Here is a 115,343-nt window from a genome sequence, read left to right on the forward strand (position 1 = left end):
TCTGTTAAAGCGGCTGTCAATTCAATATGTCTACGAACGTGTTTCAATTTTGTTTCGCTTGTTTCTCAAAGCGGGTGCAAAAGTAGAAAACTTATTTCTAACTGGCAAATGTTTTTTGAAGTTTTTTTTTAAGAAAATTTCTTTTCTTTTTACTCCTCAAACCTACCAATCTATCAATGAACTTTCCGTGTTTTGCGGGGTGCAAATGTAACATCCGTTTTCAAATCTCACAAGCTTTTTGCAATCTTTTTTTGAAAATAAATTTTCTCTTTGATTTCGTTTGCTTGTCAGTATTTCAGTGAACGTCTATCGCTGTTGCGGGTGCAAAAGTAGACCCTTTATTTACATTTACAAGCTTTTTCTTTATATAATTTCAATGTTTTTAAAAACTTTTTCTTAACACTCTGATAACACTAAACTTAGAAATCTGCCTTTTCTCTCGTTTCTAAGATTTTTCTGATTAGAAATGTGTTTTTCGCAATAACACTATTTAATAAAAGCCCATTTTTAAAGACTTCTCTGCTTTAAAGGATATTTAATGACTTGTTTTGAATAAGACTGTTTTGAAGTGGATTGCCACCAAGACAATAAGACGCTAAGCTTGTGCTCCTGCTTCTAAGCCTGATTTTACCGTTTTTAACTATGAAATCCCGATAGCTATAGAGAAAGGCGCTATGTGTTTTGCTATTTGGAGCGTTTTATTTCTCTTTTAGCCCTAATGTTTTTCTGAAGGCCACTGCCCTAGCCCCGATAGTAGTGGAAATCCTTTTACTTTTTTCTTTAAAAAGTAAAAGATTGGAACGAATAGCGGGAAATAGCTCCTAATCATTATTAAATTCCAAACTTTTAAAATCCAAATTCCAAAACTGCCTGTTCTTATATATAGTATAAAATAAAAAACCCGTTAGTTAGACTAACGGGTTAATGAATTTATGAATTACTAATCAAAACGGATGGCTTTGACTGGTGAGATCTTCGTTATTATATAGGAGGGAATTAACAGTACGATAAAACAAATTGTAATGGTGAGTAAATTCAGCAAAGCGATATACCCCCAATTTAAATAAACCGGTGCCTGATTGACGTAGTAATTTTCAGGATTTAACTGAACGACTCCGAATTGCTGCTGGATTAACAAGATGGCAATCCCTATTAGATTACCCCAAAACAATCCTCGTATGATAAGATAGAATGCGTTGTATAAAAATATTTTGCGAACTGTCCAGTTATTTGCTCCCATTGCTTTTAGAATTCCGATCATTTGGGTGCGCTCTAATATAAGGACCAATAATGCAACCACCATATTTATGGTAGCTACCAGGATCATAACTCCGAGGATAACGACGATATTGAAATCGAACAGTTGTAGCCAATCAAAAATATAGCTGTATTTTTCGATGATGGTTTTTGTATCTAAATTCGATGATGTTTGATCGTATACCTGAATTCCTGTTGTTTTGATATTATCGAAATCTTTTACAAATACTTCAAAAGCTCCAACCTGATCCGGAGTCCATTTATTGATTCGCTGAATGTGACGAATATCTCCTATTATATAGGTCGCATCGAATTGTTGAAATCCCGAATTGAAAATACCTGTAATTTTGAATCGGCGGCTGTTTGGCATTTTGCCTTGTTCTTCTTTAATAAAGAAAGTATTAAAATTATCTCCTACTTTTAAATTAAGACGATCTGCAAGAAGCCTGGAAATTAAAACTTCTTCGTTTAGAGTTTTAGAAAAATCGGGCACTTTACCCTCTACAATATATTCCTTTATATTATTCCAGTCGTAATCTCCCCCTACTCCTTTGAAAACAATTCCTTCGAAAGCATTTTCTGTTCTAATAATTCCGGCTTTAGTTGCTATTGCCTGAATATGACTTACCTCTGGAACTGATTTGAAATTGGGATAAAAATCCTGTTTTTTGGAAATTGGCGTTAAAGTGACTTCAGAATTGTTATTATCAAAATTTGATATAATAATCTGGCCGTTGAAAGCCGAAACTTTATCACGTATTTTTTGCTGCAATCCTATTCCGGTAGCAACTGAAACTATCATCATGATAATACCAATGGCAATGGCCGAAATGGCAATTTTGATAATTGGCGCTGATATACTGCTTTTATAATCTTTGGCAGTTATAAGTCTTCTTGCTATGAAATATTCTAAACTCAAATTTGGGTTGTCTTTTATTAATTATCATTGGACTTCATCTATCCGAATCAAAAATACATTTTAAAAAGTAAAATCGAATGGCTTCTAAAAACAATTATAAAAGTTTTAAACTCTTATAACGGAAGTTTCTTTTTCATCTCTTCTACTATATTATATGCTGCAGGACAAATAGCAACATTTTTTAAAGTAAGATCTGTAATTTGATTAAACTTTTTACGATCTGTATGCGGAAATTCTCTACAGGCCTTTGGGCGAACATCATAAATCATGCAATAGTTCTCGCTATCGAGAAAAGTACAGGGAACACTTTTTAGTACATAATCTTTATCTTCATCTATTCGAAGATACTGCTCGATGAATTGCTGTGGTTTTTGCCTAAATGATTTCGAAATTCGTTCGATATCCGCCAAAGTAAATAATGGCCCGGTTGTTTTGCAACAATTAGCGCACTGTAAACAATCTGTCTTTTTAAATTCGGCGTCATGCAAATCCTGCATCACGTAATCTAAATTCTTAGGTTGTTTCTTTTTCAGCTTATCAAAATACTTTTTGTTTTCGATATGCTTATCTTTGGCTAACTTATTTAAGTTATTTAAAATTTGTTTCAAGTTTACTTTTTAAAGTTGATGTGCAAAATTAAACAACTTTAAACTTGAAACCCTAAACTTTGAACTAAAATACGATGAAAGATCTATTTGGGAAGGCGATGTTCGACTTTCAAACCAATAATTCGCCTGAAGACATCATTACAGAAACTACAATTTCTGAAGAGGACGAAATGAGTGTTGATTATTTATTCCGTTCTTATAACGAAATGCCTAAACTTGAGCAAAAAGCACTGCAATTGGCCACTGGAAAAACATTAGACGTTGGGTGTGGCGCGGGAAGCCACAGTTTATCTTTGCAAAATGATCGTAATTTAGATGTTACATCGATAGATATTTCATCAAAAGCTATTGAAACTTGTAAACTTCGTGGTGTTAAAAATGCAAAAGTTGAAAACATACTAGATTATGAAGGAGAAAAATTTGATACTATAATTTTACTAATGAATGGCGTTGGTATTTTTGGCAAACTTGAAAATTGCAATAAATTTCTATCTAAGCTAAAGTCACTTTTAAATCCGGGCGGACAAATTTTACTGGATAGCTCCGATATCATTTATATGTTTGACGAAGATGAAGATGGCGGAAAATGGATTCCGTCTAATAATGATTATTACGGCGAACTTGTTTTTAATATTTCATATAAAGGAGAAAAAGAGGAACCTTTTGACTGGTTGTATTTAGATTACAACACACTTCAAAATGCAGCTGCCGCAAACGGATTAAATTGCGAGCTTATTTTAGAAGGCGAACATTATGATTATTTGGCTAAACTTTCGATTTAAAATAAAAATTAACAATCATGGAAGCATTAGATCTAGAAAAATTAAAATATCCGATAGGGAAATTTGAGTTCCCAACGGAATTTAGCCCTGAATATATTTCTGATAAAATTCATGAAATCGAATCTTTTCCTGAGAGATTGAAAAAAGAAACGATACAGTTAACAGATGAACAATTGGATACGCCATATCGTCCCGATGGGTGGACGGTTCGACAAGTAATTCATCATTGTGCCGAAAGCCATATGAATTGTTATATCAGAATAAAATGGGCTTTGACAGAAAATAATCCGGTGATAAAACCATATGATGAAAATTTATGGTCGGACTTGCCTGATAATTTGAAGATGCCCATTGAGCCAACATTGACTTTGCTTGAAGGATTACATTTTAGACTGGCTTTTATTATGAAGAATTTATCTGATGAAGATCTTGAAAAATCTTTTATTCATCCAGAAAATAATTCGGAATATAAAATAAAGCAATTAATAGCCACATACGCCTGGCACGGTAATCATCATTTGGCGCATATTACTACTTTAAAAAAATACAGAAACTGGAAATAAAAGCAATGTTTCTTTTTTATACACTGTATACAATTTATCCTAAACAAAAAAAATCTCTTCGGCTGAAGAGATTTTTTTATGTCCTTTAAGGAATATTCAAATATTTATGTGTTTGAAGTGAAACTCTCCACTTAGGATTACTCATTACATAATCTACTATCAGAGGTGTCATCTCTTCTTTTTTGCTCCATTCCGGTTGAAGAAACAATATTGCATTGTCATTTACGAGCTCTGCTTGTTCTTCTGCAAAAATAAAATCGTGTTTGTTATAAATAATTACTTTTAACTCGTGCGCATTATCATACACCGTTTGTGTTGGTAATTTATTTTTTTTAGGCGAAAGACAAATCCAATCCCATGTACCTGTTAATGGATACGCTCCTGAGGTTTCGATATGAACTTTTAAATTTCTATTTTTCAATTCCTGAGTCAACAAACTCATATCCCAAGTCAAAGGTTCACCCCCTGTTATTACAACAGTGTCTGCATAAGTTGCTGCATTATTTACAATTAAATCAACACTCGTTGGCGGATGCAACTCTGCATTCCAGCTCTCCTTCACATCACACCAGTGACAACCAACATCACAACCTCCAATTCGTATAAAGTAAGCCGCCGTTCCGGTATGAAAACCTTCTCCCTGAATGGTATAAAACTCTTCCATCAAAGGTAACATAGCTCCTTTATTTACTTCTAATTGTATTTCTTTTGATAACATTATTATATTTTAAAGTGCAAAGATAGTCAATTAAATACGGAACAAAAAAAACCGATAGTCCAAAGAACTATCGGTTTTATATTTAATAAAAGACCTTATATTATTTTAAAGCTTTTACAGATTGTGCAGCGTAAGAATTTGCAGGATCTAAAACTAAAGTTTTATTGAAAAATTCAAGTGCTTTTGCTTTGTCAGTATTTGCATAAGCAGCTCCAATTGCATTATAGGATTCAACAACTTTTTTAACTGTCGCAGGTTTCGCTAATTCTTCAGCACCTTTAGCTGTAGTCTTAGTCACATACTCAGTATAGTTTTTGATAATCAAATCGTCTTTGTCCATTAAACTGTTGATTCTTCCTTTGTATAAATATGCTTCATCATAAGTAGGAGAAGCTGTTAAAACTTTATCAAAAGTAGCATCCGCTTTTTGCAATGCAGCTGTATCACGAGTTTCTGCAGTTTTACCAGCATTACCATAGTAAACTGAAATACCATAATAAACTAAATCATCAAGATAATTTTTAGATTCTGCATTACCAGCACCAAGTTCAAAGATAGAAGCTGCCTGAATATATTGTTTTTTTCCAAACAATGCTTTTCCAAAATCAGCTAATTCTTCTACTACTAATGGCTCTAATTCAATCGCCTTTTTGATATCTACAATACCAGCATCAAAAGCAGCCTGATCTACAACTCCTTCAGCGTTTGTTCCTTTTTTAATTTTTGACAAACCTAAATATAAATAATCTCTACCAATTACTTTGTTTGAAGGCACTTTCATAAAATCTTCAATAGATTTAATTGCTACATCAACATTTCCGTTTTCGTAAGCAGCATAACCTAAATATCTGTAGATTCTTGGGTTTACTTTATCTTCAGCAATCATTTTGTTTGCTACAGTCTCAAGAGTTTTATAATCTTTTACTAAGATCAAGAAATCTGCATGACGCATTTTCGAATCTAAAGAGTAATCTGTAAGACTCAAATATTTCTCGTAGTTAGTGATTGCATTTTGCATATTCACTTTAGCGGTAGAAGTTTTGTTTCTTCCCCATTTGTAATATGTTTCAGCTAATTCTCTGTAAACTGGACCATAATTAGGGTTGATCGCAATAACTTCATTAAAAGATTTAATTGCTTCTTCGTATGATTTAGCACCTTTTAACAAAACTCCTAATTGCATTTTTGCTCTTAAAAGTGTTGGATCAGCAGTAAATGCATCACGGTAAGCTTTGTAAGCATCATTTTGATTATTTGAACCATAATAAGCATCTCCAATTGTCAAAAGAGCAGTTGCATTCTGAGGCTCAAGTACCAAAGCACGTTTCAAGATCGCAATAGCACCAGGATAATCTGGTGAAGTTGAATTAATATATGCTCTACCAATGTAAATAAATTCATCTACATCTTTACGTTTCATATCTTTTGTAGCTAAACCAAAGTTAGCCTGAGCTGCAGCAGCATTTTTAGCATCAAGATCTATTTGACCTAATCCGATATAATTTAAATTTTTCTTATCAGATGCTTGTAATCCATTTGCGTAATAAATTTTTGCTGAATCAACAATAGATTGATTTAAATATATATTACCTAAAACAAAATTAGCTTCTCCGTCAGAAGGTTTTGCTTTGATGATTGTTTTAAGCAAAGACTTTGCTTTTTGAAATTGCTCAGCATCGATTGCTTTTTTAGCTTCTTTGATGTCTTGCGCTTTTGCAACAGTAGCTGAAGCAACTAAGGCAAGACTAAAAATTTTAAATTTATTCATCTTTAATAGTAATTAATTTATTCTTTATCTTTAATAATTTGACTTCTAATTTTAAGATTTCTTCCTGGAGTTCTAACAGGCAATAATCCCGATTTTAAAACAATACGTTGTCCGATGTCTCCTGAAATGAATGAAGCAAACCCCATTCCTAAACCAGTATAACCCTGACAATTTATAATAAACAAATCACGTGCCAAAGGATATTTTTTCTCACCAAGATCATTTTGAGTAGGACTATAGTATCCGCCACCATTTAGACCTTTTACACTCATAACGTTTATCTTTTTTACAATGTCGATCATATTTGGAGATGGCTGATATAACCAATTTACTCCAACTACTCCAATCATACCATCATTCTCAGACACGAATTTAATAACTTCGTCGTTAGTTTTAAAAGAAAAAACATTTTTTGATGGAATATCTTTCACCTTAGCCAATTCTTTCATGTATCGTACCGTACTTGAATTTGGGTTATCAAAAACAAGTCCCTTGATTCCAGAATCTGATTTGCCTTGTAAAAAATCGATCACGGTTTTCAACGCAATTAATGTATCATTATTGCTTTTATTAGTAACAAAAGCAATTGCATCTGATGCAAACGGTGTTACTCTAGGATTAATCTTGCTTTTTTCGAATCTTGTTTTCTCTTCCTGAGTCAAATCTCTGGTAGTAACAACCACTTTTGCTTTTTGATTTAACAAATCATTTATAAGCTCAGCTTCAGATTTAGGTTTTAATGAAATCTTAGCATCATAGTAAGTACCTTCAAAAACAGCCACCATATCTTCTACAATAGGTTTAATTGTTTCATCTACAGTAATATCTATTGATCCTTTTAAAATTGTTTCATTCTCAGCCTCATTTTTACTTTTTTGGTTACACATGGCAAACAAAAAAACAAAAACTACCAAACCTACAATTTTACCATATTTGAACATAATTATTCTGCGTTTGAATTGATTAATCTTAAAAAACGAATTCCTGAATATACGATCAATAATCCGCCAAAGGCATATCTGTATTTAGGTTCCATGTCTAAAGGAAGTTTCTTCCAGAACATAATCATCAAACCCAGTACAAGATATATTAAAAAAAACATTATTCCTAAAACAAGAAGAAATCGCTCTTTGAGCGATTTCTTCTGAATATTATTAAGCTTATCTTTTAACATTATTCTGCAGATTGAATAGTAATAGGAAGCGAGTAAAGTACCCTAACTTTTTTACCATTTTGTTCGCCGGGAGTCCATTTTGGACATTTTTTAAGAACACGAATTGCTTCTGCTCCTGTACCGTAACCGATATCCCTTAAAACTTTAATGTCGGTTAATGAACCGTCTTTTTCAACTACAAAAGTAACATAAACTTTACCTTTTAAACCTTCTTCTTCCGGAGTCTTGTAATTGTTTCCTACGAATTTGTAGAACTTTTCAATTCCTCCAGGGAAATCTGGTTTTACTTCGATACCAGCCGTGTTGTACACGTTGTTATCTTCTTGGATGATCTCCTGAACAGGTCCTTTACCAACTGGCTCATCAACAGTTAAAACTGCATCCGGATCTCCTTTGATAGTTTCGTTACCTACTTTTTTATCCTTAAGATCCACAATTTTTGGTGGGTCTTCAGTAACTTCATTTGCTTTAGCAACTACCGGTTTCACGAACTTCACCTGATCCACTTTTGGTGGTGGTGGTGGTGGTGGTGGTTGATTTGGCTTAATTTCCTCTTTTTTAGGAGGTAATTTTACTGTCGCGATTTTAATATCGTTGTTTACCACTTCTTCTTCAGAATCTGGTAAGAAGCTTGCAATAAGAGGAGCTGCAACAGCAGCGCTAAAGATAAGTGAACCAATAATAAGCGCCTTTACAGTCGTCTTACCGTTAGCTTTTCTTAACTCATATGCACCATATATCTTATTACGCCCTTCGAATACGATATCAAGCCACTGATTTTTAATTATATCTAGTTTCATATTTCTTGATTATTAAGGATTAAAACAAGATTGCTCTTATTTTTTATCTATCAATTTCGTTTCTTCTGGACTAAACTCAGGAACAATAGCATAAGTCTCAACACCTGAAATTGCCATCTCATCCAAAATATCAACCAAATTACGGTAATTTGATTTCTTAGTTGGCTTGATGATAACTATAATTCCGTTTTTAGGTTTCCCTAAAGCTGTAGAATAAGCTAAAACTGCTTTTTTCTGAGTTAATAATTCTTTACGAATTCCATCTTTACCATAGGTGATATCTTTAGGACCAACTTTAGGAGTTGCAAGCAATCCCATATAGTAAGTCATTTTATTGTCTGCACCTAGCATAACTGTCATCGTACGATTTTCATCAACCTTAGTTGGTACTTCATCTATTTTTGGATCTTTATCCGGAAGAGACAAATCCATCGCTTGAGGTTTTGACAACGATGTGGTTAGCATAAAGAACGTGATCAATAAGAATGCCAAATCCACCATTGCCGTTAAATCGACTTTAGAATTCTGCTTTTTACTTCTTACTTTACCACCTTTTCCGCCACCACCGTCGCCGGTATTTAATTCAGCCATTTTAGTGTATATTTTTTAATTAAAAGTCTTTTCCTCTCGTACCTGTAACTAAGTTAAAGGAATTGATTTTCTGATCTTGTAAAATATCCATTATCTTTTTGATTTGTGGATATTGTTCTTTAGCATCACCTTTTATTGCAATTTTCAATTCTTTATCATCAAGATCAATCGAAGCTCTTCTTGAAACCAAAAGCCAGTCTTTTAATTGATTATCTAACGAATCTATTGGAATTCCAGGTTGATTTGCTTTTGTTCTGTCAGCCGCTTTCATGCCAATGATTTGTTTCAAATTTGTCAATGGAACACCAAAGTCATCCATTAAAGCAAATTTAGTTTTATCATCTTCTGAAAATTCTACACCGTATTTTGCTCCCATTCCTTCAAGAGTTCTTTTACGAATCTCTCTACCTTTTAGGTCAAAAAATACTTTGCTTTTCCCGTCAGCACCTTTTCCTATTGTAATGATAGCCAAATCTGAATCAGGTAATTTAGTTTGAGCAACAGAAGAAGGCATATCTACAGGAAGTGCTTCTGGCACTTTAGCAGTAGCGGTCAAAATAAAGAACGTAAGCAAAAGGAACGCAACATCACACATGGCAGTCATATCTGTCGATGTTGACTTTTTTTTCATTTTTATTTTAGCCATTATCTTTTATTTTATTTTGATATAATTAATTGTAATTAATACTAATCAAAAATTAATTATTGTTTCAAACTTCCTCTGAATCTTCTATAAGTATTTACAATTGTAGTACCAGCCTCATCGATAGAGTAAGTTAAATCATCAATTTTAGCAGTAAAGAAGTTATAAGAAACGATCGCTAAGATTGAAGTAGAGATACCTGTTGCAGTGTTGATAAGTGCCTCAGAAATACCTGTTGCAAGAGCAGCCTGGTCTGGAGTTCCAGCAGAAGCTAACGCACCAAACGCTTTAATCATACCTGATACAGTTCCTAATAATCCTCCTAATGTACCTAAAGATACTAAAGTAGAGATAATAGTCATATTTTTTTCTAACATTGGCATTTCTAATGAAGTTGCCTCTTCGATTTCTTTGTGGATTACTTCTGCAGCTTCTTCACTGTTGAAACCTTCTTTTTTAACATCTTGGTATTTTACCAAAGCAGATTTAATTGCATTTGCAACTGAACCTTGTTGTTTGTCACATGAAGCGATAGCAGCCTCGATGTTTCCTTCTTTAATGTTTCCTTGTACATTTTTCATAAATGTATCTAAGTTTGCTTTACCAGCAGCTTTACCAATAACGATAAATCTTTCAATAGAAAACACAACAACCATTAAAAACATACCTAATAATACCGGTACGATAAAACCTCCTTTATAAACTTGACCTAATGTATTGATCGGGTGACCTGTTTCTGGGTTACCTCCTTCGAAGTTAGCAGCATCTCCCATGATTACTTTCCAAATAAACACCCCAACTAAAATACACGCAACAATAATGATTCCTGTAATCATTCCTCCTCCATTTGAAGTGCTTTCTTTTTTAACTTTAACGTTTGCCATTTTTTTTAATTTTAATAGTTTTAAATAATTTTTATTTTTTAGTTATATTTAACTTGTAGAGGAGCAAATTTATACGTTTAGTTTAAATAAAAAAACTTTTTTTAATTTAATTGAGCGAAATTTAACGTCAATTTAAAAAATATCTCATTAAATTGCCGCCGTCATTTTTTAGATAAAACAAAAAACAGGGCGATTAATGGGAAAATTACAACGTTTTAGTAAATATTCAAACATTCCTTTGATATCTTCTTAAAAAGTTGCGAAATAATTTTTTATATAATTTTCAGACCGGAAAAGCTTTTTCTTACTAAAAAAAACAAACGCAAAATGTTAAAAAACCAAGCAATACTCTTATAATCATCTAAATTACAAATAAAACATGAATAAAAAAGACAATTTCATTCAAGATATAAATAATGGTTACGCATCTAAAGGAGATAATATAATTCTGGGCGGAGCGATACTTGACGGAGAACCAATTGCTGAAGCTCATGTAAAAATTCCACTAAAAACCCTAAATCGACACGGTCTTATTGCCGGCGCGACCGGAACCGGTAAAACCAAAACTATTCAGGTTTTTTCTGAGCAGTTGTCAAATGCCGGAATTCCAGTTTTAATGATGGATATAAAAGGGGATTTTAGCGGAATTGCAGAAGAAGGAAAGGAAGAAGGTTTTATTACAGAACGACATGCTAAAATAAATATCCCTTACAATGTTGCTTCATTTCCGGTAGAATTAATGTCTTTATCCAAACAAAGCGGAGTGCGTTTAAGAGCCACGGTTTCAGAGTTTGGTCCTGTCTTATTTTCCCGAATTTTAGATCTTAATGACACTCAGGCTGGCGTTGTTGCTGTTATTTTTAAATATTGCAATGACAACAATATGCCTTTGCTGGATTTAAAGGATATTAAAAAAGTAATCAACTATATTACCGAAGAAGGTAAAGAAGAAATATCAGCCAATTATGGCAAAATTTCTACTGCCACAACCGGAACTATTTTACGAAAAATAATAGAATTAGAACAACAGGGAGGCGATATCTTTTTTGGAGAATTATCTTTTGAAATTGATGATTTAATGAGAATTGATGAAAACGGAAAAGGATACGTAAACATCATTCGTTTGACTGATATTCAGGACAAACCAAAATTATTCTCGACTTTTATGTTGAGTTTATTGGCCGAAATTTATCAGCAAATGCCTGAAAAAGGAGATGTTTCTCAGCCAGAATTGGTGATATTTATTGACGAAGCCCATTTGATCTTTAATGAAGCCAGTAAAGTATTATTAGAACAAATTGAAACGATTGTAAAACTGATACGTTCTAAAGGTGTTGGTATTTATTTTGTTACTCAAAATCCAATGGATGTTCCTAGTGGTGTTTTGGCACAATTGGGTTTAAAAATTCAACATGCTTTAAGAGCTTTTACAGCAAATGATCGTCAGGCAATTAAAAAAACAGCCGACAATTATCCTACTTCACAATATTATAAAACAGACGAATTGCTAACGAACTTAGGAATTGGAGAAGCGCTAGTCACGGCACTTAACGAAAAAGGAATTCCGACTCCGCTTGTTGCCACAATGATGCGCGCACCAATGAGCCGAATGGATGTTCTGACTTCTGATGAAATCGAAGCCATAAACAGCAAATCGAAACTGGTAAAAAAATACGCCGAAGAAATGGATCGCGAAAGCGCTTATGAAATTCTAAACAAAAAAATTGCCGATGCTGCTCAGGCCAGCGAAGAACAAGAACAAAAGGCACCAACAAAATCATCAAAAGCTGAACCGAGTACTACAAGTGTAGTAACAAAATCAGTTTTGAAGGTGGTAACAAGTGCTACTTTTATCAGAGGTGTTTTTGGAGTGTTATCAAAAATATTCAAAAAATAAATTCAATATCAAAAATCAATTACAATATCAATGTCAAATTTTAAATTGAATTTTGATATTGTAATTGACATTGAATCTATGCATTTTGCAACAATTCCAGAATCTTATTGTCGATTTCAGTACTGTTCCAGATATTTTCGATATTATCTATTTTTAGAATTTCTTCCATAATTCCGTTTTGAAAATCGCCTATCGCCAAAGCTTCGGCATATGGTCGATCACTAAAAGTTACACGGCTGTAAAGCGGAATCCATTTATCAGGATGTTTATCAGAAAATGCTTTTTCTATTTTCTTTTGTAATAAGAATTTTTCATCTGCTGTTTTCGTGCTCATTTCCATAAAATTTCGGTACGAAAGTTCTGCAATGGCATCAGCATTTGGTTTACGCGAAATTTGATATTCAGAGAAAATTTTCTTCCAGTCGTTTCCGTACTTTTCGATCATTTCGTTCAAAACCGTTATATCCTCAAAACCAGCATTCATTCCTTGTCCGTAAAACGGAACAATAGCATGACAAGCATCTCCAATCAAAGCAATTTTATCTTCATAAGTCCAGGGGAAACATTTCATTGTCACCAAAGTACTCGTTGGATTTTTAAAGAAATCTTCTGCCAGTTTCGGAATCACTTCAATCGAATCCGGGAAGTTTTTTTCAAAGAAATCTTCTACCATTTTACGATCTGTAAGCGATGCAAAAGAATTTTCACCTTCAAAAGGCATGAATAAAGTACAGGTAAAACTTCCGTCAAGATTAGGAAGCGCAATCAACATATATTCGCCTCGCGGCCAGATATGAAAAGAGTTTTTATCCAACTTATGTGTCGCATCGGCATTTGCCGGAATGTTCAATTCTTTATATCCCATATTCAAAAATTCCTGCGAATAATTAAACATGCTCTGGCGTTGCATTCTGTGACGAATTCTGGAAAAAGCACCATCGGCACCAAAAACCATATCGTATTTTTTCTCCTCCCACTCGCCTCTTTCCGTTTCACCAATATGCAAAGTCGCATCGCTTAGCGTCACATCCCAGATTTTTTGTTCAAACAAAAATTCAGCTCCGGCGGCTTCAGCAAGATCAATCATTTTTCTGTTTAAAGCCCCTCTGGAAATCGAATAAATCGACTCGCCTTCCTGCCCGTAATTCTGAAAATTGAGTTTATCGACCAAATGAATCGCACGTTTGTCCATCGGAATCGCGATTTCACGCACCGAATCGCCAACACCAACGCCATCAAGCGCTTTCCAGCCACGGTTAGACATTGCCAGATTAATAGAACGACCCGAAAAATTAATTTTACGAATATCAGGACTACGATCATAAACATGAACGGTGTGACCTGCTTTTTTGAGATAAATTGCCAATAGTGATCCTACCAATCCAGAACCTACAACAGCAATTTTTAGTGGAGTTTGCATCAAGAAAAATCTAAATATAAGATCGTAAAAATAAGTAATAAATACACAAAAGCTTTAAAATAAACCAAATATTTAGACTTATTCGTTATAATTATCTGGGCATGACCCGCCGAAAAAAGCGGGTCGGGCTATCCACTTGTATATTTTATGGCGAACCCCGCCATAAAAGGATACCGCTCCTATCCCTCATGCAACACCCGTTTTCATAACAAATTTACGTTTTTATAGAATTATTAGAATTTCAAAAAGGGCTACTTTCGCTGAAGAAATAATCTCGCAAAGGCGCAAAGTTTTGTTTTTTGTCAATCCTGACGAAGGAAGGATCACACATGTAACTCGACAAAGATTGGCGAATTTCTGTACGGAGTATCTAGTGTGATCCTTCCTTCGTCAGGATGACAAGATTGAGATAAAAACTTTGTGCCTTTGTGCCTTTGTGGCAAAATCTAAATAATATGAAAAGCGAACTATTACAATCAAACATTATCTTAGAAAACCAACGAGTTTTACTAATTCCATTCGAAAACGAAAGAAACAACGAACTCAAAGAAATCATCTTCGATGATGAAATCTGGAAATTCATGGGAATGTATGTTAGAAACGATGCTGATTTCGAAAATTATATCAAAAGCACCTTAAAACAAAAAGCAGACGGAATTTGTTATCCCTTTTTAATTATAGACAAAGCTACCAACAAAGTTGCCGGAAGTACCCGTTACGGTTACCTAAACCACGCAAGCCAGAAATGCGAAATTGGCTGGACCTGGTACGGAAAAGATTTTCAGGGAACAGGTTTAAACAAAGCGTGCAAATACGAATTACTGAATTTTGGTTTCGAAAAAATTCAATTCAGGAGAATACAATTTAGTGCTGATTTGGAGAACAAAAAATCACAACGAGCTATTGAAAAATTAGGCGCAATAAAAGAAGGTATCTTTAGAAATAATTATGTTGATTCTGAAGGAAAGAGTAAAGATGATGTTTATTATAGCTTGATTTTGGAGGAATGGGAGAAGACAAAGAGAGATTATTTTGAAGAGTTTATATAAATTATCTGCTTTCAGAAAAAAAATCCTACTTTAGCTTAGAATGTGTTCAAATACAAAATAGTTACCTAAAACCCTCGCAAGCAAACCGTTAGTTTTTAAAATTTAATATTTAATAAAAAATGGATCTACCAATTTATAATAAATCCTCAAAGAAAGGTGAAGATGGAATTACAATATTAAAGAAAATTATTGAAAAAGATTTAAATTGGATTTTTAGACCAAATCATAAAGAAAATGACTTTGGAATAGATGCTTATTTAGACATTATAGCTGAATTTGGCCAAGTCACTGGAAAAACTATAGCGGCTCAAGTAAAAACAGGCCCTTCCTATTTTAAAGAAAAAAATGATTTTGGCTGGATATACAGAGGTGAAGTTAGCCATCTTAACTATTATCTTAATCACGATATTCCAGTAATAATAATTATTATTGACGATTCTCTTAATAAAGCATATTGGTGCCTTTGCGATCCATCAAAAACAGAGCAAGCAGGTGGTAATTGGAAAATCACAATCCCATATAAAAATGAATTACAAGAAAACTCTAAACCAGAGCTATTAAAATACATAAGCCCTATTAGAGATTATGCCTCTCAATTGGAGCATTTTTGGAAAGTTAACAAGCAAATAAAAAAACATGACTATATTATTTTTATCGTTGACAGACCAGACATAGAAAACAAGACCTTTCAAAGTTTACTTCAAGGACTCGAAAGATTACATGTAAATCAAGAACTTATAACACATACAAAAGAAAAAATTGATATTTGTATTCATGGTTACAACGAAGATTCAAGAGAATTACACGAAATTCCAGAATTTAAAGAATGGCTTGACAAAGTTGTAGATAGTATAAACGGATGGGCATATTTTCTATCAAAAAGTAAGACTTCTCAATTTCTAAAGTTAATGCAGATTTGCAATATGAAATTTAAGGTAATTGAAGAAAACTGTATTAATGACTATGGACTCCCTGGAAAAAGAATTGAAATTGATTTTGAAAGTGGACTTCCTTTTATTGATAAACTATTCATAGATTTAAACATCTTTACCGAAAAACATCAAATTCCAATAGAAGTAAATAAAGAAATAAGCTCTAATTTAATAAAATATTTAACTGGAAAAGTAATATGATCAATATAAAAGTTCTTAATAATAATATAATCGAATGCAATTATACTCCGAACATTACGTAAGTCAAAAAACTGAAAGGTTCGTCAATAAAATTTGGTGTCTTGATAACAGCATCGGCGAAAGCCTAATCGAAAACAAACTCGTTTTACCCAACGGCTGTTTTAATCTCGCAATCGTAAGCGGAAAAGCAATAGAAGTTCATACCAGCAAAAGTAAGTATGAAATGAACGAAGGATTTTACTTTTGTTCGCAAATGACCAATAAAGTTTTGGTTAATATTCAACCCAAAACAAAGGTCACAATAATTCAACTACATGCCTGGACACTTTCGATGTTTCCAGATTATGATTTGAGTAATTTTACAGATGCTATTCTTAAAATTGAGGCTGCCGAATTGCCTTTCAAAAACAAAATCGAAACGGATCTAAACAGCGATATTCTAGCATTATTAAATACAATTAATTCTTATTTTGAAGAATTAAGTGTTTCGCATCCTAACAAAAACACAATCGAAAAGATTTGCGAAATAATCAAGTTTCAAAATGAAGAAATTTCAGTTTCGGAAATAGGAAAAAATCTAAATGCTTCGCAAAGGTCGCTTCAAATTAAATTTAAAACGGCAACCGGACTTACCATCAAAAATTATATTCAGATTCTGAAGTTTAGAAAATCAGTAGACCAAATGGTAAACTCTGATTTAGAGAAATTAAAACTGACCGATGTTGCGCTTTACAACAAATACTTTGATCAGTCACATTTCATCAAAAAGTTTAAAGATGTGACCAAAACAACCCCAAAAATGTTCAATTCGGATTCCTATTTTCTTTCAAAAAAAAGATAATATTCGCATTTGTACAATTTTGCGAGCAATGTTTTAGGTAATATTGCAAAATCATCAATCAATCAAATCAATCAAAAATGAAAATTAACAAATCATTTTTCCAGCTAAAAGTAATTTTAGTTGGGATACTACTTCTCCAATTCCATATTGGATTTTCTCAGGAAGAAAAAAATTCAAAACTGTACAAAACCATTATGTCAAGGGACAGCCTTCTCTTTAATGTTGGTTTTAATACTTGCGATGTATCACAATTCGAAAACTTACTAAGCAACAATTTTGAATTTTATCATGATAGAGACAGTATTCAGGACAGAACTTTATTTTTAAAAAACATTAGAAAAGGCTTATGTAGCGCTACCAAAACCTATCAAGCCAGAAGAGATCTGGTTGAAGGAAGCACTGAAATTTATCCGTTAGCAAAAGGTGGCGTTCTGTACGGTGCTTTGCAAATAGGAATTCATCAGTTTTTTGAACCTACCCCAGATAAAAAAGACAAATTTGGAAGTACCGCAAAATTCACTCATCTCTGGATATTGGAAAATGGGGTTTGGAAACTGAGAAGATCTTTAAGCTACGATCACCAGAATGTTAATACTGTAGGTACAAAATCAAGCATTTTTGATAATGATCAGGAAATTGAAAAATGGCTCAAACAAAACAATGTGCCCACTCTTGGAATTGGTATCATCAATAACGGAAAACTACAACAAATAAAGGTATTTGGTGAACTTAAAAAAGGGGTTACAGCACCGTTTAACACTATTTGGAATGTAGCATCTTTAACCAAACCTGTAACAGCAATCGTCGCTCTGAAATTGGCAAGCTCAGGAAAATTAGATTTAGACGAACCACTTTATAAATACTGGACAGATCCGGATATCGCAAGTGATCCAAATACAAAACTTCTAACTACAAGAATCATTTTAAGTCATCAAACCGGTTTCCCGAATTGGAGATTTATGAATGAATCCGGAAAATTAGACTTTAAATTTAAACCCGGAACAAAGCACCAATATTCAGGCGAAGGATTCGAATATTTGCGAAAAGCACTTGAAAAGAAATTCAACAAAACATTACCGCAATTAGCAGATGAATTAATTATCAAACCGCTAAAAATGATGGATACTAAATTTGTCTGGAATGATATTACCGATGTTTCGAGATATGCTATTGGTTACGACAATAAAGGAAATGCCTACGAACCTGCTAAAAATAAAACTGCAAATGCTGCAGATGATTTATTGACAACAATTGAAGATTATAGCATATTTTTATGCAGTGTAATGAACAGCGACGGATTAAGCCAAAAAGTATTTGACGATATGATATCACATCAGGTCGAAACTAAGAAAAACAAATATTTCGGGTTGGGTTTTGAAATCTATGACTTAGGAAATGACAATTACGCTTTATCTCACGGCGGTGCAGACCAAGGTGTGCAAACCATTTTTTTATTATTACCTAAAACAAAACAAGGCTTAGTTATTTTTACCAATGTAGATGACGGATACAAAGTTTATGAAAAAATAGTGAACCATTATTTAGGCGAAAATGGAAAGAGAATAATTGAAATTGAAACAAAATAAAAATGGAAAACAATAAAAACATAACAACAATACCCATGGTAAATGTAATAGTCCTTTTTATTTTTTTCCTAAGCAGGCAAGCTACCGCACAAACCAATAGCGAAATACTAAACGAAGATCTTCTAAGAACTGAAATCATTAAGATGGACAGTTTGCTTTTTGATGTTGCATTTAACCAATGCGATGCAGCACAATTTAAAAAAATAATAGCCGATGATGTTGAGTTTTATGACGACCGCTTTGGCTTAAATGTTTCGAAAGAAAATGAAATAAAATCATTGAACGCAAAATGCAACAGACCTGAAAAACTAACCCGAAAACTAAATTCCTGTACTATCGACAAGTTGGGCGATTTTGGTGCAGTGCAAATTGGCGAACATACTTTTTATGTTGATGGAAAACCGGAAGGAACCGGGAAATTTATTCATATATGGGAAAGAAAAGATAAAGATTGGAAATTGAAAAGAATTGTTAGTTATGAGCATAGACCTATCAAAAAGTAATTTTTGGTTTGTGTAATCTTCTCTTTAAAAGAAAAATGAAAAAAATTGATTTATCCTGAAACTTAATTAAAAATTAGTCGTCTAAATAAAAGACGCCATCATAATCACGAGTGATTATAAAGTTTCAATCATCAATCAAAATCGATCATTAACCATAATTAACTAATCAATCATTATGAAAAAATCAATCAAAGTAGTTGTTCTCTCTCTTTTTGCTGTAATTTTTGCTTTCAATGTTTCTTTTGCACAAGATAAAGCAAAACAAATTGATGAGCTTATAAGTAAATACAATCAATACGGCCAGTTTAACGGCTCTGCAATTGTGGCCGAAAACGGAAAAGTAATTCTAAAAAAAGGATTTGGTTCTGCCAATTTAGAATGGAATATTCCCAATCAGCCGGATACCAAATTTAGACTAGGTTCTATCAGCAAACAATTTACAGCTTTCCTGATTGTAAAATTAGCCGAAGATGGCAAGATAAAACTAGATGTTCCTATCACCACTTATTTACCAGATTATCCAAAAGCAACGGGTGATAAAATAACGATTCATCATTTGCTTACACATACTTCAGGGATTCCAAATTATACTTCGCTTCCTAATTTCTTTCAAGATAAAAGCCGAAATCCTTATACTCCGGAAGAATTTGTAAAAACTTTTTGGGATCTGCCATTGGAGTTTACGCCTGGCGAAAAATTCAATTACAGTAATTCGGGATATTTTTTATTGGGATCTATTATAGAAAAAGTTTCCGGAAAATCATACGAGCAATATTTGCAGGAAAGTATTCTGACTCCGCTAAAAATGGTTAATTCCGGTTATGATCATGCCGATGTTATTTTGAAAAACAGAGCTGCCGGTTATGAAAAAAGAGGTAAAAAAATCAGAAATGCTCCTTACCTCGACATGAGCATTCCGTATGCTGCGGGTTCATTGTATTCTACTGTAGAAGATCTTTATCTTTGGGATCAGGCGCTTTATACGAATAAGTTACTTTCATCAAAATCAATGGAATCTTTATTTAATTCTTATATCAAAACCGGACAATCATCTTATGGCTATGGATGGTTTATAGACGAAACTGATGGAGCATCGGGCAAAGTAAAAGTTACAGAACACGGTGGCGGCATTAACGGATTTAACACTATCATTTACAGAATTCCTGAAGATAAAAATCTAATCGTTTTATTGAATAATACAGGCGGAACGGTTTTAAATGAAATCAGCCAGTCTATTCGTGCTATTTTATACAATCAGCCTTTTAAAGCGCCTAAAATGTCGTTAGCATTTGAATTACTGGATACCTTTTCAGAACAAGGAGTTACAAGCGGTTTAAATACCTACAAAAAGCTTAAAAATGATCCTGTTTATAACATTTCTGAAGGAGAAATGAATAGAGTTGGATATGAATTGCTTCAAAACGGAAAAACGAAAGAAGCCATAGAAGTTTTCAGAATAAATGCAGAAACGTATCCAAAATCAGGAAATGTTTATGACAGTTTGGGCGAAGCTTATTTAAAAGATGGCAACAAAAATTTAGCTATTACAAACTATAAAAAATCTGTAGAACTTGATCCTTCAAATGATGCAGGTAAAAAAGCATTAGAAGAACTTCTGAAAAAATAACAACTAAAAAAAGACCAAGACCAACAGCGGTAATCTTTATCTTACCAACTCCAATAATTCTGGTTTTAAGCCAAAATTATTGGAGTTTTTTTGTTTTAAAAGTGTTTTTCTGATTCCATATTTGGTATAAAAAAACTATTTTAGCGCTGCCCAAAAAAAGATAATTTCAAACCCAAATCAACCTGATTTACAACTTTTAAAGCTGTAAATACTATTTATTTAAACCTATGAAAAAATTAAAGATGCAACTTTTAGTATCATTACTATGCCTGTTTATTCCAATCATTGGTAATTCTCAAACAGCTGCCAAAACAGTTCCAATGCCTACTCAGCAAAACAAAATTATCATTGACAAAATTGTTGAAGCGGCTCGTTACAAAAACTATGTAATTGATTTTTGCCTGGAAACCATCAACGAAGCTGCCCTTAAAGAAAAATGGAACGATCAGAAAACGGTCGAAATAACTGAAACTATCAATTACAAAAATTTCAGGGATGCCGTTTATAATATGTTTGCGTTTTACAACGAAATAGAATTAGAAACACTCTTAAAAACATACAACCAAGATACTGCTTATCAAGCTTCAAACGTCATGATTACCAATGATGCGCTTGGTTATAATCTTGAGATATTTGCGAATGATATTGTTCGGGGGAAATATAAATAAGATTCTGAGGGGCTAAGATGCTAAGGTTCTAAGTTTTTTTTTAAAGGTTCTGAGGGGCTAAGTTGCTGAGATTCTAAGTTTTTTTTAAAACAATGTTCAAAGGGGCAAAGGCTCAAAGGGGCAAAGGTTTTTTAGATATCGGAATCTTTGTCAAAGTTTAAAACTTTGACAAAGATCTGTACAGTCAAACTATTTACATAAAGCTTTGCGTTCTTTATGACAAAGCCACAAAAGATTAAAAACCTTTGCGAATCTTTGCGAAAAAACTTTGCGCGCTTTGCGGTAAAACCACACAAGCCAAACCACACAAGCCAAACAACATAAACCGAGAACCTGAAACAAAAAACACTACTCCTTCGCTGGTTTAAAAACCAATTTGGTCGACGTTTTTACAATCTCCTCTTTATTCAATTTCATTTTTCTAAATTTCCCCGCATTGTACATCTCGGCCTGATCGCCGTAATGTTTGCTGAACGGATTTCCTGATTGTCCGGTTGGCAAGATACTCCAGCTATTTTCTATATCTGAAAAATCGACTACTCTTCGGGTTGATGGTCCGCCTTTTACATAATACTTTCCTTCTTTGTTAAATCCGAAGAATTGATTGTTTATTACTTCGTTTGATCCCGGAGCTGCAAAAGGTCCTACATCAAAAAGTTTACGCAAAGCAGCTATTTTTCCTAACGGATGTTCGTGTTCTACCGTATGTACTTTTCCCCAGTTCCAGTCGGCTACCTGATCACCTAATTGTTCCTGAAGTTCTTTTACAGATTGATGAAATGCTTTCGAAACAATTTCGGCTCTGGTTTCTTTTATATTTTTGGTTTTAATATTATCCCACCAAACCGAATTTTCATTCTCAATTTGTCTGGCAATAACTTGTTTTCCTAAACTGGTTCCTAAAAACAGGTTGAAACTATCCTCACCCATTTCATCTTCAAAAGTATTTTTTAGATATAAATAAATCCATTTGTTGTAAATCGTTGCTCCAACATCTTCCAGATTATTTGTTCCTTTCCATGATTTTAAAGCCGTAATTACTTCTTTTTCTTTTGGCGAAAGCGAAGCAATATTCACATTCGAAATTAAACTCTGAACTACGCCCGGAGCAATTGGAGAAGTATTATCAAAAATCATTTTACTAATTGCTTCTTTATCCCAATCAGACTTTGCATCCATTAAAGATGATATTCTTTTAGCCCGATCTTCCGGCAAATAATAGCCCGGATACAAATAACCATCAATCGCTTCCGGCTGATTATTGGCTGAATATACATAACCCCATTTTGGATTTTCTGCAGATGGATTTTTCGAAAAATCAAGATATTCTTTGATATCATCTTTTCCACTTGCTCCATCTAAAATGAAAAATGAATTCACACCTTTATCGTGTTTATATAATGTTCCCGTTGCCCACCATGCCACATTTCCTTTGGCATCGCCGTACATTACATTTAGTCCGGGCGCTGCAACCAATTGAACTGCTTTTCTGAAATCTTCTTTGCTTTTAGCGTGCGAAAGTCCGTAAACTGCATCCAGAATTTGTATAGGCTGTTGCGTATAAATCCATGACATGGCAATAGGATTTTTTCGATCTAAACGTTCCAATAAATCATTCATAATTGGCCCGTGTCGGCTTGATTTAACCGTAAGCACCACATCCGATGTATCTTTTACTTTTATCGTTTTTTTTCTGGTTTCATAAGTTGCAAAACCCGTTGGAGTCTCATATTGGCTATCATCTCCTGTTTTATTTTTTTCCTGATAAAAATCGATATCATCATTTTCGAACATCGTTAGTCCGTAGGCATAATCACGATTGTGAGCTAATAAAGGATATGGAGTTCCTGCCAGATAACAACCGTATAACTCAAATTCAGGCGTAATTAAATGCGCTTCGTACCATGTTGCCGGCTGCGAAAAACCAATATGCGGATCATTGGCAAAAATCACCTTTCCGTTTTTGGTTTTCGTTGGTCCTGCGACCCAACTATTGCTGCCCACAAAAGGCGGAATAGGAGAATTATCCAACAAAGCGGCTACAGATTTTGCAATCGTAGTATATTCTTCAATATTTTCTTTAGAACTTTTAATTTGTGTGGTATTAAATTCTCCTTCAATACCCAAATCTTTCAAATATGCTGCTCCGTATTTATTACGAATATCAGTTAATAAAGGATCCGTTTTTTGAGCCATAGCAAAACTAAAAGACATATATCCAAAAATATTATAAACGTCTTTTATCGTGAATTTTTCTTTTTTAACACCTACCAAAGTAAACTCAATTGGCGTTGTACCTTCCTCTAAATATTGATTAATTCCGTCTAAGTAAGCCAATGTCATTTTATAACTCTGACTGTTTTTATCTAATTTGGCAATGGCTTTCGCCGAAGCTTCCTCGATACCAATTCCGGAGAAAAATTTATCATTTTTGAGTGCGACAGATCCAAAGATTTCTGATAATCTCCCGGGAGCAATTCTTCTAAGCAATTCCATTTGCCATAATCTTTCCTGCGCATGAACATATCCTAAAGCCCTCATGGCATCTTTTTCTGAATTGGCATAAATATGAGGCACTCCAAAATCATCAAAATAAACAGTGGTTTCTTTCTCCAGGTTTTTCAATTGTACTTCACCTTCGTATTTGGGTTTCAAATGAAAGATATAGGCACACAAACCTATTCCTAAAACCACAATTATAACTAATAAAACCAACAGGATTTTTTTAATTTTTCTCATATTCAAAAAAGTATAGGATAAAATGATTTGGTAATGATATAACTTTAAGATATAATCGTGTAAAAAACATCGTTTATAAAAGTCTAAATTTATGTATTTAAAATCAATAGTATAAATGTCAATCTATAAAAAAATAGCGATAGGTGTAATTTCTTTGTTTCTTTTTGTGGTTTTAGCCAATATTGGTCTTAATTACTGGATAAAAAAACAATTACCCATAATTGTAAACGAGAAAAACAAAACCAACTACAATATTCATTACGAAAAAATTGAAGTATCACTTTTCTCCCGAAATATTCATGCAACGACATTATTAGTAAGCCCTAAAAATCAACCAAAAGACAGCAAAAACGGGCTTTTCTCTAAAATAGAATCCATAACGATCAAGCATTTTAATATTTGGGATTTAGCCTTTAATGATATTATTCAGGCCGAAAGTATTATTATCAACAAACCTCGCGTGATTTTATACAAAAAAGGCGAAAAACTTCTGAATAATAGTAAAAGCATCAAAAACGAAATCATTGAACCTTTTCGCAAAATTGTCGCCGTCTCTAATATTTATCTCAATGACGGATCAGTTGATGTGGTTTCATTAGACACTGACAAACCGATTCTTAGCGTTAAAAAAATCATCTTAAAACTCGAAGGAATTTTACTTACAGATACTACTCTGAAAGAAAAAATCCCAATGCGTTTTGAAAAATACGTTTTGGTTTGCGATAGTTTATATTACAAAACAAGTGCTTTTTATGCCATGAATATTGGCCAAATCAGCACTGAGAGAAACTTTTTAAAAATTAAAAAATTCTCTTATTTACCGGAATTTAGCCGAAAAGAGTTTGTAAAAAGATTAGATAAAGAAAAAGATATTTATAGTATAAAATTAGATTCGGCTCACATTGAAAAAATGGATTGGGGATTTAAAAATGATCAGTTTTTCTTTAAAGCAAATTCACTTATTGCGAATCATGTTGATGCCAATATTTACCGCAATAAAATCCCGAAAGATGATTTGAGTAAAAAATATTTGTACAATCATTTACTGCGAAAAATTAAATTTCCTCTTCAAATTGATACCATACAAATTCTAAAATCGAAACTGGTTTATGAGGAAGAGATAGATTTCTCTAAAGGTCCCGGGATTTTAAATTTTGATCGTTTTAATATGCAGGTTACGAATTTAAAAAGCGGATTTGGCTATAAAAAAATGGCCGATGTAAAAATTAAAGTCAATTGTTTGTTCATGAAAACTTCTCCGCTCGATGTCAATTGGAGTTTTAATGTGCTGGATCTTAAAGATAGTTTTCATATTCAGGGAATGATCTCAAACTTTGATGTTGCCGCTATGGGAAGATTTAGCAAACCTTACATGAATGCTTCATTTACCGGAGTATTCAACAAGTATCGTTTTAATTTTTACGGAAACGATAATATATCTAAAGGAAATGCCTCACTAGACTATGATGATCTAAAAGTAAAATTATATAAAAAGAAAAATCCTGAAAAAGAAGCCAAATTAAAATCAGCAATTGTTAATTTATTGGTTAAAGATGACTCAAAAGAAAAACCAAAAACCGCCGATGTTGAGCTAGAAAGAATTCAGGAAAAGTCATTTTATAATTTTCTCTGGAGAAGCATAGCGGAATCCTTAAAGAAGATTTTGATATAAAACTTTTAGTACTACTATTTTTAGCCACGAATTTCACGAATTAGCACGAATTACTTTTAAATCAGTGCGTTAAAAATTATTGCAAATTAGTGAAATTCGTGTTAACCTTTTTATCCACCATATAACTTCAACCATTTTAAAACCTGACAATTATCAGTTTTTTTAAGGATAAATTTTCCAACATTTGCTTTTATTTTTAATTTAAAAACAAATGACAAAGCCACCTTTACACACTTTTCATATTCCTGTAATGGGACTCGCCTATACAATCGACAGCCCAATTCGAGTAGCGCAATATGGAATTTCATCTGTAGTTTCTATAGCCGATGATGAATTAATTGAAAAGATGCGTAACTTTTATAGCACCAAATTCAATTTTCCTTATGAGGAAATAACTCAGAAGTTTCACGATTACAGAGCCGAAAGAATTACATCTTATCTTAATTTGGTCGATAAAATCGTCAAAGACAAATTCGAGAGTTTTAAAACTGAATTAATCGAAAGCAAAACTGCTTTAGAAAATTATATGGCGATGTTACCCAATACATCCGATATAAAAAAAGGATTTCAGAATTTATTAGACGATGGAATTTCTTTTAAAGAAAACATTCAGAATTATATCGAATCGCATCTTTATCCCGGAGAAATTGATGTGAATATCATGACCAAACTGGATAAAGATAATTTCGAAAAAAACGAACAGCTTCCTATTGAATTTAATGATGCTCACGCTGCTTTGAGAGGTTTTGCCAAAAGCAATCTTGAATCATCAGTAGTACTTTCTGCCGGAATGAATCCGAGATTATTCAGCTATTTTGAGAATTTTTCAGATTTTTTTCCGAATCTAAATAATGAACTAAAAAAGAAAATTACCTTAAAAGTAAGTGACTTTAGATCAGCAATGATTCAGGGTAACTTTCTAGCCAAAAAAGGACTTTGGGTTTCTGAGTACAGAATCGAATCAGGATTGAATTGCGGCGGACACGCTTTCGCTACAGACGGTCTTTTATTAGGACCAATATTAGAAGAATTTAAACAAAAAAAGGATCAGCTTGTTCAATCTGCACACGAGTTGATGACAAAAGTATTACAGCAAAAACAAATTTACGCACCAGAAAATCCTTTACCGCTAAAAATTACGGTTCAGGGCGGTGTAGGAACTGCTGAAGAACATGAATTTTTATTAGATAATTACAAAGTTGATTCTGTGGGATGGGGATCTCCTTTTTTATTGGTTCCAGAAGCTACTTCTGTAGATAAAGCTACTCGTGAATTATTAATAGAGGCAAAAGAAGAGGATTTATATTTAAGTCATATTTCGCCTTTAGGGGTTCCGTTTAATACTTTAAGAGGAACTACAAACGAGATTTTAAAACAAAAAAGAATCGACCAGAATAAAGCAGGAAGTTCCTGTCCGAAAAAATTCCTTGCTTTAAGTAAAGAATACGATCCACACGGAATTTGTACTGCTTCGAAAAAATTTCAGGATCATAAACTGGAAGAATTAGAAAACGTAAAAGATACCATGTCATCTCAGGCTTTTGAAAAAGCAAAATTTGCGATTACCGAAAAGTCTTGTTTATGTGTTGGTTTGGCAAATGCATCATATTTAGAGAACGATATTAAAATAAAAGGGCAAGCGCAAGGAGTTGTCATCTGTCCAGGGCCAAATATGGCTTATTTTGACCAAGAAGTTTCTTTGTCTGACATGTTGGGTCATATTTATGGAAATAAATCGATTCTAAGGACCGACAACAGGCCAAACTTATTTGTAAAGGAATTAAAAATGTATGTGGATTATTTTAGAAATGAAATCGAAAATATTTCAGGAGATATCACGAATGCACAATTAAAAAAGTGGAATACTTTTAAAGCCAACATTTTTGAAGGAATAGAATATTACAATACTTTACTTTCTCCTGCTTTATATTTCAAACAGGATTTAAGTAAAATTAAAAAAGATTTTGATTTTTATAAATCCGAATTATCTAACATAAAAATACCAACCTTAGAATTAGCTTAAAACTCAAAAACCCCGATTTAGATTTAAATCGGGGTTTTTATTTATATCAAAATTGTTCTATTCTTTTTTCTTTTTGCTATCGATAACAGCACCAGTTCCGGTTCCTAAAGCAGCACCGGCTAAACCACCAATAATGGCACCTTCGCCTTTTTTCTTACTCACGATTGCTCCGGTTGCAGCTCCAACTCCAGCACCAATTACTGCACCTTTAGCAGTAGCGCTCCACCCTTTCTTTTTGGTCGTTGTAGTTGTAGTTCCATTTGCTTGTTGTTGATGTACTACCACAACTTTTTGAGATTCTACTTTTTGTTGTTCTACCTTTTGCTGTTCTTTAAGGCTTGCCATTTCTGTCTTCATTGAATCAATAACTCTTTGTTTATTAATTTCAACTTTCATCGAATCAATGCTAGCTTGTTTGGCTTTATTGATATCTTCTTTTCCTTGATTCTGACAAGAAACGATTGATAAAGCGGCGAATAAAATATATAAGGCTTTCATGGTTGTAGTTTTTTAAATTATTACACTACAAATTAAAGAAGATTTGTTTTGTTGAAGTTACATGATTTAGTTTAATGGTTATAGAATTTCAAGATCACGTTGTATTATTTGGAACACGGATGAAACGGATTGCTAAAGCAAAACGCGGATTTAAACGGATTTTTTATTGACTGGATGTTTGTTTCACGCAGATTTAAAAAGATTTGAGCAGATTGTTTTTTTTAAGTTACTGACTAAAAAAAATCTCGCAAAGATGCCAAGTCGCAAAGTTTTTTGCATAGAATATGATTTGAATAAAAAGGGCTTTAGCCATACTATTACTAGTTTGGCTAAAGCCCTTCTTGCTTTTACATATTTCTCCATCCAGCTAAAGCTGGAAGCTATTCAAAAAAAACTTAAAAAACTTTGCGAGATTATAAACTTTATCCTAAAATTCCTTTTTTCAGGACTTGTCCAAAGTCATACATATCTTCATAAGAACAATATAAAGGAACTGGCGCCAGACGAATTACATTAGGTTCACGCCAATCTGTAATGACTCCGTTTTTCATTAAGTAATCAAACAAACTTCTTCCTTCTCCGTGTAAAAAGACTGATAATTGCGATGCTCTTTCTTCAGGATTTGAAGGCGTGATGATTTCGAAATTTCCTTTTACTTCTTTATCAATTTCATGTAAAATAAATTCTAAGTATGAGGTAATATGATCTCTCTTTTTAATCAAAGCATCCATTCCAACCTCTGCAAACATTTCTACAGAGGCTAAATAAGGCGCTAAAGAAAGTACCGGTAAATTACTAATTTGCCATCCATCAGCTCCGTGAACAGGATCGAAAGTTGGTTCCATTTTAAAACGGCGTTCTTTATTGTGTCCCCACCAACCTGCGAAACGAGGTAAATCCGGGTTATTATGATGTTTTTCGTGTACGAAACAACCAGAAGCATTTCCTGGTCCTGAGTTCATGTATTTATAACTGCACCATGCGGCAAAATCTACATTCCAGTCATGAAGCTCCAGTTTGATATTTCCGGCAGCGTGTGCTAAATCCCAACCTACCTTTGCTCCTGCTTTTTGTCCGGCTTCGGTAATCGTTTTAATATCGAAAACTTGTCCGGTATAATAATTTACTCCTCCAATTAAAACCAAAGCCAGTTCATCACCCACTTCTTCAATTTTCGCCAGAACATCTTCCAGACGAATATTGTGTTCGCCTTCGCGACGTTTGATTTCTACAATAGCATCTTCTGTTTTATATCCATGAAAATGCACCTGACTCTGAAACATATACTGATCTGACGGGAAAGCTTTTTCTTCGCAGATAATTTTATAACGTTTGCCTTTTGGCTGATAAAAAGAAACCATCAATAAATGAAGATTCACCGTTAGCGTATTCATTACCGTAACTTCAGATGGTAAGGCTCCAACAATTTTACTTAACGGTTCAGCAAATCTTTCCTGATAATCCCACCAAGGTTTATCAGCATAAAAATGACCTTCTACGGCAAGATCTGCCCAGTCGTTCATTACTTCATCGATATATGCTTTGGTGCGTTTTGGCTGTAAACCCAGGGAGTTTCCTGTAAAATAAATTACTCTTTTATCATTTACTTTAGGAAAAATAAATTGATCCTGATATTGATTTAACGTGTCTTGCGAATCAAGCTCTCGTGCAAACTCGCGTGTATTTTGAAAAGTCATTGTGTTTTTGTTTTGTCTGCTAAAATAACAAATTTTGTTTGTTTTGTTTCATGTTTTAAGTTTTGCGTTGATATGCTTTGAAGATTTAACCTCAAAGTTCGCAAGGATTTTTTATCTAGGTTAACGTTTATAAACGCTAAGTTCGCAAAGCTTTGCGTGCTTTTGCATTTGGCAAACACAAACTGCGCAAAAAATATTTGCGAACTTTGCGTTTAAATTTCGCAAATAATGACAAACTTGAAACCATTTTAAATAAAAAAACCCGTCATCACTGACAGGTTTTATATTTTATCTGAATATCTAATTAGATAATCAACATTGCATCTCCGTAAGAATAGAATTTATATTCTTCTTTGATTGCTTCGTCGTATGCACGTTTCATTAAATCATGTCCACAGAAAGCAGAAATCATCATTAATAATGTTGATTTTGGTGTGTGAAAGTTTGTAATCATACAGTTTGCAATACTAAAATCGTGAGGAGGGAAAATAAATTTATTTGTCCATCCTTCGTAAGGATTTAAAGTATTTTGTGATGAAACTGAACTTTCAATAGCACGCATTGAAGTTGTTCCAACAGCACAAATACGTTTTTTCTTCGCTTTAGCCTCGTTTACAATATCACAAGCTTCTTGTTTGATGATCAATTCTTCAGAATCCATTTTGTGTTTAGACAAATCTTCAACCTCAACCGGGTTAAAAGTTCCTAAACCAACGTGAAGTGTAACTTCAGCAAAATTGATTCCTTTGATTTCTAATTTTTTCAAAAGGTGTTTAGAAAAGTGTAAACCTGCAGTTGGTGCAGCTACAGCTCCTTCTTCTTTTGCATAAATTGTTTGGTATCTTTCAGCATCTTCAGCCGTAACTTCTCTACTGATATATTTAGGAATTGGAGTTTCTCCAAGTTCTGTCAATTTGTTTCTGAATTCTTCATAAGAACCATCGTATAAGAAACGTAAAGTTCTACCACGAGAAGTTGTATTGTCGATTACCTCAGCAACTAACGAATCGTCATCACCAAAATAAAGTTTGTTACCAATACGGATTTTTCTAGCCGGATCAACTAAAACGTCCCAAAGACGTTGCTCTGAATTTAATTCTCTTAATAAGAAAACTTCAATTCTTGCTCCTGTTTTTTCTTTGTTTCCGTACAAACGTGCAGGGAAAACTTTTGTATTGTTAAGAATCAAAACGTCTCCGTCATCAAAATAATTGATAACATCTTTAAACATTTTGTGCTCTATAGTTTGTTTTTGACGATCGATTACCATTAAACGAGATTCGTCTCTGTTTTCTGCCGGGAATTCTGCTAAAAGTTCTTTCGGTAAATTAAATTGAAAATGTGATAATTTCATTTGAGAAAGTTATGAGTTATAGATTTTCAATCAGGATTATTTGAAGACCTGATTTTTAATCGTGTGCAAATATACGATTGTGAGATAGGCGTTGTCAAGTGTTTTGATGTTTATTTTCAAAAGTCGTTGATTCAGTGGAGTTTCAACAACATAAAAAAACGTTTTTTTACCATATAAGCTATGTAAGTTCATATTAATTGGTTTTCTTAATTTGGCTAAAGCCGAAAATCTAAACACAAATAGCCTCTAGTTAAAACTAGAGGCTATTCAAATTATGCTCATTTTATTTAAATGAACTTATATAACTTATATGGTAAAAAGCTGATTATAATTCTGAAATTTGGAAGTCTAATGCTTTCAAATCGTTCCAGAAATCAGGATAAGATTTAGAAACTACCTCAGCATCTTCGATAATGATAGGCACTTTTAAAGCTAAAGGTGCAAATGCCATTGCCATACGATGATCGTTGTATGTCCCGATCTTTACATTATGATTGATATTTTCTGAAGCTGTCAAAGTCAAACTATCATTAGTTACCGAGATATTGGCTCCTAATTTTGTTAATTCAATTCTAAGCGCTTCAAGTCTGTCAGTTTCTTTAATTTTTAAGGTATGAAGACCCGTTAAATGACAACCAATTCCTAAACCTAAACAGGTTACAACAATAGTCTGCGCAATGTCCGGCGTATTGTTCAACTCGAAATTTACAGTTTCGTATTTAAAATTCTCTTGTTTTACCAAAGTCATTTTGTTATCCTGAAAAGTAGTCTGAACTCCTAATTTCTCGTAAAGAGAAACTAATTCAGAATCTCCTTGTAAACTATTTTCTTTATAACTGCTCAATGTGATTGAAGCAGTATCGGCCAAAGCTACTAAACTAAAAAAGTACGATGCTGAACTCCAATCTGATTCTACAACCATTTCTTTGGTTTCGACCTCAGCTTTTGGATAAACTTTGATCACATTTCCTACAAAACTGGTTTGAATATCTAAATCTTTAAGCAAAGCTAAAGTCATTTTGATATACGGAATCGAGGTAATTTCTCCTTCTAAAGTTAACTCTAAACCATTTTCTAATTTTGAAGCTACAAGTAAAAGGGCCGAGATATACTGGCTGCTTACATTTGCTGCCAAAGTAACTTTTGAAGCGGTTACTTTTTTTCCTTTAATTCTAATTGGCGGATAACCTTCTTCTTTTTCATAAGAGATTTCAACTCCCAATTGTCCTAAAGCTTCCACTAAAATTTTAATCGGACGTTCCTGCATTCTGCCTGAACCTGTCATGACTACTTCGCGACCTTCGTTTACGGCAAAATAAGCGGTTAAAAAACGCATTGCAGTTCCTGCATGGTGAATGTCTACAATTTCGTCGTTGCCTATTAATGCCTTTTGCATCACTTCGCTATCATCAGAGTTTGATGTGTTGGCTAGCGTAATATTTGGAAACAATGCTTTTAACAGCAATAAACGATTCGTCTCGCTTTTTGATCCTGTTACTGCAATTTGTCCTTGTAAATTATGTTGAGTTGTTTGAAGTAGTAAATTCATTTTTTTAATTGTAAATTGGAAATTATGAATTATGAATGATTAGAAACGTAATTCAGCCCCGCAATTTACCACTCCCAACTCATAATTCAAAATTCAAAACTCATAATTCAAAACCGATGAGTGATATTTCACAATTATTTCAATTTATCATTGTTTTTGTGACGATCCTTGTCGCGAACCGATTTTAAATCCATTTTTTTATCAAAAGCGGCTTGTAAATCTATTCCGGTTTGGTTAGCAAGACATAAAACTACAAAAACAACATCGGCCAATTCTTCGCCTAAATCTTTGTTTTTATCACTTTCCTTTTCTGATTGTTCTCCATATCTGCGCGCGATTATTCGGGCAACTTCACCTACTTCTTCTGTAAGCTGCGCCATATTTGTAAGCTCATTAAAATAGCGAACACCGTGTTCTTTTATCCAGGTATCGACATCTAGTTGTGCATTTTTCAAGTCCATAGTTATATTTTTTTAAGAACAATTTTTTCATTTTGACTGGCAATCATCTTCTGGAAAAGATCTTTTAATCCATTATACTGATCTGCTGCAAAAATACTATTGTTAATTTCTTTTGTACTAATTATTCGAATTTTGTTTCCTTCGCCAGATGTATTTAACATATAAACGATCTCTTTATTTTCTGATGAAATCTTAACAGGAGTGGGCAAAGATTCTATTTCATATCCTTCAGGGATTTCGATATTCAAATTGAATTTCTCCTGAGTCGGGTAACCAAAATAAACTGGCATTTGTCTAATTTCCTGCGTAAACGGATTTTTAGATCTGGTAAAAAACAACAACGGATTGATAAACATTTTACCTCCAATAATTTCTACCCTATTGTCTACATTTAAAGAAAATGTTTCAAGAACAGGTTCCTGAATATTCGTTTTTTTATTATCGATGGTGTAATTTGAAATTTTCGAATCTCCAAATTGTTCTTCTAATTTTTCAAGATAATTTTCCTGATTCTTATTGGCATTTTCAACTCTGAAAAGATAGGCATCATAATCTGTTCTTTGAATCCTGATCTTACCTTCTATTTTCCCAAGATTATCTATTTTGACCATCAAACTGGAGTATTCTTTTGACATTGTGCTAGGCACTAAATCAATTTCTGCTGAAGTTCCATCATCTTTTATTAATCTTCCTTTCCAGTTCAAAACATTTAAAGGCAAAATTCCGGGAGATGTAAATTTATGTGTTGCGTCTAGTAAAATTTGTTTGTCTTCAATTTGAGCAGCCGCTACTACATAGTTAAAACCTGTTCTTGTGGGATAAACCGGAATTCCATTTTGTGTAGTACTGACCAACACTGGGTTCGCTTCTATTCCCGCCAATTTTAACATACTGATTAATATAAAATTAATCTCTGCCACATTCCCGGTTTGATCTGTATAAGCTTTTTTTACCCCTTTCTGAGTATAATAATCATTCTCTTCATTCCAGTTCATTTTGTTCTGAACGAATTTAAAAATGATGTTCAATCGCTCTTTTTGTGATTCAACATTGGTCAATAATTTTTTAACATCTTCGAGTAAAAAATCCCTCTCATTAAGTTCTTTTCCAAAACTTTTATCTTTAAAAATAGTATTCGCAACACCTTCCCAGGTTATCGTATAGTCTTTTACAGGCTGATCCGGATAACGTACTCTCTCTAATTCGTGCTGAATAGATCCTTTATAATTATCAATATTATCGATATAGGGCTCTTTCGTCAGTGCCGGAATATCATTTCCTTTATAAAAAGCGCTTATTTGTTTATAGGATATGCTTTTTGTCTTGTTATAATCATCTTCAAAACTTTGACTGCCGTTGGTCAATTTTGAATCTGTTTCAACTTTATGGCCTCCTACCAAAATTGGTTTATAAATGTAATACTCCGGAATATCTGTTTTATACTCGAAGTAATTTACCGGAATATCATATTGAAAATCAAAATCGGGTAGTTTTACAATATTATCCGATTTTAAAATGTACTTGTATTCTATAATCGATCCTACTTTTACATTAGGAAGCGTTATTATTTTTTCGTCCCAAAATTTATTTACTTTTTTCGTAAAAGCTCCCTGATTGCCTAGTTTTGTCTTAACAATTGCTTCGTTTTCTAAATTATAAGTTACTGCATTTGAAAACTCTAATCGGTCTTCGCTTAAATTTTCATAACCAATATAAAAACGCACCTTTTGATCCGCCCAATTTAGTCCTTCTTTTTTATAAATTTTAATTTTAAATTCATAAACATGATTGGCAGAAAAACCTTTGTCTTTAGTAAACGTAAAAAATGTTTTTCCTTTTTTAAACAAAATTGTAGCAGGCGCAGCTGTATCTTTCGGGTTTGCTTTCTCTTTTAATTCAGCAACAGTAACTTTTCCCAACTCATAATTTTGAGCGCTGCTTTTTGAAATTCCCAGAAGTAAAAAAACAACTATCACTAAGCTTTGAAACTTCATATTAAATTCTTTTTAAAACAATTTTCTCTGTTTGTTTTGCAATCATGGCTTTGTAATATTCTTTTAGCATTTCATACTTTTCAGTAGATACAATTGCCTCATTAATTTGATGCTGGATATTTATTTGTAAAGCGTTACCTGCAGGAGCAATATTAAATTTAAAACTTCCTAAATTATCCTCCATATTCATAACCACCGGAGCAGGCAATACTTCGGCTGTAAAACCTTCGGGAATTTGAAGCGTTATGTTATATTTATCTGTAAAAGGGAATCCAAAATCAACCGGATATTCTCTTGCATCCTGTTTGAAAGGATTTTTTTCATTTGTTAAAAACAGCATTGGACTAATATATATTTTCCCGCCTATCACTTCGCATAAGTTATTACCGGTAAATGAATAACTTTCTATAATAGGCAGTAACAAATCTTTTTCGTTTGTTCTTGAATAATCACTTATTTCGATTTTGTTATTTCTATTCTCCAGTTTTTCTAAATATTCATCTTCTTTAAGCCCGTTAATATTATCTCTTGTAATCATGGCATTATAATCTGTACATTGTCTTCTTGTTTTACCTGTTATTTTACCTTCGGCATCAATACTATAATTCATGTAAACAACATCATTTGATGATTTTTTAGGCATTAAATCTACTTCTTCAGATGTTCCGTCTTTTCTAATCAATCGGCCAGACCAGTTTAAGGCTCTAAAAGGCAAAACATTAGGAGTTGAAAATTTATCAGAAGCATCTAACAAAACATTTCCGTTTGGAGTTTCAACTGCAGCAATAACATAATTAAAAGCGGTTCTATTAGGGAAAATAGAAATTCCATTAGCGCGTGTACTCACCAAAACCGGATTTGCTGTTAAACCTGCATAACGCAACATCGCGGTTAGCATTAAATTAATATCCGCAATATTTCCTGTTTTTTCTTTATACGCTTTTTTAACGCCATTATCACAGCTGTATCCGGTGTAATCATTCCATTTTACGTTCGATTTTACATGATTTAAAATAACTAATATCTTTTCATCTGCTGTATTTTTTCCTTCTAATATTTTTTTCAAATCGTCTTCGAAATAGCCTGTTTTATTTAATTCAGGACCAAAATCATCATATTCGTAAATTGTTTTCACAACTGAATTCCAATCTGTCGAATACATTTTTATTTGTGAATTGGGATATTTTGTCATCGATAATTCATGCTGAATACTTGAAGTATAGTTATCAATATTATTGACATAAGCTTCATCTTTCATAGCAGGAAAATTTACTGCCACATAAGTCGTTTGCGTTTCAGAGTAATCTAATTTATCCGTAGAAAATGTTGTTTGAGTAGTTCCCCATCCGCCTCCGGATCTTTCTTTATTCGTAAAAACTATTGACTTTGGATTTTTTACCGTAGTAATCTTAGGAAAAATATATCCTTTTTGTCTTGAATTAAAGACATAATATTCCGGAACGAAAGTTGAAAACTCAGAATAATTTACCGGAATACTCGTCTGAAAATCCCAATCTCTAATTATTCTATCGCTAGGACTTCTCACGATGTAGCTAAACTCAATAACAGAACCTTCTTTTACATTAGGCATTGTGATCTTTTTTTGTCCTCTAAATTTATTTACGACTTCATCAAAGGCTCCATCGCTTTTTAGCTTCGTTTTTTCAATTTTACCATTTACCAAATTATAAGTAACGGCATCAGAAAAACTTACTTTTTCTTTAAACCCGGCCTGATTATAATACCAAACATTTTGATTGGCCCAATCGTATCCTTCTTTTTTATAAATCTTAATTCTGGTTTCTACTTCTGTTATGGTAATAAACCCCTCATTCTGATCATATTCTATTCTTGTTTTTCCTTTTTTATACAAAATTGCAGCTGCCGCCGATGAATCTTTGGGATGTATCTTTTGTTCTAATTCAGCAATAGATACTTTTCCTAATTTAAATTCCTGTGCCGTTACATTCGTAATAAACAACAATAGAAGTGAAAGACTAAAAAGTTTGGTAATTTTCATTTTTGGTTAGTTCTTGGTTAATATAATTTTGGCATTATCGTTTCTTGACACTTGCTCCATAAAAAGACGGTATTCATCGTATTCTTTATTAGAATATTTACCTTTATTTAAAAACATAGAGCGTTTGTAAATCAGTTTATTATTTTCTTTTTTAATGATTTCGGTTTTATATTCTCCAAACTTACCTTTCAATTCAAAGTTTGAAGGCAAAAATTCTATCGTAAAACCTGTTGGTAAATTAATTTCGATTTCATCTGTATCTAAATAACCCCGCTGAATTTGAAATGGATTTTTTCTATTGCGAATTCTCTTGACATTTGCAGAAGTTTGATTGAAAGCGTCTACAGTAAAAATCATTTTATTGGCAGAAATTGATGCATAATTTATTGCTTTAATCTCAGCATCTTCAGTAAAGCGAATATTTTCTTTATCATTAGAGAAAGTTATTTTACCCAGTTTTAAATTATTGATATTACTCCAATAATTTTTGTAATACACTTCTTTTTCTGTTGGTTGAAACTTCTCTACTTTTATCCTTCTACCATACTGAGAACCTTCAGATTGAATATTTACTTTGCCCGAAAAACTACCATTTTCATCTATTATATAACTTCCCTGGCTAGATTGCGTATTTTTTAATGGCTCGTAAATTTGTGTTCTTATTATTTCTCCACCTTCCGGCTTAATGACAATGACTTTTCTATCATCTGTAAAATTTGCCTGATACCCAAAAGGATCATTTTGATTTGTACATTCTAGAAAAACATATTTATTCTGATCTGCCACACATAAAATTACATGATTTCCTTGTATTGAAAAAAAATCTTCATCAACATCTAGTAAATCAAAATCTCCGTATAACTCTGTATAATAAGATTGCACACCTACAACGTCTAACAAAGCTCTTGTATAGTTAGATAGTGCCTTACAGTCTCCATATCCTAAACGATCAACATCTGCGGCCAACATAGGTTTAAATCCTCCAATACCCAATTGAATACTCACATATCTTGATTTTTCCTGCATATATTTATATACAATTTTTGCCTTTTTGATAGGATCTGATTCATTACCAACTAATCCTTTTATTTTTGTTTTTGTTTCTTCAGGTAATATTGTTGTTTCTGTTAAAATTTTATCTGAAAACCACTTCCCATACTCCTTCCAGTTCTTCGCATTTCCATCAATTCCTTCAAGATTAAAATATTCTAAACTCATCATTAATTTTGGATACAATTGACTAAAAACTGGGCTATAATCTTCAGGCTTTTGTGCTAATATATTTTTTGCCACATACGACAATTGAGTATCCGTATCTGTAATTTTTTTTATATCAAAAACTGAAAATTGATTTTCTTTTTTTCTAAATCCTAGATTATTAGGATACTTTACATTTAAAATGCTTTTTTCTACGCTAACAAAATAATTTTCTAAAGGATACCAGCTTGGAAAAAGAGCAGTACTTGAAGTTTCTTTCTCACTTTTATAAACTACTGTATATGGATAAGATATCGGAGTATATTCTAAATAAATATATCTTGCATCAGAAGCAATCGTAGCGCCATCGACCGCACTAACATCTTTAAAATCTTTTCGTTTTATTTTTTTTATTTCATTACCTAAAGCATCATAAATGGTAGCTTCTATATTAGTGACAGAACTCCTTTTATTATAACTTTCATGTGCATTAATTGCTCGTGCTCCTTTTTCATTTAAAACTGTTACAACGCGCTGTGTTTTGATATTCATGCTTCTCTGCGAAGCAATAGTAATATCCATTTGATCTAATCGAACAACAGCGTTGGCATTTTCTTTAAGACTATCAGAAATCGCTGTTACAGCATATTCGCTCTTTTGAGCCGACAGAATAAGGGTAAATAAGAAAAAAAATAATCCCGAAAAAGTAAATTTCATTAGTAAGTAATTTCGCCAAATATATATTATTTTTAGAAATTCTTAACATATGTTTAATAAAATTTTACTCTCTATTTTTGCTGTCAATCAAAATTGTTACAGGGCCGTCATTTAAGAGACTAACCTTCATATCTGCACCAAAAATTCCGGTTTGTACTTTTTTATTAAATTCTTTTTCTAAAGATTTCACAAAATTCTCATACATCGGAATCGCGAATTCGGGTTTTGAAGCTTTTATATAAGATGGGCGGTTTCCTTTTTTTGTAGAAGCATGAAGTGTAAACTGACTTACGACAATAATATCTCCGTCGATATCCTGAACCGAGCAGTTCATAACATCATTCTCATCACCAAAAATTCTCATTTTGATGATTTTACCAACGAGCCAATCAATATCTTCCTGAGTGTCCAGATCTTCAATTCCTACGAGAACAAGTAAACCTTTTTTTATATCAGCTGTTTTATTTCCATCAACGGTAACGGATGCTTCTGAAACTCTTTGAAGAACAATTCTCATATTTTATCTAATAATGTGGTTTTTTGCCACAGATTACACGGATTAAAAAGATTAAATCTAACGTTAGATGCACTGCTGTGCATCTCTACATTCAAAATTTGTCGATAATTTTTTTATTGGAATTTGGAATTTTCGTTTTGGAATTTATTTTTGGTTTCTTGTTTCATCACTAACTTTTCGGTCTTCATCATAAGAATCTGTACGATAATTTTCGTCGTCGCCTTCTAAGATTTTTAGATAACTATTGTAACGTGACCAGGCGATCTCGTCTCTTTCTAAAGCGGCTTTAATAGCACAATGTGGTTCTTCTTTATGTAGACAATTGTTAAACTTACATTGATCTTTTAGTTTGAAGAATTCAGGAAAATAACCACTAATTTCTTCTTTTTCCATATCAACAATTCCAAAACCTTTGATTCCTGGCGTATCGATGATTTTTGCATCAAAAGATAAATCATACATTTCGGCAAAAGTAGTTGTGTGCTGACCTTGTTTACTGGCTTCAGAAATAGTTTTGGTTTTAAGATGTAAAGAAGGTTCCATTGCGTTTACCAAAGTCGATTTACCTACACCTGAATGTCCGGAGAACATACTTACTTTACCAATCATCATTTCTTTCAATTCATCAACACCTTTCATTTCTGTAGAAGAAACACGAAGGCATTTATAACCAATTTGCTGATAAACGTATTGCATATACAATTGATCTTCGAGCGTTGGCTCATCAAAAGTATCTATTTTATTAAAAACCAGAATTGTTTCGATATTATAGGCTTCGGCAGTAACCAAAAAACGGTCTATAAAGTTGAAAGTTGTTGGCGGATTATTAATCGTAATCAATAAAAAAACACGATCAATATTCGACGCGATAATATGCATTTGATGCGATAAATTAACCGATTTACGAACGATGTAATTTTTTCTTTCGTGAATATTAAAAATCGTTCCGGTTAAGGCATCAGAGGTTTCTTCGAGTTCATAATCGACAATATCACCTACAGCAATAGGATTGGTACTTTTGATACCTTTCATCCTAAACTTCCCTTTCATACGGCATTCTATAAAATCGCCTTGTTCCGATTTTACCGTGTACCAACTTCCTGTAGATTTATATACGAGTCCTGTCATTCTTTAATTTTAGATTACTGATTTTAGCTTTTAGATTACTCTTCGAACTAAAAAACAAAAGGCAAAATTACGTTTTTAGAATTGAACAACGCAATTTCGCCTTTTAAAATTAAAGACTTACTCAGAATTTGGTACGTTTACCAAACAATTTCGGCTAAAATCTCATTCTCTTTGATTTTTCCTAACTGAATTGTTTTTAACATTTTTGTCGTTTTTCCGGCTTTGGTCGTATATATTTCAACCATAACCGTTGCCGGACCACTTTCTGTTAATTCTCTTTCGCCAAAATAATTGGTTTTTATTTGATATTTCCCTTTTATAGCATTTCTAATTAAATATTGTTCCGGGCCGTAACCTTCTGTAAAGTCTTTAGAGAATCTTGCTCCCGCTTCTGTTTTGGTGTGACTGTAGTAACATTCCTCTCCATTTGGTTCAATAACATGCAAATCAAGATCGACATCGATTTGGTTCCAGTTCATAATTATTCTGATATCAACCGGCATTTTCTTCAAATATTTTTTATCAAGTTTACCTGTTTTCAAACCTTTATGTTCGATTGTCAAACGATTAATATCCATTAAAATAATATCTTCGACACCTTCATATTGACCGCTCATTTCTCCGTAATAATTTACTTCCAATGCTTTAATCAATTCATCAAAAGCTTCCTGATATTTTCCTGCATCTTCAAGAGCCAAAGCACAATCTCTCAAACTTTGTGGTTCATGCGCTCTCCATTTTGCAATTTGTCTTGCAGTAAATAAGGCATCATCAAAATCTTTCCACTGACGTAATGTATATGTAAGCGTTTTATAAAGCTGATGATTCTCTAAACCTAAATCGGCAATATTACTGATTACCTGCAAAGCTTTTTTGACATCGCCCTGATTGTAGAAAAAATGCGCTACATCAAAATAAAAACTCGGGTTTCTTTCCTGCGCTTTTCTTAATTCAAAATACAATTCGTATTGTTTATCTTTTGGCGCGGCTGCTAAAGCTTTAAGATATAATCGATCCGGATTCCAGGTTTTAGGATCGTTATTAATCACATTAGATTCTCCCTTTTTCGTAACAACATTTACAACTCCGTTTGATGCCCTACTCCCATAAAGTGCAATGGTCAAAGCATCTTTAAGAACATCTATCGAAGCGATGTCATCCTGATCCAAATCTGACAATTCACCTTCAAAAGGTTTTCCATCCACAATTATTAAAGGTTTTTTTGAGATCGGCATTGAAACCTTCTCATCAAATATAACTTTATCACTACCCCCAGAAGATGAAGTAGCAGTTTGAACTCCTGCAACTTTACCGGCTAGTGCCTGAGCTACATTGTTATTTTTTGAAATACTTTCAGACGAAATTGTTTGTACAGAATAGGAAACGTCAGCTTTTTTAACCGTTCCATAACCTACAACAGTAACTTCTTTCAACTCAGATTCTGCTTTATCAGAAGACTCTACAACTGCCGGAGCTTCTTCAACTACATTCATTACAGGCCCTGAACCAACTGGCTCATCAACTGTCATCACAGCATCTGCATCGCCTTTAATACTTCTATATGATGTTACAACAACTGATTCTAATTGTAATGAATTCTCTCGTAATACAACTGTAAACTTATTATTCATACCTGTATTCAACTGATAAGAGTCAAAGCCAATATAACTAAAGTTAAGAATGCTATTCTCGGCGGCTCTAATTACAAATTTACCATCAAAATCAGTAGCAACTCCTTCTCTTTCTCCTCTTAATGTTACAGTCACACCCGGTAAAGGTATTCCTTGCTGATCTAAAACAGTCCCTTCAACTTTCCCTGCCGCAACATTTGTGCTTCTGGTTGAAACTGCAGTTGCACTTCTGCCTGTATTTGTATTAGTAACTAATCTTCTGGTTTTTTGAACTTTTGGTTTCGGCAACGACTTTGGAGCTGAATACTTAATATCTTGTTGCCACCAATTATCTAAACCTTCAAAATAAGTTTCGATACTTTCCCAATTATTTTTTTGCTGCGCCAGATTCGTATCCTGCTGTTGTTTTTTAATTCTGTCAAATTCAGCACGTAATTCGGCCGGCGGTATAATATCATACGAAATATAATCGCGAATATCTTCCAGAACAATCAACGAGGTATTTTTAGTTATAATGCCGTATTTCTTTCCTAAAAGTTCGATTTCGTCAGCATTTTTAGCATATTGAAAATCAAGATTGGCTATTTTTTTCTGTGCCCAAAGTTTTTCAACATTCACATCATTTGTGTTCTGAAGAACAGCATCCAGAGTTATTTTTCGTTCTAAAACTGCTTCATTATTATAACCAAATAACAAGGTAATTTGATTTTTTTGATTCAGAGAAATTCCTGAAAAACTAAAGCTTCCCGAAACCGAAGTTCCTTCCATCGGAAATAAATCTGTCACCGTATAATTCTCTTTTATACCTAAAAACTTCAAATTACTATTCGTCAGTTTATCTAATGCATTGTCCTGATTCACCTGATTTAAATTGATAAAATTTCCACCCGTTTGCATCGCCGAATAATTCAGAAAAGAAAAATCTGCAGAAACCGAAGATGTAATGGTGTAAATTGGCTTTTTAGTCTTTGGTAAAACATTTTCGCTCAAAGATGAAAGTCCGTCAGAGAAAAACAAATATTCGTCGTTGTTCATGAAATTAAGTTGCGAAAAACGAGTTCCTCCGTCATATTTTGTGTTCTCTAAAACTGCTTTTAATTCAGTCCAGTTTCCGTTTGTAATGACATATTCTTTTTGTTTTTCGAAAGTATAATTCAAAAAGTATAAAGTGACTTTTGTATTTTGTGTTTTTTGAAAATAGGCATTCAACAAACTCAGTTCTTTTTTTACATCTCTCGTTTTACAACTCAGTGAATTATCCCAAATTAAACCAATTGAAGCCGGAGTTTTTTTAGCTATTTTATTCCCTTCGATAAAAGTATTTCCGTAAAAATAATGCTGTCCACCAACATTTTGCATGATTACACTCGGAGCATTTTCCTGAATCGGAATCTTAAAAAGTAGTTTTTCAGATGGTTGATAATTTTCTTTTTTGATAGAAGTTTGAAAAGATTGATTCCATTTCGAAAAAACAATTGCATCTCCGGAATTCTCCGAAACAGTTGGCGAAGCCGAAGTTCCTAAAACCGAAACATTCATCTCGAAATTATCCAGCTTTTTAGGATAACGACTCACCAATTGATACGCCAGATTGTCTTTATCAAAAGCCGAAAGTTCTTCTTCATAACCAATTATTACAGTTCTTTCCCCGTTTGGCATTAACGGATAAATTCTGGTTCTGAAATTATTTCCATCCACTTTTTCCAACAATCCCGGATCGACACGACGATGTTCGATAGCCTCAAAAACCTGTTTTCCTTTGTTTTTATTTACCGGAACGGCTTCTCTCATTTTGCCATTGATATCAATAGCATATCTGGAAACCGAAACATTTTCCGGTAACGGAAAAATAAGTTCCGCTTCCATCTGGCGGGTTCCCGAATTAAAGAAATGCATTTCGGCAGTGGTGTAAGCGATATTTCCCACCACTTTTACATTCACAATTAGTTTATTCATTCGAACCTTTTCAGCTTCATCTCCTTTTACTGTCAATTCGGGACTTTGTGCGAAAGATTTTGTTCCTAAAAACAATATCAAATAAAATAACATTTTCAAGCTTACTTGAAAAATTCCTGGCTGAGATAAACATAATTTTGATTTCATAACACGAGAGTTAAGGTTCTATAATTGTATAGAGAGCATAAAATCTAAAAAGGTTGGAATGGATTATAAAAAAAATTAAACCATATAAGTTATATAAGAAAATATTAGCACAAGATCGAAATTAAAGCTGTGAAAAATATAGCGCACGGTTTCAACCGTGGGGCAAAGATTGTGAATATACATTGTGGTTCCCCAAAGATTGCGAACATTGATTGCGTCCCCACGGTTGAAACCGTGGCTATGTTTATATATACAACGAAAAAAAAAATCTCCAACACTTCTTTTACAAAGTGCCGGAGATTCTTAAAAAAAACAATCTATCTTTAAATAATGCTATAAGAAAACTTTAAAATAGTTTTATAAAAACTTAAATTAACTTATATCATTTATATGTTTTAGAAAAAATTATGCATTGAAAATTTTCTCTTGGTGACCAATACTTTCCTGATGAATTGCTTTGAACATTCTTAAAACAAATTCTTCAGTAAGGCCTTTTTTCTCACCTTCCAAAATCATTTTTCCTAAGATTTCGTTCCAACGGTTGTTTTGAAGGATTGCTACGTTTGCGTCTTTTTTCACCTGACCAATTTCGTCAGCCACTTTCATACGTTTTCCTAACAACTCTAATAAGTTAGCATCAAGTACGTCGATGTTAGCCCTTAGTTTTGTCATTTTTTGAGTGTATTGATCTGTAGTATCATCCGTTTTTCTGATCGTCAAATCTTTAATGATTTGTTTCAAAGCGTCTGGAGTAACTTGTTGAGCAGCATCAGACCAAGCGTTGTCCGGATCGTAGTGCGTTTCGATAATCATACCATCGTAATTCAAATCTAAAGCCTCTTGAGTTACTTCAAAAATCATTTTACGATCTCCGGTAATGTGAGATGGATCGATGATTAAAGGTAAATCAGGGAATTTATTTTGCAATTCGATAGCAATCTGCCATTCTGGAATGTTTCTGTATTTTGTTTTTTCGTAAGTCGAGAAACCTCTGTGAATAACACCTAATTTCTCGATTCCAGCCATGTGTAAACGCTCAACACCACCTAACCATAAAGCTAAATCCGGATTTACAGGGTTTTTAACCAAAACGATTTTGTCAGTTCCTTTCAAAGTATCAGCAATTTCCTGAACTGCGAAAGGGTTTGCAGTTGTACGGGCACCAACCCATAAAACGTCGATATCATGTTCTAAAGCCAGTTTACAGTGCGCTGCAGTTGCAACTTCAGTACCCATTAATAAACCAGTTTCAGCTTTTGCTTTTTGTAACCATTTTAAACCAATTTCTCCAACACCTTCAAATCCTCCCGGACGCGTTCTTGGTTTCCAGATTCCAGCTCTGAATACACTAACTTTTGAATCTTTCAATTCATGAGCAATTTTCAATACCTGATCTTCTGTTTCTGCACTACATGGTCCTGCTATCACAAGTGGGTGATTTAAATTGAAATCCTCTAACCACTTTCTCATTTCTTTCTTATTTTCCATCTTAATTCTATTTTACTTTTTAATTGTTAATCCGTTTAATATTTCTTTGATTTTATTCGTGCTTTCCATTTCTTCAAAAATGGCGTTGTAATTTTCATCTTTCAACAAATCCCTAAACCGACTGAGATTTGATATATATTCTTCTAATGTTTCAATAACGTGTTCCTTGTTTTGTTTAAAAATCGGTGTCCACATTGCGGGAGAACTTTTTGCTAAACGAACCGTGCTTTCAAATCCACTTCCTGCCATATCAAAAATATCCTGTTCGTCTTTTTCCTTATTCATTACCGTTTTCCCGAGCATAAAAGAACTAATGTGCGACAAATGCGAAACGTAAGCAATGTGTTTGTCGTGTGAAGTTGGGTCCATATATCGAATCCTCATTCCTATTTCGCTAAAAAGCTTTAATGCCTTTTCCTGCAATTTAAAAGTGGTTTTTTCCACCTCACAAATAATATTCGTTTTTCCTTTAAACAAACCTCTTATCGCTGCCGAAGGCCCTGAAAACTCCGTTCCCGCTATCGGATGCGTTGCGATAAAATTTCTTCTCTTTGGATGACTGGCAACAGCGTCACAAATTGGTTTTTTAGTCGAACCTACTTCAAAAACAATCGTTTTATCTCCAACTAAATCCAACACTTTAGGTAAAACCATCAGCGCCACATCTACAGGAACCGAAACAATCACAAAATCAGCATCGGCCAATTCTTCAAAGCTTCCTGCCTGATCGATAACACCCAAATCAATTGCTTCCTGCAAATGTTTTTCGTTATTATCTATTCCAAAAATAGTGGCATCAGGATGTTGGTCTTTGATGTCCAGCACCATCGAACCGCCTATTAACCCTATTCCTATTACGTATACTTTCATAATTCTTTTTATTTGAAGCTAATTCCTGCTATCCGTTTCAATCTTTTCCGCCGAACCCCGGCGCAAAAGGATTTCCACTTCTATCAGGGCTAGGGCTTCTCGTTTTTTCAAGATCTTTAGTTTTAATTTAACCTTTCTGTCACCCTGAGCGAAGTCGAAGGGCTCTCCAATTGGAACGTGGGCGTCGACTCCGCTCAGCCTGACAAACTATGCCAAAAAATCTAAAATCTTGATTCTTTACTCTTTGCTCTTGCTTCTAAAATCTATCTATCGCTTCTTGTACTTTTTCTTCTTTTACACACAACGAAAATCTGATATATCCTTCACCATTACTTCCGAAAATCGTTCCCGGTGTGATAAAAATATGTTTCTCGTATAATATTTCGTCAATGAACTTTTCTGCTGATTCGATTCCTTCCGGCAATTTTGCCCATACAAAAAGCCCGACTCCTTCTTTATAAACTTTACAGCCTAATTTTTCTGCTAGTTTTTCGGTTAATTCTCTACGGCGTCTGTAAATTTTGTTTTGATCTTCGAACCATGATTTGTCACAGTTTAAAGCTGCAATGGCACCTTTCTGAATTCCGTAATACATTCCGCTGTCCATGTTGCTTTTTACTTTTAGGACTGCATCGATAATTTCAGGATTTCCTAAAACCATTCCGACTCTCCAGCCGGCCATGTTGAAGGTTTTACTTAATGAATTCAATTCCAGAGCTACATCTTTTGCACCTTCAACCTGCAATAAACTCATTGGACTATCATTCAAAACAAAACTATACGGATTATCGTTGACCAATAATATGTTGTGTTTTTTAGCAAAAGCAACCAATTTTTCAAATAACGCTAAACTTCCTCTCGCTCCTGTTGGCATGTGCGGATATCCCAGCCACATAATTTTTACTTTCGAAAGATCTAATTTTTCTAAAGCTTCAAAATCCGGTTCCCACGCATTAGCTTCTTTCAGATCATAATAAACCGGAACTGCACCTACCAAATTAGTTACCGAAGTATAAGTCGGATAACCAGGATTCGGAATCAAAACGTGATCGCCTTCATTTAAAAAAGCTAACGAAATGTGCATAATTCCTTCTTTTGACCCCATCAAAGGCAAAATCTCATTATTCGGATTCAACTCAACACCAAATTGATTCTGATAAAAATCTGCCATCCCTTTTCTCAATTCCGGTAATCCCTGATAGCTCTGATAACCATGCCCGTTTTCATCCTGAATTGCTGCGGCAACCGCTTCAATTACTGCTTTCGACGGACTCAAATCAGGGCTTCCAATTCCCATATTGATGATAGATTTCCCCTCAGACTGCAGCTGACGAACTTCTCTCAATTTTGATGAGAAGTAGTATTCTTCAACTGTATCTAATCTTTTTGCTGTTGTAATCATGATTTATATTTATATTTTGCTTTACGCTTTAGACCGTAAGCTTTATGCTTTTTCTCTTTTTGACTTGTCACCCTGAGCGAAGTCGAAGGGCTTTCCAATTGGAACGTGGGCTTCGACTTCGCTCAGCCTGACAATATAAAATCTTAAATCGTTAATCTTCAATCTAAAATCAACTTTGCAACTTTAAGACTGACTCAAAGGTTTCGTATTTTTATATTCTCCCAGAACTTTTAAATATTCTGCCATTATATTTAGCAGCGATTTGGCTTTTGCAAAATCTTCGTATTTCTCGAATGTTACATCTACGAAAAACGAATATTTCCACGGCGTTTCAATTTTTGGAAGCGACTGAATTTTTGTTAAATTCAATTTGCAATCGCTCATTACATTCAAAACTGCTGCTAAACTTCCTCTTTTATGATCTAATTCAAATTTGATTGAAGCTCTGTTGATTTCGTTTTCTGGCAAAAATGAATTCTGCTTTTTGATAATCACAAAACGAGTCATGTTGTTTTTGATCGTTTGAATTTCCGGCGCGATGATTTCCAAATCATACATTTCCGAAGCTACTTTGCTTCCTATTGCCGCAATTCCGGTTAATTGTTTTTCCTGAATTCTTCTTGCCGTTTCTGCTGTATCTTTATCTTCAACCAATTTGATATTTGGATATTGTTTCAAAAAATCCATGCATTGTAATAATGCCATTGGGTGCGAATGAACTTCTTTTATATCTTCAATTTTTTGACCTTTTAAAGTCATTAAATTTTGGTGAATGCTTAAATAATGCTCGCCAATGATGTGTAAATTATTCTTGTCAATCAAAGCATAATTCGGAATTATTGGCCCCGCGATCGAATTTTCAATTGCCATAACTGCCTGGTCTGATTTTCCTGAAAGCAGGCTGTCAACCAATTCTTCAAAAGACAAACACTCATCAATAGCCACATTTTCAGAGAAATACTCTTTTACAACCTGATGATGAAAAGAACCTTTAATACCTTGTATTGCAATTTTCGTTGTCATATATTCAAAAAAAAATCCTGATTTTCATCAGGATTGTATATTAGTTTTATTTGTCGTTTTAATTTTCTCAAATAACCATAGCACAATCCTTACTTCTACTAAAGAAGAAATAAAAAGAGTTGCTAAAATAAAAACGGTTATTAGACATTTTGTTTGTGTTTTTCAATAAATTCTCTGCGAATGTATAAATTATTTTCAGTGCACCAAAAAAAATATTGCATTTTATGAAACAAAAAAGGATTTCTTAACAAATTTAGCAGGTTTTGTATGATAATATAAAAATACGGGCTTAAAATGGGATATTTACAATGGGTTTTTCTAAGGTGCTAAGGTTCTGAGTTGCTAAGGTTCTAAGATTTTTTGCCACGAATTCACGAATTAGCACAAATCATTCTGGCTTTGAATATCAATTTCTCAAACTAAAAGGAATGTATTTACTCCATCTTGTCATTTCGAGGAACGAGAAATCTCCGCAAGAAGCTCAACAAAGATTGGCGATTCTGCGAATGGAGTTACTTATGGAGATTTCTCGTTCCTCGAAATGACAATATTGTGGACAGAAAATAAAACTTAAGAAAACAACCCAGAAACCGGAGTATTCCTAATTCCAATCTTAGAATAATCAAAATTCATTTTCTCTTTTAATAAAGAAGCATACACACTTCTAAAATCAATTTCGTATTTTAAATCGCCATTATCTAAATTCGCTAAATCAGGATTATTACCTAAAATTGTTCCTTTATTATTTCCTCCAATGACAAACATTGGCGCGGCAGTTCCGTGATCAGTTCCGTTGCCATTGTCTTTTACACGTCTTCCAAATTCTGAGAATACAACAATTGTAACGTTTTGAAGCAATTGTGCTTGTTTCAAATCCTGATAAAAACTAAATAACGCATCATTCAAATCCGTTAATTTTTTCTCGTGAATGGCGAGTTGATTATCATGCGTATCGAATCCTCCGAGTGAAGTGTAATATACTTTTGAGTTCAGGTTTCCTTTGATTAATCGTCCAATCCATTCCAGATTTTTAGACAAATCGGTTTTGGGATAACTGATTTCTGATTTGGATTTCGCTAAAGCTTTCTGAATTTCATCTGAAGCTTCGGTAACTGAATTGGCTATTTTTCGAACAAAATCTAATTGCGGATTATCTGATAAGGTTACATTTTCTTCTTTATCTGATTTTACTTTGAATCGGTTTGGATCTTTTACCGTTATTGAATTAGGTTCCATTCCTTTTAATGCGAGATTATCGATTGAATCCAGATTTATTCCAGCCGTTGCCTGATGTCCGTTGCATTGCAGATCTAAATATCTCCCTAACCAGCCTTCGTTGATATACTTATTCGAATCAGCTGCAGTTTGCCAAATTTCCTGACTACGAAAATGAGATCGAATAGGTTCCGGATATCCAACATTCTGAATCACAGTTAAATCTCCGTTTTGCTGCATTTGAGCAAAATCTTTTAAAGAAGGATGAAATGCCATTCCGTTATTTTTTCCAATAACTACATCTTTATTTAAAGCAATTTTAGTCCTTAAATCATAATATAAGGGATTATCGTACGGAATAAAAGTATTCAGTCCGTCGTTCCCACCATTCAACTGCACAAAAACAATACACTGCTCTCCAATTACCAAATTACTTTGTGTACCAAAAGCGTGTAAAAAATCAGGAAGCACCAGTAATCCGCCAGTAAAAGTTCCTGTAAGCGTTAGAAAATTCCTTCTGTTCATGGCTGTAGTTTTCTAAATTAATTGATATTCGGGTAGTTTCGTGATGTAATCAAAGAGTCGTATTACGGCAAAATTGGCGTGTTCCTCTTTTGGATCAAAATCGTATTTCAGTAAATTCTCCATGTCTTTTTGCATCGAATCATTTACTTTGAATAATAATCGGTTCGATAACTCGGTAATTATCGTTTTGTTGTTTCCGTTAGAATCGAAATCTATTTTTACATCGATTTTCTCCAATTCTGTCTTTGGCTTATCCGTATCCGAAGCCATGGTATTCAGTACTTTTCTGGTAATGCTTCTTCCACTGCAAAGCAAATCTGAGGTATTGTTGCGTTGCAAATAAATCTGCGAAGTCAGCCAGGAATTTCCGCCATCCCAACCTTTTACGTTAACCTGATTGTACAAATCCATTCCTTGTTGTTTCAGGAAAAACATCACCATGCCATCATCAAGATCATCAACATGCAATTCATCCAAAAGCTGTAAAATATAAACCAACGGATCTTTTATTTTAGTCCCTGAAGTTTCTTTTTTATATTCTTCTGTAAAAATCTTCGTTAATAAAGGCTGTATTTCAAACTTTACTTTTCTGAAATAATCGCCGTAATACCTCACCAATTCTTCTGAAGGATTATCATAAATAAACCATTTTAGAATTTTTCGGGTTATGAGATACGGAATATTTTTTTGCTCGAAAATAATATCGACGAGATCATCTGCTTTCCAGTTTCCCGTTTTTCCGAAATAGGTTTTATCGCTATTATCTTCTATATTTTTTCTGTAAACTGCGCCATCATCTCCGTAATTTAATCCGGCCAAAGCTCGTGCGCCTTCTTTGATGTCATTTTCAGAATAATTTCCAATCCCAATTGTGAATAATTCCAATAATTCACGGCTTAGGTTTTCGTTGTATTTCCCTTTTTTATTGTCGACATTATCCAGATATTTTACCATTGCGTTCGATCTTACGATTTGCTTGGTAAGTTCTTTGAAATTGCCAAAAGCATTTTCGCGCAAAATCATATTGTGCTGATAAATCCAGTAATTGACTTTTACTTTTTGGGTTGTAGAAACGAAATGATTGTGCCAAAAGCAAACCATATTTTCGCGTAACGGAAATTCATCATTCCGCATTTTAGAAATCCACCATTTTTTTAGTTCAACGGCAGAATAGATTTCTTTTTTGAGCGCTTTTTTCTTGAATTCAGAATCGGCGGTTTTGATAGATTCACGCAATTCTTTAAGCTCAAGAAGCGTTTTGGGATCGTCATTTAAAAAAGCTGGAAGTTGTGTATAAAACTTGGAATCATAGGAATGTTTTAGAAATTTTTCTAATCCCAGTTTCTCAATTTTATCGGATTCTTTTCCGGAAAAACCCAACCGTAACGACCAAAGATTGCTTTTTTTCATAACACAGGAATTTGTTTAGCAATAAGACTCGACTTTTTCTTAAAGGTTTAATTTAAGAAAGGGTCCGAGGTTCTTAGATGCTAAGGTGATATGTTTTAAAAATCTTTGGTATTAATTAGAACGGGGATTTTTTGGGGATATTATACAATTCTGTCATCATAATTGCTTTTGCATAAAATATCACACAATAAAGTACTTACCTAATTATTATCTTCTTTTGAATTATTGCGGTTCTTTATTTTATTAAATTCCAATAAATTCTTTTTACTAGCTTCTAAAATATCTTTTTTCGATTCTGATTCAATTTCATCGGGAGTATAATTCTCAGCATTAATATATGTCATTGAATTTGCTTTTTTAATTGATTTAACCATATCAACCTTCGCAAACTGCTCTTGCTGTTCCAATGCTATTTTTCTTAAAAAGTCAAATCTTTGCTTCTTAGGTGTTCCTAATTGTATAAGTTGAGAACTAAGAGATTCTAAATTCGACATAACTAATAAATCATTTATACTTGAAAAATCTCTCATATTTTTGCCTTCCATTGAATGTTCAGGATTAGCTTCCTTCCACTGTTTAGCTGTATATCCATACAAGGCCAAGTTTAGTAAATCCGCTTCATTTGCATATTCAATACCTTGTTTTTCAAGCGGCAAAATACTATTTGGGATTATATGCTTTTGCACAGCATCAGTATGAAGAACGTAATTTACTTTTGTCATAAGACGTCTAACATCCCATTCCAAATTATATTGATTACTTTCAACCTCTTTTAATCTTTGATATTCTTTGTAAAGATAAATTTTAAAAATAGGACTTATTGCTGATCCAAATTCCATAGCAATATCTCTATGAGCATATGTTCCACCATTTTTACCTGCTTTTGAAAATATTCCAATTGCATTAGTGCTTTCTACCCATCCATTTACACTTAATGTAAAAGATGGTACACCTGCACTTCTTCTAAAGTGGTCATATTCGACCACTTTAAAATCCGGATTATAAAGCGTTTCCCAAGTCCCCATGTATTCTATAGTCGAAACACCTCTAAGCCAGTTTTTTATAACATCAGCAGCCCGTGCATCTCCTTCTTTTGCACTTACCATATCGGTAAGACATATATAATCTTCATTCTCCTTAGTATAAACCGAAACTGGAATATTATTAACAATAATTTTTTGCACCTTACTCATCATCTCCAAATATTAGTTAATTTAAATATAGTAATAAATTTAATTTTCAAATTTAATCAAACCTCTACTATATATTTCCATTGAACACTATAAAAGCTTGCTTTACATGTCATAAAAAAAAGCAGCTACCATAAAGATAACTGCTTTGTACATATTCTAAAAATCTAAAATCATTAAGACCCACACATTTCACAATCATCTGGCTCTGCTGCTTGTGCTTTTAAAAGCATCGCTTTATAATCCTCAACGCTGATTGCTTCTGTTTCCGGAACTAAAGTTACTGGTGCATCTTCTTCTTTTTTATCGTTGTTTAGGGTGAATTTAATCGCATCAACCGCAGATTTTGTTCTTAGGTAATACATTCCTGTTTTTAAACCTGATTGCCAAGCGTAGAAGTGCATTGACGTTAGTTTAGAATAGTTTGCATCTTGCATGAACAAGTTCAATGATTGTGATTGGTCAATAAAGTAACCTCTCTGACGTGACATATCGATAATGTCTTTCATCGACATTTCCCAAACTGTTTTGTATAATTCTTTCAGGTCTTGCGGAATCACATCAATATTTTGAACAGATCCGTTATGACGCATGATTTCTTGTTTCAACGTTTCGTTCCATAAACCTCTGTCTACTAAGTCATGAAGCAAATGTTTGTTTACTACGATGAATTCTCCAGACAATACACGACGTGTGTAAATATTTGATGTATACGGTTCGAAAGCTTCGTTGTTTCCAAGAATTTGCGAAGTCGAAGCAGTTGGCATTGGCGCTACTAATAATGAGTTACGAACTCCATGTTCCATTACTTCTTTTCTTAATGAAGCCCAGTCCCAACGTCCTGATAATTCTTCATCTTTCATTCCCCACATATTGTATTGGAATTCTCCTTGTGACATTGGAGAACCTGCAAATGTAGAATATGGACCTTCTTCTTTTGCCATTTCCATAGAAGCGGTTACGGCTGCGAAGTATAATGTTTCGAAAATTTCCTGATTTAATGCTTTTGCTTCATCACTTGTAAACGGCATACGCAACATGATAAAAGCATCTGCTAAACCTTGAACACCTAATCCTACCGGACGGTGACGTAAGTTAGAATTTTCAGCTTCTTTTACCGGATAGTAATTTCTGTCGATTACTTTGTTTAAGTTACGAGTTACACGTTTTGTAACATTGTAAAGTGCTTCGTGATCGAATTTTCCGTTTTCAATAAACATTGGTAACGAAATAGAAGCTAAGTTACACACCGCGATTTCATCTTTAGAGGTAAACTCCATAATCTCTGTACACAAGTTTGATGAACGGATAGTTCCTAAATTCTTGTGGTTCGATTTACGGTTTGCTGCATCTTTGTACAACATATAAGGCGTTCCGGTTTCGATTTGTGATTCAAGGATTTTCTCCCATAATTCACGTGCACGAATCGTTTTTCTACCTTTTCCTCTAAACTCATAATCCAAATACATGGTTTCGAATTCTTCTCCGTAAACGTCGTATAATCCTGGGCATTCGTTAGGACACATTAAAGTCCATGACGCATCTTCCTGCACACGTTTCATGAATAAATCAGATGTCCACATAGCGAAGAATAAATCTCTTGCACGCATTTCTTCTTTTCCTGTATTTTTCTTTAAATCTAGGAAATCAAAGATATCAGCATGCCATGTTTCGATGTAAATCGCAAAACTTCCTTTACGTTTTCCTCCACCCTGATCTACGTAACGAGCCGTATCGTTGAAAACTCTCAACATTGGTACGATTCCGTTTGAAGTTCCGTTTGTACCACGAATATAAGATCCCGTTGCACGAACGTTATGGATAGAAAGACCAATTCCTCCCGCAGATTGCGAGATTTTAGCCGTTTGTTTTAAAGTATCGTAAATTCCATCAATACTATCATCTTGCATAGCTAAAAGGAAACAAGAAGACATTTGTGGTTTTGGAGTTCCGGCATTAAACAACGTTGGCGTTGCATGCGTAAAGAACTTTTTAGACATTAAATCGTAAGTCTCAATTACTGATTTTAAATCATCAAGGTGAATACCAACCGAAACACGCATCAACATATGTTGTGGTCTTTCGACGATTTTTCCGTTTATTTTTAGCAAATACGAACGCTCTAAGGTTTTGAAACCAAAGTAATCGTAATTGAAATCTCTTGTATAAATGATATGCGAATCTAAGAATTCTGAATTTTCCTGAATTACATTAAATACTTCATCCGAAAGTAATGGTGCATCTTGCCCATTTCTTGGATTTACGTATAAGTACATATCTTTCATCGTTTCTGAAAACGATTTTTTTGTATTTGAATGTAGGTTCGAAATTGCCACACGCGCTGCTAATTGTGCATAATCAGGATGCGCAATTGTCATAGAAGCCGCCGTTTCTGCCGCAAGATTATCCAGTTCAGAAGTTGAAACCCCATCATACAATCCTTCGATAACTCTCATCGCTACCTTAACAGGATCTACAAGTTCATTTAAACCGTAACACAATTTTTTGATTCTTTCTGTAATCTTATCAAACATTACGGGCTCTCTGTGGCCATCTCTTTTTACTACATACATAAGCTTACTAATTTTAGTTATTGAAAAAATGAAAGACACTGGAATAACGATTCCCAGGACTTAAACATTGCGTGTTTTTAAATTATTTTTTGAGAATTATGAAATTCTCAATAGTTGTGTATTCCCGATCTGAAATCAGATCGAAAAGGCATTAAAAATTGTTATTGAATCTGCGATTTGGGAAAGAGATTCAAACTTAAAAAATTGATTTTAATCTTTTGTTGCGTTTCGAGGTAACGCTACATTATTCTTGCTCTAAAAATCTGCATCGAATGAAATTTTCTGAGCATCGCTATCTGTGTTCATCACACCTGATTTTTGATACTCGGCAACACGTTTTTCAAAGAAATTGGTTTTTCCCTGAAGTGAGATCATGTCCATGAAGTCAAACGGATTCGCTGATCCATATACACGCTCGCAACCTAATTCTACTAATAATCTATCCGCAACAAATTCTAAATATTGCGTCATTAAAGCAGCATTCATACCTATTAAACTTACCGGTAGAGATTCTGTAACAAATTCTCTTTCGATATCTAAGGCATCAACAATGATTTCTTTAATTCTGTCTTTTGGCACTTTATTGATCAAATGATGATTGTGTAAGTGTACTGCAAAGTCACAGTGTACACCTTCGTCACGGGAAATCAACTCGTTAGAGAAAGTTAAACCTGGCATTAAACCACGTTTTTTCAACCAATAAATAGAACAGAAAGCACCTGAAAAGAAAATTCCTTCAACTGCTGCAAAAGCAATTAGTCTTTCGGCGAACGAATCAGATTCAATCCACTTTAAAGCCCAGTCTGCTTTTTTCTTAATTGCAGGAAAAACTTCTAATGCATTAAACAATTCCGCTTTCTCCGCTTCGTCTTTCACGTAAGTATCAATTAATAAAGAGTAAGTTTCGCTGTGAATGTTTTCCATCATGATCTGGAAACCATAGAAAAACTTCGCCTCTGCATATTGTACTTCGTTTACAAAGTTCTCTGCAAGGTTTTCATTTACGATTCCGTCAGAAGCAGCAAAGAATGCTAATATGTGTTTAATGAAATATCTTTCGTCGTCACTAAGTTTATTGTTCCAATCTGTCAAGTCCTGGTGTAAATCGATTTCTTCAGCAGTCCAGAAGCTAGCCTCCATTTTCTTATACCATTCCCAAATATCATGATGTTTGATAGGAAAAATAACGAAACGATTTTTATTTTCTTGTAATATTGGCTCGACTTGTGACATGGTAATTTTTATTTAATTTTTGTATTGAATATTTACTAATTCAATAGACTACAAAGATTGTCAATTATCGCTAAAAAAGAAAGCCAAACTTATTCACAATTCGACGTAGTTTTTAACAAAGGAGAAAAAATGCGATATTTTTCAGACAATAATTAATTTACTGTAAATGAATGTTTTAAAAACGAATAAACGACCTAAAAGCCCGTAAAATATAGACTTTTTATCATAAAAAGCAAGAAATTTTCAATTGTTTTTAAAAGTTTTTTTTTGAGTTAAAACTATATTTTTTGAGTTAAAATATATCACCCAAAAGCGGTAACTAGAGCGCCCGGATTTTTAAGATTTTTTAAGTTCTTCGGCCACTTTTTCAAGCTCCAAATACCAATCCTGACCAAAGCGGCGAATCAATGCTTCTTTGACAAATTTATAAACCGGAACTTCGAGTTCTTTACCTAAAGAACAGGCATCATCGCAAATATCCCATTTATCATAATTGACTGCAGCAAATTCTGTAAAATCTTTTACACGAATTGGGTATAAATGACAAGAAACCGGTTTTTTCCAATCTACGATTCCCTGATTGTAAGCTTGCTCGATTCCGCAAAGAGCCGTTTTTCCGTCAAAAATAACGTAAGCGCAATCTTTTTCGTCGATTAATGGTGTTTCAAGATCACCATCGGTTCCTTTAACCCAGGTTCCTTGTGCTTCGATAGCAGCAATTCCTTCTTTGCGTAAAAAAGGTTTTACTTTAGGATAAATTTCTTCCAGGATTTTAGTTTCTTCTTCGCTTAATGGCGCACCGGCATCTCCGTCAACACAGCAAGCTCCTTTACAAGCTGACAAGTTGCACACAAATTCTTTTTCAAGAATATCTTCTGAAATAATGGTTTTTCCTAATTGAAACATGATAATAAAATACTGAAATTTATAAAGTGCAAAGATAGACAAAGAAAGTAGATGAAATGAGATTAAATTTTACCGCATATATTCTACCACAGAGTTGCACAAAGTTTTTTCACAGAGATCCACGAAGATTTATTTAAGAATTGTTACAATTTAAATCTTCAAGCTTTGTGAACTTAAAAAACACTCTTTAAATTAAACTTTGCGAAACTCTGTGAAAAAACTTTGTGCAACTCTGTGGTAAAAACAATAAAACATTTGCGAATCTTTGCGGTTAAATTATCTTTTGTTACAAATATCACTTTTTCAATACGTAAAACGTGTTTTTATAACAAAAATACATCGTATTAAAAAAACACCTACCTTTATTATCTACCTTTGCAAAAATTTTAAACGCTTAAAATCAAAGTAATATGTTAGAAATCGACTTTAAAGAAATAATTACTGTTGGAATGGTACTTTTTGCTGTAATTGATATTGTGGGTTCTATTCCTATTATTGTGAATTTAAGATCAAAAGTGGGGCACATCGAATCTGAAAAAGCTTCTATTGTTGCCGGACTTATTATGATTGTGTTTCTTTTTGTTGGAGAAGGCTTCCTGAGTCTTATAGGTATCGACGTGCATTCGTTTGCTGTTGCAGGTTCGTTTGTATTGTTCTTTCTGGCTTTAGAAATGATTTTAGGAATCAGAATCTATCGTGACGAAGAACCTGGATCAGCTTCTATCGTTCCGTTAGCGTTTCCGTTAATTGCCGGAGCGGGAACAATGACCACTTTATTATCGTTACGATCTCAATTTCACACCATTAATATTATTATTGCTATTTTACTCAATATCATATTGGTTTATATTGTTTTAAAATCTTCTAAAAAAATCGAAACTTTATTAGGAGAAAACGGACTTGGCGTGGTTCGTAAGACATTTGGAGTGATACTTTTAGCGATTGCTGTTAAATTATTTGCTGCTAATGTTAAAGGTTTGTTCGTCTAACATTTATTTTTATAAATTTACCCCATAAAATTTTTAAAATACAACTTTAGGACATTTTTTAAGTCATAGAGTTTTACTTTATTATTTAGGCAAATAAACAACCATTATGAAAATTTTTACTTCAATCTTAGTGCTTTTAGCATTAGCTTTAATTGTTTTTAATATTACGTTGCTAGACTTCAAAAATCCTTTTCAGGGAGACAGTGTAGTTGCTTTTATTGGAATCGCAGCTTCATTTTGTGCCGTATTGATTCTTTTAATCTTTAGAATTTCTAAAAGAATCGAAGAAAAAACAAACGGACGATAATATATGTTTGACGTTTTAATTATTGGCGGAGGTGTTTCAGGTATGTCTTGTGCCCTCGTTTTAGGATCAGCCAAAAACAAAGCTTTTGTTACCGATAAAAAAATCGGAATTTTTACACATCAAAAAAATTCTTCTTTACAAGAAGCAATTTTCTACAATGCTTATGGTATAACGCCAGGTAAATTAGGATCTGATTTGCTTACAGAAAGTACGCAGGATTTAGCTACGGCCTATCCGCATATTACACAAATCGCAAATGAAAAAGTAATTAAAGTAGAAGGTACTTATCCTGAATTTACTGTTACTACAAACAAAAACTTCTACCAGGCAAAAAATATCGTTGTTGGGATTGGTTCTGCCAATACTTTTGACATCGAAGGTTTGACGCAATACATCGAGCCACATAAAAAAGCATTACCCGAAAAACAACGTATTCAGCTTAAAAACGACGATCATAAAGTAGCTGACGGTATTTATGTTACTGGAACTTTAGCTGGCTGGAGAAGCCAACTGGCAATTGCTGCCGGAAGTGGCGCTGCCGTTGCAACAGATATTCTTACTTTATGGAATAACGGTGTGCAAACTCATTCGCACGATAGTATTCGATAAAAACTCACTATAAAATTATTAAACCATATAAGTTATATAAGTTCATTTAATTTATGCGCGAAGCATTTACACGAACTTATATAACTTATATGGTTTACTTTTTTTACCTAACCAAAAAAATCTTTGATCTGCTCTATAAGTCCTTAATCTATGCGCAACGCATTTATATTTACTTATATATAGCTTATATGGTTTAATTTTTACTTAACCGAAACAATTTCTTTCACAGTAATATGTTTCTCTGTATCTGTTTTCCAGATTTCTCCTTTTACTGAAACCTCATCGCCTTCTTTAAACCTTTTGTAGTTTTGTGGCCCTCCAACATTTACAATGCTTACCGTCGCGAAATAAACCTCATTTTTATCGGTATTGATTTTGGCTGTGTAACCGTCTTTTCCGTTTTCTATAGATTCAACTTTTCCTGAAATCGTATTTTTATCTTTCATACACGCGCAAGAAATTACAAAAGTCATTAGTAAAACCAGAAAACTTATTCTTTTTAGATTTTTCATGTTTATATTTTAAATGTAAATCTCGCTCTTTTTAAGTGAGTTTTATTACATTATATTTTAAAAATTATTATTATTTTATTGTAGAGCAACACAACTTCCGGCAATTACTTTTAGGCTTTCGCCGAATTGTTTCCAGACTCTTATATAACGAAACGAATTAGCGATGGGATTATTATCGTATGTTCCTTTTAATAAAATGATCACGCTAACTACTGCCGTATCCTCAATTACCTTAATGATTTGATCTGCAGCTTCCAGTGTTTCGATTTTAATTTTGCCTGAACGGTACGATTCTAAATCAAATTCTTTTGTAATGGTTTGTCCGTCTGGTAAATTAAAAAGCAAATCATCATGCAATAATTTATCCAGTGTTGCAACATCGGCAGTTCTAATTGCTGTTAAAAGTTCGATTTCAGCATTTACAATAGATTCTATTTTCATCTGATACAAAATTTAAGGATTACTTTTTCGGATTCAAAACGGCTTTGATCATGGCGTCATCTTTCAAAATAACGTCATAATAATATAGCTCTCCATAAAGCTGACGAGCAAATTCCGCAGTAATATAACGATTTACCAAAGCTTTGGTTTTATCTAACTTCAAGTCTAACCCTGTCATTAAAATATACGTTCTGAACTTTTTGAAATACGCATCAGAGTTTTTCATCTTAGTCAGAAACTCATTAAAATGAAGGCCTTTAAAAGCATCTCTGTTTTTGTCTAATTCTTCAAAAACAAAATGTCCTACGATTCCGGTTTGCATCAAATAAGCCACATTTTCATTTCCGTGTTCGGCTTCAATCGGTACAAAAACGTCAGGAACAATTCCTCCACCGCCGTAAACAATTTTACCTTTTGGAGTTTTAAACTTTAAAGAATCTGCAACTTTTATACTGTCTTTTGCATAAAGTTCGCCTGATTTTATACGCGATTCTGATTCTTTATAATATTCTTCGTTTCCTTTTTTATACGGTTTCTGAATCGATCTTCCGGTTGGTGTATAATATCTCGCCACGGTTAATCTTACGGCAGATCCGTCGTTGAAATCCATTTCGCGTTGTACTAATCCTTTACCAAAAGAACGGCGGCCTACAATAGTTCCGCGATCACTATCCTGAATTGCTCCAGCCAGGATTTCACTTGCCGAGGCGCTATTTTCATTAATTAAAACATACACTTTTCCGGTTTCAAAACTTCCCGCTTTTGTAGCGAATGTTTTTTCGGTAGTTCCATTTTTATTTTTGGTAAAAACGATCAGTTGTTTGTCTTTCAGGAATTCATCAGCAATTGCAATAGCTTCTTCCATATAACCACCGCCATTATCGCGAAGGTCAATGATAAGCGATTCAATTCCGTTTTGTTTCAATCTCGTTAAGCCGGTTTTGAATTCATTAAAAGTAGTTTCGGCAAAACGGTTGATTTTGATATAACCTGTTTTATTATCGAGCAACAAAGAAGCATCGACACTTTTTATAGGGATAATATCTCTTTTTACTTTAAACTTGAGTTTCTTTTGTTCTGATTTTCTAAAAATCGTCAATTCAATCTCAGAACCTTTTATTCCTTTTAATTTCGAAAACAAACTATCCGAAGGCAATCTTCTGCCGTACAATTTCGTTTTTCCTGCAAATAAAATCCGATCACCTGATTTTAATCCGGCTTTCGCCGAAGGTCCGTTTTCGACAGGCTTTATTATCGCAACAGAATCTTTATACATATAAAAATTGATTCCGATTCCCACGAAATCACCTTTCATACTTTCTGCTACTTCAGCTTGTTCTGTTGGCGGAATATAAACGGAATGCGGATCTAATTTCGATAAGATATTATCTACTGTAAGATTGACAATAGAATCTGTATTGATGCTGTCGACATATTCGTTATTGATAAAATCAATGAGTTTATTCAGCTTGGTTTTCGAGTAATTTTTAGCCAAAAGCTGATCATCAACGGGAGCATTCATAAGGCTTCCACTGACAATACCAAGAGCAAAGGTCGCTCCGATAATGATTGGCAAATATTTTAAGTTCAATTTCATTACTCTTCTAAAACAGGAATATGTTCGACTTCGACACCTGCTTTTATTAAAAACTGAATCCCGGAATCATCACGATATCCGTTATGATACACCACTCTTTTTATTCCCGACTGATGTATCAATTTGCTGCATTCTTTGCAAGGCGAAAGCGTGATATATAAGGTTGCTCCTTCACACGATTGTGTTGATCTGGCTACTTTCAAAATCGCATTTGCTTCGGCATGCAAAACATCCCAACGGGTTAATCCGTCTTCGTCTTCGCAGCAATTTTCAAAACCGGATGGTGTTCCGTTGTATCCATCAGAAATAATCATTCGGTCTTTTACGATGATGGCGCCTACTTGTTTTCGTTTGCAATAGGAAAGTGCTCCCCATTCTGTCGCAATTCGCAAATAAGCTTTATCGTATTTATTTAATTTTTTTTCTTCCATTTATTTTATCTGTTCCAAATTGGGCTTTCGATAATCATTGGAACTACAACTCCAATAATAAAAGCCGACATTACAAGCGCCCAATCGCGCTTTGAAAAACGAAATACGGTTTGTACAATATAGGATATAATTAGTACCACAAACACTACAACTAACTGAGCTGCTTCGATTCCTAACGCAAACTCGCCTAAAGGTAGTAATTTTGAACTAGGTGATCCTCCTAAAATGGTCTTGAAATAATTCGAGAATCCAAGTCCGTGTATAATCCCAAAAAACAGGGTTACAAAAAACACTAAATTCAACCCGTCACTTTTGGATGTTTTCCCTGCTGTAAAAAGATTAAAAATCGCCGTTATTAAAATGGTGATCGGAATTAAAAATTCGACCGTATTGACTTTTATAGCAATGATTCCGTAAACCGAAAGCAATAAAGCCAATGTATGACCAATTGTAAAAACAGAAACCAAAAGCAATATGCGTTTCCAGTCTTTGAACAAATAAGGGGTTGTTAATGCTATTAAAAAAAGAACGTGATCATAAGCGTGAATATCCAAAACGTGCTTTAATCCTATTTGAAAATAAATCCAAAATTCTGACATACGGGTAATACTATTAAATGATTAGGGGTTGTAAACTTACGATTTATTTTGAAAAACTACAGATGTCTCAGATTAAATCAATGAATATTGAAAAGTTAAAATTTATGAGAAAATTAAAATTAATAATTTAAAATAAAATTTATCTTTGCCTTATAAAAATACCACATTATGCCATTTTCAGAATTATTTGATAACGAATTCAAAGAAAGAAACAGAGGCCATTTCTCTGCAATTGTTCGTGTAGCTTTCGCTGACGGAAAAATTAATGACGAAGAACAAACATTTTTAGATAAAATTGCTTCAACATTACAAATTTCAGAAGAAGAATACAAGGAAATCCTTAAAGATCCGTGGAAACACCCAATAAACCCTCCTTACTTATATACACAACGTTTAGAGCGTTTGTATGATTTGGCAAGAATGGTTCACGTAGACCACCATTTAGGAGATCAGCAAGAAGTAATGTTAACCCGTATGGGATTAGCTTTAGGATTTACACCAGGAAACGTAAATTATATTGTTAGAAAAGCATTGTCTTTAGTAGATAAAAAAGTAGATCTTGATACTTTCCTTTTCGAAATGGAAAACATGAACAAATAGTTTTCAGTTAACAGTCACAGTCACAGTAAACAGTTTAACTAAAATAAATAACCCGACAGATTTCAAAAATCTGTCGGGTTTGCTTTTTGTAGCCAAGTCTGAGACTGAAAACTGTGACTGAGACTGTAAAACTGAGACTGAATACTATAAAGCTTCTGCCATAAACTGCTCCGCTTTCTCTACCATATTATAACTTCCGCAGAAAAAAGGAACTCTCTGGTGCAATTCTGTTGGCTGGATTTCCATAATTCTTCCAAAACCATCTGTTGCTTTTCCTCCGGCCTGTTCGGCTATAAACGCCATTGGGTTACATTCGTATAACAAACGCAACTTCCCTTTTGGCGCTTTTGAACTTGTTGGGTATAAATAAATTCCGCCTTTGATCATATTTCGATGAAAATCAGAAACTAAACTTCCAATATATCTGGAAGTATAAGGCCTGTCTTCTTCTTCTCTCTGACAATATTTAATGTAGTTTTTTACTCCTTGCGGAAAATGAACATAGTTGCCCTCGTTTACTGAATAGATATTTCCGTTTTGTGGAAATTTCATATTAGGGTGTGAAAGGTAAAATGTACCAATTGCCGGATTCAGTGTAAAACCATTTACGCCATGACCGGTTGTGTACACCAACATGGTCGAAGTGCCATAAATTACATAACCTGCTGCAACTTGATTGATTCCCGGTTGTAAAAAATCCTCGCTTGTTACCGGGGTTCCGATTGGTGTTATTCTTCTAAAAACAGAAAAAATAGTTCCTACAGAAACATTTACATCAATGTTTGAAGATCCGTCAAGCGGATCCATTAAGATCACGTACTTATTATTATGACTGTTGTCGCTCCCCTGAACAGTAATAAAATCGTCGTTTTCTTCTGAAGCAATACCACAGACAATCTCACGGTTTATTAACGTCTGGATAAATACTTCGTTTGCATACACATCTAATTTTTGTTGGTCTTCGCCCTGAATATTTTGTTCGCCTGCAGCGCCAATAATATCCACCAATCCGGCTTTGTTTACTTTATAGTTTACGACCTTGGCCGCCAAACGTATAGAGTTGATAATTCGGGAAAGCTCCCCCGACGAATACTGAAATGCTTTTTGGTTCTCAATAATAAACTCTCCTAGTGTTTTATTGCGTTCTTCCATTGCTATATCGTTATAGTTTTTGATTATAAGTCACAAATATCGCTTTTTTTGTGAGAATGCTTCAAAAATTATTTTGTTAGTTTGCCACTATTGTATATTTGCTAATTAAAAGCGGGAAGTATCAGATAAAAAAATACATTTTTAGCTAATAAACGCTTAATAATAAGAATATATGAATTGCCCTTACAAGAAATTCGTACAAACAAATTTTTTAAATATTAAAGAGGGAATAGTATATTTAGGATTAAAATAAAATTACAGAATATGAATATTAGAAAAGGAAATCCTGAAGACATGGAATCGGTTTTGGGATTAATACAGGAGTTGGCAATATTCGAAAAAGAACCGGAAGCCGTTGTAATTACTGTAGAGGATTTAGTACGTGACGGTTTTGGTGAAAAACCACTATTTAATGTTTTTGTGGCAGAAATTGAAGATGAATCAAGCAACAAAGAAATAGTTGGTATCGCTCTTTATTATTATCGTTACTCGACCTGGAAAGGAAAAACCATACATCTTGAAGATTTAATCGTAAAAGAAAAAATGCGCGGCACAGGTTTAGGATCTGCTCTTTATGCTGAAATCATGAAACAAGGCAAAAAAGATAATGTTCGAAGAGTAGAATGGAATGTTCTGGACTGGAATACTCCTGCAGTAAAATTTTACGAAAGCTCAGGTGCAAAAATCCTTGAAGAATGGAGAGTTGTTCAAATGGATGAAAACGGAATTAATTCGTTCTTAGAAAAATTATAAAAATAAAATAAACCAGATTTCACTCAAACCCCGAATCTGAAATCTAAAACCTGAAATCTAAAATTAAAAATGAGAGTATTTAAATTTGGTGGAGCATCAGTTAAAGATGCCGATGGAATTAAAAACGTATATGACGTTTTACAAAAAGTAGGTTATGAAGATGTGATTTTAGTCGTTTCGGCGATGGGAAAAACTACAAATGCTCTTGAGGTTGTCATCAAAAATTATTTTGAGAAATCAACAGAGTTGAATTCATCCGTACAAGAAATAAAAAAATATCACAATCAAATATTATTGGATTTATTTGAGGATGAAAAACATGAAGTTTTTACGGCTGTAAAAGCGCAGTTTTCTGAATTAGAATATTTCCTTGCACATAATAAATCGCCAAATTACAACTTTGTTTACGATCAGGTGGTAAGTTTTGGAGAATTAATTTCGACTACTATTTTAAGTCATTATATGAATTACAGAGGTATTCATACGCAATGGCTGGATGTTCGTAATTTCATTAAAACCAATGCTAATTACAGAGATGCCGAAGTTGATTGGGAAACGACTCAACAATTGATCAGCAAAAATGTAAAACGTAAAATATTAAACATCACACAAGGATTTTTAGGTGCCGATGAGAATAACTTTACAACAACTCTTGGTCGTGAAGGTTCTGATTATACGGCCGGAATTTTTGCTTACTGCCTAAATGCCGAAAGTGTAACGATCTGGAAAGACGTTCCGGGAGTTATGAATGCGGATCCGCGTTATTTTGAAAATGCGAGTTTATTAAATCAAATTTCGTATCGTGAAGCGATCGAATTGGCTTTTTACGGTGCTACCGTTATTCACCCAAAAACTTTACAGCCATTACAGAAAAAAGAAATTCCGTTGTATGTGAAATCGTTTATCAACCCGTTACTAAAAGGAACCTGCGTTTCTAAAGGTGTTGATTTAGAGCCGCAATATCCTTGTTTTATTGTAAAAAGAAATCAGCTTTTGATCTCGCTTTCATCAATTGATTTCTCTTTTATTATGGAAGAAAACATCAGTGAGATTTTTGCTTTGTTTCATGAATTCAAAATAAAAGTGAATCTGATTCAGAATTCAGCTATTAGCTTTTCTGTTTGCGTAGAAGATAAATTCGAAAACTTTAATGAATTGAATGCGATTCTTTCGAAAAAATTCAAAGTTGATTATAATGAGAATGTGACTTTATATACGATTCGTCACTTTACAGAAAATGCCGCCGAAACTGTTGAAGCAAACAAAACTGTTTTACTAAAACAAGTAAGCCGCGAGACGATGCAGATTGTTACGAAAGAGATTAATAACTAAATCTTTTTTATTTACGTTAATTATTTCAATTCAAATATATTTAAGAAAGGCTTCGCATAATTGTGAAGCCTTTTTTATAACCCATTTTATGCATTTATCGCATAAGGAATTTTATAAATAGTATGTAGTTTTGAAAAAGTGAATTAAAGCATTTTGCTATTATGAAAACCAGAACTACGCGTTTTATTATCAATTATATTATAAGTCCTTTTTATATAGTAATATTGTTTAGGATTATGTTTTTTGAAGATCATGAATCTTTTACAGAAAAAATAGCGCTTCACAAAGCCGATCCAAAAATGTATCTGGCGCTTTTACTTTGTTTTATTAGCTTGTTTTTATTGCGTTGGGGAATGAAATTTCCGAAAACTTCTTAAAAAGAAAAACAAAAACACTCTATTTAATGAATGTATTAGTCTTTAACTATCTCGCCCTATTATTCTCCGTTTGTTCAATTTCTGATTTTTTATACGTTGCCTTTTTTGAATTTCCAAAACTATACGTTGCTATCAGTTTAAAATAATTGGTTGTATACGTTCTGTGATAATAGATTTCGGTTTGTCCTACGTCATAATTACCGGAAACCATAAAGTCATGAAAGATATCATTTGCGGTAAAATTGAGTTTTAGCGCCTCTTTAAAAAAGTTTCTTTCGATTCCTACAGTAACTGTCGACCTGCTATTTTCACTTCGTAATCCGTAACTCTTATCGCCCAAATACCACGCTAATAATTGTATTTTAAAAAGATCCGGAATCGTAAATGTATTATTCGAATACAAATAGATTTGAGGTTTGACCGGACCCAAAGCATATTCATAAAAATTATCGATCGATTTACTTAAATTCATACTAATTGTATTTGTTGAATTCCACCATTTGTTTGTAAATGATCTTGAAAGTGAAGTAAAAAAAGTATGTTCTTTTTCTATATTTAGTGATCTCAAAATATAACTGTTAGGCGTATCGCCACGCAATGCAGCTCCAGAAATTGGATCGATTTTATAAGTATATCCTATTCTAAAATCGAACTTTTTGTACATCGCACCAATTTCAAAGGCATGAACTTTTTCAGGCAATAAATTAGGATTTCCTTCTATAGTGGTAAACGGATCCTGATAAATAACAAACGGATTCAAACCCTGATATCGTGGTCTTGTTATTCTGGAAACATACGATACATGCGCTTTCAAATCATCTGAAACATCCATATTTAGTAACACATTCGGGAAAAAATTGGCGTAACTTTTTTTGAATTCCTGAATCCCGTTTGCAGTAGTATGCAAATTATAACTTGTCCATTCGCCTCGGGCTCCAAAAGAAAAATTAAACTTCTTTCCTAATGAACTTCCATAATTAAAATAAACTGCACTGATTTTTTCAACGTATTTAAAATCACTCGAAAGTTGATCATCAGGTTCAAATTCCCCATTTTCTACATCAGAAATCAGGAAATCTGTTCCTGCTTGTACTTTCGCATTGCTAAATTTTGCTCCGGTTTCGATCTTTGTATTTTCATTTATCTTTTTAGAATAATCTGCCTGAATGCTTATAATATCAATTGTATTGTCAACATTATTCTTCAAATACTTTTCAGTATTTCGTTCGTCGACCAAACTATTTTCATCAATAAAATCTTTTACAATTCCGTTATAATTAGAGTATTGCGTTCCTATAAATAACGAAGAACCTTTACTATCTGTTATGGCATTATAATTTAGATTAATGAACTGATTCAGCAGCACATCATTTTTAGCAACATCCGTGGCATAAAAACTATCTCCAACATTATTACTAATGGAATTTCGGCTTTCTACAACTCCTCCCAAATCTTCAATATTCCCGCTATAGGCCAAGGAGATATAATTCTTTTCAGAGAACGTGTATTGCAATCCAAAACCAAAATTAGAGTAATTATTAAACTGTCTTCTCCAATCTGTAGTTAAGTCAGATCGCATGTAATCCTCCGGATTAGGTCGTGTTCTGGTGGTGTATAATAATTCACGGCCTTTGCCCAATTGCAATCCGTAGTTGGTTATAAACGAAAATTTTCCTTTTGTATAATTAAAATCCAAAAGCGTATTCGTACTCGTTCCTGCGAATTCTGAAACTGTAATTTGTTGACTTGCGCTTCCTAATATTCCGTTTTCGATATTCTTTTTGGTAATAATATTAATGACTGCTTTTCCTTCGGCATCATATTTTGAAGAAGGATTTGAGATTACTTCAATCTTTAAAATTTGAGAAACCGGGATTGCAGCAAAACGCTCATAATTAATCAAAATTCCATTAAGGTAAATAATCGCTTCGCCTTTCCCGAGAACGCTTATTTGTCCTTCGGCTACAATAACATTCGGCACTCTGCCTAATAATTCATTTACAGAACTGCTTGTCGAAAGCAACGTATTAGCAACATTGACATCGATTGTTCCATTGGCTGAATATTTTACCAATGAATTTTGTCTTTTGATCACAACTTCATTTAACTCATTATTTTGATTTGTAATTTTCTCGGGAATTGTTGGCTTAGATTGTGCTTTTATTGCTAAGGCATAAAAAAGAAAGCAATAGGTGTAAATGAAGACAGAAACTGGGAATCTCATAGGTTTGGCAATTTAAAATTTGACTTTGTTGAGACAAAAGTCTATTCTAAATTGCAGGATGAAGTAATCGAAACAGAAATCAGGAGTACGAATTTATAAATTCATACTAAGCTTTAAGCCTGTAAAGCCTGAAGTTGGTAATTTAGCGGTGTAGTTCCGGTATGTTTTTTAAAGGCAGCGAAAAAAGTCGATTTAGAATTAAAACCTACATCATAACCAATAGATTCTAATGTCAGTTTATCATTTGAAGTGATGATTTTGCAAGCTTCATTTATCCTGAACTCATTTACAAAACTGGTAAAATTCTTATTCAGATTATTATTTAAAAACTGCGACAATTGATGACTTGAAATATTGAGCTCCTGAGACAAATCCTGTAAACTTAGATTGGAATTTTTATACCATTCTTTTTCGATCATTATTTTTTCCAGTTTGACGGATAAAATTGTGGCTTCGACTGAATCTATTTTTTTGCCCGAAGTTTTGGGACCATTTAATAAAAACAAATCATCGGTTCTTTTTCGGTATAAAAGGATAGAAATAATTAAATAGAACAGAATCGAAAAAACAATTGCTCCGCTAATATAAGTAGCTGCCGGAGCACCCATTATAGCAAGAAAATAAAAAAGAAACAAAAGAAAATTGCCCAGAAAAAGCATCCCGAACCACTTTTCTGCCGGAGTTGTTTTGTTTTTTCTGTTTATGATTTTCGCCAATATACCTTTGATGGTATAACATGAAAAAACAACATAAACAAACCATTGAAAATAAATGATTTTTATAAAATAACCGCGCCAGAGTTTTGGGTAATATTCATACGGAAATATAATGCCAACAGTAATAATAAGTATGGCCCAGAATAAAAGTATGAGTTTCCACGATTTCGGCATTATATTAATTTCAGCAACGGCTGATTTTAGGAAATAATATAAAAAGGGACCAATAAAAAAGCAAGCAGTTAACCCAATTTGTAAATATAATCTAGGTAATGTGGGATGAAAATATACAAATACCGATTTTCCAATCCGGATACTTAATGCGAATAATAATGCACCTAAAAAATAATTGGTCAGGAACTTTTTTTTGGTAAAAAAGAAGAAATACACACTTAAAATAATTCCATTAAAAACTCCTAATGCGCTAAAAAAGAATAAGAGTTCTTTGCTGGTATCCATAATTTAAGTTTGTTTTATCTTCACAAAGCTAAAAAAAATTATGACTTTAACGATTTTTTATCTTCTTTCAAATCCTTAATCATTTTTTTCAACTCTTTGATACGCTCTTCGTATTTCTCAATGATCTGATCTGATAATTGATCTGCGTCATTAATAGAAGATATTCCCCTATTGAGATCTACTTTTAGTAAGTCTTCCGGAGTTATTCCAAAAATTTTACAAATGGTTAAGATATGATTTGCCCATGAACTGCTTTCGCCGCTTTCCATTCTGGCATATGCTGATTGGGATATATGAAGACAATCTGCCACTTCTTCTTGTGACATTTTTTTATTCTTTCGGAGTATTTTAAGTTTATTACCTACAACAATATTCATATTTTATGGTATTTTTCCTTATAAACCAATAGAGGACGGTTTTATAAAAATATACTCACAAAAGACGAATTATTTTTAAATAAAAAAATAACTATAAATTACTTATTAAAATACCCGATAATCACATAATAACAAACCTTACAAAACAGTAATTTAGACTTGCCAAAAAACAAATAGACATTACCTGAAATCAGGATAAGATCTATTAAAAATTTAACCCCTAAAATCTAAATAATATGAGTAATCCATCATTGTTTTTATGTCTTCTAATAATAGTTATTGCGCTTGGCTACCGATTTTCAAAAAAGCATCGTTAAAAAATACCTTTGAAAATTAGTTAGTAATAATAAATTTAAAGCGCTAAAAAATCATGGGGATCAACAATAAACCTGATCAGGAAAACCAAAACGAATGGAATAATGATCCTGAGAACTGGATTTGGGGAATATTTTATTATAATCCAAAAGACAATAGATTATTTCCTCCTAAAAAAATTAAAGAATTGGGCTGGACGATTAATTTTGCCAATCCAAATTCTGTTTTTATAGCTTTGATCATAATTGCAATTCTTCTTATTCTGGCAGAACACGCCAACAATTAAATTCAAAAAAACCGGGTAATTACTCCTGATTAATATTCATTACAACATGAAATTCTTCCTATTCAAATATAGCATGGCTATTGTAAGCTGTCTGTATTTAGCTTACTTTTTCTATAGTCCGGATCATACCGGCAATATGATAAAAGCCGGAACATCTATTGTATTAGCATTATTAATTTCTATCTCGATGTTGAGTCAGATCAAAAGCAGAAAATAACTCAAAAAACACATAGTAAATCTCCAAATTAGAGACCCGGCATTTCCCAATTATAAATACTACTTTTGATTTTTTAGAGTTAAAGTATTTATGTTGAAAAAATTACTGTTTTTAACGGTTTTGATTTGGTATTCCGGGCTTCAGGCACAGGAAACGGAATCATCGTACAAAACGAAAAAAGTAATTGTAACACGGGATACGATTCATCTCGAAGAATTTAGTATCAATTCTGGTTTTTTCGAAATTTTAAATACTAAAAATCAACCTATAGATTCTACTTTATATAAAGTTGATTTTCAAAAAGGAACTTTGATTTTGAATGAAAATGCAGGTTCAGTTTTAGATACTTTAATTGTAAATTATTTAAAATATCCTGATTTCCTGACCAAAGAATACAGTCTTTACAAATCAGATCAGGTGGTTACCAATGATGTTGGTTCTGAGAGATTGTACCGAATTGATAATACCAGCACCAAAAAAGTCACTCCGTTTGATGGCTTACAAACTTCGGGAAGTATTACACGCGGCGTTACGGTTGGAAACAATCAGAATACGGTTTTAAACTCTAATTTAGATCTTCAGATTACGGGAAAAATATCCGATAAAATTAGTCTTCGGGCGTCGCTGCAGGACAATAACATTCCGCTTCAGGATGGCGGTTATTCGCAAAAGCTGGATCAATTCGACAATATTTTTATCGAACTTTTTAGTGACGACTGGAATATTCGTGCGGGTGATGTTTTTTTAGAAAACAGAAAAACGCAATTTTTAAATTTTAATAAAAAAGTACAGGGACTTTCGACAAGTTTTAATTTTGGAGATGAAGAAAGCAAAACCAATATTTTTGCATCGGTCGCTTTTGTAAAAGGGCAATACGCCAAAAGTACTTTTACGGGTCAGGAAGGAAATCAGGGACCTTATAAATTAAAAGGGCAAAATGGCGAATTGTATGTTTTGGTCATTTCAGGATCAGAGCGTGTTTACGTAAATGGTATTTTGCTAAAACGTGGCGAAAACAACGATTATGTTATTGATTATAATGCCGGAGAAATTACGTTTACGTCGCTTTTTACCATTACATCAGAAATGCGTATTAATGTTGAATATCAATATTCTGAAAGAAATTATAACCGTTTAGTTACGTATGCAGGTGCAACACACGAAAACAAAAACTGGAGTTTTGGCGGTTATATTTATTCTGAAAACGATATGAAAAATCAGCCGCTGCAACAAAATCTTTCTACCGAGCAAGTGGAGATTTTAAGCCAGGCCGGTGATGATCCTAATTTAATGAAAGCGCCATCTGCTTACGAAGATTCTTATGCAGATAATAAAATTTTATATAAAAAAATACTGGTCAATTCAGTAGAAGTTTACGAATATTCAAATGATGCCAGCAATGTTTTATACAATGTAAAATTTAGCCTTATGGGCAATAATCTCGGAAATTATATCATTCAAAACAACAACTCCGTAGAGCGCATTTATCAATATGTTCCTCCGGTAAGCGGCGTTTTGCAGGGAAATTATGAACCTATTGTACAATTGGTTGCACCGATAAAATTGCAGGTTGCCACTTTTTTAGGTAAATACAATCCTGACGAAAAAACGCTCGTTGACTTTGAAATTGCCATAAGTAACAACGATAAAAACCTGTTTTCGAAAATTGACGATGGCGACAATAGCGGAATTGCGGTTAAAACCAATACTAAAAAACGTCTTTTTACCCGCGAATGGACTTTAGATGCGTTTGCAAATTACCAGTTTGTTCAGGAAGATTTTAGATCTGTCGAGCGATTGTATAATATCGAATTCAACAGAGATTGGAACTTGAATGAATCACTTTTTGGTAATCAGAGTTTATTGGTTACGGGATTCAACTTTGATTTATTTGCTAAAAAACAAACCTCGAACATTGGTTTGCTTACTTATCAGTTTGAAAAATTAGACTACACCGAAAGTTATTCCGGAGCAAGACATACCACGACTGCTTTGTTCAAATTAAAAAACTGGACAATCGAAAATCAGGGCAGTTTCATGAATAGTGATGCGACAAATTCTACTTCAAAATTTATCCGAAATCAAACCAGAACCAAATATCATTTTGGCAAAAACTGGATTGGTGCCAGCATGCAACTTGAGGACAATCAGCAAAGGGATAAAGTTAGCAATCAGTTTTCGGCTTTAAGCCAAAAATTCACAGAATACGGAGCATTTATTGGTCGCGGTGACAGTACCAAAGTTTTTGTAGAACTGGGTTATTTACAACGCCGAAATGATAGTTTGCAAAACGGATTCTTGCAGCACGTAAACAATTCGCAAACTTATTATTTGAAATCGAAATTGATTCAGAATAAAACAACCGATTTAGCGGTTTATGCGAGTTATCGTAATTTAGATTTCATCAATTCATCCCGAAAAAACGAACCTTCCTTAAATTCGAGAATACTATATAATGATCGATTCTTTAACCAATTCATGCAAATAGGGTCGACTTACGAAACCAGTTCAGGTACAATTGCGCAACAGGAATTTACGTATGTAGAAGTTCCTACAGGACAAGGGGTTTACACTTGGAACGATTATAATGGTAATGGAATCCAGGAATTGGAAGAGTTTGAGATTGCCGCATTCCCGGATCAGGCCAAATTTGTTAGAATCTTTTTACCCAATCAGGTTTACATTAAAACCAATCAGAATAAATTTTCACAATCTGTTGCTCTGAATCCGCTTCAATGGCAAAATGAAACGGGTTTTAAAAAAATTGCTTCTTATTTTTACAATCAAACTTCGTTTATTATGGATCGAAAGGTAAAAAGCCAGGGCGAACGTTTAGAACTCAATCCGTTTGATTCATCTGAAGAAAATATTCTGGGATTAAATTCAAGTTTCAGAAACAGTTTATACTATAATCGCGGAAAGCAAAAGCATTCTGTTACCTATACCTATCTTATTAATAAAGGAAAAAATCTACTTTCGATAGGATCACAAAATGTTAGAAACAGTTCGAACCAATTACAATACACTCATTTGTACCAAAAAAGCTGGTTGTTTAATTTCTTTACCAAAACAATTAGCACCAACTTGGTTTCTGAAGATTTTGTCGAAAAAAACTATGATTTAAAAGGCTATCAGGTCGCACCAAAAATCAGTTATTTGTTTTCTAAAAATACCAGCTTAGATTTCTTTTACGAATTTCAGAACAAAGAAAATCAAATTGGAGATTTTGAAACTCTGATTCAAAACAGACTTGGAACTTCTTTTTCGTTTGCCGGAGAGAAAAAAGTAACCTTAAACGGAGAATTTTCTTTTTACCAAAATAAGTTTAACGGAAATGAATTTTCATCGGTAGGATTTCAGATGCTGGAAGGACTTCAGGAAGGGCAAAATTTAGTATGGAAATTGCTTTTACAAAAGAACTTAACACAGTTTCTGGATGTAAATTTAAATTATCAGGGACGAAAAAGTGAAACCGGATCAGTTGTTCATACTGGCAACGTACAGCTTCGCGCTTATTTTTAACACATTATGAAAAACGTATTCATAATTTGATTAATTTTAATTGAAATTTAAAACCGTAACCTTATGAAAAAATTATTATTACTTTGTTTTATGGTTGTTTTGTCGTCTAATTTTTATGCTCAGGAAACAGCTGTAAAAGACGCAAAAAGCAAAACTGAAACTGCTGCTAAAAAGAAAAAAGCAACTGCTGATAAAGCAGCATCAGATGCGAAAAAAGAAGCTGTAAAATCAAAAAAAGCAGCTAAAGAGGCTACCGATGCTTCGGCAGCAAGCACTGCAGCAACAAAAAAAGCAGCAGATAAAGAAGCCGCCAAAGCTAAAAGCGATGCTACAAAAGCCGCGAAAAAAGCAACTGCAGCAGGAGAAAGTGCAAAAGCCGATGCTAAAAAAGCCGATGCTAAAGCAACTGTAGCTAAAAAAGATGCCACGGCTACTAAAAAAACGGCTACTAAAACATTAAAAGAAACTACAGAGAAAGCTCCTAAAGTAGCTGATAAAGTTACCGGAGAATACAACGGGAAAAAAGTATATACCGGACCAAAAGGCGGTAAGTACTACATTAACAAAAATGGTAACAAAACGTATATTCAGGATTAGTTAAAGATACTGAGATGCTAAGACACTAAGGTGCTAAGTTTCTGAGGAGTTAAGATTAATAAAAAACCGAACTATAGTTCGGTTTTTTATTATTTAACAGGCAAAAAACTTAGCATCTTAGAGGCTTAGAAACTTAGAAGCTTAGAAGCTTAAATCAGAGTTAATAATTTAGTAATATGTACGAAATATCATAAAAAGCTTATTTCTTTATCTTCGTTTTTAAAAAGCGTTAAACTATGAGCATTGACTATTCTGCGAACAAAACAATTTTAGTTGCTCCATTAAACTGGGGATTAGGCCATGCCACAAGATGTATCCCAATTATAAAAGCGCTTCAGGAAAAAAATTTCATCCCAATTATAGCTTCTGATGGGATTGCATTGGCGTTACTACGCAAGGAATTTCCATATATACAAACACTTGAGTTGCCTTCTTACCATATTGAATATGCTAAAAATGGTAAAAACTTTAAATGGAAACTGATTAAAAGCCTGCCTAAAATGATCGTCGCAATTTTAGACGAGAAAAAAATGGTCAATCGCTGGATTAAAAAACACGGGATTGATGGTATTATTTCAGACAATCGACTGGGAGTTTTCAGTAAAAAAATTCCATCTGTATTTATGACGCATCAATTGAATGTCATGACAGGAAATACTACCTGGTTTACCAGTAAATGCCATCAATACATTATAAAAAAATACAACGAATGCTGGGTTCCCGATACTAATGAAAAGGTAAATTTAACCGGTGATTTAGGTCATCTTAAAACAAATCATCTTAATTTAAAATACATTGGTCCTTTGAGCCGAATGCGTAAAAAGGAAACGCCAAAATTGTATGATTTGATGGTGATTTTGTCCGGACCTGAACCTCAGCGCACTTATCTGGACGAAAAATTACAAAAAGAAGTGGCTAATTACCACGGTAAAGTTGTATTTGTACAAGGTATTATTGATAAAACCCAAACCAAATGGCAGGCAGGAAATGTGACGTATTACAATTTCATGAACTCAAAACAACTGGAACAAACTTTTAACGAAAGTGATTTTGTTTTATGCCGTTCGGGTTATACTACCGTAATGGATTTGGCAAAATTGGGCAAGAAAGCTTTTTTTATTCCAACTCCGGGACAATATGAGCAGGAATATCTGGCGATAAAACTTCAGGAAGAAAATCTGGTACCGTATGCATTGCAAAACGACTTTACCATTGAAGATCTTTCAAAAGTAAAGTCGTTTAAAGGTTTAACTCAGTTCAACGAAGATATCGACTGGGATTCTTTGTTTACCGTTTTCGAAGATTAGTTTAGAAATTAAACTGCGCTTGCAAGCGTAATAAATTTCCTTGCTGACGGTTGATTGGCAGCACGCTGTCTTCAAAAGTTCTGTCGGCAATGACATATTCTGCTGTAAACTCAAAAGCTTTAATTGGCTGCCATTCTATACCAATTTCATAATCTCTAACCACATAACTTCTGGCGTCTTTTTCGTATTTTTTTCCTCCGTCATAATATTGAAATTTGGCAAAAGGATATATATGTTGCTTTTTGATATCTAATTTATAATTCAGTAAAACATAACCTCCGTTTAAGTCTGTTTCGTCAACAGTATTAGTTACCGTATTGTATCGCGGTCCTGTACCAATATTATATTCTGTCTGGATTCCGAAAGGTCTTGGATATAAAACGAAAGTCGCTCCTACCCTTTGATCCTTTACATATTGAGGATCATTTACTTTTACTCCCGGTGAAATTTCGCCGGTAAAAGCCCACTTTCCTGTATAAGCCTGAATTCCGGGTTCGATAATCTGGCTGCCTATTACAAAAGGATATGTTGCTCTTGCGACAACATTCAAATCTCTGTTACCATCAAGTTTATTCGCTATTTGCCCATTGTAAACTCCAAAGGCAAAAACACCATAATCACCTGAACCTTTAAAACCATCTTTTACCAACATGGCAAAACGCTCTCTGATTTCGGCCGGAGCCCAATAAAAGAATATTCCTAAATCACGTTCGTTTAATATCGCGCTATTCATCGCATCATTACGGTCTAATGCTAAGCGTACAGAACTTGACTGCATGTTTTCGAAACCATACGGAATCTTACTTTGCCCTACACGAACTCTATATTCCTTTTTCTTATCAAAAGAAAGGTCGAAATACAAATCACGAATCTGGACAAAATTCTGGATTCCTGTGCTTGGCGAACTGGCAAAATCAGGCTGAAAATAGAAAAACACATTAGGATGTACTTGTCCTGAAAATACTAAGCGTGCGCGACGAATAAACAATCCGTTGTTTGCTTTTGCATCCGGATCTGTAGAGGTTGTTCCCCATGATTTATCGCACTGATCGCAGGAAACTTTATCATTTGTAGAGAAAAGACCATTGTATCGTATTTGTGCATAACCTCTTAAGGAGATTCTGTCATACCAGTGTTCTTCGACTCCTCCGCCAGATTTAGTATCTGGAAGTTTTGCTTTGTTGATAGAATCTAAAATACGCATTACTTCGTTTTTTACATCCTGTTTATTTAAATCCTGAGCATTTGCTGTAAAATTTAACAGCAATAAAACGGCAACCAATTTTCTTTTTATCATCCTTTCTCTAATATCCCTTAGTTTCAGGGTACAAAGATGTGGCATCAATGTTAAGAAATCATTAACAGGATGTTACTATAATAAAAATTTAATGTTACGAAGTTTTTCCGTAGTTTGATTAATTGTTAAAACGTCATGTTTTACAGCAGTCCGCTTCAATCAGCTTACAATTATTTAACTTCTGCTTTTATGGTTTTATGCGCTTTTTCGAGGGTAAAAGAGAATTCAGATCCAATACCGAATTCACTTTCTACATATACTTTCTCTTTATGCGCTTCGATAATATGTTTTACAATCGCTAATCCCAGACCAGAACCACCTTCTGAACGGGTTCCGCTTTTATCGACTCTGTAAAAACGCTCAAAAAGTCTTGGGATATTTTGTTTTTCAACTCCTTCTCCGTTATCACTAATTCTGATTAAAACTTTTTTCTTGGTTAAGTTTACAACACCAACTTCGGTTAAACCTCCATCTTTACCATACTTAATAGAATTGACGATCAGGTTCTCTAAAACTTGCTGAATCCTGTCCTGGTCTCCGCGAATAATAACTGACTGCACATTTTTACTTTCAAAAGCCAGTTTAATTTTCTTTTTGTCAGCTTTCATTTCCAACAAATCAAAAACATTCTGAATCAGTTCGACAATATTAAAATCAGTCATATTCAAATCCAGGTCTCCGGATTCCAGTTTGGTAATCATGTCCAAATCTTCTACTATATATATAAGGCGTTCTACTCCTTTTTCGGCACGTTTTAAATATTTTTTTCTAATGGTTTTATCATCCATGGCGCCATCCAATAAAGTCGAAACATAACCCTGAACAGTAAACAAAGGTGTTTTAAGTTCGTGCGAAACGTTTCCTAAAAACTCTCTGCGGTATTGTTCACGAATTTCGAGCATTTCGATTTCCAGCTTTTTGTCGGTAGCAAACTTTTTCACTTCGCGTGAAAGGGTTTCCATATCTGTAGTAATGGGCTGATTGATAAGTGTTGTAGATTCTAATAAAGAAACCTCATCGTAGATTTTCTTTACTCGTCTGTAAATAAAACGTTCTACACGATATTGCAATACCAAAAAGGAGAAAATATAAATTGAAATAATAAAGATTATCCCAAATGCAACCTGGTGTTTCAGCTGATTTTTATAAAATAAATTCATCAGAATCAGCACAAATCCTGTCCCGAAAAGACTGATATATAATGCCGACTTTACAGCAAATTTGTATGTTTTTTTAAAATTAATTTTCATTGATATTATTAACCGTTAACAGATTATATTTTTACCATATAAGTTATATAAGTTCATTTAAAGTAAAGCGTAATTGTATCATTACATTAAGAACTTAAAAAAAGAAATCTTTGTCAAAGTTTTGAACTTTGGCAAAGATAAACTTCGATTCTAAAAGTATGTATACTATATTTTAAATGAACTTATATTGGGTTCATTTTATGCAATTCGAATCGTTTAAATCTTCAGCAAAATCACTTAGAAACATAGTTCCTTAGTAACTTAGCCTCTTAAAAAAATTAAACTTCAAATTTATAACCAACACCTTTGATGGTTTTAAAAAGGTCTTCTCCTATTTTTTCGCGCAGTTTTCTGATGTGAACATCGATTGTTCTTCCTCCAACTACAACTTCATTACCCCAAACTTTATCCAGGATTTCGTCTCTTTTAAAAACTTTCCCGGGTTTTGAAGCCAATAAATAAAATAATTCGAATTCTTTTCTTGGTAAAGCAATTTCTACATTGCCTTTTATGATCTTGTATTCCTCACGGTTAATCTCGATTCCGCCAACATTTAAGGTATCGCTAACAACTTCTTGTTCTTTTAACCTTCTTAACAAAGCCTTTACTTTGCTTACCAATAATTTTGGTTTTATTGGTTTGGTGATATAGTCATCTGCACCTGCATCAAAACCAGCAACTTGTGAGTAATCTTCGCTTCTGGCTGTCAAGAATGTTATGATAACATTATTTAATTCCGGGATTTTTCTGATGTGTTCGCAAGCTTCCATTCCATCCATTTCGGCCATCATTACATCCATAATAATTAGGTCCGGCAATTCTTTCTGAGCCTTTGCTATCGCTTCTTTTCCATTTGAAGCAGTAACAATCTGGTAGCCTTCCTGAGCAAGGTTATAGCCAACGATTTCTAAGATATCTGGTTCATCGTCAACTAATAAAATCTTGGTTTGTGTTTTTTTCATAAATAGCAAAAATTGAGATTTTTACATCAAATTTTCTTCATTAAACATTCGATGTTTTTTATTTCACAGCGTAAATATACTAACAAAATAACCGTTAAAAATTGCGGTTAACGGTAATTTAATCTGGTAACAATTTGATAATCTACAAGACACAAAAACATAACAAGCGCCTAACATGAACTTTACACAGCGTTTCTTTCTTTGCACAAAAATAAATCAAACACAACACAAAAATGAAATTCAATTTAAAATTTCTATTAATCACATTATTTATTTGTACGATTTCGGTCGCTCAAAACAAAGGTACGATTTCTGGTGTATTAACCGACAAAGAAACCAATAATCAACCTTTACCTTTCGCAAATGTTTTAGTAAAAGGGACTAACACAAGCGCGAACACTGACATTGACGGAAAATATTCGTTAAGTGTAAATCCGGGAAATTATATCGTTATTTTTAGTTTCGTTGGATATGAATCTGTAGAACAACCAGTAATTGTTAAAGCAAATGAGACTATTACTGTAAATCAGGTGCTTTCATCTGGAGGTTATACTCTAAAAGATGTTGTTGTAAAATCTACTGCTAACAGAGAAAAAGAAACGGCCTTATTACTGGACCAAAAAAATGCTGTTGTAATTAAACAAAGTATTGGTGCACAGGAAATGTCCCGAAAAGGAGTTAGCGACGTCGAGGAAGGTTTGACTAAAATAACAGGAATCACTAAAGTAGACGGAAGAGGTTTATTCGTAAGAGGTCTGGAAGATCGTTACAATAGTCTCTTACTTAATGATTTGGCTGTTCCATCAAACAATCCATTTAAAAAAATCATTCCTTTAGATATTTTTCCAACGGATATTGTAAGCGTTTTAGAAACATACAAAACTTTCAATCCTAACTTATACGGCGATTTTGCAGGAGCTACTTTTAATATCGTAACAACTGCTACTGGAAAAAGTCAAACAAAAATTAATTTTGGAGCTGGTTATACTGTCAATAATAACCTTAAAAAGTTCCTTATTTCCCGAGATGCAACTTCAACATCTGATTTCTTCGGATTTTCTGGCAACGAAAGAGATTTACCGTCTGCATTGACCAAAACTCCAAGTAACCAGACATTAACTACAGACCAGGCCGCAAACGGATTTGGTTCAGGATTTGACGTTAAAAGCGATGTAGCTCCTTTGAATACAAGTTTTGGAGTTACTCATTCAGAAAAATTCAATGTAGGCAAAAAACAAAACGTATTTCAATATTTGATATCACTTAACTACGAGAATAAATATCAAATTAGAAGTGGAGCTGATAGAATTTTCAATACTGCGCAAGGAAACTATGACAATGATTTAACTACAACACAGTATAAATTTATCACAAATTCATCTGCATTATTAGGTTTAACTTATAAAACAAAAAGACTTTCTCTTACATCAAACACGATCTATCTAAAATCGACAGAAAATTTGATACAAGATCAGTTAGGTTATACAAATTCTAATGCAGCCCAAACAAATGGTTTTATAAGAATGAATCAATTGCAAGAGTCTACTTTTTTTAATACACAATTGTTTGGTAATTATAAAATAACCGAAGATGAAAGACACACCATAAAATCTGGTATCTCATTCTCTACAACACAATATGAACTTCCTGACAGAAAATCTTTCAAAGGTATTCAAATGGATGACAATACAACTTCAATATCCTATACTGGAAACAGTATAACCAGACAATATCTTGATTTTAAAGGTGACCAACACATCTCTGGTTTACTAGAATATGGTTGGAAATTTGGAAATGAAGATCTAAGCAAATCGCACAAACTTACAGCGGGATATAGCGGTTATATGAACAAAATGGGATCTGAATTTAGATTTTTGGTATCACAAAATCTAAACTCAAATAGTGCTACTTTCCCAACTAATACTCCTGATGCTACTTTAAAAAACGAAATTTTAAACGACAATTTCACTTATAGAGAAGGAACAAACTCAACTTACAAAGCAATGCTGGAAGAGTTTATTAATGCTGGATACTTAGATTTAGCCTTAAAATTTTCTGAAAAATTTGAATTGAACGTAGGCGCAAGAGTTGAACAAACTCATAGAGAAACAAAATACAAGTCAACAGGAAGTTTTGAAGATCCGTACCAAATAATAACTACTGATAAAACAGATATTTTACCATCTGTAAATACAAAATACATTATAAATGAGAATTCAAACTTAAGATTTGCAGCTTCAAAAACAATTACAAGACCTGTAATTATGGAGTCTTACCCTCTTGAGTTTGTAAATCCTGATGGTACTATAGAAAGAGGTAATGAATTTTTGACCAATAGTGCTAACTATAACTTTGATTTAAAATACGAATTGTTCCCAACCAGTAAAGAATTAATCTCTGCTACAATTTTTACTAAAATGATAGACAATCCTATCGAGAGATTATTTACAAACTCAGCAGGAAGTGGTGGACAAATTATAACATATGGTAATTCTAATAAAGCTTTACTATATGGTGCTGAATTCGAATTCTTATTTCAATTAGAAAGAATTTCAAAATCATTATCTAATTTCTCTTTAGGAGCTAATGCAGCATTAATGGATACAAAAGTAACTATCGAAAAAACTTTTGAAAATGGAGTTAATAATCCTGAAACTATTGCAGTTGATAATAATCCATCCAGAAAACTACAAGGAGCCTCTCCCTGGATCCTAAATGCTGATCTTAGATACGATTCTGAATTTAGTGAAAAATGGAAAAGCTCTATGACTATGGTTTACAATCTTTATAGTAAAAGAATCTATGCTGTAGGTACAAATGGACTAGATAATTATTATGAAATGCCGTTTGGTAAGCTTGATTTCATCTGGCAAAACAAAATTTCAGACAAATTTGATGTTAAATTTTCTATAGATAATATATTAAACCCGGCTTATAAAATACAAATGGGTGACAAAAGCAGAATCGAAATAACCGAAACCGATCTAACAGTGAGAGAATACAAAAAAGGAGTTGGTTTCTCTATGAACATATCTTATACATTCTAAAAAAACACTTAACAATTACCAAACACAAACTTAAAGAGCAGGTGTTAATTTCATAACATTCTCTTAAATAGATTAGAAGAGACTCGGATTAAATTTGTTGAAGATTGAAATAAATAAAACAAACACAAAACTTATGAAAAAATTAGTATTCTGCTTAGCAGTTTTAGGAAGTATCTTTACAGGATGCTCATCAAGTGACGACAATAACGATACACCGGTAAAACAACCAGTAACAGGAGAAATCTCTGCAAACATTACAGCAAATAAAACTTACGCATACGGTAACTATACATTAAAAGGAATGGTTAAAGTTAGCGAAGGTGTAACTCTTACTTTCGAACCTGGATGTACAATTACAGCTGACAAATCTACAGGAGAAAATGGTCTTATTATATTAAAAGGAGGAAAACTAATCGCTAACGGTACGGCTGATGCTCCAATCGTTTTCACTGAAAAATCAAAAGTAGGTGGTTCTTGGGCTGGTATCATTATGTACGGAGATGCTCCAATTGTAAACTCAGCAACTGCTCCTGCTCCACAAACAGCAGTTTCAGAAGATGGTTTAAACTTAACATACGGAGGTTCAAATGCAGCACACAATGGTGGTTCATTGAAATATGTAAGAGTTGAATATGCTGGACAAGTAATTACAAGTAACAGTAAAGAAAATAATGGATTCTCATTCTACTCTGTTGGATCAGGAACTGTATTAGATCACTTGGTTGCTTACAAAGGTAATGATGATGGTTTTGAATTTTACGGAGGAACAGCAAGCTTAACAAACTCAATCTCTTACGGTAATACTGATGACTCTTTTGACTGGCAAGACGGATGGAGAGGTCAAGAAAACTCAAACTGGTATGCATACCAAACAGGTGTTGCTAACTACGGTATCGAAGTAGAAGCTAAAAGTGTTGACAATGCATTCTGGCCAAAAGTTACTGGTATCACTCTTAGAAGAGCTGCTGGTACAACTACAGAAGCACAAAACGAAATTCAATTGGACGCTATCCAATTTAAAAAAGAAGGAAATGGTGATTACAACAACATCGTAATAGATGGTTATGTTAGCCAAACTACTCCAAAAGCTTACGAAGGTGGTGTGATTCAAATATTAGACAAAGCTACTTATGATCACCAAGTTGCTGCTGGTAAAATCAAATTAACTAACGTGAAAATCACTAATTCTCCTCTTACTTTCATTTCAGGAGTTCCTGCTTCATTCACAGTAACTGCAGCTAGTTTTGTTCCTGCAACAAACTGGACAGTTAGTACTACTGCTACCGGAGCTGTTTTAACTGGTGGTGCATGGGCTACAGTTGATGGTGTAAACTTATTAGCAAAACTATAAGTTATTAGTAATCATATAAATGTTAAAAACATCCTAAATTTTTAGGATGTTTTTTTTTGGCGTGCTTTTTGTAATTTTTTTTGTATATTTACGGTAATCAAAAAAATGCGATGGCAAAAAACTACTTTTATATTACATTCTTATTGGCTTTTTTCTTTACTATAAGTGTCTCGGCACAAGATAGTAAGCAATTACCAAAACCTCAAAGTGCAAGCAACATTGAGGGCTTAAGCTTGTACCCTAATCCCGTTAGTAACGGAAAAGTATACATCTCGTCTAAAAATGATTTAGAAAAAGAGATTATAATTTTTGACGTTTTAGGCAAAAAAGTACTTCAGACGCATTTAAGTTCAAAAGAATTAAATGTATCAGAACTGGTTCCCGGTGTCTACATCATTAAAATAAGTGAAGAAAATGCTTCTGCAACAAGAAAGCTCATTATTCGATAAGTTATAAAAAAAGCTCCTGAAAAGGAGCTTTTTTAGTTTTCAGTCACAGTCACAGTTTCACAACATACCAAAAACTCCAACTGAAAACCGCGACTAAAAACTAAAAACAATATCTTTGCACAAAAAAAGTTTTGATTACAGCCAACGATATATTTACGATTTCGAGTCAGAAACAATTTGAAAAGATAGCTTTAAAAGTGTTTCGTTTTCAACATGAGAATAACGTCGTATATCGTGATTTCTGCGATTTCCTAAAAGTCAATCCACAACAGGTAAAATCATTGCAACAAATTCCATTTTTACCTATTCAGTTTTTCAAAAGTCATAATGTAGTTTCTAATAACGATCCGGCTCAGGTTACTTTTACCAGCAGCGGAACAACTGGAATGATTACAAGCCGACATATAGTGACCGATATTTCCCTATATGAGGAAAGTTACCGCAATGGATTTTCGCAGTTTTATGGCAATATCGAAGATTATGTTGTTTTAGCCCTTTTACCGTCTTATCTCGAACGCGATGGCTCTTCGTTAATTTATATGGTCGAAGATCTTATAAAGTTATCCAATCAGCCTGAAAGCGGATTTTATTTACACAATCACGACGACTTAATTAAAAAACTCACAGCTCTTGACGAATCCGGTCAAAATGTTATTTTAATTGGGGTTACTTATGCCTTATTGGATTTGATTGAAAAGCATCAATTCAACCTTCAGAACACCATAATTATGGAAACTGGAGGAATGAAAGGCAGACGTAAAGAAATGATTCGCGAAGAATTGCACGAGATTCTTTGCAAAGGTTTTGGCGTTTCGGCAATTCATTCAGAATATGGCATGACTGAACTTTTAGGACAAGCGTATTCTCTAGGCGAAGGCGTATTCGAATGTCCGTCATGGATGAATATTTTGATTCGTGATCCGGAAGATGCTCTCACTTACGTGAAAGATGGAAAAACAGGTGGAATAAACGTTATTGATTTAGCCAATATTAACTCTTGCTCTTTTATAGCTACGCAGGATTTGGGCAAAAAAAATCCCAACAACTCTTTCGAGGTATTGGGACGTTTTGATAATTCGGATATTCGTGGTTGTAATTTGATGGTTTTATAATTTAGGACTTTTTTCGTCTCTTATTCTGATATTCTCGAATTCAATTTGACAACTTACAATACTGTTTTCGAAATAATTACAACCCCCTAAAAATAGATTTTAAAACAAATTTCACTTTCGTTTTAATAGAAAGAATTTTAAAATAACGATACTGTTCTTTCAAAATAAAAAACATGAATTTTAATTTATGAGAAGATAATCTTTTGAAATAGAAATCAATATTCTGATTAATTGTTTTTTGAATTAATTCTTTATCAAAAAAATGATTTTCATTCTGAAAAGCCTCAAACTTATGAACAGCAAATAGTGTTTTTTCTAACTCTTTATATCCTTCAGCCCGGCCAATTTGCAATCCTTTTTTCAAATATTTTAATTCATCATCATCACTTTCAAATCCAATATTTTTCAAATACTTCAATTGTATAGAATTCTTTACTCCTTCATAATCAACTGCAATTGTATCACTAATATTATTATCGTGTAATCTATATTTAACTAAAGGTTTTTGGATATTGTAAAGATTGTGTTTCATTATAATCCTGGTCCACAACTCATAATCTTCCATTGGGACAAATTCTGGATTAAAAACGTTCGATAAAAAGACTTTCTTACGTGCTAAAACTGTGGAATTACCTATATAATTTTCATAAATAAAAGCTAGTTTCAATTCTTCATTATGCTCTTTAATATAAGCCTGTTCATAATTAATGTTTTTCCCAAACCGCAACCAAAATCCTCCGCATAAATCAATAGTTGAGTTATTCTTGAGAAAATTCACCTGCACTTCAAGACGGTCTTCAAAACAAATATCATCAGCATCAATAAAACCTATATAATCTCCTTTTGCTTTTGTTATTCCAAAATTTCTAACAATCGCTGGCTTTTGATTTTCCTCAAAACTATAAACTTTTATCCTGGAATCTATTTCCTGATATTCTTTTAAAATAACTAAACTATCATCTTTAGAATTATCATTTACAGCAATTAATTCCCAATTAGAATATGTTTGTTTTATTATGCTATCGATAGCTTCTCTTATAAATTTTTCAGCATTATAAACAGGCATTACTAAGGTAACCAAACCATTCATTTTAGTTAATTCATCCAATTTATATCTTTTAAAATTTTATTTAACTCTAATAACAAAATAATTCTTCTTACCACTTTGCAATAATACAAACTGATTGTTGATCAAATCATTTGGAGTCAATACAAAATCTTCTTTTATTTTTTCTCTGTTTACCGAGATTGAGTTTGCTGTTAATGCACGTCTCGCTTCTCCGTTTGATTTAAAGAAGCCCGTTTTTTCATTTAAAACAGTAACAATATCCAATCCGTTTTCTAAATCCGCTTTTGCGATTTCAGCTTGAGGAACACCGTCAAAAACTTCTAAAAAAGTAGTTTCATCTAATTTCTTCAAATCGTCTGCAGTAGAATTTCCGAACAAAATATTCGAAGCCTGAATTGCTTTTTCTAATTCTTCTTCAGAGTGAACAAAAATTGTGATTTCTTCAGCCAGTTTCTTTTGTAAAACTCTTAAATGCGGAGCAGTTTTATGCTCTTCGATCAAAGCATCAATCGTTTCTTTATCTAAAAAAGTAAAGATTTTAATGTATTTTTCAGCATCAACATCAGTAGAATTTACCCAAAATTGGTAAAATTTATATACCGAAGTTTTATCGGCATCTAACCAAACATTTCCACCTTCAGATTTCCCGAATTTAGAACCGTCTGCTTTTGTAATTAGTGGAGTTGTAAGAGCAAAAGCTTTTGCATTCTCTCCTCCCATTCTGCGCACTAATTCTGTACCTGTGGTGATATTTCCCCATTGATCAGAACCTCCCATTTGCAGAACGCAATTGTTGTTTTTATATAAATGATAAAAATCGTATCCCTGAATTAATTGATAAGTAAACTCTGTAAAAGACATTCCTTCGCCTTCTCCGGCAAATCTCTTTTTTACTGAATCCTTCGCCATCATATAATTTACCGTGATACGTTTTCCAACTTCACGGGCAAAATCAATAAACGAGAATTCCTTCATCCAGTCATAGTTGTTTACCATAACCGGAGCATTTGCTTCTTTTGAATTAAAGTCTAAGAAACGAGACAAGACACTTTTTATTCCCGCAACATTTTTAGCCAAAGTTTCTTCGTTCAACAAATTTCTTTCGTCAGATTTCCCAGATGGATCACCAATCATTCCGGTTGCACCACCTACAAGGGCGATAGCTTTATGACCAGTTCTGTTTAAGTGAACCAATAAAATAATCTGAACCATGCTACCAATATGTAGCGAATCTGCCGTTGGATCAAAACCTATATATGCCGTTGTTACCTCTTTAAGCAATTGTTCTTCCGTTCCTGGCATGCTATCATGATATAACCCTCGCCACTTTAATTCTTCAACTAGATTCTTCATTTTTAAAATAATTTGTGCAAATATAACGATTGTGAATTGAAAGCTCAAAAATGAATTGAGAGACAATCTTAAAATCGAGTCAAATTATACCGTAAAATCCTTATTTACGTAAATAAGACGAAATAGTAAAAAGCGTTACTATGAAAAAACATAAGATACTAAAACATAAAAAATAAATCTTAGCCAGATCATTATCCGAATCTGATAAGTGAATAAGCAAAAACAACATAAAACATGCTGCTCCCAAAAACCACAATACCACCCTTCTCCTTTTTACATCAAATTTTGTCATTTTGCATAATTCTTATTAATTAAACATAATCACTTAATATCAAACAAATTAAAACGAATACAAAAGTAATATTTTTCTTTCTTTTTAAAACGTTTTAAATAAAATATTATACAACTTTTCGAATCAATTAAAAGAAATAATTTCGAAATAGTAAATCATTCAATATCTTTACAAAATGGTATTAGTAACTGGAGGAACAGGTTTAGTAGGCTCGCATTTATTGCTTCATTTAATTGAAAATGGAGAAAATGTCCGGGCTATTTATCGAAACCAAAACAACATTCAAAAAACTAAATCGGTTTTTGATTTATATAAAAAGGGAGATTTATTCGAAGAAATCAATTGGCTTGAAGCCGATATTCTTGATGTTCCTTCGCTGGAAACTGCTTTTATCGATATTGACTACGTTTACCACTGTGCCGCTTTTATCTCTTTTGATCCTAAAGACGAAGAATCACTTCGAAAAACGAATATCGAAGGAACAGCCAATATGGTTAATTTCTCTATTGCCAAAGGAATAAAGAAATTCTGTTTTGTAAGTTCTATTGCCGCTTTAGGAGATATTGCACCGCACGAAACTTATATTACAGAAGAAACAGACTGGAATCCTGAGAAACCCCACAGCGATTATGCGATTTCTAAATATGGTGCCGAAATGGAAGTTTGGCGCGCACTTCAGGAAGGCCTTGATGTTATTATTATAAATCCCGGGGTAATTTTAGGACCAATTGCAGCAACAAAAATCTTCGACGAGGGAAGTGTAGAATTGTACCGAAAAGTAGCCAACGGACTTTCATTTTATACACTTGGAAGTACTGGTTTCATCGCAATAAATGATGTAGTTCGAATTGCACATGAATTAATGAAAAGCGGCATCAAAAACGAGCGTTTTACTTTAATTGCTGACAATATTGTTTTTCAGGATATTCTAAACACAATTGCTGATACTTTAAAAGTAAAAAGACCCAAAACTCATGCTAAGCCATTATTGATGAATTTTCTTTGGATGGCAGATCTGGCATTCTCTACTCTGTTTTTTCAAAAGAGACGCCTTACCAAAGCAACTGCAAAAGCTTCTTATTCTAAGAATCTGTACTCGAATGAAAAAATAAAAACCGCTCTGGGAACGGTTTTTTTAGATGTACATCAATATGTAAAAGGCGCTTAGTTCTAAAAAACTATCTCTTTTTTCTTGATTGTATTAATTGTTTTATCGAATCGATAGTGGCTTGCTGTTTCAAAGGTTTCTTAACCGCTTCTTTAATCGAATCTTTTTCTTTCTTTTTCTTGTCTTTAGCTGCTTTTTTATCTTCGATTTTCATGATCGAATCTGTAGCTCTTTGGTTTACTGCCAATCGTTTGCTCACTTCGTCGAACATTTCTTTGTAAGCTTCATAATCGGTTGCGTAATACATATTGCTTTGCGCAAACTGCAGGCTATCGACCTTAAACTTTCTTAAAATAAATTTTACAGGATCTGTTTCAACTGAGTCCAGCGAGATTGGATTTTGATATTTCATTGCATCCAAAAGAGACAAATCATACATAATATCAATCATCTTTTCTTTCTCGATAAGTTTTGCGGGTTGTTTGACCAACTCTTTTTTACAACTTACAGAAAGAAACAAAACCAATATTATTACTATACAATTCTTCATTTCAGCTTTTTATCTATCAAACAATAATCTTTTTCCGTTGCGAAGGTCTTTTACTTTAAAATTATTATAAACCAGTTCCCCATTCACGAAAGTGTGAGTAATTCTTGATTTAAAAGTATAATTTTCAAAAGGCGACCATCCGCATTTTGCCAGGATATTTTCCGGTTTTACACTCCATGGCAAACTTGGATTTACAATAACCAAATCGGCAAAATAACCTTCTTTTATAAAACCTCTTTTTTCGATTTTGAAAATTTTAGCCGGATTGTGGCACATTTTCTCTACGATTTTTTCTACACTAATTTTTCCTTGGTGATGCGCTTCGAACATTGCCACAACAGCATGTTGTACAAGCGGCCCTCCGGAAGGTGCATTTAGATAAGATTGCATTTTTTCTTCTTTTGTATGAGGCGCATGATCTGTAGCAATTACATCAATACGGCCGTCGTTTAAAGCTTTCCAAAGTTCTGCTCTGTCCTGGGCAGTTTTTACAGCAGGATTCCATTTGATGAAATTTCCTTTTGTTTTATAATCTTCATCGGTAAACCAAAGATGATGTACACAAACCTCAGCAGTAATTTTTTTATCTTCTAATGGAATTTTATTCGTAAACAATTCCATCTCTTTCGCAGTCGAAAGGTGAAAGATATGCAAACGAGCTCCGGTTTTCTTTGCCAAAGCGACAGCTTTTGATGATGAAATATAACAAGCCTCGGCACTACGAATCAAATGGTGCGCCGTTACCGGAACATCATCGCCATATTGCTCTTTAAAAGCAGCAAGATTATTCTGAATTGTTGTTTCGTCTTCGCAATGCACCGCAATTAACATGGGTGTGCTTGAGAATATTTTTTCTAAAGTCGCTTCGTTATCTACCAACATGTTTCCGGTAGACGAACCTAAGAAAATCTTGATTCCGGCAACATTTTTTGGGTTGGTTTTTAAAACTTCTTCCAGATTATCATTAGTTGCACCCATCATAAACGAATAATTCGCAAATGATTTTACGGCAGCAATTTGATATTTATCTTCTAAAATTTCCTGAGTTACTGCATTAGGAACTGTATTAGGCTGTTCGATAAAAGAAGTAATTCCTCCCGCAACCGCAGCTCTCGATTCTGATTCGATATCACCTTTATGCGTTAATCCCGGCTCTCTAAAATGCACCTGATCATCGATTGCACCAGGAATCAAATAACTTCCTTCGGCATCTATCACTTTACAATCGGATGATTTTAGACTGATACTGTCTGCTACCTCAACGATCAAGTCGTTTTCGATCAGGACATCACCTTCAAAAATAGATCCTTCGTTTACAATTTTAGCATTCTTTATTAAAATCCTGTTTATCGCCATTGTGGTATTATAAGGTATTGAATAATTTTTTTAATCTTAGCGAAATTACACCAAGAATAGCTTCTTTGATAATGGCATTGCTCATTTTCGAAACTCCTTTTGTTCTGTCTGTAAAGATAATAGGAACCTCAGTAATTTCAAATTTAGCACAATAGGTTCTGTATTTCATTTCGATCTGAAAAGCATAACCCACAAATTTTATTTTGTTAAGATTGATTTTTTCCAAAACCTCTCTTTTATAGCAAACAAAACCTGCCGTGGCATCATGAATTTTCATTCCGGTAATAAACTTCACGTAAACAGAGGCAAAATAAGACATTAAAACACGGCTCAATGGCCAGTTTACCACATTGACACCTGTTACATAACGAGAACCAATAGCCAGATCTGCTCCGCCAAAATGGCAAGCATCAAATAATTTTTCAAGATCATTGGGGTTGTGAGAAAAATCAGCGTCCATCTCAAAAATGTAATCGTATTTGCGCTCTAAAGCCCATTTGAAACCGTGAACATAAGCAGTTCCTAAACCTGATTTTTTGGCTCTTTTTTCTAAAAACAGCCTGTCAGGAAATTCTTCCTGCAACGCAATTACCTTATTGGCCGTAAAATCGGGCGAATTATCATCAATAATCAAGAGATGAAAGGGTTTGTGTTGTGAGAGTACAGCTCTAACTATACTTTCAATATTTTCGATTTCGTTGTAAGTGGGGATTATGACAATACAATCATTCATTTTTCTGCGTAAATTTCCTCGCAAAAGTAAACTTTTTATGGCATTTGATTCATAATAAATATATAATAAAAGTATTGAGACAAAAAATTACTAATTTTGTGTCGTTATGATTGAACAACTTCACCCTCGAATTATCGAAAACAAAGACTGGGCGACACTTTTATTTGTGTTGACCTTTGCTGTTGTTGCTATGACTAAATCAGCTTATGAAACCAGATTTAGCGAATTCAGCAAGCTTATTTTCTCAGACAAATACGCCAAAATTTATCGTGATAACAATCACCTGAAAAGCAGTTTTACTGTTGGTTTGTTTTTTGTACAGGTTATTTCGTATGCTTTTTTCATTCAGTTGACGATGCATATTTTTTCAGAAGATCCTAAAACGGGAACGTATAGCATTCTAAAAACCGACTGGATCCTGTTTATTCAGATCGCTACATTTTTACTTTATTTTATTCTGGCGAAGTTTTTAATCGAAAAAATTGTTGCAACTTCATTCAACATCGAGGAGTTTGCCGACCTTTTTAACTTACAAAAAGTTACTTACAGAACTTATATTGGCGTTTTAGTGCTTCCTATTAATGCTATTTTGTTTTATTATGACAATATTCCTAAAATTATACCGTTGGCAATCATAGGTATTTCGCTATGTATCAGTCTCTACTCATATTTTATTTCAATAAAAACGTATCAAAACGTAATAATCAGCAAGTTATTTTATTTTATTTTATATCTTTGCGCTCTTGAAATAGCACCTTATTATTTTCTCTATTACTGGATTACAAAAGTAAGTGCTTAGAAAAAGTTTACAATATGAAAGTGAAAACAATTTTGGTGTCACAGCCTGAACCTAAAGTGGAAAATTCTCCTTACTTTGAGCTCCAACAAAAACACAAAATAAAAATTGATTTCAGACCATTTATTCATGTGGAGGGGGTTAATGCAAAAGAGATCCGATTACAAAAAATCGATCTTAATCATTATACTGCTATAATTTTGACAAGCCGTAATGCGGTGGATCACTTTTTTAGAGTAGCAGATGAAATGCGTTATAAAGTTCCTGAAGGATTGAAATATTTCTGCCAATCTGAAGCTGTTGCATTTTACCTGCAAAAGTATGTTGTGTATAGAAAACGTAAAATTTACGTTGGAGCAAAAGATTTTGCAGACTTATCACCTCTTATCAAAAAGTACAAAGACGAAAAATTCTTGTTGCCAGCATCTGATCAATTGAATGCTGACGCTCCTATAACGTTAAACAATCTAAAAGTAGACTGGGCACAAGCTGTTTTTTACAAAACGGTAATGAGCGACTTATCTGATCTTGCAGATGTTTATTATGATGTTTTGGCATTTTTTAGTCCAACCGGAATTAAATCATTATTTAAAAACTTCCCGGACTTTAAGCAAAACGATACCAGAATCGCAGTTTTTGGAAGCACAACTCAAAAAGAAGCTCTTGATCATGGTTTAAGAATCGATATTCTTGCTCCAACTCCTGAAACTCCTTCTATGACAATGGCTTTAGAAAAATACATCGCAGAAGCAAACAAAGGAAAATAATTCCTTCAAAATATTTAATTCTTAAAATTCCAAATTCCAACTTTAATGCTGGGATTTGGAATTTTTCTTTTTAGACCGGTTTCAACATAAACACCGGTTTCAGCCGTTGGGACGCAATCCATTATCTCCCCGTGGTTGAAACCACGGGCTATGTTTTGGAATTTGATGCCATAGCTTCAGCATAAAAAATTGGAATTTTTCTTTTTACATCATTTTAACTACATTTGATTTCTATTCTAAACCCAAATCACATTAAATAGTTTCAAATTATAAGTTATGAAAATCAACTCCCTTTTAATCGAAATTGATGGTATCGACAAAGAAATTCTTAGATACCTTATGGACGATGCCCGAAAACCTATTTTACAAATCGCCAATAAAATAGGCATTTCAGGAGCTGCGATTCATCAGCGTTTAAAAAAACTGGAACAATCGGGAGTAATATCAGGTTCTAAATTTACGGTCAACCCAAAAGTTCTGGGTTATAACACAATGGCTTTCATTGGTGTTTATCTGGATAAAGCTTCAAGAAACTCCGAAGCCGTAAAAGATTTAAAAAAGATTCCTGAAGTTTTAGAATGTCATTATACAACTGGAAACTGGTCTGTTTTAATCAAAATCATTTGTCGCGACAACGAACATTTAATGCAGCTTTTAAACACTAAAATTCAGGCTATAGAAGGTGTTTCAAGAACCGAAACGTTTATTTCGCTGGATCAACAAATTGACAGACAAATTCAACTTTAAAGAAAGAAATTCCAATATAAAAAAATCCAAATTCCAATTCGAAATGAGAAGTTGGAATTCTACATCTAGTAAATCCGACAGGTTTTAAAAACCTGTCGGGTTAAACCGCGATTATAAATTAGGCAATGTATCAATTTGATAATAAGATAATTTACAAAACTTTATGACAAACATTAGACCCGAGATTAAAACTATCCTGTTTTTTATATTTTACTTTGTAATAGCATTCATTGCAGAGAAAACAAGCCCAAGCGGTGTTTGTACACCAGGATTTGGCTTTTTATTGTTTTTACTTTCAATACCAGTCAGTATAATTTATTCTTTAATCCTTTATTACAAATATTATAAATCAGAGAACAAACAATACCTAAACTCCATTTATATTATATCCGGAATTTGGGTTTTACTATTTATCTTTCTAAGCTTCAGCAATTCATAAAACAAAAACCCGACAAGCTTTTAGACCTGTCGGGTTTTTGTTTATTTCCAATTTTGGAATTTGGAATTTAAAAAATTGGAATTTTAATTTTTAGTTCCTTCTGCTTCCGGAATAAATCGAGATATAGTACAGTAACGTTGCAATAGATCCTATAGCCGCTACAACATACGTTCTTGCAGCCCATTTTAAAGCGTCTTTTGCTCCTGCCTGTTCTTCCTGTGTCAGCATATGTTTATTTTCTAACCAGGCAAGCGCTCTGTTACTGGCATCATATTCTACAGGCAAAGTTATAATAGTAAACAATGTTGTTGCGGCAAAAATCACGATTCCTACCAATAGTAATTGCGGAAAAGTCCTGATCATTAAAATTCCGGCCAGCAAAATCCATTGTACATAATTTGATGCAATACTAACCACTGGCACCAGTTTAGAACGCAGAGTTAGCCATTCGTAACCTATAGAATGTTGTACAGCGTGACCCATTCGTGCGCCGCAACAGCAGCTGCAGCCGCATTACGATGATTGTAAACTGCCTCACTTAAATTTACTGTTTTATCTGAAGGATTGTAATGATCTGTTAATTGCCCCGGAGTTGAGATTACTCGAACATCCGTAATTCCGTTATCAGCCAACATTTTTTCGGCAATTTCTGCACCACTCATTCCGTTTCTTAATTGTATTTTCGAATATAATTCAAATTTACTTTTGAGCTTTGAACTCACTAACCAGCTGAACAACATAATTGCTCCGGCAATAATTAAATATCCACTTCCCATATTTTCTTACTTTTATTTGATTGATTACTAAAGTTACAAAAGAAACTGCAATTTCTGAACCAATTTCAAAAAATGTCATTTTGGCATTTTACAGGACATTTTTTCAATCTAAAAGATTGTTTTTCAGCAGTAGTGTTATTAATTCTGCGACATTTTTGGTTTTGTATTTTTGAAGAATATTTCGCCTGTGAGTCTGCACCGTTAAAAAGCTTAAAAAAAGCTCATCGGCAATTTCCTGGGTTTGTTTTCCTTTTGAAAGTAAAATTGCAATATCTTTTTCTCTTCGACTCAAACTCGGAATAGTATCCAGATCTTCAGATAAAGGCTGACTTACAATTATTTTAACCTCATCACTAAACACAATTTCGCCTTCGATTGCTTTATTGATACAGTTTTTAAATTCATCAAACGAAGCACTTTTCAGGATATAACCATTTCCTCCATTCTGAATAAATTTCATTACTAAACTTCGTTCAGACTGACTGCTCATTCCTATAACAATTACCTGTGGAAATTTCTGTTTAATCGCTTTACATAAATCGATACCAGTTATTACCGGAAGAAAAATATCCATTAAAACCAAATCTACTTCGTTATTCTCTACATAATCCAGAAGCATAACGCCAGACTGCATTTTCTCGATAATTTCAATATTTTCTAAATCAGATAAAAGCCCTGAAATACCCGAAATCACGATAGGATGATCATCAACCACAACCATTTTATATTTTTTACTCATTTTCCTGATTTTCGTTGATTACATTTAATTCTATATAAGCAGATGTTCCCTGATTAGGCTTACTATCAATCTCTAATTTCCCGTTCAGGAATTCCACACGATTTTTAATATTTTTCAATCCCATTCCGTTTTTATTTTTCGGATCCAAAACATCAAAACCAACTCCATTATCTTCAACTGTAATAAAAAATACATCTTTGTTTTGAGAGCATGAAACCAAAACCTGAGAAGCTTTTGCATACTTTAAAGCATTATTCAATAACTCCTGAATAATCCTGTAAATCATGATTTCGGAATTTTTAGGAAGTCTTGATTTTTTTATTAAATACTGAAATTCAACTTTGGTAACGGCATTAGAATTTGCAGCGCATAAATCTCTTAAAGCATGTTCTAAACTCAACTCCAGCAAACTTTCGGGCATTAAATTCTGCGATATGTTTCGAAGTTCTTTTATCGAATTATCGAGCATAGCATCTACTCCGTTTACAGTTTCAGCATTTTCTTTTTTCGCAAGGTTCAAATGAATTTTCACACTCGAAAGCATACTTCCCAGACCATCATGCAGCTCTCTGGCAATTCGTTTTCGCTCCATTTCTTCTCCCTGAATCAAAGCCTTGGAAACTGAAAGTTTATGGCGATTTTCAAAAGCAGACAATTCTTGCTTAAGGTTAATTTCTTTTTGAATACTTAATTTCTTTTGGTTTTTATTGAAAATCCACAAGAACAAAACAATCACAAGCAACAAAAAAGACAAACCTGCAAAAAGCAATGAATTCAAACGGTTGCTGTATACCATTAAAGCAGCTTTGTCGTTTAGCGATTGCAGCATCGTTATTTTCTTCTCACTTTCGGCTTTCTTATACTTTGCTTCAAGTTCTACAATTTCACTTTTAAATTTAGTATCATTCAAGCTGTCATTTATTCTATTCGATTTATTTGAATAGAAATAAGCCTTATCATAATTTTTGGTTGCATTATAAACTTCAGACAACTTATTATAGTAATTCTTTTGATCGACAATAAAAGGTGTTTTTTCTAAAAGATACTCCAGATTGGCTTTTGCCTTATCATAGTTTTTTAATTTAAAATTTACTTCGTACTCTGCATATTTCAGCCTGTTTAATGCAATTTGGTTTTGATGCTTTTCTGCCGATTTAATACCTTTCTCGTAACTCGCCAAAGCATCTGCATTTTTATTTAGCCTTGCATAATACAATCCTTCAGAATAAAAATAAGAATCGTTTAAATTCGATTCAGGGAAATTTTTCAAGGTCGAAAATGCTTTATCGAGTACTTTTTGGGCATCATAAAAATGCTGTAACTCTACTAAATTTTCAGCATTAATAATATACGTTTCCATTTTTGACTCAGCCAGCGTTGGTGATTTTTTAATAGCCCTTTCGATATATTTCTGGGCTTCACTTAAATATTCACTTGCTTTTTCGCGTTCGTTATTATTCATAAAAATAATAGCAACCGCTTTATACAATCCGCTTATCAATTCATAGTCACGGCTTTTTTTAGCAGCAGGAATGGCTTCATTAATAAGCAGTTTCATATATGCCTTTTCGTTGTTCTTTCGTTGCTGCATGATACCGTAATTCTGTAAAATGATAGCACGAATTCGAAACGCTTCGGTATTGTAATATTTTTTTAGTTTGTTATTTCCTTCAAGCAACGTTTTTTCGAAACCATCAACATCTCCTTTTTCTAAAAAACGAGAAGCATTATAAAATATTCCTGCATCATTTAAGAAAGGAAATCTTCCTTTTAGTTTATTGGCCTGCTCTAAATATTCTTTTGATTTTTTAGCATCCTGAACCATCAAATACATTTTAGACAACTTAAAGCTATACAAGCATTTAATACTATCTGACTTAGTGTTTTTGGCAATTTTAGCAATACTGTCTATATAAACCGAATCATCATCAAGAGAAAGAATTACCTGAGAATGCGAAACGGCAGATAAAAAAAGAAATAATATTAATAAGTAGATTTTCTTCATAAAGTGGTATTTATTCAAAAATATCAAATTAAAAAATGTTTAAAAAGCAATTACACCACTTTTACCTGATATCAGGTAATGCAAAATGCATTTTATCAGGTATTGTCATCTCATTTATAAGCATCTAATTTTGTTTTAAATGAATGTTAACTAATAAACTATATTATGAAATCAGTTTTAAAAACTTTAGCGATTGTATTCACTCTTGCTTTTACAGTAGGATCTTGCAGCAGCGACGACAATAATGACTCAGCACCTGTTTCAAGAGATGTAAAATATGAGCTAACCGGAAATTTTTCAGGAGAACTTAGTACAATTTATTTTGATAAGGGTGGAAATCCGTTAAATGAGGACGTTACCGCCTTGCCTTGGACAAAAGAAATCACCGTTGATGCAGGTGTTAATGCTGTGACAGCCAGCGCAAGTGGTCATGGCGGAGTTAAAGATCAAACCCTAACTGCCAAAATTTATGTTGGCGGTAAAGTAGTAAAAGAATCCACTGCAAAAGCAAACAATGACGGAATCATTGTGGTAACTCTTGTACCTTATGCTTTCCCTCTATAAATTTTAGGAGTAGAATTTTTATTTTAATTTTGGAAAAAAGAAGCTTCGTATATTACGAGGCTTTTTTTTTGCATTTAATTATCGCCAAAAATTATACTAATTTCACGAATACTATTTATGTTAAATTAGGCTAATTTGCGACAAAAAAGCAAAAAGAAGCGCCACAATCTTGTCCTCCTGAGGAACGAAGGATCACAATAGAAGCTCCGCAAAGAGAATCGCCAATCTTTGTCGAATTACTTGTGCGATTCTTCGTTCCTCAGAATGACAAACTGGTACAAAAAAAATCCCAAACCCCAATCGTAAAATTGGAATTTGGAATTTTAAATATTTAGAATTTATTTATTTACCCCACAAGGTTAATAATTTTCCCGGGAACAATAATCACCTTATTTGGTGTTTTACCATCTAACTGACGTAATGTTCTTTCGTCTTTCATAATGATTTCTTCGATTTGTGCTGCGGTTAAATCCAAAGGCAATTCGATTGTGAAACGCATTTTCCCGTTGAAAGAAACCGGATATTCTTTATTCGTCTCTACTAAATGTTTGGCTTCAAAAACAGGAAAATCAACTGTTGCAATAGAAGTTGTATGTCCTAATTGTGACCATAATTCCTCGGCTATATGCGGCGCGTAAGGCGAAACCAAAATCGCTAATGGCTCTAAGATTGCTCTCGAATGACAATTTTGAGTCGACAATTCATTCACACAAATCATAAACTGAGAAACCGAAGTATTAAAAGAGAAACTCTCGATATCTTCTGCTACTTTTTTGATGGTTTTATGTAATGATTTTAAGTTGTCTTTTGTTGGTTCGTCGTTGTTTACGATTAAACAGTTATTTTCATCAAAATACAATCTCCATAATTTTTTCAGGAAACCAAATACGCCTGAAATTCCGGCAGTATTCCAAGGTTTTGCTTGTTCTAATGGCCCTAAAAACATTTCGTACAAACGTAATGTATCAGCACCGTATTCATTACAAATATCATCAGGAGTTACCACGTTGTAATATGATTTCGACATTTTTTCGACTTCACGGCCTACAATGTATTTTCCGTTTTCATCCAAAATAAATTCGGCAGTATTAAAATCTTCTCTCCATGCTTTGAACTTTTCAAGATTCAATTCATCAGAAGAATTTACGAAATGAACATCAACACGAATTGGCTGAACATTCTGGCCTTCAATTTTGTTTTTAGAAACAAATGTATTGGTTCCTTCTAATCTGTAAACATAAGCAGTCGTTCCCAAAATCATTCCCTGATTGATCAGTTTTTTGAATGGTTCTTCGGTTGGAGCAAAACCTTTGTCTTTTAAGAATTTATTCCAGAAACGAGAATACAATAAGTGTCCGGTTGCGTGTTCGCTTCCTCCAATATATAAATCTACGCTTTCCCAATACGCCAAAGCTTCCTTGCTTGCAAATTCAGTTTCGTTATGCGCATCCATATAACGCATCCAATACCATGAACTTCCTGCCCAACCTGGCATAGTATTCAATTCTAATGGAAAAATCGTTGCATGATCTACCAAATTTGTATTGACAACTTTATTGTTTTGAGTATCCCAAGCCCAAACAGCTGCGTTTCCTAACGGAGGCAAACCATCTTCGGTTGGTAAATATTTCTCTACTTCCGGCAAAATAATTGGCAAATGCTGCGCATCGATCATCTTTGGCAAACCATTTACATAATACACCGGGAAAGGCTCTCCCCAATAGCGCTGACGGGAGAAAACAGCATCACGCAAACGGTAATTTCTTTTTCCGGTTCCCTGACCTATTTTTTCTAATTCAGCAATTGCCTTTTGAGTTGCCTCTTTATAATTTAATCCGTTTAAGAAATCAGAATTGGCGATTTCAACATTGTCTTTAGATCCGTAAGCTGCTTCAGAAATATCAACGTTTGCGAAGATATTCTTGATGTCCTGCATTCCGTTTTGGCCTTTAAAGAAATTAGCAAAAGCATAATCTCTTTCGTCTCCGCAAGGAACCGCCATTACAGCACCAGTTCCGTAACCTGCCAAAACATAATCTCCAATCCAAACCGGAATTGGTTCTTTTGTAAAAGGATGTTCTGCATAAGCTCCGGTAAATACTCCAGAAATTGTTTTTACATCGGCCATACGCTCACGCTCTGAACGTTTTGCTGTTTTTTCGATATAAGCTTCAACTTCTCCTCTTTGTTCTTCGGTAACTATTGTAGAAACTAAAGGATGTTCTGGAGCCAAAGTCATAAAAGTTACTCCAAAAATAGTATCAGGACGAGTTGTGAAAACGGAAATCACTTCATCATGATTTTTCACATGAAAAGAAACCATCGCACCAACCGATTTCCCGATCCAGTTTCTTTGTGATTCTTTTATCGATTCACTCCAGTCGATATCATTTAAACCTTGCAACAAACGCTCTGCATAAGCCGAAATTCGCATGCTCCATTGGGTCATTTTTTTACGAATAACAGGATATCCTCCACGTTCTGAAACTCCGTTTACAATTTCGTCATTTGCCAAAACAGTTCCTAGACCGGGACACCAGTTTACTTCGGTTTCAGCCAAATACGTCATTCTGTATTGCAAAAGGATTTTTTCTTTCTGATCGTCAGAATACGAGTTCCACTCTTCTCTTGAAAAAATCGCAACATTATCATCGCAAACTGCTTCGACCAAAACATTTCCTTCTTCTTCAAAAACTTTTACAAGCTCTGAAATATCAAATGCTTTTCCTTGCTTTCTGCAATACCACGAATTGAATAACTGGATAAAAATCCATTGTGTATGTTTATAATAATCAGGATTTGACGTACGCACTTCACGGCTCCAGTCAAACGAAAAACCAATTTTATCCAATTGTTTTCTATATCCTGCAATTTGTTTTCCTTCTTTATCTACTCCACCGTCGATATTTACGCGCGTTGTATCTTCCGGACGTTGTCCTGTTTGTATCGCATATTGTTCTGCCGGCAAACCAAAACTGTCGTAACCCATTGGGTGCAAAACATTGAAACCCTGATGTCTTTTGAAACGAGAATAAACATCTGAAGCAATATAACCCAGCGGATGTCCTACGTGTAATCCTGCCCCAGACGGGTAAGGAAACATGTCCAGTACATAATGCTTTGGTTTTTCAGAATTGTTTGATGCAGCAAAAGTTTGGTTTTCAGCCCAATATTTCTGCCATTTTTCTTCGATTTCGTTTGGATTGTATTTCATTTCTTTGAGTTGCTGAGTTACTGAGTAACTGAGTTGCTAAGTTTTAGTATATTGAATAATAAGTTTGCAAATTTACGTTTATTGTGGATTGTACCAAAGTAATTTTTTTAGATTAAAAAATGTGATAAAAATCATTCTTTAAAAACCCATAAATACTCAAATTTGCACTCTGATATTTAGAGCAGAAATTGGTCTTTTTTAAACACTTTTAGAATTAGAAGAATCATTTTACTGAAAATAGACTATTTTTAAAGATGTTTTTTAAAGTGCAAAAATGGAAAATAATAAAAAATACGCTATAGAAGTACGACTTTGGATTGAAGAAGCCGAAGGTCCTTTTTTAGGAATTGGAAAAATCTGGTTATTAGAAAATATTCGAAAAACCGGATCTATTACCAATGCCGCTAAAGAAATGAAAATGGCGTATCGTCAGGCATGGCAATTGGTCGAAGAAATGAATCAGCGGGCAGAAAATCCGTTGGTAGAAAAACTTCTTGGCGGAAAAGGCGGCGGCGGTGCAAGACTAACTCCTGCCGGAGAAAAAGCAATAACCGTATTTTATGAAATCGAAAAACGGATTAAAGATTTTGCCCAAAAAGAAACCCAAAACCTAAAATTCTAAAATCCTAAATTATTTATTTATAAAAATTGTAACGAGAAATATTCTTTTAAATACTTCAGTGTTCATTTCTAAACATACTGAATAATAATCTAAATCATGAAAATTCAACTTTATCTTCTTCTGTTTTTAATCAGCTTTAATTGTTTTTCTCAAGTAGAAAATTCAAAAACAAGCCAGGATAGCATCAAAAAAGAAGAGTTGAACGAAATTGTTATTACAGCTTCCCGTCGTTCCGAAAAAATAATGCGTTCTCCTATAAGTATCGAGCAGTTAAAATCGGCGGAAGCCAAAACAATGGGATCTCCAAGTATTTACGAAGCACTCGAAAATATAAAAGGAGTGCAAATTATAACACCAAGTTTAGGTTTTAAAGTCATCAATACAAGAGGTTTTGCGAATTCAACAAACGTACGTTTTGCACAACTGATTGACGGAATCGATAATCAGGCACCACATTTGGGCGCTCCAATTGCCAACGCTTTGGGCGCGAATGATCTAGATATTGACAAAATAGAAATTATTCCGGGAACGGCAGCAGCTTTATACGGAATGAACGCTATAAATGGTCTGGCCAATATTCAGACCAAAAATCCTTTCGAATATCAGGGCGTTAGCATTCAGCAATTGACCGGTGTAAATCATGTTGGAAATATTGACCGGTTTTCACCGAAGATTTATTCGCAGTTTAATTTACGTTTTGCAAAAGCATTCAATGAAAAATTTGCCTTTAAAATTAATGCTTCGACAACAGGCGGAACAGATTGGGTTGCTGATGACCGGACAGATTTGGCTCCAAATGCTAATGCTTCAACCAATCTATACGGCACAGATAATCCGGCTTATGACGAAGTAAATGGCTACGGAAACGAATCGGCCAACAGGAAAACTTTAAACCTAAACGGTAAAAATTATGTGGTTGCCAGGACAGGTTATCGCGAAACAGACATTTCTGATTATGGAATAAAAAATTATAAAGCCGATGTTGGTTTTTACTTTCGTCCTAAAAAAGAAAATGAATTGGCTGTGACTTACAAAACCGCATTAATCAATACAATCTACCAACGTTCAAACCGATTTAGATTAGACAATTATACTTTAAACCAAATTTCCGTTGATTATCATACTCCAATTTTTCAGATAAAAGGATATGCCACTTTCGAGAATACCGGAAATTCATATAATATGCGTTCCCTTGCAGAAAATATGGATCGCGCGTATAAATCAGATGATCAATGGTTTGCAGATTATTCTGTCGCTTATAAAAATGCCATAACAAATGGATTTGCTGTAGCCGATGCGCATAAAATAGCCAGAACATCATCTGACCAAGGCCGTTTTGAACCCGGAACTGAAGCTTACAATCAGAAAAAAGATGAATTAATCAACATCAACAATTGGGATTACGGCGCAGCTTTGCGCGTAAAATCGACTTTGGTTCATGCCGAAGGGTTACTAAATTGGGACAAAGCTTTCCCCACTTTCTTCGAAAAAATAGACGCAAAATTATTGAGTGGATTTGATTACAGAACTTATATTATAGTGCCTGACGGAAACTACTTTATTAATCCCGTAAATCCTTCTGAAAATTTGACTTATCAAAAAACGGGTGCTTTTACCCAATTGAAAAAAGATTTTTTAGATCGAAAAATAAGCTTGGGCGCCACCATAAGAATGGACAAGGCTGATTATTTCAATACAAAATTTACGCCTCAGTTTACTGCCGTTTATGCTCCCAAAAACGAAATTAGTTTTAGAGCTTCTTATCAAAACGGATATCGTTTCCCGAGTATTTTCGAAGGTTTTTCTAACGTAAATAGCGGCGGCGTAAAACGTGTGGGCGGATTGCGTATTATGTCGGATGGTATTTTTGAGAATTCGTATACCAAAGCTTCGATAGATAAATTTCAATCGCAGGTAAACAATGATGTCAACACACTTGGAATCACTCAGGCGCAAGCCATTGAAAAGAATAAAAATACAATTCAGAAAAATCCATATACCTATTTACAACCGGAGTTTGTTAATTCTTTCGAATTTGGATTTAGGGGAATTGCGTTAAAACAGAATCTATTTATCGATGCCGATTTTTATTACAACTCGTATAAAAATTTCATTGCACAAGTCGAAGCCAGTATTCCGAACACTACAGATCCTAATCAGATTCCAACCGCATTGTATTCAAAAAACACGCAAAACAGATACCGTTTGTGGACGAATTCTAAAAGTAAAATCTACAATTACGGAGGAAGTTTAGGTTTAAAATATCGCATTGATAAAACTTTCACCGCTTTAACCAATGTTACGTATACCAAACTCGACCGAACAGACGACAAAGATGGTCTCGAAGACGGATTCAACACACCGGAATTCAACGTCAACGGAACATTAATCGCAGCTAACATTTGGAAAAACCTTGGCGCAAGCACAACGGCACGTTATCAAAACAACTTTGATTATGTTTCGTTTTTAGTCAGCGGAACCGTTCCTGCTTACTGGTCGATGGATGCGCAAATTAATTATAATTTCAAAAAAGCAGGTATTACAACCAAACTTGGAGGAACCAATATTCTCAACAAACCTTACAATTCTATTTTAGGCGGGCCATCTATTGGCGGATTGTATTATTTATCATTGGTTTGGGAAACGAAGTAATTTGCAATGGGAAATTTAACTATTGACATTAACCGCAAAGTGCGCAAAGTTTTTTAAATTTTGAAGGTTTTGTAAAAACACAAAGTTCGCAAAGCTGGATGTTAATTAACTTTGTGTGAATCTTTGTATACTCTGTCGTAAATTTTCTAAGTTTCTATTTTTCTCAAAGCTTTGCGAACTTTGCCTTTGTCAACATAATCCAAACACAATCTGTTATAAAAACTTTGCGCGCTTTGCGGTTAAATCAAATTTTAAGACCAACAGTTGTAAAGCTTGAGAACTAAAGCTTTTTATTTTCTTTGCGACTTTGCGTCTTTGCGAGATTAAAAAAACAAAGCTTTGCCATTAAATAAACTTTTTATTCAACATCTAATTGTACATTTATGGTACTAAAGTCAAAACTTTGATCGTTATTAACTTCAAATAAAGAAATTCTTTATTATTTTTACCACATAATTTAAGCAAACTATGAGTTCTAACTTTGATAAATTTCAAAAGCGCAGGTTAATTTCCTCTTATTTTTCGGTTGTACTAAGTGTATTTCTGGTTTTATTCCTTTTAGGAGTACTGGGATTATTCATTATCAATTCTAAAAAACTGGCCAATGATTTTAAAGAAAAAATCGCAATGACGGTTTTCTTTAAAAATGAAGCCAATGATAGTGTGATAAAAGCATTCGATACTGAATTGAAAAGAGCTCCTTTCGCAAGATCTTATGTGTATGTTACCAAAGACAAAGCAGCAAAAGAACATACTGATATTATTGGAGAAGATTTCCTTACTTTTTTAGGAGAAAATCCTTTATTGAACTCCTACGATATTCACTTAAAAGCAGATTATGTTGAGAGAGACAGCATCGTGCAAATCGAAAGTAAATTGCGTAAAAATACTATGATTGAAGATATTGTTTACGACAAACAATTGGTCAATCTGGTAAACGACAACATCAAAAAAGTAAGTATGTGGATTTTGATTATCAGCGGTTTCCTTGCTGTTATCGCCGTTTTATTAATCAACAGTTCGTTACGTTTATCGATACATTCTAATAGATTTATTATTAAAACCATGCAAATGGTAGGTGCTACAAAATCGTTTATTCGTAAACCATTTGTAACGCGTAGTGTAAAATTAGGAATGTTAGGCGCAGGATTGGCTATAATTGCCTTAATTGGGGTTTTATTTTATGTAGAAACCAATTTCCCTGGCTTAGGAATTTTAGAAGATAAAGTACTAATAGGATTGGTGTTATTAGGCGTTTTCGGACTAGGAGTTTTAATAACATGGGTAAGCACACATTTTGCAACTCAACGTTTCCTTAATTTAAGAACAGACGATCTTTATTAATAAAGTATTCAGTCCCGGTTTTTAGTTTACAGTAAAAAATAGCCTTCGACTTCGCTCAGGCTGACAAAAAAAAATCATATAAAAAGAGGGTGAGATTGCTTCGTTCCTCGCAATGACAAGATGAAAAACAATAACAATACAGAACCACAACAGCCACAAAAACAAGAATTTCTTTTTGAAGGTATTAACTACAAAATTCTATTAATTGGAATTGGAGTTATTGCATTAGGCTTTATCTTAATGTCTGGCGGAGGAAGTAAAGATCCTAATATCTTTAATGAAGATGTTTTTAATTTTAGACGTATTCGTTTAGCTCCAACAACTGTTTTAATTGGTTTTGGAATTGCTGTTTATTCTATTTTTAAAAAATCAAAATAAATAGATTACTGGATTTCTAATTGGAACGCCCTTCGACTTCGCTGAGGGTGACAAATCTGAAATCTAAAATCTAAAATCTAAAGTTCTCAATGGATACATTACAAGCTATTGTTCTAGCCATAATTGAAGGAATAACAGAATTTTTACCTGTTTCTTCAACTGGCCACATGATTATTGCCTCTTCTTTTTTCGGAATTGCCCATGAAGATTTTACTAAACTTTTTACCATTGTTATTCAGCTTGGTGCTATACTTTCTGTGGTTGTTTTATATTTCAAACGTTTCTTTCAAACACTTGATTTTTATTTTAAACTTTTGGTTGCGTTTATTCCAGCCGTAGTTTTAGGATTATTGCTAAGTGATTTTATTGATGGTTTATTAGAAAATCCCGTTACCGTTGCTGTTTCACTTTTGATAGGAGGACTAATTTTATTGAAAGTTGATGAATGGTTCAACAATCCGAATACTGCCGAAACTTCACAAGAAATTACCTATTTACAGGCTTTCAAAATCGGAATGTTTCAATGTTTGGCTATGATTCCCGGAGTTTCACGAAGCGGAGCGAGTATTGTTGGAGGTATGTCTCAAAAATTATCCAGAACAACAGCTGCTGAATTCTCATTCTTTTTGGCTGTACCAACGATGTTGGGTGCAACAGCAAAAAAATGTTACGATTATTATAAAGCAGGATTCGAATTATCTCAGGATCAGGTTAACTTATTGGTTATTGGTAATGTAGTTGCTTTTATTGTAGCACTTTTGGCCATTAAAACCTTCATAGGCTTTTTGACTAAAAATGGCTTTAAAGTTTTTGGTTATTATAGAATAATCGCCGGAATCGTTTTATTACTGATTCACTTTTTCATTCATCCTCTTACCATTATATAATGACACCTGAAGATTATTTAAACGGACAAGTTTTATTGATAGACAAACCTTTAAAATGGAGTTCGTTTCAAGCTGTCAATAAATTAAAATACCTTTTGATCAATAAAGTTGGACTTCCAAAAAAGTTCAAAATTGGCCACGCCGGAACATTAGATCCTTTGGCAACAGGCTTATTATTGATTTGCACCGGAAAATTCACCAAAAGAATTACCGAATTGCAGGGTCAGGCAAAAGAATACACGGGAACTTTTTATATCGGAGCCACTACTCCATCGTATGATCTTGAAACCGAAATCGACGAAACCTTTCCAACATCGCATATCGATGAAGCTTTGATTCATGAAACCGTAAAACAGTTTTTAGGAGAAATCGATCAAAAACCGCCTATTTTTTCAGCTATTAAAAAAGATGGCGTTCGTTTATACGAACATGCACGTGCGGGAGAAACTATAGAAATTGCCAGCAGAAAGACTACTATTCACGAATTTGAGATTACCAGAATTGCTTTGCCTGAAATCGATTTTAGAATCGTTTGCAGCAAAGGAACCTACATTCGATCTATAGCTTATGATTTTGGAAAAGCCATGAATTCAGGATCACATTTAACCGTTTTACGCAGAACCAAAATTGGTGACTATGACGTAAAAAATGCGATCGATGTTACTTTATTTGAGGAAAGCCTTAACTTAGAATAAAACAGAAAGCACATTACAAATTAAAAAATTGCAATGTGCCAACTCCTAAAGTAATTCTATTTCATAAAGTGTTTTTTGGAGTTAATAATTGCAAACATTTTTTCCTCCAAACAATACACCTGAAATAAAATCATAAAATCTTTCGAATAACTTTTTCATAATAGTGCATTTTTTAATTGTTAAACATTAAATAAACACCAATAAAAAGAGTAAATCAGAAAGTAAATAATAGAAGTGGGATGATGTTACTAAGTTACATTTTTTTTAAATCAAAAAAAATATTTTAATAAATTTTTAAGATCTATTAAATTAAACCTCAATACATTAAGAAACAAAATCCCTTTTTAATGTCTTAACAAAACAAAATTACAAACGATTATATTTGATATCTTCTATAATTTGCATGAGCTCTTCCTGAACCGAAACACCTTTATCTGCAAGATACCATAATTGTAAATCTGTTTTTATTTTTTCATCCAGTACACCAAATTCCTTTTTATAATTCGTTATTAATTCAGATGCTGCTTTTGGTCGCGGTCCCCAATCAGCACGAACAATTCCTGCTTCTTTGCAAATTACAATCACTTTCGGAATTGCTTTTCCGCCATTCGTAAGATATTGGTTCATTAATTCCTCATTTTCATCGCGCAGTACAATTCTAAGATCTATTTTTTTATTCGATGCCAAAGCCATTTTATTAATAATAGGAAGTATTTGAGCAGCGTCACCGCACCAGCCTTCAGAAATTACAAGCCAAATATATCTATGATCCAGGTTTTCTAATTTTAAAACAATTTCATCGGTTAATTTTATCGTTTTATCTAATCGGTTCATTCTGGCATCGTTTAGCTTACTATAATTAGTTAAACTTTCAGATTGTTCGCTACCGGTTGATTGTCCGTCGACTAATAAATCAGCAACCAATTTGCGATATTCAGGATAGGTATGACTTTTAAATAATGCTTTAGCGATAATATTTTTCATATTTATTTACTTTTTGAATTGGATAAAATTACAAATTTCAGGAAGACCCAAAGAATGACTTTTATCACATTCAAAAAAATCCTGAAAATTCCTTATAAATTTAAAAATAAAAGAACTATTAATTTTTTTAAAACATTATTTTTAAAAATAAGAATATGTCTATATTTGCACAAATTAACGCAACAACACATGAAATATAAAAGAATTCTTCTAAAACTGAGCGGCGAAGCCTTGATGGGTGATTTACAATACGGTATTGACCCTAAAAGATTAGCCGAATATGCTGAAGAAATTAAGCAAATTCACAGTAAAGGAGTAGAAATTGCTATTGTTATTGGAGGAGGAAATATTTTTAGAGGCGTTGCAGGTGCAAGTGCTGGTATGGATAGAGTACAAGGCGATTATATGGGAATGCTGGCTACCGTGATCAACGGAATGGCATTACAAGGCGCTCTTGAAGACAAAGGAATGAAAACGCGTTTGCAAACTGCTTTAAAAATGGAATCTATTGCAGAACCATACATTAAAAGAAGAGCAGACCGTCACCTTGAAAAAGGAAGAATTGTAATTTTTGGAGCCGGAACCGGAAATCCATATTTTACAACTGATACGGCAGCGGTTTTAAGAGGTATCGAAATCAATGCTGATGTGATCTTAAAAGGAACCCGTGTTGATGGTGTTTACGATTCTGATCCTGAAAAAAATGCATCAGCGGTGAAATTTGATATGATTTCGTTTGATGATGTCCTTAAAAAAGGATTAAACGTGATGGATACAACAGCTTTTACATTAAGTCAGGAAAACAAATTACCAATCGTTGTTTTTGATATGAACAAAATTGGAAATTTATTAAAAATCTGTGAAGGCGAAAACATAGGAACAGTAGTAAATATATAGTCATCAGTAACAGTTTACAGTCGCAAATGCAGGCTTTAACTGAAAACTGAGAATGAAAACTGAAAACTTAAAAAAAAATGACTGAAGAAATAGAATTTATATTAGATAGTACTGAAGAATCAATGAATGGTTCGATTGCGCATTTAGAGAAAGAATTTCTTAACATTCGTGCAGGAAAAGCATCTCCGGCAATGCTAGGAAGTGTTTTTGTAGATTATTACGGATCAGCAACACCACTTTCGCAAGTAGCAAAAATTAGCGTTCCGGATGCGAGAACAATTACTTTGCAACCTTTCGAAAAAAACATGCTGCAAACAATCGAGAAAGCGATCATGGTTGCTAATATTGGTTTTAATCCAATGAACAATGGTGATGTTATCATTATCAGTGTTCCGCCATTGACAGAAGAGCGTCGTAGAGATTTAGCAAAACAAGCAAAAACAGAAGCTGAAGATGCTAAAATTGGTGTACGTAATGTACGTAAAGATGCGAATACAGATATTAAAAAATTAGAAAAAGAAGGAACTTCTGAAGACATTTGCAAATCTGCTGAAGAACAAGTTCAGAATCTAACCAACACTTATATCAAAAAAATCGATGAATTATTGGCTTCAAAAGAAGCCGAAATCATGAAGGTATAATTGTAATATCATAAAATAAAAATCCGTTTAGTTAAATTCTACTAAACGGATTTTTTTTATTGTTATTTTTGCATACCAAAATCCCATTTTGTCCGTTTTGAAACTATAATATTCTCTATGAAGCTATTTTGTTTATTGACTTTGTTTTTCACGCTTACTATTCAGGCGCAATTTCAACTAAACGGAATTGTAACGGACTCTAACAATAAACCGCTTCCTTTTGCAACCATAACAACTCCGGACAACATCAATACGATTACCGATGTTGATGGAAAGTTTATTTTTACGCCTTCTGAAAAAGCAACTAGTTTTTCTGTTTCTTATATTGGTTTTCAAACCAAAATTGTTGCCATTACAGAAAAAAGATATTATTCTGTTTCGCTTTCTCAAAAAACCGATGATCTAAAAGAAGTTATAATTTCGAATGAAAATCCGGCTTTAACTATCATAAGAAAAGTAATTGCGAATAAGAACAAAAACAATCCACAAAAAAAGCTGAACAGTTTTGAGTACAAAAGCTACAATAAACTTATCGTAACAGCCAATCCCGATTCTATCGATGGCAGGATCGATTCTACAGCCGCTTATAAAGATTTCGATAAAAAACGCATCAATGTCGATTCATCAGATTATAAATTCAAAGAAATAATCAGCAAACAGCATTTGTTTCAAACCGAAAAAGTATCACAATATCAGTTTGGCAATAACAAGCTAAAAGAAACCATTTTGGGAACCAAAATGGCGGGATTCAAAAACCCGATCTATGAAGTTATTGCTTTCAATTTGCAATCTATATCGATTTACGATAATAAATACGAGTTATTCGAAACCAAATACGAAAACCCAATTTCGAATACTGCAACTTCGAGTTACAACTACAAATTACTCGATACGGTAAATATAAAAGGTCGCGAGACTTATATGATTTACTTTAAAAACAAACAAAACAGAAAATCATCAGGATTAGAAGGTGTCTTGTATATCGATCAGGAAAATTTTGCCGTTGCAAAAGCTGTAATGCGTATAAAAGGCGTTCTCGATATTAGCGGCATTCACGAATTTGAATATGTGCCAAGTGAAAAAGTCTGGTTTCAGAGCAATACCACTTTTAAAATCGTAAAAGGAAAAAACGATGATGATATTAAAATTCTGGGTGGAACCATTCAGTTTGACGGAGATGTAGAAGACAATTTCGAACCAAGAAAAAAATCAGCTTCAGACTTTACTTATTTACTATCTGAAAGTAATAATTTCGATATTCATTACAATACAAAAACACCAATAAAAGACCCGTCACTTTATATCGAAATTAAAGACGATGCCAACAAAAAACCGGAAGCATTCTGGAATGAATACAGAAAAGAAAGTTTGGACCTGAAAGGGCAAAAAACATATCAATTGATAGACAGCCTTTCGATCAAAAAAAGAATCGAAAATCGCTTAGGCTTTGGCCGAAAAATCATCAATGGCTACATCCCTATCGGACCAATCGATCTTGATCTGAAAAAGATTATTAGTTACAACAATTATGAAGGTTTCCGACTTGGTCTTGGCGGCATCACAAACGATCGTTTTTCTAAAAATTTCAGAATCGAAGGATATTCTGCTTACGGAACCAAAGATGGCGAAGTTAAATACAGTTTAGGAGCCGGAGTTTTACTAGACAAAAGCACGAACACCTGGGTAAACGGATATTATACAGATGATGTTCGAGAAATTGCAAGTACCGTTTTTGCCGTTGATAAGCGTGTTTTCAAAATTTATGATCCTCGCCCAATCAACATTAGTACTTTCTATCAATATACCGCCTGGAAAGCCAACGTTCAGTCTAAAATTATCCCAAAAACCGAAGCTGTTTTCGAATTAGCACGAACTTACGTCGCGCCTCAATTTGATTATATGTTCAATTACGACGGGAAATTATATTCGAGTTACGTTATGACCACCGCAATGGTTTCTATTGTTTGGGCGCCATTTAGCAA

The 115,343-nt window shown here is 33.6% G+C and carries 97 protein-coding genes and 1 pseudogene (1 of these 98 running past the window's edge); 43 read left to right on the forward strand and 55 right to left on the reverse strand.

The window, feature by feature from the left end; genetic code table 11:
• A partial coding sequence (locus tag ACIDC4_RS14890) for a hypothetical protein (protein WP_488381148.1) occupies positions 1–211 on the forward strand: 211 nt, incomplete at its 5' end.
• Positions 212–940: 729 nt separating this feature from the next.
• Here the strand turns inward: ACIDC4_RS14890 and ACIDC4_RS14895 are convergent.
• Complete coding sequence (locus ACIDC4_RS14895) at positions 941–2,176, reverse strand: ABC transporter permease (protein ID WP_412043378.1); 1,236 nt, start codon at positions 2,174–2,176, stop codon at positions 941–943.
• 113 nt (positions 2,177–2,289) lie between these two features.
• Complete coding sequence (locus ACIDC4_RS14900; protein WP_056248936.1) at positions 2,290–2,784, reverse strand: YkgJ family cysteine cluster protein; 495 nt, start codon at positions 2,782–2,784, stop codon at positions 2,290–2,292.
• A gap of 74 nt (positions 2,785–2,858) precedes the next feature.
• On the opposite strand from ACIDC4_RS14900, the gene ACIDC4_RS14905 reads away from it, so the two are divergent.
• Complete coding sequence (locus ACIDC4_RS14905) at positions 2,859–3,566, forward strand: class I SAM-dependent methyltransferase (protein WP_412043379.1); 708 nt, start codon at positions 2,859–2,861, stop codon at positions 3,564–3,566.
• Positions 3,567–3,583: 17 nt separating this feature from the next.
• A complete protein-coding gene (locus tag ACIDC4_RS14910; protein ID WP_412043380.1) occupies positions 3,584–4,129 on the forward strand; it encodes a YfiT family bacillithiol transferase in 546 nt (181 codons plus the stop codon).
• An 85-nt stretch (positions 4,130–4,214) separates the two neighbouring features.
• Here ACIDC4_RS14910 and ACIDC4_RS14915 read toward each other — a convergent pair whose 3' ends face one another.
• The 8 genes from ACIDC4_RS14915 to ACIDC4_RS14950 all read right to left on the reverse strand — a co-directional run bounded on the left by ACIDC4_RS14915 (position 4,215) and on the right by ACIDC4_RS14950 (position 10,707).
• Entirely contained in the window at positions 4,215–4,847 is a 633-nt protein-coding gene (locus tag ACIDC4_RS14915) for a 7-carboxy-7-deazaguanine synthase QueE (protein WP_121317410.1), read from the reverse strand.
• A gap of 100 nt (positions 4,848–4,947) precedes the next feature.
• Positions 4,948–6,615 (reverse strand): tetratricopeptide repeat protein, encoded by a 1,668-nt coding sequence (locus ACIDC4_RS14920; protein ID WP_412043381.1) that lies wholly within the window; start codon positions 6,613–6,615, stop codon positions 4,948–4,950.
• A 17-nt stretch (positions 6,616–6,632) separates the two neighbouring features.
• Positions 6,633–7,556, reverse strand: coding sequence for a PstS family phosphate ABC transporter substrate-binding protein (locus tag ACIDC4_RS14925; RefSeq protein ID WP_412043382.1), 924 nt, complete (start codon positions 7,554–7,556; stop codon positions 6,633–6,635).
• Between the two features lie 2 nt (positions 7,557–7,558).
• Positions 7,559–7,789, reverse strand: a complete 231-nt coding sequence (locus tag ACIDC4_RS14930; protein ID WP_194617802.1) for a hypothetical protein — start codon at positions 7,787–7,789, stop codon at positions 7,559–7,561.
• Entirely contained in the window at positions 7,789–8,589 is an 801-nt protein-coding gene (locus tag ACIDC4_RS14935) for an energy transducer TonB (protein ID WP_412043383.1), read from the reverse strand. Before ACIDC4_RS14935 ends, ACIDC4_RS14930 begins: the two co-directional genes overlap by 1 nt.
• Before the next feature lie 36 nt (positions 8,590–8,625).
• Positions 8,626–9,180, reverse strand: a complete 555-nt coding sequence (locus tag ACIDC4_RS14940) for an ExbD/TolR family protein (protein WP_412043384.1) — start codon at positions 9,178–9,180, stop codon at positions 8,626–8,628.
• A gap of 19 nt (positions 9,181–9,199) precedes the next feature.
• A complete protein-coding gene (locus ACIDC4_RS14945; protein ID WP_412043385.1) occupies positions 9,200–9,826 on the reverse strand; it encodes an ExbD/TolR family protein in 627 nt (208 codons plus the stop codon).
• 56 nt (positions 9,827–9,882) lie between these two features.
• Entirely contained in the window at positions 9,883–10,707 is an 825-nt protein-coding gene (locus tag ACIDC4_RS14950; RefSeq protein WP_065448545.1) for a MotA/TolQ/ExbB proton channel family protein, read from the reverse strand.
• A gap of 379 nt (positions 10,708–11,086) precedes the next feature.
• Here ACIDC4_RS14950 and ACIDC4_RS14955 point away from each other — a divergent pair, with 379 nt between their 5' ends.
• Complete coding sequence (locus ACIDC4_RS14955) at positions 11,087–12,604, forward strand: helicase HerA-like domain-containing protein (protein WP_412043386.1); 1,518 nt, start codon at positions 11,087–11,089, stop codon at positions 12,602–12,604.
• Positions 12,605–12,680: 76 nt separating this feature from the next.
• On the opposite strand, the gene ACIDC4_RS14960 is transcribed toward ACIDC4_RS14955, so the two are convergent.
• The gene (locus ACIDC4_RS14960; RefSeq protein WP_412043387.1) at positions 12,681–14,024 is read right to left on the reverse strand and encodes an FAD-dependent oxidoreductase; all 1,344 of its coding nucleotides are present in this window, start codon (positions 14,022–14,024) and stop codon (positions 12,681–12,683) included.
• A gap of 455 nt (positions 14,025–14,479) precedes the next feature.
• On the opposite strand from ACIDC4_RS14960, the gene ACIDC4_RS14965 reads away from it, so the two are divergent.
• The 7 genes from ACIDC4_RS14965 (at position 14,480) to ACIDC4_RS14995 (ending at position 21,431) form a co-directional block, all read left to right on the forward strand.
• Positions 14,480–15,073: a GNAT family N-acetyltransferase gene (locus ACIDC4_RS14965; protein WP_412043388.1), complete on the forward strand. Its 594-nt coding sequence runs from the start codon at positions 14,480–14,482 to the stop codon at positions 15,071–15,073.
• A 119-nt stretch (positions 15,074–15,192) separates the two neighbouring features.
• A complete protein-coding gene (locus ACIDC4_RS14970) occupies positions 15,193–16,206 on the forward strand; it encodes a DUF4365 domain-containing protein (protein WP_412043389.1) in 1,014 nt (337 codons plus the stop codon).
• 34 nt (positions 16,207–16,240) lie between these two features.
• Positions 16,241–17,047 carry a helix-turn-helix domain-containing protein gene (locus ACIDC4_RS14975; protein ID WP_412043390.1) on the forward strand — a complete coding sequence of 269 codons (807 nt, stop codon included), beginning with the start codon at positions 16,241–16,243 and terminating at the stop codon, positions 17,045–17,047.
• Positions 17,048–17,124: 77 nt separating this feature from the next.
• Positions 17,125–18,633 carry a serine hydrolase domain-containing protein gene (locus ACIDC4_RS14980; protein ID WP_412043391.1) on the forward strand — a complete coding sequence of 503 codons (1,509 nt, stop codon included), beginning with the start codon at positions 17,125–17,127 and terminating at the stop codon, positions 18,631–18,633.
• Positions 18,634–18,635: 2 nt separating this feature from the next.
• Positions 18,636–19,136: a nuclear transport factor 2 family protein gene (locus ACIDC4_RS14985; protein WP_412043392.1), complete on the forward strand. Its 501-nt coding sequence runs from the start codon at positions 18,636–18,638 to the stop codon at positions 19,134–19,136.
• A gap of 175 nt (positions 19,137–19,311) precedes the next feature.
• Positions 19,312–20,763, forward strand: a complete 1,452-nt coding sequence (locus tag ACIDC4_RS14990) for a serine hydrolase (RefSeq protein ID WP_412043393.1) — start codon at positions 19,312–19,314, stop codon at positions 20,761–20,763.
• Positions 20,764–20,990: 227 nt separating this feature from the next.
• Positions 20,991–21,431 carry a hypothetical protein gene (locus tag ACIDC4_RS14995; protein ID WP_412043394.1) on the forward strand — a complete coding sequence of 147 codons (441 nt, stop codon included), beginning with the start codon at positions 20,991–20,993 and terminating at the stop codon, positions 21,429–21,431.
• A 348-nt stretch (positions 21,432–21,779) separates the two neighbouring features.
• On the opposite strand, the gene ACIDC4_RS15000 is transcribed toward ACIDC4_RS14995, so the two are convergent.
• Positions 21,780–24,170 carry a penicillin acylase family protein gene (locus ACIDC4_RS15000; RefSeq protein ID WP_412043395.1) on the reverse strand — a complete coding sequence of 797 codons (2,391 nt, stop codon included), beginning with the start codon at positions 24,168–24,170 and terminating at the stop codon, positions 21,780–21,782.
• Positions 24,171–24,285: 115 nt separating this feature from the next.
• On the opposite strand from ACIDC4_RS15000, the gene ACIDC4_RS15005 reads away from it, so the two are divergent.
• Both ACIDC4_RS15005 and ACIDC4_RS15010 read left to right on the forward strand, forming a co-directional pair.
• Positions 24,286–25,842 (forward strand): hypothetical protein, encoded by a 1,557-nt coding sequence (locus ACIDC4_RS15005; protein WP_412043396.1) that lies wholly within the window; start codon positions 24,286–24,288, stop codon positions 25,840–25,842.
• A gap of 211 nt (positions 25,843–26,053) precedes the next feature.
• Positions 26,054–27,865 (forward strand): hypothetical protein, encoded by a 1,812-nt coding sequence (locus ACIDC4_RS15010; RefSeq protein ID WP_412043397.1) that lies wholly within the window; start codon positions 26,054–26,056, stop codon positions 27,863–27,865.
• Positions 27,866–27,922: 57 nt separating this feature from the next.
• Here ACIDC4_RS15010 and ACIDC4_RS15015 read toward each other — a convergent pair whose 3' ends face one another.
• The 21 genes from ACIDC4_RS15015 to ACIDC4_RS15115 form a co-directional block, all read right to left on the reverse strand.
• On the reverse strand, positions 27,923–28,363 hold the full coding sequence (locus ACIDC4_RS15015) for a YMGG-like glycine zipper-containing protein (protein ID WP_412043398.1): 441 nt from the start codon (positions 28,361–28,363) through the stop codon (positions 27,923–27,925).
• Positions 28,364–28,785: 422 nt separating this feature from the next.
• Positions 28,786–30,060 (reverse strand): kynureninase, encoded by a 1,275-nt coding sequence (kynU, locus tag ACIDC4_RS15020; protein WP_412043399.1) that lies wholly within the window; start codon positions 30,058–30,060, stop codon positions 28,786–28,788.
• A 304-nt stretch (positions 30,061–30,364) separates the two neighbouring features.
• Positions 30,365–31,414, reverse strand: coding sequence for a tRNA preQ1(34) S-adenosylmethionine ribosyltransferase-isomerase QueA (gene queA, locus ACIDC4_RS15025; protein ID WP_065448560.1), 1,050 nt, complete (start codon positions 31,412–31,414; stop codon positions 30,365–30,367).
• Between the two features lie 325 nt (positions 31,415–31,739).
• Positions 31,740–32,963, reverse strand: coding sequence for a 3-phosphoshikimate 1-carboxyvinyltransferase (locus ACIDC4_RS15030; RefSeq protein WP_412043400.1), 1,224 nt, complete (start codon positions 32,961–32,963; stop codon positions 31,740–31,742).
• A gap of 134 nt (positions 32,964–33,097) precedes the next feature.
• The gene (locus ACIDC4_RS15035) at positions 33,098–33,424 is read right to left on the reverse strand and encodes a nucleotide pyrophosphohydrolase (protein ID WP_012022600.1); all 327 of its coding nucleotides are present in this window, start codon (positions 33,422–33,424) and stop codon (positions 33,098–33,100) included.
• A gap of 2 nt (positions 33,425–33,426) precedes the next feature.
• Positions 33,427–35,418, reverse strand: a complete 1,992-nt coding sequence (locus tag ACIDC4_RS15040; RefSeq protein WP_412043401.1) for a DUF3858 domain-containing protein — start codon at positions 35,416–35,418, stop codon at positions 33,427–33,429.
• 1 nt (position 35,419) lies between these two features.
• Entirely contained in the window at positions 35,420–37,438 is a 2,019-nt protein-coding gene (locus ACIDC4_RS15045; protein WP_412043402.1) for a DUF3858 domain-containing protein, read from the reverse strand.
• Positions 37,439–37,444: 6 nt separating this feature from the next.
• A complete protein-coding gene (locus ACIDC4_RS15050; protein WP_412043403.1) occupies positions 37,445–39,352 on the reverse strand; it encodes a DUF3857 domain-containing protein in 1,908 nt (635 codons plus the stop codon).
• Positions 39,353–39,416: 64 nt separating this feature from the next.
• Positions 39,417–39,869, reverse strand: coding sequence for a D-aminoacyl-tRNA deacylase (dtd, locus tag ACIDC4_RS15055; RefSeq protein ID WP_065448566.1), 453 nt, complete (start codon positions 39,867–39,869; stop codon positions 39,417–39,419).
• 144 nt (positions 39,870–40,013) lie between these two features.
• Positions 40,014–40,997 (reverse strand): ribosome small subunit-dependent GTPase A, encoded by a 984-nt coding sequence (gene rsgA / locus ACIDC4_RS15060; protein WP_412043404.1) that lies wholly within the window; start codon positions 40,995–40,997, stop codon positions 40,014–40,016.
• A 137-nt stretch (positions 40,998–41,134) separates the two neighbouring features.
• Positions 41,135–44,731 (reverse strand): DUF2135 domain-containing protein, encoded by a 3,597-nt coding sequence (locus ACIDC4_RS15065; protein WP_412043405.1) that lies wholly within the window; start codon positions 44,729–44,731, stop codon positions 41,135–41,137.
• 405 nt (positions 44,732–45,136) lie between these two features.
• Positions 45,137–46,219, reverse strand: a complete 1,083-nt coding sequence (locus ACIDC4_RS15070; RefSeq protein WP_072964369.1) for a bifunctional 3-deoxy-7-phosphoheptulonate synthase/chorismate mutase type II — start codon at positions 46,217–46,219, stop codon at positions 45,137–45,139.
• 12 nt (positions 46,220–46,231) lie between these two features.
• The gene (locus ACIDC4_RS15075) at positions 46,232–47,089 is read right to left on the reverse strand and encodes a prephenate dehydrogenase (protein WP_412043406.1); all 858 of its coding nucleotides are present in this window, start codon (positions 47,087–47,089) and stop codon (positions 46,232–46,234) included.
• Positions 47,090–47,345: 256 nt separating this feature from the next.
• Positions 47,346–48,491, reverse strand: coding sequence for a pyridoxal phosphate-dependent aminotransferase (locus ACIDC4_RS15080; RefSeq protein ID WP_412043407.1), 1,146 nt, complete (start codon positions 48,489–48,491; stop codon positions 47,346–47,348).
• A gap of 183 nt (positions 48,492–48,674) precedes the next feature.
• Positions 48,675–49,514 carry a prephenate dehydratase gene (locus tag ACIDC4_RS15085; protein ID WP_412043408.1) on the reverse strand — a complete coding sequence of 280 codons (840 nt, stop codon included), beginning with the start codon at positions 49,512–49,514 and terminating at the stop codon, positions 48,675–48,677.
• A 570-nt stretch (positions 49,515–50,084) separates the two neighbouring features.
• Positions 50,085–51,254, reverse strand: coding sequence for a DUF1501 domain-containing protein (locus ACIDC4_RS15090; RefSeq protein WP_412043409.1), 1,170 nt, complete (start codon positions 51,252–51,254; stop codon positions 50,085–50,087).
• A 12-nt stretch (positions 51,255–51,266) separates the two neighbouring features.
• Positions 51,267–52,664 (reverse strand): DUF1800 domain-containing protein, encoded by a 1,398-nt coding sequence (locus tag ACIDC4_RS15095; RefSeq protein WP_412043410.1) that lies wholly within the window; start codon positions 52,662–52,664, stop codon positions 51,267–51,269.
• A 200-nt stretch (positions 52,665–52,864) separates the two neighbouring features.
• Complete coding sequence (locus tag ACIDC4_RS15100; protein WP_412043411.1) at positions 52,865–53,860, reverse strand: KilA-N domain-containing protein; 996 nt, start codon at positions 53,858–53,860, stop codon at positions 52,865–52,867.
• A gap of 170 nt (positions 53,861–54,030) precedes the next feature.
• Positions 54,031–56,427: a ribonucleoside-diphosphate reductase subunit alpha gene (locus tag ACIDC4_RS15105; protein ID WP_412043412.1), complete on the reverse strand. Its 2,397-nt coding sequence runs from the start codon at positions 56,425–56,427 to the stop codon at positions 54,031–54,033.
• Positions 56,428–56,682: 255 nt separating this feature from the next.
• Entirely contained in the window at positions 56,683–57,660 is a 978-nt protein-coding gene (locus tag ACIDC4_RS15110; protein ID WP_029270611.1) for a ribonucleotide-diphosphate reductase subunit beta, read from the reverse strand.
• Positions 57,661–57,996: 336 nt separating this feature from the next.
• Entirely contained in the window at positions 57,997–58,566 is a 570-nt protein-coding gene (locus ACIDC4_RS15115) for a DUF3109 family protein (protein ID WP_230033315.1), read from the reverse strand.
• A gap of 410 nt (positions 58,567–58,976) precedes the next feature.
• Here ACIDC4_RS15115 and ACIDC4_RS15120 point away from each other — a divergent pair, with 410 nt between their 5' ends.
• The 3 genes from ACIDC4_RS15120 to ACIDC4_RS15130 all read left to right on the forward strand — a co-directional run bounded on the left by ACIDC4_RS15120 (position 58,977) and on the right by ACIDC4_RS15130 (position 60,471).
• Positions 58,977–59,555, forward strand: a complete 579-nt coding sequence (locus ACIDC4_RS15120; protein WP_194617767.1) for a MarC family protein — start codon at positions 58,977–58,979, stop codon at positions 59,553–59,555.
• Between the two features lie 106 nt (positions 59,556–59,661).
• The gene (locus tag ACIDC4_RS15125; protein WP_017496183.1) at positions 59,662–59,862 is read left to right on the forward strand and encodes a hypothetical protein; all 201 of its coding nucleotides are present in this window, start codon (positions 59,662–59,664) and stop codon (positions 59,860–59,862) included.
• 3 nt (positions 59,863–59,865) lie between these two features.
• Entirely contained in the window at positions 59,866–60,471 is a 606-nt protein-coding gene (locus ACIDC4_RS15130; RefSeq protein WP_412043413.1) for an FAD-dependent oxidoreductase, read from the forward strand.
• A gap of 200 nt (positions 60,472–60,671) precedes the next feature.
• Here the strand turns inward: ACIDC4_RS15130 and ACIDC4_RS15135 are convergent, their stop codons facing one another.
• The 5 genes from ACIDC4_RS15135 to ACIDC4_RS15155 all read right to left on the reverse strand — a co-directional run bounded on the left by ACIDC4_RS15135 (position 60,672) and on the right by ACIDC4_RS15155 (position 64,051).
• Positions 60,672–60,983: a hypothetical protein gene (locus tag ACIDC4_RS15135; RefSeq protein WP_230033321.1), complete on the reverse strand. Its 312-nt coding sequence runs from the start codon at positions 60,981–60,983 to the stop codon at positions 60,672–60,674.
• Positions 60,984–61,058: 75 nt separating this feature from the next.
• Positions 61,059–61,424 (reverse strand): nuclear transport factor 2 family protein, encoded by a 366-nt coding sequence (locus tag ACIDC4_RS15140; RefSeq protein ID WP_412043414.1) that lies wholly within the window; start codon positions 61,422–61,424, stop codon positions 61,059–61,061.
• 19 nt (positions 61,425–61,443) lie between these two features.
• Positions 61,444–63,021, reverse strand: coding sequence for a S41 family peptidase (locus tag ACIDC4_RS15145; RefSeq protein ID WP_412043415.1), 1,578 nt, complete (start codon positions 63,019–63,021; stop codon positions 61,444–61,446).
• Complete coding sequence (locus ACIDC4_RS15150; RefSeq protein WP_065448582.1) at positions 63,021–63,452, reverse strand: deoxycytidylate deaminase; 432 nt, start codon at positions 63,450–63,452, stop codon at positions 63,021–63,023. Before ACIDC4_RS15150 ends, ACIDC4_RS15145 begins: the two co-directional genes overlap by 1 nt.
• A gap of 5 nt (positions 63,453–63,457) precedes the next feature.
• Positions 63,458–64,051: a HupE/UreJ family protein gene (locus ACIDC4_RS15155; protein ID WP_230033328.1), complete on the reverse strand. Its 594-nt coding sequence runs from the start codon at positions 64,049–64,051 to the stop codon at positions 63,458–63,460.
• A gap of 168 nt (positions 64,052–64,219) precedes the next feature.
• Between ACIDC4_RS15155 and ACIDC4_RS15160 the strand changes: the two genes are divergently transcribed.
• On the forward strand, positions 64,220–64,651 hold the full coding sequence (locus ACIDC4_RS15160; RefSeq protein WP_065448584.1) for a tellurite resistance TerB family protein: 432 nt from the start codon (positions 64,220–64,222) through the stop codon (positions 64,649–64,651).
• Between the two features lie 144 nt (positions 64,652–64,795).
• Here ACIDC4_RS15160 and fbp read toward each other — a convergent pair whose 3' ends face one another.
• Positions 64,796–65,803 (reverse strand): class 1 fructose-bisphosphatase, encoded by a 1,008-nt coding sequence (gene fbp, locus ACIDC4_RS15165; RefSeq protein ID WP_230033330.1) that lies wholly within the window; start codon positions 65,801–65,803, stop codon positions 64,796–64,798.
• Positions 65,804–66,067: 264 nt separating this feature from the next.
• Between fbp and ACIDC4_RS15170 the strand changes: the two genes are divergently transcribed.
• The 3 genes from ACIDC4_RS15170 (at position 66,068) to ACIDC4_RS15180 (ending at position 68,265) form a co-directional block, all read left to right on the forward strand.
• Entirely contained in the window at positions 66,068–66,556 is a 489-nt protein-coding gene (locus tag ACIDC4_RS15170) for a GNAT family N-acetyltransferase (RefSeq protein ID WP_230033332.1), read from the forward strand.
• 69 nt (positions 66,557–66,625) lie between these two features.
• Complete coding sequence (locus ACIDC4_RS15175) at positions 66,626–67,888, forward strand: aspartate kinase (protein ID WP_412043416.1); 1,263 nt, start codon at positions 66,626–66,628, stop codon at positions 67,886–67,888.
• A gap of 161 nt (positions 67,889–68,049) precedes the next feature.
• Entirely contained in the window at positions 68,050–68,265 is a 216-nt protein-coding gene (locus tag ACIDC4_RS15180) for a hypothetical protein (RefSeq protein ID WP_412043417.1), read from the forward strand.
• Between the two features lie 46 nt (positions 68,266–68,311).
• Here ACIDC4_RS15180 and ACIDC4_RS15185 read toward each other — a convergent pair whose 3' ends face one another.
• The 3 genes from ACIDC4_RS15185 to ACIDC4_RS15195 form a co-directional block, all read right to left on the reverse strand.
• A complete protein-coding gene (locus ACIDC4_RS15185; protein WP_412043418.1) occupies positions 68,312–70,489 on the reverse strand; it encodes a TonB-dependent receptor domain-containing protein in 2,178 nt (725 codons plus the stop codon).
• Between the two features lie 113 nt (positions 70,490–70,602).
• Entirely contained in the window at positions 70,603–71,664 is a 1,062-nt protein-coding gene (locus tag ACIDC4_RS15190) for a helix-turn-helix domain-containing protein (protein WP_412043419.1), read from the reverse strand.
• 38 nt (positions 71,665–71,702) lie between these two features.
• On the reverse strand, positions 71,703–72,041 hold the full coding sequence (locus ACIDC4_RS15195) for a helix-turn-helix transcriptional regulator (protein WP_412043420.1): 339 nt from the start codon (positions 72,039–72,041) through the stop codon (positions 71,703–71,705).
• A gap of 370 nt (positions 72,042–72,411) precedes the next feature.
• Here ACIDC4_RS15195 and ACIDC4_RS15200 point away from each other — a divergent pair, with 370 nt between their 5' ends.
• From ACIDC4_RS15200 to ACIDC4_RS15220, 5 genes are all read left to right on the forward strand, one after another.
• Positions 72,412–72,642 carry a hypothetical protein gene (locus ACIDC4_RS15200; RefSeq protein WP_412043421.1) on the forward strand — a complete coding sequence of 77 codons (231 nt, stop codon included), beginning with the start codon at positions 72,412–72,414 and terminating at the stop codon, positions 72,640–72,642.
• Between the two features lie 46 nt (positions 72,643–72,688).
• The gene (locus tag ACIDC4_RS15205) at positions 72,689–72,859 is read left to right on the forward strand and encodes a hypothetical protein (protein WP_412043422.1); all 171 of its coding nucleotides are present in this window, start codon (positions 72,689–72,691) and stop codon (positions 72,857–72,859) included.
• A 90-nt stretch (positions 72,860–72,949) separates the two neighbouring features.
• On the forward strand, positions 72,950–76,381 hold the full coding sequence (locus tag ACIDC4_RS15210) for a hypothetical protein (RefSeq protein ID WP_412043423.1): 3,432 nt from the start codon (positions 72,950–72,952) through the stop codon (positions 76,379–76,381).
• Between the two features lie 63 nt (positions 76,382–76,444).
• On the forward strand, positions 76,445–76,978 hold the full coding sequence (locus tag ACIDC4_RS15215) for a hypothetical protein (protein WP_412043424.1): 534 nt from the start codon (positions 76,445–76,447) through the stop codon (positions 76,976–76,978).
• Between the two features lie 236 nt (positions 76,979–77,214).
• Complete coding sequence (locus ACIDC4_RS15220; RefSeq protein ID WP_412043425.1) at positions 77,215–78,285, forward strand: glycosyltransferase; 1,071 nt, start codon at positions 77,215–77,217, stop codon at positions 78,283–78,285.
• Between the two features lies 1 nt (position 78,286).
• Here ACIDC4_RS15220 and ACIDC4_RS15225 read toward each other — a convergent pair whose 3' ends face one another.
• The 3 genes from ACIDC4_RS15225 to ACIDC4_RS15235 all read right to left on the reverse strand — a co-directional run bounded on the left by ACIDC4_RS15225 (position 78,287) and on the right by ACIDC4_RS15235 (position 81,794).
• The gene (locus tag ACIDC4_RS15225) at positions 78,287–79,582 is read right to left on the reverse strand and encodes a porin (protein ID WP_412043426.1); all 1,296 of its coding nucleotides are present in this window, start codon (positions 79,580–79,582) and stop codon (positions 78,287–78,289) included.
• A 170-nt stretch (positions 79,583–79,752) separates the two neighbouring features.
• Complete coding sequence (locus ACIDC4_RS15230; RefSeq protein ID WP_230033359.1) at positions 79,753–80,832, reverse strand: sensor histidine kinase; 1,080 nt, start codon at positions 80,830–80,832, stop codon at positions 79,753–79,755.
• Positions 80,833–81,110: 278 nt separating this feature from the next.
• Positions 81,111–81,794, reverse strand: a complete 684-nt coding sequence (locus tag ACIDC4_RS15235; RefSeq protein WP_041518469.1) for a response regulator transcription factor — start codon at positions 81,792–81,794, stop codon at positions 81,111–81,113.
• Positions 81,795–82,027: 233 nt separating this feature from the next.
• Here ACIDC4_RS15235 and ACIDC4_RS15240 point away from each other — a divergent pair, with 233 nt between their 5' ends.
• The 4 genes from ACIDC4_RS15240 to ACIDC4_RS15255 all read left to right on the forward strand — a co-directional run bounded on the left by ACIDC4_RS15240 (position 82,028) and on the right by ACIDC4_RS15255 (position 87,753).
• Entirely contained in the window at positions 82,028–84,841 is a 2,814-nt protein-coding gene (locus tag ACIDC4_RS15240; protein WP_412043427.1) for a TonB-dependent receptor, read from the forward strand.
• Between the two features lie 133 nt (positions 84,842–84,974).
• On the forward strand, positions 84,975–86,192 hold the full coding sequence (locus ACIDC4_RS15245; RefSeq protein ID WP_412043428.1) for a hypothetical protein: 1,218 nt from the start codon (positions 84,975–84,977) through the stop codon (positions 86,190–86,192).
• A 110-nt stretch (positions 86,193–86,302) separates the two neighbouring features.
• A complete protein-coding gene (locus tag ACIDC4_RS15250; protein WP_412043429.1) occupies positions 86,303–86,641 on the forward strand; it encodes a T9SS type A sorting domain-containing protein in 339 nt (112 codons plus the stop codon).
• A gap of 131 nt (positions 86,642–86,772) precedes the next feature.
• On the forward strand, positions 86,773–87,753 hold the full coding sequence (locus tag ACIDC4_RS15255; RefSeq protein ID WP_412043430.1) for a LuxE/PaaK family acyltransferase: 981 nt from the start codon (positions 86,773–86,775) through the stop codon (positions 87,751–87,753).
• 76 nt (positions 87,754–87,829) lie between these two features.
• On the opposite strand, the gene ACIDC4_RS15260 is transcribed toward ACIDC4_RS15255, so the two are convergent.
• Together ACIDC4_RS15260 and tyrS are read right to left on the reverse strand one after the other, a co-directional pair.
• Positions 87,830–88,861, reverse strand: a complete 1,032-nt coding sequence (locus tag ACIDC4_RS15260; protein WP_412043431.1) for a glycosyltransferase family 2 protein — start codon at positions 88,859–88,861, stop codon at positions 87,830–87,832.
• An 18-nt stretch (positions 88,862–88,879) separates the two neighbouring features.
• Positions 88,880–90,175, reverse strand: coding sequence for a tyrosine--tRNA ligase (gene tyrS, locus ACIDC4_RS15265; protein ID WP_412043432.1), 1,296 nt, complete (start codon positions 90,173–90,175; stop codon positions 88,880–88,882).
• Between the two features lie 467 nt (positions 90,176–90,642).
• Here tyrS and ACIDC4_RS15270 point away from each other — a divergent pair, with 467 nt between their 5' ends.
• Positions 90,643–91,635 (forward strand): NAD-dependent epimerase/dehydratase family protein, encoded by a 993-nt coding sequence (locus ACIDC4_RS15270; protein WP_412043433.1) that lies wholly within the window; start codon positions 90,643–90,645, stop codon positions 91,633–91,635.
• A gap of 10 nt (positions 91,636–91,645) precedes the next feature.
• On the opposite strand, the gene ACIDC4_RS15275 is transcribed toward ACIDC4_RS15270, so the two are convergent.
• The 3 genes from ACIDC4_RS15275 to ACIDC4_RS15285 are packed head-to-tail and all read right to left on the reverse strand — an operon-like array spanning position 91,646 to position 94,214.
• The gene (locus ACIDC4_RS15275; RefSeq protein ID WP_412043434.1) at positions 91,646–92,125 is read right to left on the reverse strand and encodes a DUF4296 domain-containing protein; all 480 of its coding nucleotides are present in this window, start codon (positions 92,123–92,125) and stop codon (positions 91,646–91,648) included.
• 9 nt (positions 92,126–92,134) lie between these two features.
• Positions 92,135–93,475 (reverse strand): dihydroorotase, encoded by a 1,341-nt coding sequence (locus ACIDC4_RS15280; protein WP_412043523.1) that lies wholly within the window; start codon positions 93,473–93,475, stop codon positions 92,135–92,137.
• Positions 93,476–93,488: 13 nt separating this feature from the next.
• Positions 93,489–94,214 carry a polyprenol monophosphomannose synthase gene (locus tag ACIDC4_RS15285; RefSeq protein WP_412043435.1) on the reverse strand — a complete coding sequence of 242 codons (726 nt, stop codon included), beginning with the start codon at positions 94,212–94,214 and terminating at the stop codon, positions 93,489–93,491.
• Between the two features lie 106 nt (positions 94,215–94,320).
• Between ACIDC4_RS15285 and ACIDC4_RS15290 the strand changes: the two genes are divergently transcribed.
• The 3 genes from ACIDC4_RS15290 (at position 94,321) to ACIDC4_RS15300 (ending at position 96,524) form a co-directional block, all read left to right on the forward strand.
• On the forward strand, positions 94,321–95,013 hold the full coding sequence (locus ACIDC4_RS15290; RefSeq protein WP_412043436.1) for a DUF4271 domain-containing protein: 693 nt from the start codon (positions 94,321–94,323) through the stop codon (positions 95,011–95,013).
• 14 nt (positions 95,014–95,027) lie between these two features.
• Positions 95,028–95,777: a uroporphyrinogen-III synthase gene (locus ACIDC4_RS15295; protein WP_041518659.1), complete on the forward strand. Its 750-nt coding sequence runs from the start codon at positions 95,028–95,030 to the stop codon at positions 95,775–95,777.
• A 276-nt stretch (positions 95,778–96,053) separates the two neighbouring features.
• On the forward strand, positions 96,054–96,524 hold the full coding sequence (locus ACIDC4_RS15300) for an Lrp/AsnC family transcriptional regulator (RefSeq protein WP_007811264.1): 471 nt from the start codon (positions 96,054–96,056) through the stop codon (positions 96,522–96,524).
• A gap of 529 nt (positions 96,525–97,053) precedes the next feature.
• On the opposite strand, the pseudogene ACIDC4_RS15305 reads toward ACIDC4_RS15300, so the two are convergent.
• The 3 genes and pseudogenes from ACIDC4_RS15305 to ACIDC4_RS15315 all read right to left on the reverse strand — a co-directional run bounded on the left by ACIDC4_RS15305 (position 97,054) and on the right by ACIDC4_RS15315 (position 100,483).
• Positions 97,054–97,739, reverse strand: a pseudogene (locus tag ACIDC4_RS15305) (zinc metallopeptidase).
• Between the two features lie 103 nt (positions 97,740–97,842).
• A complete protein-coding gene (locus ACIDC4_RS15310; protein ID WP_230033387.1) occupies positions 97,843–98,478 on the reverse strand; it encodes a response regulator in 636 nt (211 codons plus the stop codon).
• The gene (locus tag ACIDC4_RS15315; protein WP_412043437.1) at positions 98,471–100,483 is read right to left on the reverse strand and encodes a tetratricopeptide repeat-containing sensor histidine kinase; all 2,013 of its coding nucleotides are present in this window, start codon (positions 100,481–100,483) and stop codon (positions 98,471–98,473) included. Before ACIDC4_RS15315 ends, ACIDC4_RS15310 begins: the two co-directional genes overlap by 8 nt.
• Positions 100,484–100,648: 165 nt before the next feature.
• Here ACIDC4_RS15315 and ACIDC4_RS15320 point away from each other — a divergent pair, with 165 nt between their 5' ends.
• The gene (locus ACIDC4_RS15320; RefSeq protein WP_412043438.1) at positions 100,649–101,047 is read left to right on the forward strand and encodes an MmpS family transport accessory protein; all 399 of its coding nucleotides are present in this window, start codon (positions 100,649–100,651) and stop codon (positions 101,045–101,047) included.
• A gap of 346 nt (positions 101,048–101,393) precedes the next feature.
• On the opposite strand, the gene leuS is transcribed toward ACIDC4_RS15320, so the two are convergent.
• Complete coding sequence (gene leuS / locus ACIDC4_RS15325) at positions 101,394–104,261, reverse strand: leucine--tRNA ligase (protein WP_412043439.1); 2,868 nt, start codon at positions 104,259–104,261, stop codon at positions 101,394–101,396.
• A gap of 274 nt (positions 104,262–104,535) precedes the next feature.
• On the opposite strand from leuS, the gene ACIDC4_RS15330 reads away from it, so the two are divergent.
• The 6 genes from ACIDC4_RS15330 to truB all read left to right on the forward strand — a co-directional run bounded on the left by ACIDC4_RS15330 (position 104,536) and on the right by truB (position 110,839).
• The gene (locus tag ACIDC4_RS15330) at positions 104,536–104,883 is read left to right on the forward strand and encodes a winged helix-turn-helix domain-containing protein (protein ID WP_412043440.1); all 348 of its coding nucleotides are present in this window, start codon (positions 104,536–104,538) and stop codon (positions 104,881–104,883) included.
• Between the two features lie 96 nt (positions 104,884–104,979).
• A complete protein-coding gene (locus ACIDC4_RS15335; RefSeq protein ID WP_412043441.1) occupies positions 104,980–107,535 on the forward strand; it encodes a TonB-dependent receptor plug domain-containing protein in 2,556 nt (851 codons plus the stop codon).
• 468 nt (positions 107,536–108,003) lie between these two features.
• Positions 108,004–108,879, forward strand: a complete 876-nt coding sequence (locus ACIDC4_RS15340; protein ID WP_194617729.1) for a cell division protein FtsX — start codon at positions 108,004–108,006, stop codon at positions 108,877–108,879.
• Positions 108,880–108,999: 120 nt separating this feature from the next.
• Complete coding sequence (locus tag ACIDC4_RS15345) at positions 109,000–109,257, forward strand: DUF3098 domain-containing protein (protein ID WP_230033407.1); 258 nt, start codon at positions 109,000–109,002, stop codon at positions 109,255–109,257.
• 89 nt (positions 109,258–109,346) lie between these two features.
• Complete coding sequence (locus tag ACIDC4_RS15350; RefSeq protein WP_194617727.1) at positions 109,347–110,144, forward strand: undecaprenyl-diphosphate phosphatase; 798 nt, start codon at positions 109,347–109,349, stop codon at positions 110,142–110,144.
• Positions 110,144–110,839 (forward strand): tRNA pseudouridine(55) synthase TruB, encoded by a 696-nt coding sequence (truB, locus tag ACIDC4_RS15355; RefSeq protein WP_230033410.1) that lies wholly within the window; start codon positions 110,144–110,146, stop codon positions 110,837–110,839. The genes ACIDC4_RS15350 and truB overlap by 1 nt, the downstream gene beginning before the upstream one ends.
• Positions 110,840–111,205: 366 nt before the next feature.
• Here the strand turns inward: truB and ACIDC4_RS15360 are convergent, their stop codons facing one another.
• A complete protein-coding gene (locus ACIDC4_RS15360) occupies positions 111,206–111,823 on the reverse strand; it encodes a thioredoxin family protein (RefSeq protein ID WP_412043442.1) in 618 nt (205 codons plus the stop codon).
• A gap of 189 nt (positions 111,824–112,012) precedes the next feature.
• Between ACIDC4_RS15360 and pyrH the strand changes: the two genes are divergently transcribed.
• The 3 genes from pyrH to ACIDC4_RS15375 form a co-directional block, all read left to right on the forward strand.
• Entirely contained in the window at positions 112,013–112,720 is a 708-nt protein-coding gene (pyrH, locus tag ACIDC4_RS15365; protein ID WP_055094499.1) for a UMP kinase, read from the forward strand.
• A 77-nt stretch (positions 112,721–112,797) separates the two neighbouring features.
• On the forward strand, positions 112,798–113,361 hold the full coding sequence (frr, locus tag ACIDC4_RS15370; RefSeq protein ID WP_412043443.1) for a ribosome recycling factor: 564 nt from the start codon (positions 112,798–112,800) through the stop codon (positions 113,359–113,361).
• Positions 113,362–113,478: 117 nt separating this feature from the next.
• Positions 113,479–115,343, forward strand: the 5' portion of a protein-coding gene (locus ACIDC4_RS15375; RefSeq protein WP_412043444.1) for a DUF5686 family protein. 628 nt of this gene lie beyond the right edge of the window; the window shows 1,865 of its 2,493 coding nt (coding positions 1–1,865); its start codon is at positions 113,479–113,481; its stop codon lies off the right edge, out of view.

Source organism: Flavobacterium sp. C3NV (assembly GCF_046825355.2).
Classification (GTDB): domain Bacteria; phylum Bacteroidota; class Bacteroidia; order Flavobacteriales; family Flavobacteriaceae; genus Flavobacterium.

Excerpts from the sequence above, each read along its gene's own strand:
- ACIDC4_RS14905 (WP_412043379.1), top strand. The coding sequence starts at position 2,859 with ATGAAAGATCTATTTGGGAAGGCGATGTTCGACTTTCAAACCAATAAT.
- ACIDC4_RS14910 (WP_412043380.1), top strand. The coding sequence starts at position 3,584 with ATGGAAGCATTAGATCTAGAAAAATTAAAATATCCGATAGGGAAATTT.
- ACIDC4_RS14915 (WP_121317410.1), bottom strand. The coding sequence starts at position 4,847 with ATGTTATCAAAAGAAATACAATTAGAAGTAAATAAAGGAGCTATGTTA.
- ACIDC4_RS14920 (WP_412043381.1), bottom strand. The coding sequence starts at position 6,615 with ATGAATAAATTTAAAATTTTTAGTCTTGCCTTAGTTGCTTCAGCTACT.
- ACIDC4_RS14925 (WP_412043382.1), bottom strand. The coding sequence starts at position 7,556 with ATGTTCAAATATGGTAAAATTGTAGGTTTGGTAGTTTTTGTTTTTTTG.
- ACIDC4_RS14930 (WP_194617802.1), bottom strand. The coding sequence starts at position 7,789 with ATGTTAAAAGATAAGCTTAATAATATTCAGAAGAAATCGCTCAAAGAG.
- ACIDC4_RS14935 (WP_412043383.1), bottom strand. The coding sequence starts at position 8,589 with ATGAAACTAGATATAATTAAAAATCAGTGGCTTGATATCGTATTCGAA.
- ACIDC4_RS14940 (WP_412043384.1), bottom strand. The coding sequence starts at position 9,180 with ATGGCTGAATTAAATACCGGCGACGGTGGTGGCGGAAAAGGTGGTAAA.
- ACIDC4_RS14945 (WP_412043385.1), bottom strand. The coding sequence starts at position 9,826 with ATGGCTAAAATAAAAATGAAAAAAAAGTCAACATCGACAGATATGACT.
- ACIDC4_RS14950 (WP_065448545.1), bottom strand. The coding sequence starts at position 10,707 with ATGGCAAACGTTAAAGTTAAAAAAGAAAGCACTTCAAATGGAGGAGGA.
- ACIDC4_RS14955 (WP_412043386.1), top strand. The coding sequence starts at position 11,087 with ATGAATAAAAAAGACAATTTCATTCAAGATATAAATAATGGTTACGCA.
- ACIDC4_RS14960 (WP_412043387.1), bottom strand. The coding sequence starts at position 14,024 with ATGCAAACTCCACTAAAAATTGCTGTTGTAGGTTCTGGATTGGTAGGA.
- ACIDC4_RS14965 (WP_412043388.1), top strand. The coding sequence starts at position 14,480 with ATGAAAAGCGAACTATTACAATCAAACATTATCTTAGAAAACCAACGA.
- ACIDC4_RS14970 (WP_412043389.1), top strand. The coding sequence starts at position 15,193 with ATGGATCTACCAATTTATAATAAATCCTCAAAGAAAGGTGAAGATGGA.
- ACIDC4_RS14975 (WP_412043390.1), top strand. The coding sequence starts at position 16,241 with ATGCAATTATACTCCGAACATTACGTAAGTCAAAAAACTGAAAGGTTC.
- ACIDC4_RS14980 (WP_412043391.1), top strand. The coding sequence starts at position 17,125 with ATGAAAATTAACAAATCATTTTTCCAGCTAAAAGTAATTTTAGTTGGG.
- ACIDC4_RS14985 (WP_412043392.1), top strand. The coding sequence starts at position 18,636 with ATGGAAAACAATAAAAACATAACAACAATACCCATGGTAAATGTAATA.
- ACIDC4_RS14990 (WP_412043393.1), top strand. The coding sequence starts at position 19,312 with ATGAAAAAATCAATCAAAGTAGTTGTTCTCTCTCTTTTTGCTGTAATT.
- ACIDC4_RS14995 (WP_412043394.1), top strand. The coding sequence starts at position 20,991 with ATGAAAAAATTAAAGATGCAACTTTTAGTATCATTACTATGCCTGTTT.
- ACIDC4_RS15000 (WP_412043395.1), bottom strand. The coding sequence starts at position 24,170 with ATGAGAAAAATTAAAAAAATCCTGTTGGTTTTATTAGTTATAATTGTG.
- ACIDC4_RS15005 (WP_412043396.1), top strand. The coding sequence starts at position 24,286 with ATGTCAATCTATAAAAAAATAGCGATAGGTGTAATTTCTTTGTTTCTT.
- ACIDC4_RS15010 (WP_412043397.1), top strand. The coding sequence starts at position 26,054 with ATGACAAAGCCACCTTTACACACTTTTCATATTCCTGTAATGGGACTC.
- ACIDC4_RS15015 (WP_412043398.1), bottom strand. The coding sequence starts at position 28,363 with ATGAAAGCCTTATATATTTTATTCGCCGCTTTATCAATCGTTTCTTGT.
- kynU (WP_412043399.1), bottom strand. The coding sequence starts at position 30,060 with ATGACTTTTCAAAATACACGCGAGTTTGCACGAGAGCTTGATTCGCAA.
- queA (WP_065448560.1), bottom strand. The coding sequence starts at position 31,414 with ATGAAATTATCACATTTTCAATTTAATTTACCGAAAGAACTTTTAGCA.
- ACIDC4_RS15030 (WP_412043400.1), bottom strand. The coding sequence starts at position 32,963 with ATGAATTTACTACTTCAAACAACTCAACATAATTTACAAGGACAAATT.
- ACIDC4_RS15035 (WP_012022600.1), bottom strand. The coding sequence starts at position 33,424 with ATGGACTTGAAAAATGCACAACTAGATGTCGATACCTGGATAAAAGAA.
- ACIDC4_RS15040 (WP_412043401.1), bottom strand. The coding sequence starts at position 35,418 with ATGAAGTTTCAAAGCTTAGTGATAGTTGTTTTTTTACTTCTGGGAATT.
- ACIDC4_RS15045 (WP_412043402.1), bottom strand. The coding sequence starts at position 37,438 with ATGAAAATTACCAAACTTTTTAGTCTTTCACTTCTATTGTTGTTTATT.
- ACIDC4_RS15050 (WP_412043403.1), bottom strand. The coding sequence starts at position 39,352 with ATGAAATTTACTTTTTCGGGATTATTTTTTTTCTTATTTACCCTTATT.
- dtd (WP_065448566.1), bottom strand. The coding sequence starts at position 39,869 with ATGAGAATTGTTCTTCAAAGAGTTTCAGAAGCATCCGTTACCGTTGAT.
- rsgA (WP_412043404.1), bottom strand. The coding sequence starts at position 40,997 with ATGACAGGACTCGTATATAAATCTACAGGAAGTTGGTACACGGTAAAA.
- ACIDC4_RS15065 (WP_412043405.1), bottom strand. The coding sequence starts at position 44,731 with ATGAAATCAAAATTATGTTTATCTCAGCCAGGAATTTTTCAAGTAAGC.
- ACIDC4_RS15070 (WP_072964369.1), bottom strand. The coding sequence starts at position 46,219 with ATGGAAAATAAGAAAGAAATGAGAAAGTGGTTAGAGGATTTCAATTTA.
- ACIDC4_RS15075 (WP_412043406.1), bottom strand. The coding sequence starts at position 47,089 with ATGAAAGTATACGTAATAGGAATAGGGTTAATAGGCGGTTCGATGGTG.
- ACIDC4_RS15080 (WP_412043407.1), bottom strand. The coding sequence starts at position 48,491 with ATGATTACAACAGCAAAAAGATTAGATACAGTTGAAGAATACTACTTC.
- ACIDC4_RS15085 (WP_412043408.1), bottom strand. The coding sequence starts at position 49,514 with ATGACAACGAAAATTGCAATACAAGGTATTAAAGGTTCTTTTCATCAT.
- ACIDC4_RS15090 (WP_412043409.1), bottom strand. The coding sequence starts at position 51,254 with ATGAACAGAAGGAATTTTCTAACGCTTACAGGAACTTTTACTGGCGGA.
- ACIDC4_RS15095 (WP_412043410.1), bottom strand. The coding sequence starts at position 52,664 with ATGAAAAAAAGCAATCTTTGGTCGTTACGGTTGGGTTTTTCCGGAAAA.
- ACIDC4_RS15100 (WP_412043411.1), bottom strand. The coding sequence starts at position 53,860 with ATGATGAGTAAGGTGCAAAAAATTATTGTTAATAATATTCCAGTTTCG.
- ACIDC4_RS15105 (WP_412043412.1), bottom strand. The coding sequence starts at position 56,427 with ATGTATGTAGTAAAAAGAGATGGCCACAGAGAGCCCGTAATGTTTGAT.
- ACIDC4_RS15110 (WP_029270611.1), bottom strand. The coding sequence starts at position 57,660 with ATGTCACAAGTCGAGCCAATATTACAAGAAAATAAAAATCGTTTCGTT.
- ACIDC4_RS15115 (WP_230033315.1), bottom strand. The coding sequence starts at position 58,566 with ATGTTTCAATTAGGAAAAACCATTATTTCAGAAGATATTCTTGAAAAA.
- ACIDC4_RS15120 (WP_194617767.1), top strand. The coding sequence starts at position 58,977 with ATGTTAGAAATCGACTTTAAAGAAATAATTACTGTTGGAATGGTACTT.
- ACIDC4_RS15125 (WP_017496183.1), top strand. The coding sequence starts at position 59,662 with ATGAAAATTTTTACTTCAATCTTAGTGCTTTTAGCATTAGCTTTAATT.
- ACIDC4_RS15130 (WP_412043413.1), top strand. The coding sequence starts at position 59,866 with ATGTTTGACGTTTTAATTATTGGCGGAGGTGTTTCAGGTATGTCTTGT.
- ACIDC4_RS15135 (WP_230033321.1), bottom strand. The coding sequence starts at position 60,983 with ATGAAAAATCTAAAAAGAATAAGTTTTCTGGTTTTACTAATGACTTTT.
- ACIDC4_RS15140 (WP_412043414.1), bottom strand. The coding sequence starts at position 61,424 with ATGAAAATAGAATCTATTGTAAATGCTGAAATCGAACTTTTAACAGCA.
- ACIDC4_RS15145 (WP_412043415.1), bottom strand. The coding sequence starts at position 63,021 with ATGAAATTGAACTTAAAATATTTGCCAATCATTATCGGAGCGACCTTT.
- ACIDC4_RS15150 (WP_065448582.1), bottom strand. The coding sequence starts at position 63,452 with ATGGAAGAAAAAAAATTAAATAAATACGATAAAGCTTATTTGCGAATT.
- ACIDC4_RS15155 (WP_230033328.1), bottom strand. The coding sequence starts at position 64,051 with ATGTCAGAATTTTGGATTTATTTTCAAATAGGATTAAAGCACGTTTTG.
- ACIDC4_RS15160 (WP_065448584.1), top strand. The coding sequence starts at position 64,220 with ATGCCATTTTCAGAATTATTTGATAACGAATTCAAAGAAAGAAACAGA.
- fbp (WP_230033330.1), bottom strand. The coding sequence starts at position 65,803 with ATGGAAGAACGCAATAAAACACTAGGAGAGTTTATTATTGAGAACCAA.
- ACIDC4_RS15170 (WP_230033332.1), top strand. The coding sequence starts at position 66,068 with ATGAATATTAGAAAAGGAAATCCTGAAGACATGGAATCGGTTTTGGGA.
- ACIDC4_RS15175 (WP_412043416.1), top strand. The coding sequence starts at position 66,626 with ATGAGAGTATTTAAATTTGGTGGAGCATCAGTTAAAGATGCCGATGGA.
- ACIDC4_RS15180 (WP_412043417.1), top strand. The coding sequence starts at position 68,050 with ATGAAAACCAGAACTACGCGTTTTATTATCAATTATATTATAAGTCCT.
- ACIDC4_RS15185 (WP_412043418.1), bottom strand. The coding sequence starts at position 70,489 with ATGAGATTCCCAGTTTCTGTCTTCATTTACACCTATTGCTTTCTTTTT.
- ACIDC4_RS15190 (WP_412043419.1), bottom strand. The coding sequence starts at position 71,664 with ATGGATACCAGCAAAGAACTCTTATTCTTTTTTAGCGCATTAGGAGTT.
- ACIDC4_RS15195 (WP_412043420.1), bottom strand. The coding sequence starts at position 72,041 with ATGAATATTGTTGTAGGTAATAAACTTAAAATACTCCGAAAGAATAAA.
- ACIDC4_RS15200 (WP_412043421.1), top strand. The coding sequence starts at position 72,412 with ATGGGGATCAACAATAAACCTGATCAGGAAAACCAAAACGAATGGAAT.
- ACIDC4_RS15205 (WP_412043422.1), top strand. The coding sequence starts at position 72,689 with ATGAAATTCTTCCTATTCAAATATAGCATGGCTATTGTAAGCTGTCTG.
- ACIDC4_RS15210 (WP_412043423.1), top strand. The coding sequence starts at position 72,950 with ATGTTGAAAAAATTACTGTTTTTAACGGTTTTGATTTGGTATTCCGGG.
- ACIDC4_RS15215 (WP_412043424.1), top strand. The coding sequence starts at position 76,445 with ATGAAAAAATTATTATTACTTTGTTTTATGGTTGTTTTGTCGTCTAAT.
- ACIDC4_RS15220 (WP_412043425.1), top strand. The coding sequence starts at position 77,215 with ATGAGCATTGACTATTCTGCGAACAAAACAATTTTAGTTGCTCCATTA.
- ACIDC4_RS15225 (WP_412043426.1), bottom strand. The coding sequence starts at position 79,582 with ATGATAAAAAGAAAATTGGTTGCCGTTTTATTGCTGTTAAATTTTACA.
- ACIDC4_RS15230 (WP_230033359.1), bottom strand. The coding sequence starts at position 80,832 with ATGAAAATTAATTTTAAAAAAACATACAAATTTGCTGTAAAGTCGGCA.
- ACIDC4_RS15235 (WP_041518469.1), bottom strand. The coding sequence starts at position 81,794 with ATGAAAAAAACACAAACCAAGATTTTATTAGTTGACGATGAACCAGAT.
- ACIDC4_RS15240 (WP_412043427.1), top strand. The coding sequence starts at position 82,028 with ATGAAATTCAATTTAAAATTTCTATTAATCACATTATTTATTTGTACG.
- ACIDC4_RS15245 (WP_412043428.1), top strand. The coding sequence starts at position 84,975 with ATGAAAAAATTAGTATTCTGCTTAGCAGTTTTAGGAAGTATCTTTACA.
- ACIDC4_RS15250 (WP_412043429.1), top strand. The coding sequence starts at position 86,303 with ATGGCAAAAAACTACTTTTATATTACATTCTTATTGGCTTTTTTCTTT.
- tyrS (WP_412043432.1), bottom strand. The coding sequence starts at position 90,175 with ATGAAGAATCTAGTTGAAGAATTAAAGTGGCGAGGGTTATATCATGAT.
- ACIDC4_RS15270 (WP_412043433.1), top strand. The coding sequence starts at position 90,643 with ATGGTATTAGTAACTGGAGGAACAGGTTTAGTAGGCTCGCATTTATTG.
- ACIDC4_RS15275 (WP_412043434.1), bottom strand. The coding sequence starts at position 92,125 with ATGAAGAATTGTATAGTAATAATATTGGTTTTGTTTCTTTCTGTAAGT.
- ACIDC4_RS15285 (WP_412043435.1), bottom strand. The coding sequence starts at position 94,214 with ATGAATGATTGTATTGTCATAATCCCCACTTACAACGAAATCGAAAAT.
- ACIDC4_RS15290 (WP_412043436.1), top strand. The coding sequence starts at position 94,321 with ATGATTGAACAACTTCACCCTCGAATTATCGAAAACAAAGACTGGGCG.
- ACIDC4_RS15295 (WP_041518659.1), top strand. The coding sequence starts at position 95,028 with ATGAAAGTGAAAACAATTTTGGTGTCACAGCCTGAACCTAAAGTGGAA.
- ACIDC4_RS15300 (WP_007811264.1), top strand. The coding sequence starts at position 96,054 with ATGAAAATCAACTCCCTTTTAATCGAAATTGATGGTATCGACAAAGAA.
- ACIDC4_RS15310 (WP_230033387.1), bottom strand. The coding sequence starts at position 98,478 with ATGAGTAAAAAATATAAAATGGTTGTGGTTGATGATCATCCTATCGTG.
- ACIDC4_RS15315 (WP_412043437.1), bottom strand. The coding sequence starts at position 100,483 with ATGAAGAAAATCTACTTATTAATATTATTTCTTTTTTTATCTGCCGTT.
- ACIDC4_RS15320 (WP_412043438.1), top strand. The coding sequence starts at position 100,649 with ATGAAATCAGTTTTAAAAACTTTAGCGATTGTATTCACTCTTGCTTTT.
- leuS (WP_412043439.1), bottom strand. The coding sequence starts at position 104,261 with ATGAAATACAATCCAAACGAAATCGAAGAAAAATGGCAGAAATATTGG.
- ACIDC4_RS15330 (WP_412043440.1), top strand. The coding sequence starts at position 104,536 with ATGGAAAATAATAAAAAATACGCTATAGAAGTACGACTTTGGATTGAA.
- ACIDC4_RS15335 (WP_412043441.1), top strand. The coding sequence starts at position 104,980 with ATGAAAATTCAACTTTATCTTCTTCTGTTTTTAATCAGCTTTAATTGT.
- ACIDC4_RS15340 (WP_194617729.1), top strand. The coding sequence starts at position 108,004 with ATGAGTTCTAACTTTGATAAATTTCAAAAGCGCAGGTTAATTTCCTCT.
- ACIDC4_RS15345 (WP_230033407.1), top strand. The coding sequence starts at position 109,000 with ATGAAAAACAATAACAATACAGAACCACAACAGCCACAAAAACAAGAA.
- ACIDC4_RS15350 (WP_194617727.1), top strand. The coding sequence starts at position 109,347 with ATGGATACATTACAAGCTATTGTTCTAGCCATAATTGAAGGAATAACA.
- truB (WP_230033410.1), top strand. The coding sequence starts at position 110,144 with ATGACACCTGAAGATTATTTAAACGGACAAGTTTTATTGATAGACAAA.
- ACIDC4_RS15360 (WP_412043442.1), bottom strand. The coding sequence starts at position 111,823 with ATGAAAAATATTATCGCTAAAGCATTATTTAAAAGTCATACCTATCCT.
- pyrH (WP_055094499.1), top strand. The coding sequence starts at position 112,013 with ATGAAATATAAAAGAATTCTTCTAAAACTGAGCGGCGAAGCCTTGATG.
- frr (WP_412043443.1), top strand. The coding sequence starts at position 112,798 with ATGACTGAAGAAATAGAATTTATATTAGATAGTACTGAAGAATCAATG.